This is a genomic window from Streptomyces sp. NPDC058683, from assembly GCF_042716195.1.
Taxonomy (GTDB): domain Bacteria; phylum Actinomycetota; class Actinomycetes; order Streptomycetales; family Streptomycetaceae; genus Streptomyces.
Genome location: NZ_JBHXSK010000002.1, coordinates 1 through 113,248 on the forward strand (window position 1 = coordinate 1; position 113,248 = coordinate 113,248).

Here is a 113,248-nt window from a genome sequence, read left to right on the forward strand (position 1 = left end):
CGTGCTCACGGGGCCGCTTGGCTGCTGGGCCAGACCCGTTGCCGCAGGTCTCCCGGAGTGACGGTGCCCTGTGGGTACTTGGTGCCGTCACACGAGCCGTCCTTGAAGAGGCACACCGCGTCCGCGAGCCCGATCAGTTCCGCTTCCTCCGTGAATACGACGATGACCGCGACCTTTCCGTCCTCAGCCATCGCACGGATCAGCACCTGGATCTCGGCCTCCGCCCCGATGTCGACGCCCTTGGCGGGTTCGTCAAGCAGCAGTGGTCGGGGCTGCTGCACTGCGGCCCGGGAGAAAAGCACCTCCTGCTGGTTTCCACCGGACAGCCGAGTGATGGGCTGCTCGGGCCCTGTGTGCTTCACCGGCCCTGGCCGGCACCGTCCACGACATCCGGGCCACACGCGAGCACGGCATCATCGACCTTCTCACCCAAGCCGGCATCAGCTACTGGGCGGACAAGGGCTACCAGGGCGCAGGCGACACGGTCCGGCTCCAAGCATCAGTCGAGTGCACTATCGCCTGGCTTCACGGCTTCCGGCGTCTACGCATCCGCTGGGAACGGCGAGCCGATATCCACGAAGCGTTCCTCAGGCTCGCCTGTTGCCTCATCACCCACCGGCAACTCGGCCTGCTGCGTTAGCCGTTGCTCTCCGCGGCGGACCGGAAGCCACGGTCTTGAATCACCGAGAAGGCTTCCTGCGTGGTGGCAACCCATACATCGATCTCGTCATGGGACGCCCTGATGGCGCTGATCAACCTTTCGAGCACGGCCAGCTTCGGCTCGCGGACGTTCAAGCTGAGCTGCTCCATCGATACCTGTTGGTACGGCATGCACAGCTGCCACCAGAACCGCATGAGATAGCGGCACTCCTGCGGCTCGCGGTCGTCTGCAAGGCGATCATGGATGACCGCCTGGACGCGTCGCCGCTGATCATCGTCACGAAAACCATGGCTGAGGTCCGTCAAGGTCACTGTCGGACACTAGCAACCAGAAACTCGGCAGGTCATTCCGTTAGGACCTCTCAGTCCGTGATTTCCTTGGCGGCGCGAATTCCCGAGAGGTAGGCGCCGTGGACGGTCTGGTAGGAGGCGCGGTGCGTCGCCTCGCCGGCGAAGTGCACATACTTGTCGACGCTCGCGGCGAGATGGTCGCGCATGGCCGGCGTGGAGCCGATCTTGTTGTACGAGTACGAGCCTCGCGCGTACGGGTCGGACGCCCAGCGGGTGATCTGGTAGTCGACGGGGGCGGGGATGTCGCTGCCGAAGATGGTTTTCAGCGTTCCCATGGCGCTGTCGACGATCTGGGTGTCGCTCCAGCCTTCGATCGTGCGGCCGAAGTCGGCGGCGTTGAAGCCGAGCAGTACCGGCTTTCCGGTGGGGCGGGTGATGTTGATCCACTGTTCCCACTGGCCGTACTTGTCCAGCTCCGGGATGTAGGTCATCCAGTCGGTGTTCGGCCAGAACACTGTGGGGAAGCGCAGGTAGCACTTGTTGAGCACGCCCATGCCGAGCTTGGCGATGGCGGTGCGCTTGTTCGAGGGCAGGCCGGGTCCGAACGTGACCGCGCCGCCCTGCAGCACGCCGAGCGGCAGCGTCACCACCACATGGTCGCCATCGAAGGTGTCCTTGTCGGTGGTGACTGTCACGCCGCTGGAGTCCCAGTCGATGTGCTTGACCACGTGCCCGGTGCGGATGGGCAGCCCTCGTGCGAGCAGATCGGTGATCTGGTGGTAGCCGCCAGGGAAGAGCACGTCCTTGCCCTTGATGTCCGCGCCGCTGTCGAAGTACAGGGCCGACATCTGGTTCACGCTGCCCGAGTACTCGTGCTCGTAGTCGTTGAGCCCGAAAGAGGCCAGGGTCTTGTCATTGTCGGACAGCGAGGACCAGTTGAGGGCGCGTTCCACGACGCTGCGTACCGAGGCGTCCTTGTCTGCGTTGTCCTGGTACGCAGCGAGGGCGTCCTCCGTTTTCGTCTGCCATCCTTCGAGCACCTTCGCCTGGGCGTCGTCGACCTCGGTCCCGTCGGGAAGGTAGTTGGTGGAGCTGTCGGGGTCGGTCACTACCGTCCGTGCCTTGGCCTTCGCGGCCAATGCGGCGATCGGGTTGTTGTCGATGCCGTGGATCCAGGAGGCGCCGAGGTCGAGCGGGAGGCCGACCCATTTCTCGCTGGTCCAGATGCGGCCGCCGATACGGTCGCGCGCCTCCAGGACCACTACGTCCAGACCGTGGTCGGTGAGGTAGCGGGCCGCGGCCAGACCGCTGATCCCGGCACCGACGACGATCACCTTGTCCCGATCGGACGAGGTCGACGTGGAACCCGAGCCGGTCGGGTTGACCCTGCACGCGGCCAGAGAGGTGATTGCGGCGCCAAGGCTCGCGCTCTGTAGGAAGCGTCGACGGTGCACGGTCATGGGTACGCCTATCTGTGATCTGGCTGCTACAAGCATTGCGAGGAACACCCCGCCGTCCGCGGTGGGCTGTCCGAGGGGAAAGAAGCCGACCAGGCCTCAAGCGGCGGCGCCGCTCTTGTCACGAATCGCGTCAAGGCCGGTATGGACTGGTGCCCGGTCCGCACTGCCCGCTGCACGGACGCTGTCGAACCGCGTACGGGCGGTCATATGCCGCTGACCGGGCTGTTGAAGCGTTGCTGGAACGGGCATGTGTCAGCGCCGCCGCGCCTGCGCGGCGTCGTTGGCGCACGGGGCGCGGCCGCCTTGGGCGGGGCTCTGTCCGCCCTGCTGGAGGCCGTGAAGTCCCGCCTCGCATGCGCGGTAGCGCACGGCGAAGAGACGGCACAGGAGTGTGGTGACCGCATGGCTGGTCAAGCTGCGGGACAGCAGAGGCACCCCTTTCAGTACAATGCCGCTGACGCAACAGAGGATACATTGAGGCATCGATGCTTCAAAAGAGGCAATGGAGGATGGCGTACATGCGTACCCCCGCAGCGGAGGTACTGGAGTCGGCAACGGCGGTCCTCGCCAAGGACCGGGGGGCGTCGATGCAGGTCATCGCCGCCCGAGCAGGGATCAGCCGGGCCACCCTGCTCCGCTTGTTCCCCACCCGCCAGGTGCTGGTCCAGGCGATGGCGGAGAAGATCCTGGACGACTGCGACCGGGTTCTGACCCAGGCCGAAGCCGACACCGCGCCCATGCAGCAGGTGCTGGTCGCAGTGGTCGCCGAGTACACGCCGTTCGCCCAGCTGTGGAACTTCGTCTACGTCGAGCCCGAGGTCCTCGGCGTGCCCGAGGCCAGCGAGCGGGCCTCGGCGATCTTCGAGCGGACCACCGCGCTCGTCGAGCGCAGCCAGAACTCCGGGCTGCTGCGGGGCGACATGCCGGCCACCTGGCTGGCCTCGACGTTCTGCGGTCTGGCCGAGACCGCCTGGGAGCTGACCCTCGAGGGCCACATGGGCGCCCGCCAGGCACCGGACTTCATCACAGCGATCCTGCTGCACGGCGCGACCGCCTGACTCAGCAGACCTACGGCGAGTGGCCACACCAGTGCCTGCTCGGCGAACCGCCCGGCCGCCACGCCGGCGGTGACCGGCACGGTGAGGTCACGCCGTAAGCTGCGCCGCGGCCGTCGCGACGATCCAGAGCCGGCGAGAAGGCTGCCGCTGGCGGCGCGTCCGCAGCTGTCGGACGCAGCCATCGACAGTGCGGCTGGCGCTGTACGGGGAGCGTTGAAGAAGGCGGCGCGAGAGCGGACCACGACGTCGTGGGATAAGTTGCAGCGGCAGCTCAGCTCCGCCCTGCCCGTCCTGCATGGAGACGAACGCTTCCAGGTTCTGGCGCGCGTCGAAGGCGACGCAGCGGACGACGAGCCGCTGCTGGTGGCGCTGCTGGCGGTTGCTGACCCGAAGGGCGCGAAGCTTTATCGATGCGTCGCCGCTGCCGTCAGCCGCACGGTGCCGCGGGACAGCGGCGAAGCACAGGCGCTGTGGCAGACGGAAGTGCTAAGTCGTGCATCAGACCTGGCGCCACAAGTAGTCGCGGGAGCGGACTAGGGCGTGTGTCGAGTCGTGATCAATAGGTGGTCCGGATGAGGACTTTGATCCAGATCATGGAGGCGCGCAGGTGGAGGCCGGCGAGGTAGCCGTCCGGGGTCTTGTCGTAGCGGGTGGCTATGCCTCGCCAGGCCTTGAGCTTGTTGATCAGGCGCTCGACGGTGTTCCTCTCCTTGTAGAGGTCGGCGTCGTGGCCGATGAGCCGACCGCCCCTGGAGCCCCTCTTCTTCCGGTTCGCGGTCTGATCCTTCTTCTCTGGGATCACTGCTTTGATGCCCCAATTACGCAGGTGGGCCCGGTTGCCACGGGACGAGTGGGCTTTGTCCCCGGCGACCGCGTCAGGGCGGGTGCGGGGACGGCCGACGGGCCCACGGACCCGGATCTTGTTGAGCACAGCGATGAACTGCGGGCCGTCCGCGGCCTGCCCCGCAGTCAGGACGATCACCAGGGGGCGGCACTTGCGGTCGGTGGCGAGGTGGACCTTGCTGGTCAGCCCATCCCGCGAGCGCCCCAGGAGGGCGGCCTTCAGCCGGAGCTTGCGGCGACGCCGGATGCGTCGCTGCTCCTCGCGCTTGGGATCTGCTTCGACGCCCCGCCCGGTCTGTCCCTCAAGGCTGCCCCCTTTGACCTGGCTTTCTCTTCCTCAACCGCGCCTTTCTCCAACGCGGCAAGGATGTCCTCGCTGAGGTGCGTCCCGGCGGCGTCGTGGTGAGCGCGCGCGGTGGTGGAATCGATGCTGACCAGCGACAGGTCCACCTCGCCCCGCTTCGCGGCTTCGGCGATGGCGCCCTCCAACAAGGCCTCGAAAACGCCCGCGTCACGCCACTGCCGAAAACGGTTGTGCACGGTCGACCAGGCGCCGAACTCCTGCGGCATCTCCCGCCACTGTCCGCCGGTCTTGAACCGCCACATCACGCCCTCGAACTGCTGCCGCAGCCGCTCGGGGTACGGACCGTACTCGCCGATAGGCAGGTACGGTCCGATGAACTCCCACTCACCGTCAGTCAGTTGCACTCGCGTCACGCAAGAAGATCTATTCTCCCCGGGCGCGCCGGGAGGGCGAAATCTGGGACTGCCACCATCCGCCATCGAGTCGAACTGGGTTCAGCCGAGACCGCGATGCGCGGCCCACAACCCCCCGGCACGGCTGGCAGCTTCGGCGACCAGGGCTGCCAGTTCGGGTCTGTCTGGAACGGGGAACGAGACGTACGCCCCCCGACCACCACCGACTGGGCGGCCATAGGCCTTTACGGCGAGGTGACCGTCCGGGAGAAGCCGGACGTTGAGTGTGGTCAGCGTGAACGCTTCACCGCGTCGAGTGTCCGTCCAGCGGAGCGCCTGCGGGATCGTGACATTGATCGCCAGAGCACTCACTTCCAGGTCGCTGCTCATGGACGGATGATCTCACGCGAGTCGCCGCAGGCGGTCGCCACCGGCTTGTGCAGCAGACAGTTTGATCACGGCTCGATACGCGACCTAGATGTTGATGCCGAGACCGCGGGCGCCTGCGATCGTCCATCGGTTGATGAAGGAGGGCGGGTCGGACACCTTCTCGGCCTGCAGCAGGTAGGTGACGGGCGAGTCGGACCGGATGCGGTCGCGTTCTTTAGCCGTGACGTGGTGGAGCCCGACCAGGCCGAAGCCGATCGATGTGGCGGTGACGGCCGGCCAGTGCGCTGCCGCGCCGCCGATGGCTCCCAAGGCGGGCAGTTGCGTCTGCAGGTTCATCAACCCGAGTCCCGTGCCGAGCTTGAGCCCTTTGATCGCGGCCTTGAGGTCGTTGAGTGGCTGCTCGAAGTGCGTCCGGCGGATATGCGCCACGTGGAGGGCGACGATCTGCGGATCCTGTTCTTCCAGGAGGGAGCTGGTCAGCTCGGCGGCGGCCGCGTCGAGGGCGTCGACGAAGCGGTCGAACTCGGGTCGGTAGTCGGTGCGCAGCTTGATGATGTCGTCGACGGGTACGTCCGCGATGCCCTCGGGCAGCGGGAGCTGTGCGGTCAGCATGCCGACCACAGATACTGGGCGCCAGTCGTGCGGGTGGTGATCGAAGAGTTCAGCGAAGATCCGCGCCTCATCCCAGTCCTGCATCTGCTGCTGGGAGGCGGGGTTGTCGGTGATCGGCGTCAGCCCGTGCTGCCGGGCCAGCTCTTCCGTCAGCGCCAACTTGTAGACCCAGGCGAGCTTCGGGTCTACCGACATCCAGTCGTACTCCTCGTCGCCGGACAGGAGGGTGGGGCGGCGGGTGTTCAGGCCCAGCTGAGAATCGAGCAGCACCTGGCGCAGGGCAGGAGCGAACTCATCCCAGTGCGCTTCGACCAGGGACGTCCGCTCGTCACGCGGCCGCCAGATCTCCCCCGGGAGAGCGTACCGGTTCACCGCTCGCCACTCCGGATCGCTCGGGTCGCTTTCGTCGATGTCCTCGGGGGACACGCCAAAGTAGCGGTGCAGCTCGGCGTGGTGCTCGCGGATGACGTTGATGAAGTGTGGGGCGACCGCTTCGGCTGCAGGGCCCGGAGGCAGCTGCTGGATGAAGTCGAGCCCGTCCGCGAGAGCACGGACGGTGTCGGAGTCGTGGACCGGATACTCGGCCGCGGCGACGCGCGCCAGCGCCGGCCAGTACAGCGCGGTGGCCTTGACCCACGCGGCGTCCCGGATATGAACGTACGGAAAGTAAAGGCCGATACGCGGTGCCACCGCTCCCCCTTGGGCGTCTGCGGCGGGATCTCCGGCACCGACCGTACTCAGGATCTCTTTCCCGGATAGGGCGATCCCCCATCACGGAGTCAGCCGGCAGAGCAATGTCGCCTGACCAACATGAGCCGGCATCTCGCGGCGCAGCCGCGCGGTCGCCGGGATGCCCTGTTACGGGCCTTCTCCGGTCCCTGTTCCACGGCTGGTGCTGTGACCGCATAGGTTCGCCGGGTTCGGCCTTGTTCTAGGATCCTCTGGCTATGGGGGGATCTGTTCGTGGCCGGTGGCGCCTGATTCGTGCCGTTGCTGTGGCGCTGGCCGCACTGGCCGTGATCGTGTTACTAGGCTTCGTGCTCCTGGTTCTTCCGGGGCTGATAGTCGACCACGACCTCGCAGGTGGCCATCTTGCTGCGGCGGACCGGGTGAGCGCGGTGAACAACGTGCGCACCACGCTTCTGCAGGCGGTCGGCGGTGCGGTCGTTCTGTTCGGCGCCTATGCCACATGGCGGCAGGTGCGCGTCAGCCAGGACGGGCTGAACGCAACCCGAGAGGGGAACATCACCGATCGCTTCAGCCGGGCCGTGGATCAGCTCGGCAGTGACAAGCTTGACGTGCGGATCGGGGGCATCTACGCACTGTGGCGGATTGCGGATCACTCCGACCGCGACCGCGAGGCGGTCGTCTCCATCATGGCGGCGTATCTGCGGACACACCTTCCCTGGCCGCCTCAGGAACCCGCAGTTCCGGCGGCGGACGTGTCCATCGACTCGGTGCCCCCGTTGGAGACCCGCGCCGCGGACGCTCAGACGGCGCTGACCTGCCTCGGGGTCCTGTACCAGGAACGCCGTCCGGAGTGGCTCAACGTCAGCCTGACCGACCTGCGGCGAGCCGACTGTGACGGATTGTGGCTGCACGGAGTCAACTTCGACGGTGCCTGCCTGGAAGCGGCGAGCATCTACCAGGTCAACCTGAGCAAGGCGTCACTGATCGCCGCCAACCTGCGGCATGCCGAACTCGGCACTTCCATTCTCTACCAGGTCCGCTGTCTGCGAGCCGATCTGCGCGGCGCACGCTTGGTCAGAGCCGACTTGAGGTCGGCGGACTTCTCCGGTGCGGACCTGCGGGAGGCGAACCTGCGCAAGGCTCGTGCCCAGGGCGCCGTGTTCGCGGGTGCGGACCTGCGGTTGGCCGACCTCCGGGGCTGCGACCTCACCGACACTGACCTGCGAGAGGCGAGGCTGGAAGGCGCGCTGGCGAGCGACCTTACGATCTGGCCGACCGGCTTCGACGCTCAAACAGCCGGCGTCGTGGTCACGGCGGACCCTGGCATCGAGCCGGACAATCTGCTTCCGGCTGCCGCGCTCACGAGGCGAGTCCCGCTGCTGCAATCGGAGCCGATGCGTGGTCCGTCAGCGTCGGCGAATTGAACAATCAGGCAGCGCAGTCGATGGGTCGTCCGCCCCAGCGGATGCCCTTCTCGCTGCGGATGCGAGCGCGTTCCTTGCGCTGGGCGGCGAGTACGTCGGGGTGGCGGGCGTTTGCGTTGCGCCAGCGTAGGTAGCGATGCAGGGCCTGGGTCTGCCCGGGGGACGGCTGCGGTGGTTTGAGTGGGCCAGGGTGAACTGCCGCAGCGGGCCGAAGTGCGCCTCGATCGGGTTGGCCCAGGAGGCGGAGGTCGGGGTGAAGCAGAGTTCGGCCTTGTGCTTCTTCGCCCAGCGGCGGGTGTCCGCGCCGGTGTGGGCGGAGAGGTTGTCCAAGATGATGTAGATGGGGGCTCCGTCGGGTCGGGCGGCGCGGATCGGCTTCAAGGCGGCGAGGCTGTTGGCGGTGCCTTTGCGGCGGCGGTTGACGCCCCACAGGGTGTCGCCGCCGACGGAGTAGCAGCCGCGGAAGTAGGTCACGCCGTGGGTGCGGTGGTAGGTGGCCGGCAGGCGGTTGGGCTTGCCCTGCTTCGCCCAGCAGGAGCCGGCGGTGGGCCGGATCCCGAGCGGCCCGAATTCGTCGGAGGCGAAGACCCGGTCCGGGAAGCGTTCCAGCACCTGCTCGATCCGGTCGAGCTTGGCGTCGCGCTCGGGGTCGGGTGACTCCTTCCAGGTCTTGGTGCGCTGGAAGGTGATGCCGCGGCGCAGGAGCAGGCACCGTAAGGCTTCCCGGCCGATGCGGATGACGCGTCCATGCGCGCGGCGCAGGCAGGCGGCGAGTTTGCGGATCGACCAGCGGGTAAAGGGCTGGCCGAGCCTGGTGGGGCTCATGGTGGCCGTTTGGACGACGAAGTCCTCGGCGTCAGGGGTGAGCAGGCGGGGACGGCCTCCCGCCCATCGAGGGTCCAGGCAGGCCAGACCGATCTCGTTGAACCGGTGGATCACCTCCCGCACCGTGTCCTCGTCGGTCTGGACCAGCTGGGCGACTGCCGGAACGCGGTTTCCGCCGGCGGACGCGAGCAGCATCATCGCCCGGCGATAGCGCACCGAACTGGTCCTTCCTCGGCGCACGATCTGCTGCAGTTTCTGCCCTTCCTGATCGGTCAGTCTGCGCACCCGCACAGGCTCGGCCGCCACACCTCCAGCGGTCGGGACGAACGTCACCACCCGTCCAACCGCTCCAACCGCCAGCCCGGCGAACCTACGTGGTCAGAGCACTAGCGTGGGTCGAGGACGGCCTGGATGGCCGGTGCGAGGCCGTCTTCGATCTCGTCCGCTGTCAGGGCGGTCACTGCCGGGAGGCGCAGCAGGTAGCGGGTGAGTCCGAGGCCGAGGAGCTGGGCGGAGACCAGGCCGGCCCGGCGTACGGCGTGTTCCGGGCCCAGGGCGGTGGCCAGGGCTGGGGCGACCTGGGCCGCGAAGATCTCGTGCATCCGCGCAGCGGCCTGCTCGTTGGTGACCGCCGAGCGCAGCAGGACCAGCAGCGCGTCGTCGGCCGGGTCGCCCTCCCAGCGTTTGAGGAAGTGCCGCACCACAGCCTGTGCCACCTCGTCCGCCGGAACGCCCGTGAGGTCTGGCAGCCGCAGATCGATGGCGAGTGTCGCGTCGAAGAGCTGGGCCTTGTTGCCGAAGTAGCGCATGACCATCGAAGGGTCGATGCCGGCGTCGGAGGCCACGGCGCGGATCGTGGTGCGTTCGTAGCCCTGAGCGGCGAATCGCTCCCGCGCGGCGCGCAGGATCGCGGCCTTGCTGCGGTCGGAACGTTTGTCCTTGCTGGTGATCTCGGCGTCTTGCGTCATGCCAACGACTGTAGGCCAACACATGTTGACTTTCCAGTGGAGCCCGGAGCATCATGTCAACGAGCGTTGGCCAACAAGTGTTGGCAAACGTCCGTTGACTTTCCCCTGGATCTGAACGGAAGACTCCGCCATGAACACCACCGCACTCCCCGCCCACACCGAGGTCGCCATCGTCGGCGCCGGCCCGACCGGTCTCGCGCTTGCCGTCACGCTCGCTTCCGCGGGTATCGACTTTGTCGTCCTGGACCGGCTGGCCGAGGGGGCGAACACCTCGCGTGCCGCCGTCGTACACGCCCGCACCCTGGAAGTCCTGGACGAGCTGGGGGCTTCGGACCAGCTGATCGCCCGAGGCGTTCAGGTGACCCGGTTCGCCGTCCGCGACGGCTCCCGCCGGCTGCTGACCGTGCCGTTCGACAAGCTGCCCACGCCCCACCCGTACACGCTGATGGTTCCCCAGTACGAGACCGAGAGCGTGCTGCTGGACCGGCTGCGCGCGCTCGGCGGTGATATGCACCGCCCCTACGAGGTCGCATCGGCCGTCCAGGACGAGGACGGCGTGACCCTCACCATGGCAACCGGTCAGACGCTGCGCGCCGGGTACGCCGTCGGCGCCGACGGTATGCACAGCATCGTGCGCGAGGCGGCGGGCATCGGTTTCACCGGCAACGCCTACGCCGAGTCCTTCGTGCTCGCCGACGTCCTGATGGACTGGACGCCTGGCCGCACCGAAGTCTCCCTCACCTTCGGCACCGCGGGGCTCACCGTCGTCGCCCCGCTGCCCGGCGGCCACTACCGGGTCGTCGCCACCGTCGGCGACGCCCCCGCCACACCCGATCTCGCGTTCGTCCAGCAGTTGCTCGACGAGCGCGCCCCCGGCCAGGCCGAGGTCACCGGCTTGGCCTGGTCGTCACGGTTCCGAGTGCACCACCGGGTCGCCGACCACTACCGCGCCGGCCGCCTGCTGCTGGCCGGCGACGCCGCACACGTGCACAGCCCAGCCGGCGGCCAGGGGATGAACACCGGCATCCAGGACGGCTACACACTCGGCCGGGCGTTCGCCACCGGGCAGCTCGACGGCTACGAGGCACAGCGTCGCCCCGTCGCCCAGCGGGTGGTCGCCTTCACCGACCGGATGACCCGGGTGGCCACCACCCGCAACCCCGCGGTCCGCGGGGCCCGCAACTTCGCACTGCCCCTGCTGGGCCACACGGGCATGCCCAAGAAGCTCGCCACCGAGCTCGCCGAGCTCAACTACCGCTGAATCCCCCCATCGATCCCCGTTGCGAAAGGCGACCCCGTCATGCCCGGCACGCAGACACCAGAGTCCTCGGCCGCAGCCACCGAGACACCGGAAGAGCCGGTCGTGAGCCGCCGATCCGCGATGAAGCTCGTCGGCCTCGGCCTCGGCACCATAGCCGCCGCCGGCGTGGGCGTCGGCGGGGTCCGGGCCGCGACCAACGGCGCTTTCAGCGCGGGATCCGGCGACCCGTACGGTCTCTGGCACGACTGGACCACGTTGTCCGGCATCGACCGGGTGGTCGCCGCCGGCGTCCTCGCGTGCAACCCGCACAACACACAAGCCTGGCGAATCGCCGTCAACGGCGACACCATCCACGTCTACTCCGACGCCCGTCGGCGGATGCCGCTCAACGACGCCAGTGCCCGCGAACACTTCGCCGGGCTCGGCTGCGCCGTCGAGAACATGGTGATCGCCGCCGGACCAGCCGGCTTCACCGCGCACGTCACGCTGTTCCCGGACGGCATCGCCTCGGACCACGTCGCACGGATCGCGCTGAGGGACGGCGGCACCGGGCAGGACCGCGACCTTGCCGCCGCGATCCCGCACCGGCACACCAACCGGGGCCCGTACAAGTCCACGCCCGTCGACCTCGGTGGCTTCACCGAGCAGAGTTCCCGCATCGACGGAGCCAGCGTGCTGTGGATCACCGACAAGGCGGCACGTGAGCAGCTGGGCCGGCTCTACGTCGAGGCCACCGAGGCGATCACGGCGGACACCGCCCAGTCGACCGAAGCCTTCAGCTGGTTCCGCAGCGCCCGCAGCACCATCGACAGGCACCGCGACGGGCTCACCCTCGACGGTCAGGGACTCGGCGGCCTGACCCTGTTCGCGGCGAAGCTCCTGCCGGCGCAGTCCCGCAAGGACGGTGACGCCTTCTGGGTCAAGGCCACCCGCGAGGTGCACACCGCGACCGCCGCCGCGTACGGCGTCATCACCGTCGACGACGTCACCAACCGCATGGCCCAGGTGAGCGGCGGCCGGCTGCTGGCCCGGATGCACCTGACCGCGACCTCCCTCGGTCTCGGCCTGCACCACATGAACCAGATCACCGAACGCATCGACCGCGACCGCGCGGCAGGCAGCCTCGATGTCTTCTCCGCACGCTGGGCCGCCGTACTCGGCCGCCCGGCCCCGACCGGCCTGCTGTCCTTCCGCATCGGCCACCCCGAGCGCACGCCGGGTCTCAGCCCGCGCCGCAGCCTCAAGGACGTGCTGACCACATGACCACTCCAGCAAGCGCAACGAGTACCGCAGGACAAGAACAGGCGGCTCGCGCTCACGGGCAGTCGCCGGGAGCCGGCCTCGGACAGGCCGGAGCGCACCGCCCATCCACCGGTTTCATTCAAAAGGAGATTCCCTCATGAACGGCCTCAACACTCCGGACCGGGTGGGCGGACCGGTGCGCGCGGTGCGCCACGGTGCCGTTCTGGCCGTGACCTGCCTGGCACTGGCGACCGTCGTATCGGCGATGGCATCCCTGAACGTGGCCTTGCCCGATCTCGCCCGCGAGACGCACGCCGACCAGACCCAGTTGTCCTGGATCATCGATGCGTACAGCCTGATCTTCGCCTCTTTCCTGCTGCTCGCGGCAACGCTCGGCGACCGCTTCGGCCGTCGCAAGGCGCTGCTGGGCGGGCTGGGACTGTTCGCGGGAGTCTCGCTGGCTGCGACCTTCGCAACCGATCCGGACGTCCTGATCGCTCTTCGCGCGGTCCTGGGCATAGCGGCCGCGTTCGTCATGCCTGCCACACTGTCGACGATCACCAGCACGTTTCCCCGGGCTCAGCAGGCGCGTGCCGTCAGTATCTGGGCGGCGGTCGCGGGTGCCAGCGCGGTGCTGGGACTGCTCGCCTCCGGCGCGGTGCTCGAGGTGTGGTCGTGGCGGTCGGTGTTCTGGCTGAACATATGCATGGCAGGGGTGGCTCTCATCGGCACCTATCTCTTCGTGCCGGAGTCCGCGGAGCCGGGTAAGCAGCGCGTCGACGTGGTCGGGGCGGCTCTCACCGTGGCGGGACTGGGTGTGCTGGTCTACTCGGTCATCCAGGCGCCGGAGCACGGGTGGGGCAGTGTCCGCACCCTGGTGGGCATCGGTGCGGGGCTTGTCGTGCTGGTCGGGTTCGTTGCCTGGGAGCTGAGGCACCCGCGCCCTCTCCTGGACCCGCGGCTGTTCCGCCACAAGCCGTTCGCTGCCGGGTCGCTGTCGATCACGCTCCAGTTCTTCGCGTTCTTCGGATTCATCTTCGTCGTCATGCAGTACCTCCAGCTGGTGCGCGGTGACAGTGCTCTGATCGCTGCCGTGAGCGTGCTGCCGATGCCCGCGGGGATGATTCCCAGCGCCCGCCTGAGCCCGCGTCTGATTGCCCGGCGAGGTGCCCGCGGCCCCTGGACCGTGGGCCTCCTCCTGGTCGCCACCGGCCTGCTCGTGCTTGCCCAGGTCGACGCCGGCAGCTCGTACTGGCTGCTCGTGGGCGGGCTCTTTCCGCTCGGTGCGGGCATGGGCCTGGCCATGACGCCGGCCACCGCGGCCATCACCGATGGGCTGCCGACTCGCCTGCAGAACGTGGGCTCCGCCGTGAACGACCTGTCGCGCGAACTCGGCGGCGCCCTGGGTATCGCAGTTCTCGGCAGCGTCCTGAGTGCTGAGTACCGCGACAAGCTCGACCTCGGGGGACTCCCCGCTCCCGTCGCGGACGCGGCTCGCTCCTCCCTTGCCGCGGCCAACCACGTGGGCCGCGCCACGGGCGACCCGGCACTGGTCGAGAAGGCTCGCGACGCCTTCGCCTCCGGAATGCAGCTCGCCCTCATCAGCGGCGCCGGAGCCGCTGTCCTGGCCGCCGTCGCCGTCAGCCTCCTGCTCCGCCGTGCAGGCAAGACCGACACGGTCGCCGGGGAGACGCAGGACAGCGGTACAGGTCGCGACATGGCGAGGTCGACCGCGTAGCCACCAGCCGACCGCCCGAAACAGCCACAACGACGTACGGCGCGAGGGGCCGCACCGCGATCCCTCGCGCCGTACCAAGACGCGTCACCGCCATGGGGTGCCGGACCATCACAGGGTTCAGCGGACACACCGTCCCGGACACCGAATTCACGATGCGCCGGCCGTACTGACCCTCGGTCTGGCCGTGTCACCAGCCGTAAGGGCAGCAACCCCGGCTGCCGCCACCGCCGTAGCACTATTCGGCCTCGCTCACGGAACCGAGTTCCAAGAGGTGGCCAAGACGCTCAGCGTGCCGGCCGTCGCAATCCTGGCGTACGACGTCGACTTCCACGAGCAGATGCCGACCGTCCTCCCGGCCCGCGGCGAGATGCTGCGAGCGGCGTTCGCCGACCAGATCGACAGACGCGAGAGCCTTGCCGCCTACAACTCGGCACTGCAGACCGGGTCTTCCTGCCCGCCGTCCGCGCGGCAGGGCTGGCGGCCGGTCCCATGGCGGGCTTCGACAAGGCCGGCGTGGACGAGGAGTTCTTCGCCGGTACCAGCTGGCGCTCGCAACTGGTGGTCAACATCGGTCACCCCGGAGCCGACCCGTGGTTCCCGCGGCTGCCCCGCGTGCCCGTCGAGGACGCCCTCGCCTGGGCCTGACGGCACTGCCGCCGCCCGGTAGGTGAGAGGCGTCATGCCGTGCGCGCCGGTGCTCTTCTGAGTACCGGCGCCCATTTTTCACCGAGCCGGCTGTGACGGATTTCCTGCAGAGGAGTCAGGACACGAGAACGAGGCCAGGGCGCCGACCGGCACCGTGACACTTCAGTGCTGGGCGTCGTTGTTGCTGCCGAAGTCGGGTCCGTCGGCGCACAGCAGGTGTTCGGCGCCGCCTTCGAGGGCCTTGGCCGTCTCGGTGGAGCGGGGGAGCATGGTCTTCTCGTAGGTGCGGATCGCGTCGGCGACCGTGGCGGCGTTCGCGAGAGCGAGGGCGATTTCGCCGGCGTCGAGCATGGCGAGGTTGACGCCGACGCCGAGCGGGGGCATGAGGTGGGCGGCATCTCCGAGCAGGGTCACCGTCGGGTTGTGTTCCCAGGCATGCGGGACCGGGAGGGCGAAGATCGGGCGGTCGACGTAGGGGCCGTCGTTGTCGGTGATCATCCGGCGCATGCGGGGCGACCAGTGGGCGTACTCGCCCAGGAGCAGGGCGCGGATGCCGTCGGTGTCCTCGACTGGCAGGCCGCTCCTGCTGATCCAGTCGACCGGGACTCGTCGGACGATGTAGACGCGGATGTGGTTTCCGCTGTTGCGCTGGGCGAACAGGGCGCGCTCGCCGTCGGCCGCGTGGGCGCTGCCCTGGCCGACCAGCTCGGCCAGTTCCGGGTGCCGGCTCTCGACGTCCGAGAACCACGCTTCCAGGAAGCTCACCCCGGTGTACTCGGGGACGGCGGTGGACACGGCCCGGCGTACCCGGGAGGAGGCACCGTCGGCGCCGATGACCAGATCGGTCTGGATGGTCGTGCCGTCGGTGAAGTGCAGGTGCCGCGGCCCGCCGACGGGTCCACTGATCGTGTCGAGGGCGCGGCCCCAGTGCACGGTTCCCGGTTGCAGGGAATCGAGCAACAGGTCACGCAGCTGGCCACGGTCGATTTCCGGCTTGAAGAGTTCGTGGGCCGCCGGGATTTCATGGGACGTGATCATGCCGGTCGGGTCCATCTGGCGCATTTCCTGCCCTTCGGGGCGGGCGAGCCTGAAGAACTCGTCGAGCAGACCGGCTTCGCGCAGGGCGATCTGGCCGTTGTCGGCGTGCAGGTCGAGGGTGCCGCCCTGGTTGCGCGCATCCGGGCCCCCGTCCCGGTCGTAGACGGTGACCGCTATACCGCGCTGCTGAAGGATGCGGGCGCAGGTCAGTCCGCCGGGACCGGCACCGATGATGCTGATGCGGGCCCGGGCGGGTTCTGGGGAGTTCATGGTCGTCCCTTTCGGTCGGCGAAGAGAGGCGAGCAGGCCGGGCGCCGTCGGCCTCGGCACCGGATGTGCCGCACAGAGGGGCCTCTCAGATGAACAAGTCGGCGCGGTGCAGACGATGACCAGGCCGACAAGGAGGCACCACTCAGTGCTCGCAACGCTCATAAAATCAGAGCGAGTAGAAAAGTGCAACGACTCTACTTAGCGACTGATTCGACTATCGGGTACGCTCCAGCCATGACCATGCCCCCCGCCGGCCGCCGCGACCGCAAGAAGGCGGCCACCCGGCAGGCGATCGCCGACGCCGCACTGCACCTCTTCCTGGAGCACGGCTACGACCAGGTGAGCATCCGCGACATCGCCGACGCCGCCGACGTGTCGACCGCGACGGTGTTCAAGCACTTCAGCGGCAAGGAAGCGCTGGTCTTCGACCAGGACGCAGACCGAGAGGCACAGTTGACCGCCGCGGTGCGGCAGCGCCCCTCCGGCCAGAGCATCCTCGATGCCCTTCGCCAGCACGTCCAGGACACCTGGCCGTCGATCGAGGCACATCCCCAGGCGGCCGAGTTCACCAACCTGGTGAACTCCACGCCGGTGCTGCGCGCCTACGCCGAACGCATGTGGACCCGGTACACCGACAGCCTCAGCGCGGCCATCGCTGACGAATTCGGCGTTGACCACGACAACCTCACATGCGTGGCGCTTGCCCGATTCGTACTCGAGATCCCGATGCTCGCTCGCGGCCGGCAGGACCGCCGGACCGCCGTCGACGCGATCTTCGACATCCTCACCCACGGCTGGAAGCCACCAAGCAAGCCACCCGCGCACTAGCGCCTGGGCCGTTTCCCGGGCCCGACCTCGACCAGCCTCGGCCTGCCTACGCGCTTCGGTCGCAGTCACCCTCTGCCTGATCCCGGTCCTCAGCGAGCCCGCGCCGGGGCAACAGCCCGTCCACCGACAACGGCCACAACGACGCACTCACCCGGTCCGCCCCGCCCTGCACAGCGAACGACCGCTGGTGAAATATATGACGCATAAGCCGCAACTCCTGCCACAACCAGCGCGCACAGGGGTCGCACCCACACCTCGACGTCGAGGACCCGGCGAGCATTCTGGTGCTCGCCGGGCCCTTCTCGCCTGGTCACTCGCCCCTCCCCCACCCCGCGCCCAGTGCACAACTGGTGCACATTTCCGCGGGAATTCGAGGGAACTCGCAGGAACTGCTGACGAACCGCCAAAACGTCTGCCCAGGTCAGCAGCAGTGCAGGTCAGGCCCAGGATGTCACCGGGACGAAGGAACTGTCCTGGCGGAACAGGTCCGTGCCGTCCGCGAGGGATGCGCGGAGTTGGTAGTTGTAGTGGCGCAGGTAGTAACCGGGGTAGTTGTACGACTCGAAGCGCACCGAGCCGCTGGTCGTGCCCGTGCGGGCGATGAACGTGGCGTCCTTCGCGAACGTCGACGTGCCGTCGTTGGCGTCGAACCGGCCTCGGAAGTCGTAGTGGCGCAGGTAGTTGCCCGCCGCGTCACGGAACGAGTAGCCGTTGGAGTCCGCCAGGCCCGCGACGACCGTGAAGGTGGCCGCCTGCTTGTCGGCGGTGGCGCTGGAGCTGGTCACGACCGGGAGGTTGAGGAGGGCGGACTGCTCCTCCCAGTACCTCGTCGTGTAGTTGACGGACTGGAAGGAGCGGGTCACGTTCTTCGGCACCGATGTGCCGCCCGACACCGTCTCCTTGATCACCGTGAAGTGGCGGGCCGTGCCGGAGAGCGTGGGCAGGGCGGTGGGCGTGCTCCAGGTCGCGAACGTGTCGTAGCTGTCGCTGTAGTAGTAGGTGCCGTCGCCGTAGCCGTCGAAGAAGATCCGCCAGCCGCCGTTGTCGAGCTGGATCACGGACGGGCCCTCGCGGTAACTGCCCCAGCCCGCCCAGTCGCCGGTCCTGGAGATCGTGTAGGGACCCTTGAGGGCGGCGGCCGTGCCGTACTCGATGTACTTCGCCGTCTCGTTCTTCGTGAACGCGTGGTAGGTGGAGCCCACCTTCACGATGTACGTGTCGATGTGGTTCGAGCCGATGCCGGAAAGGGCGACGGGTGAAGTCCACGTCGTGAGGGCCGAGTTGGTGGCCGTCAGGACGTACGGGGTGAAGATCCACTCGTCGTCCGTCGTGGAGCAGGAGACGATGACGTTGACGCTGCCGTCGCTGTCCACGAACCACTCCGGCGCCCAGGCACGGGACAGGCCGGTGATCGGGACCGTGTAGTCGTACAGGAACGTCCAGTTGACCCGGTCGGAGCTGCGGGCGAAGCCGATGGTGGTGCTGACGTCCTGCCAGGTGTGGGTCGTGTAGGTGAGGTAGTAGTAGCCGTTCGTGTGCTTGAAGATGCTGGCGTCGCGGATGCGATTGCTCGGCGGGGTGTAGGCCGAGGACTGCAGGAGGCGGAAGTCGGCCGCGTCGTCGGACTGGTAGACGTTCACCGTGCCGTCGTCGCTGTTGAGGAACGGGACGATCGTGTAGCGGGTGGCGTAGCCGCTCGCGGGCGCGGCGGCCTCGGCCGTGCCGAGCAGTCCGGGCAGTTCGCCCAGGACCAGGGCCGACGCGGGCAGGGCGGTCAGCGCGCGGAGCAGGGTGCGGCGGGACGGGGTGGGGGGACGTGTGGTCACGGGCGGCTCTCCCTGGGCTTGTCGCGGACGCGGGCACACCCCGGCGTCCGTCATTTCGAACACAGTTCGAGAATGCGAGCAGAAAGTAGGAGGGACAGCAGGTTCACGTCAATGACTTGAACAGGACTGGGGCACGACTGGGTGGCGGCTGTGCGAAATCTGTACTGCGTGGCCCCACTCGACGTTACCCTCCGGTAAGCATCATGCTTCCGGAGGTGGGTTCCCATGCCGTACGACCGTTCACCGGGCCTTGCCGAGTCCGTACGCGCCCTGGCTGCCGGTGAAGTGACGTCTCGTCAGCTGGTCGAGGAGTGTCTCGCGCGGATCGAGGCCACCCAGGGTTCCCTCAACGCCTTCCGGATCGTCCGCACTGCCGCCGCGCTCGCCGAAGCCGACGCCGCCGACCGGGAGCTGGCCGACGGGGTACGCCGTCCGCTGCTCGGGGTGCCGGTCGCGGTGAAGGACGACACGGACGTGGCCGGCGAGCCGACCGCCTTCGGCTGCCGGGGCGACTTCCCGTCGGCCGCGGAGGACGGCGAAGCGGTACGACGGCTGCGCGCGGCCGGGGCAGTGATCATCGGCAAGACCAACACCTGTGAGCTGGGGCAGTGGCCGTTCACCGAGGGGCCGGCCTTCGGTGCCACCCGTAATCCGTGGCAGCCGCAGCACACCCCCGGCGGGTCCTCGGGCGGGTCGGCGGCGGCCGTCGCGGCGGGGCTCGTCCCGGCCGCGCTCGGCTCGGACGGCGCCGGATCCGTGCGCATCCCCGCTTCCTGGACCCACCTCGTCGGCATCAAACCCCAGCGCGGCCGTATCTCCACCTGGCCGCGCGGCGAGTCCTTCCAGGGCATCACCGTCAACGGCACCCTGGCCCGCACGGTCGCCGACGCCGCCCTGCTGCTGGACGCGGCGAGCGGCAATCACCCCAAGGATCCGCACCGGCCGAGGGAGTTGGCGGTCTCCGACGCGGTCGGCCGCGACCCCGGGCGGCTGCGTATCGCGCTCTCCCTGAAGCCGCCGTTCACCGCGCTGCCCGCCCGCCTCCAGCCGGACGTACGCGCCCGGATCCTCGAACTCGCCGAGAGACTCGCCGCGTTGGGCCATACCGTCGTGGAGGCCGACCCGCCCTACGGCCAGATCGGGCTCACCTTCATTCCCCGCGCCACGGTCGGGATCGCCGAACGCGTCCGCGAGGTACCGGCGCCCGGCCTGCTCGACCGGCGCACCCTGGAGGCGGCCCGCCTGGGCCGGCTGCTCGGCGGGGCCCCGCTGCGGGCCGCCCGGCGGGCGGAGAGCGCCCTGCGGCACAGGATCGGCGGCTTCTTCGCGTCGTACGACGCGATCCTCGCGCCGACCACCGCCGCTCCCCCGCCCCGCGTCGGCGCGATGCTGGAGCTGGGTCAGTTCGCCACCGACCGGGCGATGATCGCCGCCTGCCCCTACGCCTGGCCGTGGAACGTGCTCGGCTGGCCGGGGGTCAATGTGCCCGCCGGGTTCGTGGGCGACGGACTGCCGGTGGGTGCGCAGTTGCTGGGCCCGGCCGACAGTGAGCCGCTGCTCGTGTCCGTCGCCGCCCAACTGGAGGCCGAACTGCGCTGGCACGAACACTGGCCGGCCCAGGCCATGGTCACGGACTCACCGGCCGCATGACGGACCGACGGACTCACCGGCCGTATGACGGACCGGCGGCGCACACAACCCACGCCTGCGCCCGACGACCCGCGGCTTTCCCGTAGCTTGACCTGACCGTACCCTCTGACCATGGACGATGCGTCGATGGTCGGGCTCATGGGGCGGGTCACCGGAACGATCGGGCCCGGGCTCGTCGGCGAGGTGATCGTCCGGGTGCGGGGAGGCGCCGAGCACTTCCTCGCCTACTCCGCTGACGGCGGCACCCGGATCGAGCCGGGCACGGTGGTGATGGTGGTCGAGTACCTGCCGCCGCGGACGGTCTACGTCACGCCCGCATACGACAGTTGAGCAAGAGTAGCCCCAGGTGAGGGGCGTATGCGTCAAGATTGCAACAAGGATCCGTCAGCGTCTTCACCCCGCGCTTGCGCGAGCGCAGACTCCCTTCGTTCGGTGCCGAAAGGGCACCATGCAAAGGGGGCGTATGCCGATGGTTGTCGGCGTCGTTGCGGGGGTGGCGGTTCTCGCCGTTCTCGTGTTGATCGGTGTGTTCAAGATGATGTGGCGGGTCGCCGAGCCGAACGAGGCGCTCATCATCTCCGGTTCGAACCATCGGACCGAGGGCCTTGAGGAAGGCATGGGGTTCCGCATCGTCACGGGGCGCGGCACGCTGGTGATGCCGGGCGTGCAGGCGGTGCGCAAGCTCTCTCTGGACCTGAACGAGACCGAGTTGTCGGTGGACTGCGTGACCCAGCAGGGCATTCCGCTGAAGGTGCGGGGCGTGGTCATCTTCAAGGTGGGCGACGACTTCGTGTCGATCGCCAACGCGGGCCGGCGGTTCCTGGACCAGCAGAAGCTGATGTCCGAGCGGGTGCACAACGTGTTCGCCGGTCATCTGCGGTCCATCGTGGGCGGGTTGACGGTCGAGGACATGATCCGCGACCGCGAGAAGCTCACCGGACAGACCCGGGCCGCCTGTGGCACGGAGATGGAGAAGCTGGGGCTCATCGTCGACTCCCTGCAGATCCATGAGATCGAGGATCCGACCGGGTACATCAAGAACCTGGCGATGCCGCACGCGGCCGCCGTCCAGCGGGACGCGCGGATCGCGCAGGCGGAGGCGAATCGTCTCGCCACCGAGGCGGAGCAGGCGTCGTTCGCCCGGATGGCGGAGGCCACCCGGGACAGCGAGATCCTCCAGGCCGGCTACCAGGCCGAGCGCGACAAGGCGGCGGCCCAGTCCCGCCAGGCCGGTCCGCTCGCCGACGCGGCCGCCCGGCAGGAGGTCGTCGTCCAGGAGACGCGGGTCGCCGAGCTGGAGGCGCACCGGCGCGAGCAGCAGCTCCAGGCCGACGTCCGCAAGCCGGCCGACGCCAAGGCCTACGAGAAGCGCACGCTGGCCGAGGCCGAGCGTGACGCGCGTATCTCGGCGGCCCAGGCCAAGGCGAAGGAGACGGAGCTGGCGGCGGCGGCCGAGGCGACCCGGGTCAAGGCGGCCGCGGGCGCCGAGGCCGAGGCCACCAAGGCCCGGGGTACGGCGAGCGCCGCCGCGACCCGCGCCACCGGTGAGGCCGAGGCGGCCGCCGCGCAGGCCAGGGGTCTGGCGGAGGCCGAGGCGGCCAAGGCCAAGGGCCTCGCGGAGGCGGAGGCCATCAAGGCCCGCGCCGCCGCCCTGGCCGAGAACCAGGAGGCGGTCGTCGCCCAGCAACTCGCCGAGAACTGGCCGGAGATCGTCAAGGCGGGCGCTTCGGCCTTCGGCAACGTCGACAACATGGTGCTGCTCAACGGTGCCGACGGGATGGGCGAGATGTTCGCCAAGGCGCTCACGATGGGCGGTACCGGACTGGGGCTGGCCCGCCAGCTGCTGGCGTCGATGAACCAGAACGGGCAGGCCTCGAACGAGACTTCGCCGATTCTCAACGGGGTCGCGGCCCCGAAGACGCAGAAGGTGCCCGTGGAGCAGGACGGCGAGTAGCCGGGAGCGGGAGGCCGGCCGGTAGCCGGTAGCGGAAGACCGGCGAGCGGTCGACAGCGAAAGAAAGGGGTGCCCCCGGCCGGGCCGGGGGCACCTCCGCGTTCGCTCCTGCTCGTTGAGCCGCCGCAACAGCTCCAGCAGGGTGGTGCCGACGGCCGAGAGCGCGCTGGCCAGCGCCCGGTACATCGAACGCGCCGACGTCACCGCCGAGTTGGCCGAGGCAGCGCCGTGCCGTACCGGTACCCCGCCTGTTCTCGCAGGCTGAGGCCCCTTAGGGTGCCCTCGTGACTGCGCTTACCGACGACGAGAACATCCCCGGCCGTTACGGCCCCACCGCGACCATCGAGGCCGACCCGCACGAGGTCGGCAGGGTGCGTACCGAATACTCCCCCGCCCACGACGGCGACCCCGATCCCGGTGAGATCGTCTGGACCTGGGTGCCCTTCGAGGAGAACGACGGGCGGGGCAAGGACCGGCCGGTGCTGGTCGTCGCCCGGGAGGCGGCCGGCACGCTGCTCGCCGTACAGCTGTCGAGCAAGCGGCACGACAACGACCGCGAGTGGGTCGCGATCGGCAGCGGTCCCTGGGACCGGTCGGGGCGCGACTCCTGGGTGGACGTGGACCGCGTGCTGCGGCTGCACGAGGACGGCATGCGCCGGGAGGCGTGCGCGCTGGACCGGGGCCGCTTCAACCTCGTACGCAACCGGCTGCACGAGCGCTACGGCTGGAGGTGAGCCGCTGGGCGCTGGGTGTCGGGGGCGGCTTCCGGGAACACCTCGGCGAAGGCCGCCCGGACCACCGCTCCCGGCGTACGGTCCAGGATCCCGAACACCACGTGTTCGAAGGTCCGGGCGAACCGTCCGCCGGGGCCCAGCAGCCCCCGGAAGGCCCCCGCGACCTGCCGGGGGTCGTTCTGGAAGACCCCGCAGCCCCAGGCGCCGAGGACCAGTCGCCGGTAGCCGTGCGCGGCGGCCACCTCCAGGACCCGCTCGGCCCGGGCGCCGAGGGCGCCCGGCAGCTCACCGGTGCGTTCCGGTGCCGTACGGCGGATCACGCCCGCGTTGGGCGCGGCGGACGTGAGGAATCCGGCGCGGTAGGGCTCCGTGAGGAGGCGGCCGCGGTCGTCACGGAAGACCGGGACGGCCGGGGAGTGGATCACCCGGTCCGAGTAGAACGGGTCGCGGTGGGCGCGGTGGTGGTCGTAGAAGGCTCTCGCGTGCAACTGGCAGGCGTAGAGCGCGGAGGCGCGGCACAGGGCCTCCTCCTGCGCCTGGGCGCCGTTCAGGTAACCGCCGCCCGGGTTGCGGGCCGAGGCGAAGTTCAGGACCGCGACCGGGGCGTCGGCCAGCCGGCGGGCGGCCTCCAGGCTGCTCTCGCCGGTGACCTCGACGGCCGTCCGCACCGGGGTGGTCGCCGGAACCGGCACCGGTTCCGGGCCGTGGATCCGCGTCCCGGCCTGTGCGGCCGCGATGTCGGCCGCCAGGAGGACCTCCCGGCCGTCGGGGGTCCGATAGGCACCCGCCGCCACGATCTGTTCGGTCTCCTGGGCGATCCCGCGCAGGCGCGCGCTCATGGCGCCACCCCCGTAGGCGCCACGACCGCGGCCCGCGCGGTCTCCCCCGTCGTGCTCATGTACGCATCCTGAGTGATGCTGGTGATGCGGCGCAACGGAGTTTCCCGCGCCCGAAACGGTTCCGGAACGTGCAGGGAAGCAGAGGTTACCGATCTAGAACGTCCCGATAGGTGCCCTTGTGCGAATCGGCGCGAAGGTCTTGGGTGGGACGGACGTGCCGTCCCGGACCCATCCACGGCCGGGCCGGCGGCATGGTGGAATCTCAGGAGGATCCCTACATGTCCGATTCGATATCCGACGGCGGCGACTGTACCGACGGGTCGGTGAAAACCGACTTCTCGGACGACCGCACGGCCGTCACCGAAGCCGAGGTGGAGGCCCTGGTCAAGGGCATCTGCTTCAAGACCGGCCCGCCCCGCACGCTCGGGGTCGAAGTGGAATGGCTGGTCCAGGAGCTGCGGCAGCCGCAGCTCCCCGTCACACCAGAACGACTCGAAGCGGCCTTTGCCGCACTGCGCCCGGTGCCCCTGGGGTCGGCGCTCACCGTCGAACCCGGCGGTCAGCTGGAGCTGAGCTCGCCGCCCGCCGCCTCCCTGATGGAGTGCATCGGCACCGTCTCCGCCGACCTGGACGCCGTACGGACGGTCCTGGCCGAGCTGGGTCTCGGTCTCGTCGGCGCCGGCCACGATCCCTGGCATCCGCCCCGCCGCTTCCTGCGCGAGCCGCGCTACGACGCGATGGAGGCCTGCCTGGACCGGACCGGACCGGCCGGCCGGCACATGATGTGCGCCTCGGCCTCCGTACAGGTCTGCCTGGACGCCGGCCAGGAGGAGCCCGGCCCGCTGGGGCACACCCGCCGCTGGTGGCTGGCCCACCAGCTGGGCCCGGTCCTGGTGGCCGCCTTCGCGAACTCCCCCCTGGTGGGAGGCCGGCCCACCGGCTGGGTCTCCACCCGGCAGCTGCTGTGGATGGAGATCGGCGCGGGCCGCGCGGGAGCGCCCCCGCTGGCCGGGGACCCGCGTACGTCCTGGGCCCGGCACGTGCTGGACGCCCCGGTGATGTGCGTACGGCGGGACAGCGGCCCCTGGGAGGTGCCCGAGGGGCTCACCTTCCGGGAGTGGACCCGGTCGGGGTCGCCCACCAGGGCTGATCTCGCCTACCACCTCACCACGCTGTTCCCACCGGTCCGGCCGCGGGGTCATCTGGAGCTGCGGATGATCGACGCGCAGCCCGGCGACGACGGCTGGATCGTGCCGCTGGCGGTGACGGCGGCGCTGTTCGACGACCCGGAGGCCGCCGAGACGGCGTACCGGACGGTGAAACCGCTGACCGAGCGTGCGGAGCCACGGCCGGCCCCGCACAATCCGCTGTGGATCGACGCGGCCCGGACCGGGCTCGGCGACCCGGAGCTGCACGAGGCCGCCGTCGCCTGTTTCGCGGCGGCCCTGGAGGCTCTGCCCCGGCTGGGCGCGACCCCCGAGGTCACGGCCGCCGTGGCGGCATACAACGACCGGTACGTCCGCCAGGGCCGCTGCCCGGCCGACGACCTGCTGGACCCCCTGCGCGGCACATCGGGCCGCGCCCACGGGAAGGACATCCCCGCATGACCGCCCCCGAGACCGACATCGACATCGAGACCCTGCGGGACCGGGCCCTGAAGTCCCTGATCACGGCCCGGGACCGCACCACGCTCCTGACCAGCTGCGTGGAGGAGCCCGACCTCACCGCCCAGCACTCCCCGCTGATGTCCCCGCTGGTCTGGGACCTGGCGCACATCGGCAACCAGGAGGAGCTCTGGCTGCTGCGCAACGTCGGCGGCCGGGAGGCGATGCGCCCCGAGATCGACAGCCTCTACGACGCCTTCGAGCACCCGCGTTCCGAACGGCCCACGCTGCCGCTGCTGCCGCCCGCCGAGGCCCGGCGCTATGCGGCGGAGGTGCGCGGGCGGGCCCTGGACCTGCTGGAGGGCTCGGCGTTCAGCGGCGGCACCAGGCTGACCGAGGCGGGGTTCGCCTTCGGGATGATCGCCCAGCACGAACAGCAGCACGACGAGACGATGCTGATCACCCATCAGCTCCGCAAGGGTCCGCAGGCCCTGACCGCCCCGGACCCGGACCCGGCGCCGCCGTTCACCGGCCCGGCCGAAGTCCTGGTCCCCGGCGGCCCGTTCACCATGGGCACCTCGACCGAGCCGTGGGCGCTGGACAACGAACGCCCCGCGCACCGGCGGGAGGTGGCGCCCTACTGGATCGACACCACCCCGGTGACCAACGGCCGGTACCTGGCGTTCATCGAGGACGGCGGCTACGAGAACGAGCGCTGGTGGACGCCCGAGGGCTGGGCGCACATCCGCGAGCACTCGATCGTCGCCCCGCACTTCTGGCACCGTGAGGGCAACCAGTGGCTGCGGCGCCGGTTCGGGGTCACGGAGGTCGTGCCGCCCGAGGAGCCGGTGCTGCACGTGAACTGGTACGAGGCGGACGCCTACGCCCGCTGGGCCGGCCGCCGGCTGCCCACCGAGGCCGAGTGGGAGAAGGCCGCCCGGCACCACCCCGGCGAGAACCGGTCCCGACGCTACCCGTGGGGCGACGCCGAACCGGCACCCGCGCACGCCAACCTCGGCCAGCGGCATCTGCGCCCCGCCCCGGCGGGCAGCTACCCGGAGGGCGAGTCGCCGCTGGGCGTACGGCAGTTGATCGGCGACGTCTGGGAGTGGACGTCCAGCGACTTCCTCCCCTACCCCGGCTTCAGCGCCTTCCCGTACAAGGAGTACTCGGACGTGTTCTTCGGCCCCGAGCACAAGGTGCTGCGCGGCGGATCGTTCGCCGTGGACCCGGTGGCCTGCCGGGGGACGTTCCGCAACTGGGACTACCCGATCCGGCGGCAGATCTTCTCCGGCTTCCGCACCGCCCGTACCGCGGAGACCGTCTGATGTGCCGTCATCTGGCGTATCTGGGCCCCGAGGAGCCGCTCGACCGGCTCCTCGTGGAGCCCGCGCACTCCCTGTACCGCCAGTCGTGGGCGCCCCGGCGGCAGCGGTACGGGACGGTCAACGCCGACGGATTCGGGGTAGGTTGGTACGCACCCGCGGATCCGCAGCCGGCCCGCTACCGGCGGGCCGGGCCGATCTGGGCCGACCAGTCCTTCGCCGACCTGGCCCGGGTGGTGCGCGCCGGTGCGCTGCTGGCCGCCGTACGGGACGCGACCCTGGCGGGCGCGGACGCGGAGGCCGCGGCGGCGCCGTTCGCCGCGGGCCGCTGGCTGTTCAGCCACAACGGGGCGATCCCCGGCTGGCCGCAGGCCATGGCGTCCCTCGTGCCGCTGCTGCCCCCGGTCGACCTGCTGTCGATGGAGGCGCGCACCGACTCGGCGTTCGTCTGGGCACTGACCCTGCACCGGCTGCGGTCCGGGACAGCGCCGGGCCCAGCCCTTGCCGAAACGGTTCTCCAGGTCGCCGAAGCGGCCCCGACCGCCCGGCTGAACCTCCTGCTCACCGACGGCGAGACGATCGCCGCGACCGCGTGGGGCGACAGCCTCTGGTACCTCTCGGAACCCGGCCAGCGCACCGTCGTCGCCTCCGAGCCGTACGACGACGACCCGCGCTGGCGGGAGGTCCCCGACCGCACGCTGCTCATCGCGAGCCGCCGGGGCGTCACCCTCTCCCCGGTCGAGAACCCGGTCGAGGCCCCGGCGTCCTCCCCCTCTCTCCACTCCGTTCGAGCGGGGGCACCCCCATCCCCGAAGGAGCCCTGTACGTGAGTCCCCTCCGTGTCACCCGCACCCTTCCCGAGGACGCGACGGACGCCGCGCTGCGCGCCGATGTCCTGAACGGCCTCACCGCCATGCCCAAGACACTGCCGCCCAAGTGGTTCTACGACGCCCGGGGCAGCGACCTCTTCGAGCAGATCACCGAGCTGCCCGAGTACTACCCGACCCGGGCCGAGCGGGAGATCCTGCTCACCCGGTCCGGCGAGATCGCCGCCGCGAGCGGTGCCCGCACCCTGGTGGAGCTGGGCTCCGGCTCCTCCGAGAAGACCCGCCTGCTGATCGACGCGCTCACCTCTCTTGAGGTGTACGTCCCGGTCGACGTCAGCGAGAGTGCGCTGATCCAGGCCGGGCAGGCGCTCATCGAGGAGCGGCCGGCGCTGTCCGTGCACGCCCTGATCGCCGACTTCACCGGCCGGATGAGCCTGCCCGAGACGCCGGGGCCGCGGCTGCTGGCGTTCCTCGGCGGCACGATCGGCAATCTGCTGCCCGCCGAACGGGCCCGGTTCCTGGCCTCGATGCGGGGGCTGCTGGCACCCGGTGACGCGCTGCTCCTCGGCACCGACCTGGTCAAGGACGAGGACGTTCTGGTCCGGGCGTACGACGACGCGGCCGGGGTGACCGCCGAGTTCAACAAGAACGTCCTGGCCGTCGTCGACCGGGAGCTGGGCGCCGATTTCGACCCCGACACGTTCGCCCATGTCGCCCTCTGGGACGACGAGCACGAGTGGATCGAGATGCGGCTGCGGTCGCTGACCGACCAGACGGTGAAGATCCCCGCGCTCGACCTCGCGGTCGAATTCGCCGACGGCGAGGAACTGCGCACCGAGATCTCCGCGAAGTTCCGCGAAGAGGGCGTGCGCGGCGAACTGGCCGCGGCGGGCTTCGAGTTGACCCACTGGTGGACGGACGAGGCGGGCCGCTTCGCGCTGTCGCTGAGCACGGCCGGGTAATCCCGGTGGCCTCGGTGGATGTGACTGCCGACGGTACTTGTCACATACCGAGGCCTGTTGTCACCGTGATCACCTCTCGGCAACAGTGCCTGAGACCGCCCGGGTGGTGAACCCGGTCAGCATCGGGCGCCGGCGCGCACATACCGCCGGTGCCCGATGCCGGCGACCTGGTCGGTCTCACTGCCAGGAGAGAGGTCAGCTGGTACGCCTCAGCGGCCGTCGAGCCGGCAGGGACCGGCACCGAGCCACGCCGAACGCCGGTGATCCGGCGCCTGATTCGGTGTGGCTGCGCATGGTGCGTTGGCATCCCGTAGCCAGGGTCTGGTCCCAGGCGGCGCGCTCGGGCGAGGACCGTCGCTACCGATGCGTCGATCAGCGGGCGGGTTCGAGTGCGATGTCATGGCTGATTTCTCGGCCGCCCCGGTCCACGAGCAGGAATTCGGCATGCGGGGCGTGCTGTGAGGCGGAGGCGATCAGGGTGTACCCGCCCGGGGGCAGCCCGGTGATCTGGTAGAGGCCGTTCTCCGCCCTGGCCTGGGTCCAGTGCTTGTCCCGGTCGGCCACCACGGTGATCCACGCCTCGCAGCCGTCGGGGTGCAGCGGGCAGCGCAGCGCGCCGCTGACGGTGGCCGTGGCAGGGTTCAGGGAAAGGCTCGGCATGGCGGTGGCTCGCCGGCCGACTGGTGCGTCGGCCCGCCCGGCGGGATGGGACGGGCCGACGGCCCATCCGGGTCGAGTGCAGCCGTGCCCGGGTGCGGGCACCGCGATGTCCGGGATCGCCAGCCCGCGCATCAGGGCCAGCTCGGTCAGCACACCCTCGATGTCCTCGAGCTCAGAGCGCAGGCTCCCGGTGACCGGCGTCTGCCGTTCGGGACGCGCCGGTTCCAGCGCGGCAGCGGCGGACGGGGCGGGCGGGCTGACCTCTTGACCGTCCAGGTTGTCCGCCACAGCCCGGGCGGCCGATGCCGTCCGGTGGGTGATTCCGGCTAGCTCCCTCAGATCGTTTCCGCGGTGCGCCAGCACCGAACTGTCGTGCACGATGGTGCGACCGAGTTCGTGGGACAGATCCACCAGTCGCAACGTCTCCGGGCATCGGCGGTTTTCGGTGCCGAGGAGCGTCCTGGCCAGCGGGCGGATCGTCGCGGTCGCGGCGTGGAAACTGGCGTCGAGGGCGCGGGTGTCGGTCCGCGCGCTGTGCCCGGCGGTCGGGCCGTCGGGCGCGAGAAGACCGTCGAGTACCTGCGCCAGCGCACGCAGATACCCGGCCAGGCCGACCTGGGCCGCGTGTGTCGTGCGCAGCGGCAGAACGGCGAGCCCGACGACGATCGCGCACGCCGCCCCCAGCGCGGTCTCCTCAACACGCGTGGCCAGCAGCGACGAAGTCAGTTCGCCGGCCTGCGAGTAGAACTGCGCGACACCCAGGGTGGCCGCGCCGACGACGAGGGCGTAGTTGATCCTGCCGAAGTACGACATCAAGAACGCCGCCAGGACGACCACGGCTGTCGATGCCACCGGCTGCGTCCCGGTCAGTCGGGCAAGGCCGTCACCGGCCACCACGCCGGCCAACGTGCCCAGGACGCGAAACACGGACTTGCGCAGCTGTTCGCGGTCACTGGCGGAACCGAGGAACGTCACGTACACCGAGACGACGGCCCACAGCAGATGCGACGGACTGAGCCAGTCGCCGAAGAAGATCGCCAAACTGAGCGCGATGGCCAGCTGCAGCGAGACGCGGGTGCTCACGGTGAGCGAGATCCGGTCCACCCGTGCTGTGCCCTGTCTGGACGATGCCATCGCGTTCACGATCCCCGAGCCCGGCAGCCAACCGCCGATCAGGTGCACCGCGGGACGCGGTTCCTGCTGCACGTGAGGGTCCGCGTCGGTGTCGCTGATGGCGGACACCAGCGCGCGGGCCGCCTCGTGGTAGCGCTCGGCGATCTCTCCGGTACCGCCGTCCGCACTGATTGCGCTGATACCGCCGTCTTCCCGGCTCCCGGAGCGCGGTACGGCGTCGGCCGGCCGGTAGCGCCGGAAACGGTACTCGACCTTTTCGAGAGCGGCGAGATCGAGCTCACGCGCGGCGGTGACGACCGCTCGGGCGTCAGCGCGTGCCTCACCGTTCAGTTGGCGGTGAGCATGTCGTTGCGCGAGCCGCGCCAGGGTGACCACAGCGCGCTCGTGTTCGAACAGCGAGCGGCGTCGGTCCTTGGCCGCCGTGTCGTTGTCGTCGGCCGACGCGGTGACCAACTGGGTGTCGAGCACCAGCGCGGTCTCATTGAGACGCACGACCAGTCGCCGCAGTCGTCGCGCGAGCCGATGATCAGCGGGGGTGTGCACGGGAGCGTCCATCAACGCGCCGGTCACCGTGAGAACACGACGGGCACGGGCGCTGTAGGAACGCTGCATTCGCGCCGTCGCATGGGCATAGCCCGGCAACAACGCCAGCCCGACGACGAAAGTCGCCGCGCCGGCCACACCGATGACGGCCCCGGGCCACCCGAGCTGGTCGCGGCTGATCTGACCGCCGGCGAGGAAACCGATCAGATAGCCGACGTGGATCGGGAACCCGATCGCGAACGCACGTGCCCCGTAGCGTCGGAACCAGGCGCCGACGGCCGGAACGACGACCAGCAGGACCAGACCGACGAACCGATGGGGATGTACGGCTATCGCCAGGGACAGACCCGCCCACATGCCGAGACAGGCGATCAGCGACGTCAGCGCACGCGCACGCACGGTTCGCTCACCCACGACAAAAGACGCCGTCAGCGCGACGGACGCGCCCAGTATCAGCACAAGCAGCGGGGCCAAATGATTGATGACCCCAGCCTCGGGCACCGATGCGGCCACTTCGAACATGTGGAAGTTGGCATCGAGCAGCGCGGAGGCCCCGAGCGCCGCCAGAACCGCGATCGCCCCGTTCGCCGCCGTGCGAAGGCGCTCACCGCCCGGGTCGGACCCGAGATACCGATCGACGGCGTCGATCATCGCCATGGCCGACCTACCGAAGTCAGCGGATGCACGTGGTTCTCCTCATGATGGTCAATCGTGGTCCGGAGTGGCTCGCCGTCGCCTACACGTCGGCTGCTCACGTTGCTGAGCAGCCCCAACAGCCTGCGGAAAGCCCGACCACCGCACACTACATACGTGAGGTACTCATGTAAAATGCTTGAGGACCTCATGTATCGGAGGAGATGAAAACCTGCCTGCCGGCCCGTGCCGCCTCTCGGATCTGCTCCAGGATGCCGTGCAGCCGGACGGCGTGCCGAAAGTCGGGAACGCCGTCCGTGCCGGGGGCAAGGCTGCCGGTGATCTGGTCGCGCAGAAGGGCGTACTCGTGGGCAACGTTGTAGGCGGGCTCCGCGGATCGCCCGGTCCATTGGGTCAGCGACCCCTGGTAGCGGGCGGGAACCGGAAGTTCAGTCAAGGCACCGGCGTCGCCCCGCGCGCCGTACAGTCCTAGCCGCCCCGACCACCACTGAGCCTGGTCGGCCTTGACGACGAGGTCGCCCTCCGTACCGTTGATCTCCCAGTGGAACCTGGTGGCGCGGGGCTCGCCGCCACGGAAGTGGACCGCGGCCACGGCTCCCGACTCGAGCACACCGGTCACGGCGATCTGGTCCTCGGCGCTCTTGGCCGCGACCGCCCCGCTCGTCACGTGGGTGACCTGCGGACGCAGGTTCTCGATGTGAGCCGATACCTCGCGCAACTCCCCCAGCACCATGGCCAGCGCGTCGACCGAGTGACCGAAGGGGACCGACAGCAGCGTGGCGCCGCTCGTGACGTCCAGCAGGTACGCGTGGCTGTCGTCGTATGTGGCGCCCCAGCCCCCACCCGACCCGAGCATGGTGGTCGACAGCACCCGCCCCACATAGCCCTCGGCAACCAGATCCCTCAGAAACCGCATGGGCGGAGCCGACCGGGCCTGCAGGCCGACGGCCGTCAGCAGCCCCCTGCGCTGCGCGAGGTCGGCCATCACCTCGGCCTGCGCGAGGTCGGCACCCAGCGGCCACTCGCTGAACACCGTCTTCCCCGCTTCGAGCGCAGGCCGGATGAGTTCCAGGTGCTGCGGAACCCTCACCGTCACGACCACGAGATCGACTTCGTCACTGCGGGCCAGCTCCTCCGCACTGCCGAAGCTCAGCGGCACCGCGTACTTCTCGCCGGCCGCATGCGCCGACTCGGCACTGCTGGCGCTGAGCGCCCGCAACTCGCATCCGTCGAGCCCGGCCAGTGCCGGCACATGAGCGATGGCCGCCCACCCGCCGCTCGCACTCAGACCTACGAGACCGACGCGAATCGGTGCCCGATGAGGGGCCATGGACGTCATATGTACACCCCACGCGTTCGCGGCCGCCTGCTCTCCCAGCAATGATCAACAGCCATGCAGGACACGGCCTGAGTGGGTGAGAGCGCTCTCCGGTGACTCCGCAGTCTTTACGTCGGCCGAACGGCGTCGTTGATCGTGAGCGGGCCCGTGCGAGGGCTCCGCCACGAAATGCCAGTCTCCCCTGGCGCGACTTCTGCCCTTCTTGTCTCGGCTGACTGAGCCAAGGCAGGGGAGCTGAACAGTCATCCCGAGTTCTACGGCAATCTCTTCCATGCCAACGCAGCCCGGCGCTTCACGCAAGTTCGGGGCATTGAAAGCCCGAGAGCGCCGCTACCGCATGGTGAGGTCGGTGCGGCGGTGGACGGCCGTCAACAGCACCCGTCCGAACTGATCAACCGGCAACCCGGTGAGTGTCTCCACCCACACCAGGGAAATCTCTTGAGCCCGAGGCGGAGAGGCGGTCAGCGGCGCCACCATCATCTCGCTTGCCGCTCCGGAATCCGGTGCGCCTGAAGGTGCGCAATCACCCCGCCGAACGACGGTCACATATCGAACACGCGATCGATATTCGACCCAGCCCGGCTCGACCACCGGCCGTCATGTCACGGAATGAGCAGCAGCTTGCCCACGGTCTCCTGGGATTCGAGGTCGCGGTGCGCCTGGGCGGCATCCCCCAAGGGATACGTCCGGTCGATCAGGACATCGAGTGTGCCGTCGCCGATCCATTGCATCACCTGGGATGCACGCTGGCGCCACTCGTCGGTCGACTCATGGGGGGCATCGCCCCGGACGTGAACCAGGCGGACGCCGTCAGGCTGCACCCACAGATCCAGCGGCGGAATAGGGCCCCCCGCGCGGCCGTAGTGGACGAAGACACCCTTGAAGCGCAGCGACGACATACTGACGTCGAACAGGCTCTTGCCCGTGCCGTCGAACGCGAAGTCCACGCCCTCTCCGTGCGTAAGCTCTCGGACGGCAGCCCCCAGATCCTCGGTCTCGTCACGGACCAGCACCTTCCAGGCGCCCGCCTCGACAGCCGAACGCGCCTTGCGGGCGCGGGAGACCGTGGCGATCACGCGCGCACCACGGGCGGTGATCAACTGCGTCAGCATGCGGCCGACGCCGCTGGCAGCGGAATGCACCAGGGCCACCGCACCACTGGGAACGGGAACGGCGTCGTAGGACAGGTGCTGCGCCGTCAGCCCCTGCATCAGCCCGCCCGCGGCGGCCTCGAAGGTCACGTCGTCGGGGATCGGGACGAGGCGCTCGTGCGGAACAGCCACCATGTCGGCGTAGCTGCCCATCACATACTGCCAGGCGACCCGATCGCCGATCTTGGCTGTGGCGTCCGTGCCCACGGCGGCGACCACCCCGGCACCGTCGGCCCCCAGACGCGCCGGCAGTGCGAGACCCTTCATCACACCGCGACGCATGTAGCTGTCCATGAGATTGACGCCGGCGGCCTTGACCTCGACGAGCACCTCGCCCGGGGACGGCTCGGGGACGGGCCGTTCCTCGACGCGAAGGACGTCGGGTGACCCGAAACTGGGAACGGAAATGACGCGCACGGTTGCTCCTCGTTGAGATGGTTCGTACGGCCGAAGGGCCGGGGGTGTCTTGGACGGGCAAGCGTGATCGCCGCCGGTGGCAAGCACGGCTGTGGACACCGGAGGCGGCGCGATGCTCCGCGAGCCTGCTCGACTGCAGGTTACATACATGAAGACCTCATGCAAAATGACCCAGGTATGCATGATGCCCTCATGCAATCCCGCAGGGGTGGAACCGTCCTTCTGCGCCTTCCGGCACCCGGTTACCATGGTTCTTCGACCAGCAAGGGGACGCGAGGAAAGCCAGCCCATGGGAACCAGGCAGCCACAGGACACCGGCGCCCAGCTAGCGGCCGTCCAACAACTGATGCGGCTGCTCGTCGCAACCTACGCGCACGAGATGGACTCCCTCGCCGGCGAACTCGGCCTCACCCGGACCCAGGCCATCCTCCTCGGAACCGCCACCCAGCCCGGTTCCATCCGTAATCTGGCCCAGCGCATGGGCTGCGACCCGTCCAACCTCACGGGCGTGGTGCAGCGACTGCGCGAACGCGACCTCATCGCCGTCGAACCCGACCCCGACGACCTTCGCGCCAAGCGCATCTCACTCACCACCGCCGGCGTCGACACCGTCAACCAGCTCAACGAAGGCACCTCCCGACTCCTCACCGCGATCAGCACCGCAACTCCCACCCAGCTGACCACCCTCGAGAGGTTGCTCCGGCGCGTACTCGACCAATAGACGGGTGAGTGATCGCCTCCTGCCTGACTGGCGTACCGATCCCGCCGAGACCGCTCACGACGGTGTCGTGCGGCGGGAACGACGAGAAGATCGCGACCCGTCCGGTCTCGGCCGGGTCGCCGGTGAACAGCGCATCGGCGTCGAGCACCGTGATCAGCCGGTCACCCTTGCTGCGCGCGGTCGACGGCCCGCAGGCGCACCTGCGGGGTGCAGAAACCCACGCACACCCCTGGAGCAGGCGCTTCGCGCGCTTCACGCTCTCCCTCAGCGTCGCGCGCCGACTTACCCGAAGTCCGGCTCGAGCAGTTCGGTGATCCGCCGGGAGACGCGCCGGGCCTCGGTCGCGGGGTCCGCCCCGCTGAGCACTTTGGTCATGTAGCCCTTGATCGGGTTGTCGGCCTCGACCGCCGGCCAGTCCGGGGTGTGGGGGGTCGCCCGCCCCTGCGCGGCCCCCGCCGCCATGGCGGCCACCCCCTCCGACCCGGCGACCGCGCCCGCCAGCGTGGTCTTGTTGGGCACGTAGTTCATCGTGCGGGCCAGGTCGGTGTCCCACTTGGCTCCGGCGAGCGCGCCGACGACGGCGGTGGCGTCGTAGGGCCGGTCGGTGTTCTGCGGTACGACGAGATCGGAGCCGCCGGTGAAGACGGCACCCGGATGGTCGGCGGTGCGGCCCGGCACCGGGAAGTAGCCGATCTTTTCCTTGAGTTCGGGGTTCTCCTGCACGATGGACTGGGCGAGGCCGGGCACCGCGACGAGCTGTGCGACCTGACCGCCCGCGAACACCTGCGCCTGGGGCGGGTGTTCCTCGTCGGCGTCCACGGGCCCCTTGCCGAGGGCCTGGAGCCGCCGGTAGAAGTCCATCCCGCGCAGTGCGGCCGCGCTGTCCAGGGTGCCCTTCCAGCCCGCGTCCGTCTGCTCGGCGAGATCACCGCCCTCGTCCCAGACGAACCCGGAGAGCGTGTACCAGTCCTGTCCGGCGAGGTAGATTCCCTGGTTCCCGCCCGAGTTGAGCTTCTCGGTGTCGGCCAGCCACTCGTCGCGGCTCTTCGGCGGGGAGGTGATGCCGGCCTTCTCGAAGAGGTCCTTGCGGTAGATGACGACACGGTTGGCCGCGTACCAGGGGATGCCGTACTGACGCGATTCGTCCCGGCCGGGTTCGGCGAGGCCGGGCAGCCAGTGCTCCTTGCCCCAGTCCCGCATCGACTCCAGGGTGAGGTCGGTGAGCCGGCCGCCTTCGACGTACTGCGGGACCTGGGTGTTGCCGACCTCGATGACGTCGGGACCGTCCGCGGAGTCGGACTTGAGCGCCTCCTGCACCTTGTCCACGATCCCGGTCCACTGCTGGATACGGATGTCGAGGCGGATGTCCTTGTGGGTGCGCTCGAAGTCGGCGGTGAAGCGGTGCAGGAACTGCTGCGACGCGCTGTTCTGCATCAGCCACACCGTGATGGTGTGCCGCCCGCCCGATCCGCCCGGCAGGACACCACAGGCGCTGAGCAGCGCGGCGGACACACAGACGAGGGCGAGCGGGCGACGACGTCTCACGAGGGGGTTCCTGTTCTGTCTGGCGGACAGGGGAGAAGGCCCGACGTGGGGGAACGAGCACGGATGCTCGTACGGGTGTACGGGATTTTGGTATGGACCAATGCGCAGGGTCAAGGGCCGCTGCGCAGAGCAAGGGGACGCAAGCCCCATGGCCGGCTCAGGCGGTGACCCTGGCGATGAACGCCGTGAGGTTCGCGACGGTCCGCTGGATCTTCTCCTCCAGGGTGAGCGACTCGGGCAGGCGCGCGCCGACACCCGCGTCCTTCCTGCCCCGCACGTACAGCGAGCAGGCGAGGTCGCTGCATATGTAGACGCCCACGGAGTTTCCCTGCTGCCCGGCCTTGCCGGCTTTCGCGGCGACCATCAGCGAGACGCCTCCGGTGTGGGTGGTCAGGCACATCGAGCACATGCTGCGCCGCGTCTGCCAGGACGTGGTGCCGGAGGAGCGCAGGGCGAGTGCCACCGGGCGGCCGCCCAGCTCGACGGCGAGGTAGGCCCGGTCGGGCGCCTGGGGATCCCGCCAGCCGAGGAAGTCCAGGTCGTCCCACGGCCGGTCGGCCAGGTCGTGGGGGACGGACAGGCGCTTGGCCTCGCCCTTGGTGCAGTTCACGAAGGCGGCGCGGATCTCCCGCTCGTTCAGGGGTCTCATGTGCCGTAGGCTAATTTGCCTAAACCCTTTAGGCAAATGCATTATCGTTGTCGCCAGACAGGAGGAAGGCTATGGCCAGAGCAGGGCTGACCCCGGAGCGGCTGACCGTGGCGGGGGCGGAGCTGGCCGACGAGGTCGGCTTCGACCAGGTGACCGTCTCGGCACTCGCCCGGCGGTTCGACGTCAAGGTCGCGAGTCTGTACTCGCATCTGAAGAACTCCCAGGAACTCAGGACCAGGATCGCCCTGTTCGCCCTGGAGGAACTCGCCGACCGGGTCGCCGACGCCCTGGCCGGGCGGGCCGGCAAGGACGCCCTGGCCGCCTTCGCGGACGCCTACCGCGACTACGCCCGGGAGTACCCCGGCCGGTACGCCGCCGCCCGGCTCCGGCTCGATCCCGAGACCGCGGCCGCCAGCGCCGGGGTGCGGCACGCCCAGATGACGCGGGCGATCCTGCGCGGCTACGACCTGACGGAGCCGGACCAGACGCACGCGGTCCGGATGCTGGGCAGTGTCTTCCACGGCTACGTCAGCCTGGAGCTCGCCGGGGGTTTCGAGCACAGCGCCCCCGACGCGCGGGAGTCGTGGGCCTGGATCGTGGACTCCCTCGACACTCTGCTGCGGAACCGGGGCGCATCCTGACCGGCGGCGGTCCGATGGCGCCGTGCACCGCCCCCGTCCACACCAACCGGACATATTGATCAACAGGCTGAGGCAATGAGCACCGAACACGACTGGATCACCACACCTGTCACCGTGGACATCCTGCGCGGTTTCCTCGACGTGGAAGCGACCGCGCACGGTCTGCTGCCGCATCGGCTGCCCGCCCGGGCACGCCGGCAGATCCCCGACAGCCAACTGGCCCTGGCCGAGGCCCAGCCCTCCGGCGTGCGGCTGGTCTTCCGGACCCGGGCCACCACCGTCGAACTGGACACGCGGCCCACCAAACGGGTGTACCGCGGGCTCCCGGCCCCGGCGGACGGCGTGTACGACCTGCTGGTCGACGGCCGCCTCACGGCCCAGGCCACGGTGGCCGGCGGCAACGTGCACACGATCACCGACATGCTCACCCAGTCCGCCGAGCTGACGGAGGGGCCGGCCGGCACCGCCCGGTTCACCGGCCTCCCCGCCGGTGCCAAGGACGTCGAGATCTGGCTTCCGCACACAGAGATCACCGAACTGATCACCCTGCGCACCGACGCCCCCGTCGAGCGGGCGCCGGAGAGCGGGCGCAGGGTGTGGCTGCACCACGGCAGTTCCATCAGCCACGGCTCGAACGCCACGCATCCGACCGCCATCTGGCCGGCCCTGGCAGCCGCCCAGGGCGAAGTGGAGCTGGTCAACCTGGGGTTCGGCGGCAGTGCGCTGCTGGACCCGTTCACCGCGCGTGCGATGCGGGACACCCCCGCGGACCTGATCAGCCTGAAGATCGGCATCAACGTCGTCAACGCCGACGCGATGCGCCTGCGCGCCTTCGTCCCCGCGGTGCACGGTTTCCTCGACACCCTCCGCGAGGGGCATCCGACCACGCCGTTGCTGGTCGTGTCCGCCATTCTGTGCCCGGTCCAGGAGGACACCCCCGGCCCCCTCGCGCCCGACTTCGACGGCGGAACCCTGCGGTTCAGGGCGACCGGCGATCCGGCCGAACGCGCCGCCGGGCGCCTGACGCTCAACGTCATCCGGGCCGCGCTCGCCCGGATCGTCGAACAGCGGGCGGCCGACGACCCGAACCTGCACTACCTCGACGGCCGTGACCTGTACGGCGAGCGGGACTACGCGGAGTTCCCGCTGCCCGACGCGGTACACCCCGATCCGGCGGGCCACCGGCGCATCGCCGAGAACTTCGGGCGGCTCGCATTCGGCGCCGGCGGCCCCTTCGCCGCCGAGACCGGCTGACCCGCGACCGGCGACCGGCGACCACGATCACCGACGCCTCGCGCTCCGCTTCCGGATGGGGCACCTTGGAGTGACGACGAGAGGAGCATCCCGATGCCGAACCACACCTACCGGGTCACCGAGATCGTCGGCACCTCGCACGAGGGCATCGACCAGGCCATCCGCAACGGTGTCGCACGCGCCAACCAGACCCTGCGCAACCTGGACTGGTTCGAGGTGACACAGGTCAGGGGCCAGATCGAGGACGGGCAGATCGAGCACTACCAGGTGGGCCTGAAGGTGGGCTTCCGCATCGACGACGAGGGCTGACGCCCTCGGGACCGGTGCCGGGCGGGCTCAGGTCCGCCCCTCCCCCTCCTGGGCCTGCTCCAGCGCGGCCGAGCGGTCGGCCCAGCGGGCCCGCACCACGGTGAACCCGGCCCGTTCGGCGTCGTCGCACACCAGCTCGTCGTCATCGACCAGGACGCGGACCTCACGCCGCTCGGCGAGGCGGCGCAGGATCTCCAGCTTGGTGTGCCGGGCGGGCCTGCGATCGGCGTTGCGCCGCATGTGCACACGTCCCTCGGGCAGCCCATGGGCGGCGAGCCAGTCCAGGGTGTCGCGCCGGCACCGGTCGGGCCGCCCGGTGAGATAGACGATCTCGCACTCCCGCGCGGTCGCCACGGCCAGCGCGATCCCCTCGGCGAGCGGCGGATCGTGCGGCGCGGCCGCGAAGAAGGCGTCCCAGTCCCGGGGCTTGCGCTCCAGGAACCGCTGCCGGTGCGCGGTGTCGGCAAGGGTGTTGTCGATGTCGAACACGGCGATCGGACGCTTGCTGCTGTCGGTCACCCGGCAACCCTAGTCGGACACCCGGCAACCCTGGTCGGACACCCGGTAGCCCTGGTCGGGCACCGGCATCGCCCCTGGGCGCCGGACCATCAATTGCTCATGGGATCCATTTTCATATAGCGTCCTCGGTGCCGTCCGGTCGGCACCGACAACGCAGCAGCACCGAGGAGGATCCCCATGGCCGTACCCAAGCGGAAGATGTCGCGCAGCAACACCCGTCACCGCCGTGCCCAGTGGAAGGCGAGCACCCCGGCACTCGTCCCGGTGACCGTCGACGGCGTCCGCCACCTGGTTCCGCAGCACCTGGTCAGGGCCTACGAGCGCGGTCTGCTGATCCCCGGGGACTGACCGGCGGCGGGAATCCTGGGGCCGCTCCGGTGTTGAACCCTGCGTGAACGCGCTGATCGCCCGGACCCGGTTCTCCGTCCTCGACCGCTCGCGCACCCGGGAGGGACACAGCCCCGGTGCGGCGCTGCGGGACACCGTGGCGCTGGCGCGGGAGGTGGAGGCGCTCGGATATCACCGGTTCTGGGTGTCGGAGCATCACGGGGTGCCGGGCGTCGCCGGTTCGGCGCCGACCGTGCTGGCCGCGGCCGTCGCCGCCGCGACCCGCACCATCCGGGTCGGCACCGGCGGTGTCATGCTGCCGAACCACCAGCCCCTGGTCGTGGCCGAGCAGTTCGGGGTGCTGGAGTCGCTGTTTCCCGGGCGGATCGACATGGGGCTGGGCCGCTCGGTGGGTTTCACCGACGGGGTCCGCAAGGCGCTGGGGCGCGACAAGGACGACGCCGAGGACTTCGCGGCGCAACTCGGCGAGCTGCTCGGCTGGTTCGAGGGCACCTCGCCGACCGGAGTGCGGGCCCGCCCGGCCCAGGGGCTGCGGGTGCCGCCGTTCGTGCTGGCGATGGGCGAGGGCGCCGGCATCGCGGCCCGTGCCGGCCTGCCGATGGTCATCGGTGATCTGCGCAACCGGGAGAAGATGCGACGCGGCATCGACCACTACCGCGACCGCTTCCGCCCCTCCCCCTGGGCGGCCGAGCCCTATGTCGTGATCTCCGGGACCGTCGCCGTCGCCGGTACCCCCGAGGCGGCCCGCCGGCTGCTCGTCCCCGAGGCCTGGTCGATGGCGTACTCCCGCACCCACGGCACCTTCCCGCCGCTGCCCCCGGCCGAGGCGGTCGAGAGCAGGGCGATGACCGAGAAGGAGCGCGGCTTCTACGAGTCCGGGCTCGCCGGGCACCTCGCCGGTACCGAGGAGCAGGTCGCGGACGAGCTGGAGTCGGTCCTGAAGGAGACGGCCGCCGACGAGGTCCTGGTCACCACCAGCAGCTACGACCGCCCGGCCCTGCTGGACTCCTACCGGCGGCTGGCCGCGCTGGTGCGGGCCTGATCAGCCGACCTCGGCCGGCTTGTCGGACCTGATCACGATCTGGCCGTCGGCCGCGTCCACCACCGCCCGGTCGCCCGCCGTGAGCTGGCCGGAGAGCAGCAGGTCGGCGAGGCGGTCGTCGACCTCGCGCTGGATGGTGCGGCGCAGCGGGCGGGCGCCGAAGTCGGGTTCGTGACCGAGGTTGGCGAGCAACCCCGCGGCCGCGTCGGTGACTTCGAGGCCGACCTCCTGGGCGTGCAGGCGGCGCCGGGTGTGCTCCAGCAACAGGTCGACGATCTCGCGCAGTTGGGTGCGGTCCAGGCCGCGGAAGACGATGATCTCGTCGATGCGGTTCAGGAACTCCGGCCGGAAGTGCTGCTGAAGGGCCGGCATCACGGCCTCCCGGACCTTGGTGTAGTCCTCGGTGCCGGCGGCCAGGATGCGGTCGGCGCCGATGTTCGACGTCATGATGACGACGGTGTTCTTGAAGTCGACGGTGCGGCCCTGGGCGTCGGTGAGGCGGCCGTCGTCCAGGAGCTGGAGCAGGGTGTTGAAGACGTCCGGGTGCGCCTTCTCCACCTCGTCCAGGAGCAGCACGGCGTACGGCTGTCTGCGCACCGCCTCGGTGAGCTGACCGGCCTCCTCGTGGCCGACGTATCCGGGCGGGGCGCCGACCAGCCGGGAGACCGTGTGGCGCTCCTGGAACTCGCTCATGTCCAGACGGATCATGCGGGTCTCGTCGCCGAAGAGGGCGGCGGCCAGGGCGCGGGCCAGCTCGGTCTTGCCGACGCCGGTCGGGCCGAGGAAGAGGAAGCTGCCGACCGGACGGTTGGGGTCGCTCATGCCGGCCCGGGCACGGCGGACCGCGCGGGCGACGGCGGTGATCGCCTCGTCCTGGCCGACGACCCGCTCGTGCAGGTGCTCCTCCAGCTTCATCAGCCGCTCCCGCTCCTCCTCGGTGAGCTGGGCGACCGGGATGCCGGTGGAGCGGGAGACGACCTCGGCGATGTCCTCGGCGGTGACCTTGGGCGCGTGCTCCTCGGCCGTGCCCGCCTGCTCCAGCTCGGCCTCGGCCTCCCTGATCCGGTCGCGGACCTCCTTGGCGCGCTCGTACTCCTCGTCGGCGACGGCCTGGTCCTTCTCCCGGTTCAGGGCGGCGATCCGGTCCTCGATGTCCCGGGTGTCGGTGGGCGGGGTCTTCGAGCGCAGCCGGACCCGGGCGGCGGCCTGGTCCATCAGGTCGATCGCCTTGTCGGGCAGGAAGCGGGAGGTGATGTACCGGTCGGAGAGCTCGGCCGCCGCGACGACCGCCTCGTCGGTGATACGGACCTGGTGGTGGGCCTCGTAACGGTCGCGCAGGCCGCGCAGGATCTCGATGGTGTCGTCGACCGTGGGCTCACCGACCAGGATGGGCGCGAACCGGCGTTCCAGGGCCGCGTCCTTCTCGATGTGCTTGCGGTACTCGTCGATCGTCGTCGCGCCGATCAGGTGCAACTCGCCGCGGGCGAGGGCGGGTTTGAGGATGTTGCCCGCGTCCAGGGACCCGTCGCCGCCTCCGCCGGCGCCGACGACGGTGTGCAACTCGTCCAGGAACAGCACCAGTCCGTCGCTGTGCTCGCGGACCTCGTCGAGGAGTTTCTTCAGCCGCTCCTCGAACTCGCCCCGGTACTTCGTGCCGGCCACCATCCCGGCCAGGTCCAGGGAGACCAGCCGCTTGCCCTCCAGGGTCTTGGGCACGTCCCCGGCGACGATCCGCTGTGCGATGCCCTCGACGATGGCGGTCTTGCCGACGCCGGGGTCACCGATCAGGACGGGGTTGTTCTTGCTGCGCCGGGAGAGCACCTCGATGGTCTGCTCGACCTCGTCGTCCCGCCCGATCACCGGGTCCAGGCGCCCGGCCCGGGCGTCCTCGGTGAGATCACGGCCGTACTCGTCGACGGTCGGCGTGGTGCTGGGCTTCTTCCGCTCCGCCGCGCCCTCGGCCGGCATCCGGGTCGGCTCCCAGCCGCTCTCGCCGAGCGTCCGCCCGGCCGTCGACTCCGGGTTCGCGGCGAGCGCGCGCAGGAGGTGCTCGGGGCCGATGTAGGAGGCGCCCTCGGCGCGGGAGATCTGGTAGGCGTCGAGCAGGGCGCGCTTGGCGGCCGGGGTGAGGGCGGTGGGCTCCGTCTTCTCGCCGCCGCCGTGACCGGCGGTGAGCCGCTCGCGGAGCTGGTCGGGGTCCGCGCCGGCCTCGGTGAGCAGCCGCCGGGTGGAGTCGTGCGTGGTGGCCGCGGCCAGCAGGTGCCTGGCGTCCAGCTCCTCGCTGCCCTCGACGGCGGCGAGGTCGCGGGCCTCGGCCACCAGCTCGCGCGCCCGTTCGGACAGCAGGCTGCCGATGTCGACGCGCTGCGGGCGGCGGGCCGGTGTGCCCGGTCCGGATCCGCCGAAGAAGCGGGACATCAGCTCGTCGAAGTCTTCGAAGGGACTGCGTCCGAATCCGAAACCGGGAGTGCTCATAGGGCCCGGGCCTTTCTGCGGTCAGCTCTGCGGTCGGCGGGATTCCGCGTCTTCCAACCTTGCACAGGCACGCCGGGCCCGCACGGGGACGCCCGCCGAGATGCGGACCGGGCCGGGGGCGGTGACGCTGGTGAGGAAGCCTCAACCAGCGAGGAGGGCTGCCATGTCCATGCTGGACAAGCTCAAGGGGATGCTCAAGGGCCACGAGGACCAGGCCAAACAGGGCGTCGAAAAGGGCGGCGACATGATCGACCAGCGGACCGGAAACAAGTACCAGTCCCAGGTCGACATGGGCCAGAAGAAGGCCGACGACTACATCGAGCAGGAGCGGAACCGGAACAACCCTCCGCAGCCCTGACGGACCGCACGGGCTAGACTCGCGGGGTTTGTCCCTGCCCGGCGAGTCGTCCGTACGGAGCCTCCCCCGATGCACAGCCCCCACGATCCGTACGTCCGCGTCCGTGGCGCCCGTGAGCACAACCTCAAGGGTGTCGACGTGGACGTCCCGCGGGACGTGCTGGCCGTCTTCACCGGTGTGTCCGGTTCGGGGAAGTCGTCCCTGGCGTTCGGCACGATCTACGCCGAGGCCCAGCGGCGCTACTTCGAGTCGGTCGCACCGTACGCGCGCAGGCTGATCCACCAGGTCGGGGCGCCGAAGGTCGGTGAGATCAGCGGGCTGCCGCCGGCGGTCTCGCTCCAGCAGCGCCGCTCGGCCCCGACCTCCCGCTCCTCGGTCGGCACCATCACCAACCTCTCCAACTCCCTGCGCATGCTCTTCTCGCGTGCCGGGGACTATCCGCCGGGCGCGGAGCGGCTCGACTCCGACGCGTTCTCCCCGAACACGGCGGCGGGCGCCTGCCCGGAGTGCCACGGTCTGGGCCGGGTCCACCGTACGACGGAGGAGTCGCTGGTCCCCGACCCGTCGCTGTCGATCCGGGACGGCGCGATCGCCGCCTGGCCGGGTGCCTGGCAGGGCAAGAACCTGCGGGACATCCTGGACGCGCTCGGTCACGACGTGGACCGGCCCTGGCGCGAACTGCCCGCCGGGGAACGGGAGTGGATCCTCTTCACGGACGAGCAGCCGGTGGTCACCGTGCACCCGGTCCGGGACGCCGACCGCATCCAGCGGCCGTACCAGGGCACGTACATGAGCGCCCGCCGGTACGTCATGAAGACCTTCTCGGACTCCAGGAGCCCGGCGCTGCGGGCGAAGGCGGAGACCTTCCTGACCAGCGCGCCCTGCCCGGTGTGCGGCGGCAGGAGGCTGCGGCCGGAGGCCCTCGCCGTGACCTTCGCGGGCCGTACGATCGCGCACCTGGCCGGGCTCCCGCTGACCGAGCTGGCCGGACTGCTCGACGGCGGCCCCTCCTCGGAGACCGCGCGGGTGCTCACCGAGGACCTCACCGCCCGCATCGCACCGGTCGTCGAACTCGGCCTCGGCTATCTGAGCCTGGACCGGGCGACCCCCACGCTCTCGGCGGGCGAGCTCCAACGCCTGCGCCTGGCGACGCAGTTGCGCTCCGGTCTGTTCGGTGTCGTGTACGTCCTGGACGAGCCGTCGGCCGGGCTGCACCCGGCGGACACCGAGGCGCTGCTCACGGTGCTGGCACGGCTGAAGGCGGCCGGGAACTCGGTGTTCGTGGTGGAGCACCACCTGGACGTGGTGCGCGGCGCCGACTGGCTGGTGGACGTGGGCCCGGGCGCCGGTGAGCACGGCGGCCGGGTGCTGCACAGCGGGCCGGTGGCGGAGCTGGCCGGGGTCGCGGAGTCCGCCACCGCCCGCTACCTGTTCACGGCGGAGCCCGCTCCGGCCCGTCGACTCCGCACCGCCGACGGGTGGCTGAAGGTCGGCCCGGTCACCCGGCACAACCTGCGCGCGGTCACCGCCGAGTTCCCGCTCGGTGTCCTCACCGCCGTCACCGGAGTCTCCGGCTCGGGCAAGTCGACACTGATCGGCGAGATCACCGAGGAACTCGACGGGGTCGGCCGGCTGGTCTCCGTCGACCAGAGGCCGATCGGCCGCACCCCGCGCTCCAACCTGGCCACCTACACCGGTCTGTTCGACGTCGTACGGAAGGTGTTCGCGGCCACCGACCGGGCGCGGGAGCGTGGTTACGGCGCGGGACGGTTCTCCTTCAATGTGGCCGGAGGGCGCTGCGAGACCTGCCAGGGCGAGGGTTTCGTCAGCGTGGAGCTGCTGTTCCTGCCCAGCACCTACGCGCCCTGCCCGGACTGCGGCGGGGCCCGCTACAACCCCGAGACACTCGAAGTGCCCTACCGGGGACGGAACATCGCCCAGGTGCTGGACCTGACCGTGGAGAGCGCGGCGGAGTTCTTCGCGGACATCCCGGCCGTGGCGCGCAGCCTGCGCACCCTGCTCGACGTGGGGCTCGGCTATCTGCGACTGGGGCAGCCCGCCACGGAGTTGTCCGGTGGCGAGGCCCAACGGATCAAGCTGGCGAGCGAGTTGCAGCGCGGCCGGCGCGGCCACACCCTCTACCTCCTGGACGAGCCGACGACGGGACTGCATCCGGCCGACGTCGAGGTGCTGATGCGCCAGTTGCACGGGCTGGTGGACGCCGGGCACACGGTCGTGGTGGTCGAGCACGACATGGCGGTCGTGGCGGGCGCGGACTGGGTGATCGACCTGGGTCCGGGCGGTGGGGACCGGGGCGGCCGGATCGTCGCGACGGGCCCGCCGGCGGAGGTCGCGCGGGCCGAGGGCAGTGTGACGGGGCCCTATCTGTCCCGGCCCCTCCCCTGATGATCTTCAGGAATGCTTCAGGTTGCCCCTGGAGTTTGGGCGTATGCATGGACACCACCCCCGCACCCCCGAAGCCGAGCGCACCCGCCGCTGGTTCATGAACAAGGCGTTGCTCGCCGGCGGAGCCGCCGCGCTGGCGACCATGACCGGCTGCTCCAACGGCTCGTCCGGCACATCGGGTTCGGCCTCCGGCGCCCCCAGTGGCGGTATGCCCTCCGGCGGCCCCGGCGGTGCCGGCGGCATGGGCCCCGGCCAGTCCGAGGTCAAGTACAAGGACTTCATGGGCCTCACCACGGACGGCAAGGTCGTCGACGGCCTGTACTCGGTCCACTCCACCGACGTCTCCACGGACAAGGTCGTCAAGGCCGCGCAGGCCTTCCTCGACGGCCTCAGCACGAAGGAGCGCACCTCGTGCACCTTCGACGTGGCCGACGACGAGTGGCTGGCCTGGAGCAACGTCGACGGCTACGCGCGCAAGGGCGTCCGGATGGGCGACATCACGGACGCGAAGCGGGAGCTGGGCTACGCGCTGCTCGGCGCCGCACTGTCCGCGAAGGGCCTCACCCAGACCCGTAACATCATGAAGCTGAACGCGTTCCTGGGCGACTACAGCGGCGGCAACCGGGAGACCCTCACCGAGGGTGCCTACTTCTTCACCTTCATGGGCACCCCGTCGACGAGCAAGCCGTGGGGTTTCCAGTACGAGGGCCACCATGTGGCGATCAACTACTTCGTCCTGGGCGACCAGGTCGTCATGACGCCGACCTTCATGGGCTCCGAGCCGACCTCGGCCACCTACCAGGGCGAGAAGATCACCCTGTTCAAGCCGGAGACGAAGGCCGGTCTGGCCCTGCTCCGCTCCCTCGCCTCGGCCCAGCGCGCCAAGGCGATCGACGCCGAGGTCAGCAAGTCCGGCACCGACATGAAGGCGGGCGCCGGCGCCGACAACCTCGAGCTCGCCTACCAGGGCCTGCCCGGCTCCGAACTCACCTCGGCCCAGCGGGACAAGCTCCTCGACCTGGTCGGCGTCTACGTCGGCTACCTGGACGACGGCCACGCCGGGGTGAGGATGAAGGAGGTGAAGGAGCACCTGGACCAGACGTACTTCTACTGGCTCGGCGAGACCAAGGACACCTCGGCCTTCTACTACCGGGTGCACAGCCCGGTCGTCCTCATCGAGTACGACGCCCAGTCCCCGCTCGCCTACGGGACGGAGACCGGCAGCGGAGGCCGGCCCTCAGGGGGTCAGCCGTCGGGGCAGCCCACCGGTCAGCCCACCGGGATGCCCACGGGCGGCCAGCCGGGCGGCGGCGGTGGCATGGGCGGTCCGGGCGGCACGCCGACCCAGCAGCACATCCACACCATCATCCGCACGCCCAACGGCGGCGACTACGGCGTCGACCTGCTCAAGCTCCACTTGGAGACCGACCACTGAGAGCCCTTGCCGGGGCTCACCAGAGCCGCGTGCGTCCAGGCCGGGCCGTGGGTCACCGGCTGGGCGGCGCGGGCGAGGGTGCGACGGTCCGGGTGCCGGCCGGCCGGTATCAGCGGCCGTACGTCCACCTCGGCCACCAGGCCACGGGTCGACACCACTCGCCACAGGGACGCCAGCAGCGTGTCCTCGCCGACATAGGCGGGCACGGTGCTGGCCACTCCCGCTTCCAGCCGGTAGTGCAGCCGCACCGGCTGCACCGGCGCGCCGGCGTCCAGGGCGGCCTGGAACACGGCCCGGCGGAACCGGCCCTGGGCCCGGCCGCACCAGGTGCTGCCCTCCGGGAAGGCGACCACCGCGGCGCCCTCCCGGAGCGCGCCCGAGATCCGGCCGACCGTGTCCGGCAGCGCGCGCAGCCGGTCCCGGTCGATGAACAGCGCCCCGGCGCCGGCCACCAGCGCGCCGGCCACCGGCCACTCGCGGATCTCCTTCTTGGCGAGCATCCGCGCGGGCCGTACGGCGGCCAGCAGCGGAATGTCCATCCAGGAGATGTGGTTGGCGACAAGCAGCACCCCACCGGTGCCCGGGGCGCTGCCGGTGATCCGGACCCGGACCCCGGCGGCCCGGACGACCAGCCGGGAGAACCGGCGCACCCACTCGGTGGGAATCCGCCCGCCGAGCGGGAGCAGCATGATCGCGACCAGCATCAGGGTCACGACCGCGGCGAACCGCAGCACGGCGCGGGGAACGACCGTGAGCGACCCCGCGGACTCCACGCACGCGCCGGGGGTGCAGGGCGCGCTGGGCAGCCAGACGCTCATCAGGCCGGGACGAGCGAGAGGAAGTGCCGCAGATAGCGCGCGTTGACCCGGCGCATCGACAGCAGGACGTACATGTCGGCGACCCCGAAGTCGGGGTCGTGCGCGGGCTCGCCGCACACCCAGGCGCCGAGGCGCAGGTAGCCGCGGAGCAGCGCGGGCAGTTCGGTACGGCCCTCCGGGGCCGGCCCCTCGGGCACCCACGGGCGCAGCGGTCGTACCCGCAGCTCCTCCGGGGCGAGGTGCTTGGCCTGCACCCGCTCCCAGGCGGCGGCCGCGAGGGCACCGCCGTCGGCGAGCGGGACGGAGCAGCAGCCGGCCAGCCACTCGTGGCCGCGGTCCACCATGTACCGGGCTATGCCGGCCCAGATGAGGCCGATGACGGCGCCGTCGCGGTGGGCGGGGTGCACGCAGGAGCGGCCGACCTCGACCAGTCCGGAGCGGATGCCGGCGAGCGGGCTCAGGTCGAACTCGCCCTCGGAGTAGAGGCGGCCGGCGACGGCGGCACGCTCGGGCGGCAGCAGTCGGTAGGTGCCGACGACTTCGCCGGTGAGGGCTTCCCGGATCAGGAGGTGGTCGCAGAACGCGTCGAAGGCGTCCACGTCCAGACCCGGTTCCGGCCCGTCGAGCCGGGCGCCCATCTCTCCGGCGAACACCTGGTAGCGCAGTCGCTGCGCGGCCCGGACGTCGTCTTCGTCACGGGCGAGCTGCACCAGATAGCCGGAGTCCCCGGGCGGGGCGGCGAGAGCAGGGGGTGAGGCGGGCATGGCGGTCATGGAGGTCTCCTGCGCCGAGCGGAAGCTGAGGAAATCTGCACCTGCTTTCTTCCTTGGCAGGCTGGACTCGGCGTGACGTGCGCGGGACCCGTGGATGTGCGGCTGCTGAATGCCGGGATTCGGTGGGTGGCTCACCCCCGCGCGTGTCCTTTTGGACGCGCTGAAGCAACGCTACCGTGACCCGACCGCGCCCTTGCACGCCCCTGGCACGACGGTCGGTAACGGCGAAGCGGGGCCGGGGAGCACCAGCCCCGGCCCCGCCCGTCCGCTCTTGTCGGCGAACGTTCATTTACGCGCCTCCTACGGCGCTACCGCTTTCCCGCCTTCCGGGTGGCCCGCAGCCACTCCTTGTTCATGCTCGTGATGGACACCAGCGGAATGCCCTTCGGGCAGGCCGTCGCGCACTCCCCCGTCAGCGTGCACCCCCCGAAGCCCTCGTCGTCCATCTGCGCCACCATGTCCAGCACCCGCGTCTCCCGCTCGGGCGCCCCCTGGGGCAGTACGTTCAGATGGTTGATCTTGGCGGAGGTGAACAGCATCGCCGCCCCGTTCGGGCAGGCCGCCACACACGCCCCGCACCCGATGCACTCCGCGTGCTCGAACGCGAAGTCGGCGTCGGCCTTGGGCACCGCCGTGGCGTGCGCCTCCGGCGCGGCGCCGGTCGGCGCGGAGATGTACCCGCCGGCCTGGATGATCCGGTCGAACGCGGACCGGTCGACCACCAGGTCCTTGATCACCGGGAAGGCGGACGCCCGCCACGGCTCGATGTCGATCGTGTCGCCGTCCTTGAAGGACCGCATGTGCAGCTGGCAGGTGGTGGTCCGCTCCGGACCGTGCGCGTCCCCGTTGATCACCAGGGAGCACGCGCCGCAGATCCCCTCACGGCAGTCGTGGTCGAAGGCGACCGGGTCCTCACCGTTGAGGATGAGCTCCTCGTTGAGGGTGTCGAGCATCTCCAGGAAGGACATGTCCGACGAGATGCCGTCCACCTCGTACGTGGACATCGCGCCGTCGGCGTCGGCGTTCTGCTGCCGCCAGACGCGCAGGGTGAGCTTCATGCGTAGCTCCGCTGGGTGGGGTGGACGTACTCGAAGACCAGGTCTTCCTTGTGCAGCACCGGGGCGTCCCCGGTGCCGGTGAATTCCCAGGCGGCCGCGTAGGAGAACTCGTCGTCCTTGCGGGCGGCCTCGCCGTCCGGCGTCTGGGACTCCTCCCGGAAGTGGCCGCCGCAGGACTCGGCGCGGTGCAGCGCGTCGAGGCACATCAGCTCGGCCAGCTCCAGGTAGTCGACGATGCGGTTGGCCTTCTCCAGGGACTGGTTGAACTCCTCGCCGGTCCCCGGCACCTTGATGCGCCGCCAGAACTCCTCGCGGATCTGCGGGATGCGCTCGAGTGCCTTGCGCAGCCCCGAGTCCGTCCGGGCCATGCCGCAGAACTCCCACATCACTTCGCCGAGTTCACGGTGGAAGGAGTCGGGGGTGCGGTCGCCGTCGACGGACAGCAGCAGGTTCAGCCGGTCCTCCGTCTCGGCCAGTACCTCCTGCACGACGGGGTGTTCGACCGTCACCGCCTCCTGGTGGGGGTTGCGGGCGAGGTAGTCGTTGATGGTGGCCGGCAGCACGAAGTAGCCGTCGGCCAGGCCCTGCATCAGCGCACTCGCGCCGAGCCGGTTCGCCCCGTGGTCGGAGAAGTTGGCCTCGCCGACCGCGAACAGCCCGGGGACGGTGGTCTGGAGGTCGTAGTCGACCCACAGCCCGCCCATCGTGTAGTGCACGGCGGGGTAGATCCGCATCGGCACCCGGTACGGATCCTCGTCGGTGATCCGCTGGTACATGTCGAAGAGGTTGCCGTACTTCGCCTCGACGGCTCTCCGCCCCAGTCGCGCGATGGCGTCGGCGAAGTCCAGATAGACGCCCTGCCCGCCGGGCCCGACGCCGCGCCCCTCGTCGCAGACGTTCTTCGCGGCGCGGGAGGCGATGTCACGGGGGACGAGGTTGCCGAAGGACGGGTAGATGCGCTCCAGGTAGTAGTCGCGCTCGTCCTCGGGGATCTGGTTGGCGGGCCGGGTGTCGCCCTTGGCCTTGGGCACCCAGATCCGGCCGTCGTTGCGCAGCGACTCGCTCATCAGGGTGAGCTTGGACTGGTGGTCGCCGGTGCGCGGGATGCAGGTGGGGTGGATCTGGGTGAAGCACGGGTTGGCGAAGTAGGCACCGCGCCGGTGCGCCCGCCAGACGGCGGTGGCGTTGGAGTTCATGGCGTTCGTCGACAGGTAGAAGACGTTGCCGTAGCCACCGCTCGCCAGGACGACGGCGTCCGCGAAGTAGGTGTCGATCTTCCCAGTGATCAGGTCCCGGGCCACGATCCCGCGCGCCCGCCCGTCGACCACGATCACGTCGAGCATCTCGGTCCGCGGATGCATCTCCACGTTCCCGGCGGCGATCTGCCGGCTCAGCGCCTGGTAGGCGCCGAGGAGCAGCTGCTGCCCGGTCTGCCCACGGGCGTAGAAGGTGCGGGACACCTGGACACCGCCGAAGGACCGGGTGTCGAGCAGACCGCCGTACTCCCGTGCGAACGGCACGCCCTGCGCCACGCACTGGTCGATGATCTCGACGGAGATCTGCGCGAGCCGGTGGACGTTGGACTCCCGGGCCCGGAAGTCGCCGCCCTTGACGGTGTCGTAGAACAGCCGGTGGACGGAGTCGCCGTCGTTGCGGTAGTTCTTCGCCGCGTTGATCCCGCCCTGCGCGGCGATGGAGTGGGCCCGGCGCGGGGAGTCCTGGTAGCAGAACTGGACGACGTGGTAGCCCTGCTCGGCGAGGGTGGCCCCGGCGGAGCCGCCGGCGAGACCGGTGCCGACGACGATCACGGTGTGCTTGCGCCGGTTCGCGGGGTTGACCAGCTTGGCCTCGAAGCGGCGGGTGTCCCAGCGCTCGTTGACCGGCCCGGAGGGGGCCTTGCCGTCGACGACGGCTTCGCCGGTCGTGTAGTTCGGGTAGTCGGTCATGTTCAGCTCACCACTCCGGTCATGACACCCACGGGTACGGCGATGAAGCCCGCCGTGAGCAGCAGCGCGAGGACGTTGGCCGTGGCCTTGAGGACGCGGTCGCGGGTGCGGCTGCCGACGCCGAGGGTCTGGGCGGCGCTCCAGAAGCCGTGCCGGACGTGCAGACCGAGCGCGAGCATCGCGACGATGTAGATGACGTTGCCGTACCAGGTGGAGAAGGTGTCCACGACGTTCTGGTACGGGTGGCCCTCCTGGAAGCCGCCGGAGTGCACGGTGCCGGTGGTCAGGTCGAGGATGTGCCAGACGATGAACAGGGCGAGGATGATCCCGCCCCAGCGCATGGTGCGGGTCGCGTAGCTGGCCCGGGGCCTGCTGTGCACGTACTTGGTGGGGCGCGCCCTGATGTCACGGCGGCTGAGCTGGTAGGCGGACGTGGCGTGCGAGACCACGGCGACGACCAGGACGATCCGGATGAGCCAGAGCGTCCACTCGTAGTGCATGAAGGGCTCGCCGACGGTGCGCAGCCAGTGGGCGTAGTGGTTGAACTCGCCCGCCCCGAAGTAGATCTTCAGGTTGCCGATCATGTGCACGACCAGGTAGAGCAGCATGATCAGGCCGCTGACGGCCATCACCGTCTTCTTGCCGACGGAGCTGTCCCACATCGTGCGTGCCATGGACGGCCGTCGGTCCGTCCGCGTTGCCAGAGCCATGTTCAGGACGGTAGAGCCCGGACACCCGATCGGTCCAAGACATGGTCCGGCTCGATTCCATAGCCAGAAGCTATCGTGTCACCATGCAGTTCCAGCAGCTTCAGTACTTTGTCGCCGTCGCCGAGACCCGGCACTTCACCCGGGCCGCCGAGCTGGTCCATGTCGCCCAGCCGTCGCTCTCCCAGCAGATCAGGGCGCTGGAGCGGGAGCTGGGGGCGGATCTGTTCCTGCGGGCCCGGGGCAACATCACGCTCACCGACGCGGGCGAGGCACTGCTGCCGCTGGCCCGGCGGATCCTCGCGGACGCGGACACCGCCCGGCACGAGGTGCAGGAGCTGGTGCAGCTGCGAAGCGGGCGGGTGCGGCTGGGTGCGACACCGAGCCTGTGCACCGGGCTGCTGCCGGACGTGCTGAGGTCCTTCCACGACCGGTATCCCGGGATCCAGCTGCTGATCGAGGAGAGCGGCTCCCATGACCTGGTACGGGAGCTGGCGCGCGGGGCGCTGGACCTGGCGCTGATCGTGCTGCCGCTGCCGCCGGCGTCGCCCGCGCTGACCACGGTGGAGCTGTTGCGGGAGGACCTGGTGGTGGTGTCCTCACCCGAGGCGACGGTGCCCGGGCGGGGGCGGGGCGGGGTGAAGATCTCCGACCTGGAGGGGGAGCGGCTGGTGATGTTCCGGCACGGGTACGACCTGCGGGAGCTGACCGTCGCGGCGTGTCGCTCCGCTGGGTTCGAGCCGGCTTTTGCTGTCGAGGGGGGTGAGATGGACGCGGTGCTGGGGTTTGTGCGGGCGGGGTTGGGGGTGGCCGTGGTGCCTCGGATGGTTGCCGCTCGGTCGGGGCGGGGGTTGCGGGTCACTCCGTTGGCCAAGCCGGGGTTGCATCGGACCATCGCGTTGGCTCACCGGAGTGATGTTGCGCCGCCTCGGGCCGCTAGGGAGTTGCAGAGGATGCTCTTGGAGAGGTGACCGAGCGTGGTCGGGTGCGGGTGCGTGGGGGCTGGTCGCGCAGTTCCCCGCGCCCCTGAAGGGGCGCGCTGCGGGCGGGGCGCCTTTCAAAGGACCGCTTACTCCTTCGTCGATCCCGCCAGCATGCCTGACACCAAGGTGCGTTGAGAAAAGAGGAACAGGACCAGGACCGGCAGGATTGCGATGATGATCGCCAGCGCCAGTTCGGGGATCGTGATGTTCAGGCCCGCGCCTGCCACCGGGTTGAACGACGGGGTGGAGGTGAGGAGTTGGTTGAGGCCTACCTGGACCGGGAACTCGTTGCTGTTCGGGAGGACCAGGTAGGGGAGGAAGAAGTTGTTCCAGTTGCCTACGAAGCTGAAGAACGCGACCAGGCCGATCACCGGCTTCGCCAGCGGCAGGGCGATGCGGGAGAAGAGCTGCCATTCGGTGCAGCCGTCGATCCGTGCGGCGGACAGCAGGTCCCTGGGGAGGCTGCTGCCGAAGTAGATGTACACGAGGTACACGCCGAACGGGTAGAAGGAGAAGGGCAGGATCACCGACCAGACGGTGCCGATCAGGTGGAAGCGGTTGAGCTCCAGGAAGACCGGCAGCACCAGGGTGGCCTGCGGCATGATCATGGTGACCAGGGTGATCACGAGGAGCGTCTTGCGGCCCCTGAACTTCGTCAGGGCCAGGGCGTAGCCGGCCGGGACGCTGACGGCGAGGGTCAGGACCAGCGAACCGCCGGAGTAGATCGCCGAGTTCCGCAGCCAGGTGAGCATCGCTCCGTCCTGGAAGGCGAAGAGATGGCGCCAGGCCGCGCCGATCTGCCCGAACGACCCGAAGGACAGCGGACTGTCCCGGACCATCTCCCCCGCCGTCTTGGACGGGGCGAGCAGCAGCCAGACCACCGGCAGGACGAAGAACACCAGAAGGAAGGCCAGCAGGACGGCCACGATCAGGAAGGAGAGGGCTCGGGACGGGCGGACTCCGCGCCGGGTCGCCGCTGCCGGGGAGAGAGTTGATTGCGTCATGACTCATCCAACTTGAACAGGTTCGAGCGGGCGACCAGCAGGCCCGCGGCCAGGAGTCCCACGGCGAGCAGGACGACGGAGATGGCGGCGGCGCCGTTGAAGTCGCCCTGCTGGAAGGCGTACACATAGGCGAGCTGGTTGGGAGACCAGGTGGGGCTGACCCGGCCGAGGCTGGCCGTCTGGAGCAGCTGGGGTTCGACGAACAGCTGGGTGCCGGTGGCGAACGCCATGATGGTCATGTAGACGATCCACTGCCGGATCATCGGGATCTGGATGTGCCAGGCGGTCCGCCAGGGGCCCGCGCCGTCCATCCGGGCAGCTTCGAGGACCTCGTCGGGGATGTTGTTGAGCGCCCCGTACATCACCACCATCCAGCCGCCCGCCCCGGTCCAGAAGGCGATGAGCATGAGGATCCACGGCAGGTTGGCGGGGGCGAGGACGGCCGCGAAGGTCCCCATGCCCATGCTCTTCAGCAGCCAGGACACCGGGCTGACGTCGGGATCCAGCATGAACAGCCAGACCAGGACGCTGGCCACGCCGGCGAGGGCGCCGGGGATGTAGTAGAGGAAGCGGAAGAGGGCCGAGGTGCCGGGGCGGACCCGGCTGCGCAGGATCACGGCGACCAGGACGACCAGGACCACGAGCGCGACCAGCCACAGCAGCAGGTAGATCAGCATGTGGGTGAAAGCCGGCCCGAAGCGGTAGTCCTGGACCACCTTCACGAACTGGTTCAGGCCGGTGAACTGGCCCCGGTCGTTGGTGAACGCCAGGTAGAAGGAGTAGCCGGTCGGCACGACGCCGAAGGCGAGCAGCAGCAGCGCGTAGCCGGCGACGAAGAAGTGGCCCGCACGGCCGCGGCCGCCGCGCCGCGGCGTGGTGCCGCAGCGCAGCGGGGAGACGGCGACGCGCTCGGTCTCCAGCAGGGTCACTGGTTCTCCACCTTGTATCCGTGCGCCTTCGCCTCGTTGCCGATCTCCTTCTGCCAGGCCGGCAGTGTGTCGGTCAGGCTCTTTCCGGCGGTCAGCGCGGGCAGGACGACGCTGGACCAGGCGGTGGAGTCCGAGAACCTGGTGTTCGACCAGCCGGTCCACACCTCGTTCGCGGCCTGCTCGAAGGCCTCGCTGACGTCGGCGGCGAAGTAGTCGCTGTTGGCGGGGTTCTTCAGCCACGCCTCGGCCGCCTTGGTGTAGGCGGGGTAGGTGGGCGCGGACGCCTGGTTCTCGTCGGACGTGGTCAGCCAGGTGGCCAGGTCCGTGGAGGCCTTGAGGTTGGCGCTGTGCGAGGACACCATCCAGACCCCGCCGCCGACGTTGCCGGTGGCCGCCTTGGTCTCCCCCGCCCAGGTGAGCGGGGGCGCCGCGGCGATCTGCTTGGCCGGGGCGTTGAAGGCCGCCTTGAAGAGGTACTGGCCGTACCAGGACGGGCCGTACGCCATCAGGACCTTGCTGCCGCTCTCCTTGGCGAAGCCCTGGCTGAAGAAGCCCTTGGTGGTGACGGCCTTGGCGTCGATCAGGCCGTCCAGGAGCTTGGCCGTGCGGGTGCAGTTCGGGTCCTGGAGGTCGGTGCGCAGGGTGTCCGGCTTCACCAGGTCGAACGCCGGGCACTGGCCGGACCAGAAGTACGACTCGTGGGAGTTGGTGTCGCCGACCGAGCCGACGAGGTAGCCGGGGTGCTCCTTGGCCACCTTCTTGCCGAGGGCCTCGTACTCCTCCCACGTGGTGGGGACCGGGTAACCCCACTTGTCCATGAGGGACTTGTTGTACCAGAGGACCACCTGGGCGATGTCGTTGCGCAGGCAGTAGGTGTGGCCGTCGAACTGGCAGGGGGTCAGGGAGCCCTTGGCGAACCCCTTCAGCGTGCTCTGCGGGACGAGCTTGTCGTCCAGCGGGGCGGCGAACGGCTGCACGCCCGGCTTGGTGGGCTCGGAGGCCCAGGTGACATCGGTGGGCGAGCCGAACACCACGTCCGGCCAGCCGCTGCCGGTCCGGTCGAAGAGCTGCACCTTGGACTGGAGGTAGGTCGAGCCGTCGGCGCCGCCGTCGTACGTGACGATGTCCATCTTCACGTCCGGGTGGGCCTTCTGGTACTTCTGCACCGACGGCAGGCGGGTGGAGTCCGTCCACACCGTGATCTGCGAGCCGTCCTTCTGGGTGGCCGGCTTGAACGCCGACTGGTCGGAGGAGGACTGGGCGGTGGTGTCGGCGCTGGCGCAGCCGGCCAGCAGCGCCGCGGTGGACAGGGCGAGCGCGGCGGCCGCGGTGCGCAGTGCGGTGCGGTGTCGGCCCGGTCTCGGGGCCCCAGTTCTCATGGACGTGGAAGACCTCATCGTCTTGCCTTTCTGTTCTTGCCGGTCAGCGCGGCTGTTCGACGAACGGCAGGAGTTCGCTGCCGTAGCCGAGGTCGAGGGGAAGGGCGATGCCGGGTCCCGTGGGGGCGTGGACCAGGCCACGGTCGTCCACGTGGCGTTCGCGGACGACCGTGGTCGCGGTCACCAGGGACTCGTAGTAGGTGGTGTTGGAGATGGCCATGCACAGGTGGTGGTTGGGGATGTCCGAACCGTGCACCTCGGCGCGCAGCCGGTAGGCGTCGGCGAGGTGGGCGGTGCGCATGGCGCCGGTGATGCCGCCCCGCAGGGTGGTGCCGGCCCGGACGCCGAAGGTGGCGGCGCCGGCCCGGATGAAGTCGGCGGAGTTCATGTGGGCCCCGTCGGACGTCTCGGCGACCAGCAGCGGGACGTCGACGGCCGCAGCGAGTTGCTGGTAGGCGGAGACGCTGAACTCGCGCATCGGCTCCTCGTACCAGAGGTAGTCCGCCTCGGAGAGGGCCCGCCCGAGGCGGATCGCGTCGGGCAGGTCGAAGCCGGCCGAGCCGTCGTACATCAGGGGCACGTCCGGGCCGACGTGCTCGCGCAGGGCGAGGCAGAGGCCTGCGTCACGGCGGGCGTCGCCCCAGGCGTGCAGTTTGATGCCCCGGTAGCCGAGGTCCAGGCACTGGTCGGCGACGTCGAGGAACTCCTCGGTGGTGGCGAACGTCGACGTCGAGGCGTAGGCGGGGATGGAGTCGCGGAAGCCGCCGAGCAGCCGCCAGACCGGCTGGCCGTGGTAGCGGCCGGCCAGGTCCCACAGGGCGATGTCGATCAGGCCCAGGGTGGGGAGCGGGAGTTCGTGGATACGGTCCAGCTCCCACACCCGGTGCCACAGCCACTCCCGCTGGAACGGGTCGGCCCCGACCAGTTCCTCGCGGAAGACCCGGTCCACCAGCTCGGTGAGCGTGGTGAAGGCGCCCGGGCGGGCGAACAGGGCCACTCCCTCGGCCCCCTCATCCGTGCCGATGCGCAGCACCGCGCCGTCGCCGACCGGAGCGCTGCCGCTCAGACCCTCCCGCCAGCGGAAGGGCGGGCTGGCCGCCGGAACGTCGATCCGGTGTACTTCGACATGGGTGATCTTCATCCTGGCTTTCGTTTCTGTGGGTGCGGGGACGGCTCTGTGGCTGACTGCTCAGAAGCCGCCGTACGCCTGGAGTTCGTAGACGCTGCCGCCGTTCCAGCTGGAGCCGGTGATGGTCAGGCGCAGATAGCGGGCGGTGACGGGCTCGTCGGCGAAGGAGTAGTTGGTCTGCGTGACGGTGTTGGCCGCGGTGTGGTCCTCGAAGACCGACCAGTTCTCGCCGTCGGTGGAGTACTCCAGGCGGTACTGGTAGCCGCTCGCCTTCTCGAAAGTGGTGACCACGGCGGAGACGCTGGTGTCCTTGCCGAGGTCCACCTGGAGCCAGGACGGGTCGGGCAGGCCGAGGCCCTGCGCCCAACGCGTCGACAGGTCACCGTCGAAGGCCTTGGCAGGAACGTTTCCTTCCGAGTCGGAGGAGGCCGTCGCCGTCTTGTTCAGGGCCAGGTCGTCGTCGGGTGGGGTGGTGACCTCCGCCGCCGCACTGGGGTCGGAGGCATTGAGCTCGGCGTCGCGGGCGACGACGGTGAAGGAGTACTTCGTCCCCGGCTTCAGACCGGAGACCCGGTAGGTCGTGTCGCCGGTGACACCGATCCGCGTGCCGTCCTGGTAGACGACGTAGCTGGTCACCCCGGTGTCGTCGGTGGCGGCCGGCCAGCTGACGTCCACCAGGCCCGGCAGCAGCGCCTTGGCGGTGGGCTGTCCGGGGCTGCTGGGGGCGGTGTGGTCGGAGCCGGGTGCGCGGGCGGTGCCGTAGACCTGGAAGTCGTAGATGCTGCCGCCGTTGCCGCTGGAGCCGGTCACGGTCAGCCGTACGAAGCGGCCGGTGACCGGGGTGTCGGTGTGGGCGTAGTCGGTCTGCGCGGTGGTGTTGTCGGCGGTGTGGTCCGCGAGGGTCCTCCAGTGGACCTCGTCCGGCGACACCTCGACGCGGTACTTGTAGCCGCTGCTCTTCTCGAAGGTGGTGATCGCGCCGCTCACGTCGTACGACGCGCCGAGGTCGACCTGGATCCAGGACGGGTCGGGCAGGCCGAGGCCCTGCGCCCAGCGGGTGGAGAGGTCGCCGTCGACCGCCTTGGCGGGGACGTTCTCCTCCGAGTCGGAGGACGCGGTGACCGGCTTCTTCAGCGCCAGGTCCGCACCGTCGGGCATCGTGACCTGCAGCGACGTGCTCGGCGCGGACTCGTTGCCGGCCGCGTCGCGGGCGGTGACGGTGAAGGTGTACGTCCGTCCCGCGGTGAGGCCGAAGACGCGGACGGAGGTCTTGCCGGAGGCGTTGACCAGCTTGCCGTCCTGGAAGACCGAGTAGCCGGTGACCCCGGTGTCGTCCGTGGCCGCCGTCCAGCCGAGGTCGGCGACGGTCGGGAAGTCGGCGACCGAGGTCAGGTCGCCGGGTGCGGTGGGCGCCTGGTGGTCGGTGACCGCGGGGTCCGGGTCGAGGTGCTGGTACGCCTTCTCCAGCCCTGCGTTGTTCACGATCGAGGCGGGGAGCTGGTCGCAGGAACCGACCGTGATGTTGCCGCCCACGTCGTTGTTCTGGCTCAGGTACTGGACGCTGAAGGCGGGCTGGGTCGTGTAGTTGCCCCGGGCCGTGTTGTCCTGGGCGTGGTTCATCAGCAGCCACTGGAAGGAGACGTCGCAGAACGCGTTGCCGGTGTTCTCCCAGTGCCGGCTGCCCTCGTCGTGGTAGACGGCGCCGTAGGCGGGGGCCGGGACGCCGTGGATGTAGTTGCCGGTGACCTTGCCGCCGGGGTCGCTGCTGAGCGTGTAGATCGCTCCGCCGTCGGCCTGGGACCGCATGATGTCGCTGATCTCGTTGTCGCTGACGACGTTGTCACGGCTGATGGTCGGGGTGTCGGAGACCGGGATGCCGGCGTTGCCCGGGTAGGCCGAGTTGCCGCCCTGGTCGGTCAGGCCCCAGCCCCAGCCGACGGAGATGCCGCTGTAGGGGAGGTCGTAGACCTTGTTGTGGGTGATCACCGTGGAGTCGGTGTAGCCGGCCAGGATGCCCAGCGAGCCGTTGTACTGGTCGGCGACCTTGGTGACGACGTTGTCATCGACCAGCGTGTCCTTGGTGATGTCACGGGGATCGTCCGGGTGGGCGTCGCCCCAGGTGACTCCGCCGATCTGGATGCCGGTCGCGGCGATCTGCCTGAAGACGTTGCCGGTGATGGTGGTGTGCTGGGTGCCGGTGTTCAGGTTCAGGCCGACGGCGCCGAGGTGGGTGAAGGTGTTGCCGGTGAACTCGACGCCCTGCCCGTGGCTGACGTTGACGGCTCCGGGGGTCTTCTTCCAGTTCAGGCGCGTGGAGTCGAAGGTCGGGTTGTCCTCGCCGACCATCCGGAAGCCGGCCTGGCCCTCGATGAGCCCGTCGGCCGAACTCGGTTCGAGCCAGGTGGAGTAGGAGAAGGTGATGCCCTGGAAGGACACGTTCGCGACGGGGTGGTCACGGGTGCCGTTCAGGTCCACCAGGTCCTGGACCACGGGGACGGTGACGTCCGCGGTCTTCATGTTCTCGCCCGGCTCGGGCATGTAGTAGATGTCGCCGGCGCTCTTGTCCAGGTACCACTCCCCCGGGCTGTCCAGCAGCTCGCGGGCGTTCTCCAGCCAGGTCGGGTTCTGGATCTCCTGGCCCTGCTGGAGGTTGGCGTTGTGCCAGCACGGCTGCCGCATCGTCATCGTGGTGCCGGAGATCGACGCCACGGGGCAGCGCATCAGCTTCCAGCCCCAGGAGCTGACGACTTCGAGGTCCGCGGGGTGCTTGTAGGCGCTGATGCTGCTGTCGGTGAAGGTGTAGCCGGTGGATGTCTTGCTGAAGCCGGAGGGGTTCTTCCCGCTGCGGGCGCGGGTCCTCAACTCGCCGTTCACATAGAGCTGGCGGGTGTCCAGGCCGGTCAGCTTCGCCTTGTAGACCTTGCCGTCGGCGTCGGCCTTGGTCCAGCCGGTGACCTGCTTGCCGCCGCTGACCACCGGGTGCGCGCCGGGCGCGGCCTCGTAGACGATCCGCTGCCCGTCCCGGCCGGAGTCCTGGGCGGTGAGGGCGAAGGTGCGGCTGAGCCGGTAGGTGCCGGACAGCAGCCGGACATGGATGTCGCCGTCGACCTTGCTCTTGGCGTCGCGCACGTAGTCCCGTGCGTGTTCCAGGGTCTTGAAGGGGTGGTCGGCGCCGCCCCCGCCGGTGTCCTTGCCGGTCGGGGAGACGTAGACGGTGAGCCCGGACGCTTTCGGGGCCGCCTGGGCCGGGGCGACGGCCAGGGGGGCCATCGCCAGGGCGAGGGGCAGGGCGGCTATGAGGGTTCTCGGCAGGGGCACGGCTCTGCCCCTGCGCACAGACAGAAGAGACACGGAGATCCAATCGCCTGGTGGGATGGAACACGGAACCGGGTCGTCCGCCCGGTTCCCGGGGTGCGGGCCTTCGTCGTACGGGTGCGGGCCCGTGGGTGGCTGCTCGCGCCCCCGAAAGGGGCGCGGGGAACTGCGCGACCAGCTCCCGCCGGCCCGCACCTGTAGGGCGTCGACCGGCCTACGACACCGATGCCTGCGGCGGAAGGCCGGAGTCCCCGGGACCGCTGTCCGACGACGGCCGCGCGGGTGCCCCGGGGGCGGCGCGGTCGCCGAGGTTGAACAGCCGGTCACGGATCTTCCGCTCGAACTGGCTCTGGGTGGTGGCGATGTGCTCCACCATCAGCTCGCTCGCGAGATCGGCCTCCCCCGCGGCGACCGCCTCTGCGATGGCGAGATGCTGTCGTGCGGCGACCTCCAGCGAGCCGGGGGCGTCGCCGTGGAAGAGCAGCACGTCGGACTGGGACGCGAGGCGCCGTACCCCGGCGACGCTCGACCGCAGGAACACGTTGTGCGAGGCCGCGCCCACCGCGTCGTGGAAGGCCTCGTCGGCCCGGGCGAAGGCATGTCCGTCGTTCTGCTGGGCCGCCGTCAGTGAACTCTGCGCGCTCTCCCGGATGGTGCGGACCTCGATGGGGGTGGCGAGGCCGGCGGCCCGGCGGGCGGTCTCCGACTCGATCACCGTGCGGTAGTCGAGGAGCATCAGGACGTCTTCCATGCTCGTCGGCCGGAAGTGCGACAGCTCGTCGTCCACCAGCCCGGCCGACACCTCCGCGACGAAGATGCCGGCACCCCGCCGCACGCTCAGCCGGCCGATGGCGGCCAGGACCTTGACGGCCTCACGCGTGACGTTGCGGGACGCGCCCAGGATCTCGGCCAGGCCCGCCTCCGTGGGGAGCCGGTCGCCCGGTCGCAGGTTCTGTTCGGCGATGTGCTCCAGGAGTTGTTCGGCGACCAGTTCGTACCCTGGCCGGTAGGGACCGTCGGAGACCGGTGACGGATCGGCCACGGTGTACCCCCTCATCGATGTTCGGATTAATCAGGTTCATCGGCGATGGTCACTATGGCATCAGCGTTACACGGAGGGAAGATGTCGGACGGAACTGGTTTCAAGTGCCTGATGAGGCAAGGGAATACCGCCGATAAGCCGCATCCCGCCAAACCATTGCGCGGGAAGGATCTGATCCTTAGGGTCCTGCTCGTCAGATGAAACTGATTCTTCATCGTCGCCCCTCAGGAAGGAGAGGTGAGTCAGATGCAGCGCTTCGCCGCCGTCATCCGGTTGCGCCCGGAGAAGGAGTCGGAGTACCGCGCACTGCACGCCGCCGCGTGGCCGGGCGTGCTGGCGGCACTCAAGCGTGCCGGGATCGGCAACTACTCGATCTTCCTGCGGGACGGGCTGCTGTTCAGCTACCTCGAGTACTCGGGGACCGACTACGCCGCGGACACCGCGCAGATCGCCGCCGACCCGGTGACACGCGACTGGTGGGCGCTGACCGACCCCTGTCAGCAGCCGCTGGACACCGCCGCCGAGGGCGAGTGGTGGGCCCCCGCCGAGGAAGTCTTCCACCTCGACTGAGGGCCCACGAAGGGACGCCGGGCCGTCAGCCCGTCGCGTCCACCAGTGCCAGGTCGTGCAGGCGCTCCGGTGGGCCCGGACGGGCGTAGTACCAGCCCTGGGCCGTGTCGCAGCCCAGTATCCGGAGCTGTTCCGCCTGGGCACCCGTCTCCACGCCCTCCACCGTGACCGCGAGGTCCAGACTGTGGGCCAGGGAGACGATGCCCTCCACGATCTTGAGGTCGACCGGGTCCGCCGGGAACTGCTGCATGCTCTGGGTGAAGGAGCGGTCCAGTTTGAGGATGCTCACCGGGAGGCGGCGGAGGTTGGCGAGGTTGGAGTAGCCGGTGCCGAAGTCGTCCAGGGCGATGTCGACGCCCATCTCGGCGAGGCGGCGCAGGGGCTTGAGAAGGTCGTCGTCGGCGCCGATCAGGGCCGACTCGGTGACCTCCAGGCAGAGCGCGTCGGGGGACACTCCGGTCCGCTCCAGGATGTCCACCGTGTCCTGGACCAGGCCGGGGTGGCTGAGCTGGCACGGGGACAGGTTGACGTTGATCCGCAGCGGGCCGGCGCTGGTCTGCTCGCCGTAGCGTTCTCGCCATTCGCGGGCCTGGCGGATCGACTGCTCCAGCACCCAACGGCCCAACGGGACGATGAGACCCGTGTGTTCGGCGAGCGGGATGAACCGGTCGGGGCCGAGGACGCCGTGCTGCGGGTGCAGCCAGCGGACCAGCGCCTCGGCGCCGCGGACGCTGCCGTCGCCGAGGTGGACCAGCGGCTGGTACTCGATGAAGAACTCGTTCCGGTCCAGGGCCGCGGGGAGCGCGGTGGTCAGGCCGTGCCGGGTGATGGCGCGGGCGTCGGCCTCCGGGTCGGCCAGCTCGGAGCGGTTGCCACCCGCCGACTTGGCCCGGTACATCGTGATGTCGGCGCTGCGCAGCACCTCGGCCGGGGTGCGCTCGCCCGCCGGGCCCTCGACGATGCCGATGGAGCCGCGGACCATGAGGTCACGGCCGTCGATACTGATCGGGGTGACCAGGGCGTTCATGATGCGGTCGGCCAGGTCGTCGACCTCGCGCTGGGTGGCCGGGCCGGTGGTCAGCGCCACGAACTCGTCGCCGCCGAGCCGGGCGACCATCTCGCCGGGCGCGGTCGCGCAGGACTGCAGCCGGTCGGCGACCTCCACGAGCAGCCGGTCGCCGGCCGAGTGGCCGAGGCTGTCGTTGACGGTCTTGAAGCCGTCCAGGTCGAGGTAGCACAGCCCGAACCGCTGGCCTTCACCGGCGGCCAGGGCCTTCTCCAAGCGCTCGAAGAACAGCGTGCGGTTGGGCAGGCCGGTGAGCGCGTCATGGGTGGCCTCGTAGCGCAGCCGCAGGTTGAGCAGCCGGCGCTCGGTGGTGTCCTCCATGAGGGCCAGCTGGTACTGCGGGTCGCCGTCCGCGTCCCGGAGCAGGGAGACGGTCAGGTTGGTCCACAGGACCGTTCCGTCGGAGCGGTTGAACGCCTTCTCGACGTGGTAGTGCTCGCGGTCGCCGCGCACCAGCTCCTCGTAGAGCCGCCAGGTCTGGGGCGCGTCCTCCGGATGCGCCCACTCCATGACCTTGCGGCCGCGCAGGGTCTGCTCGGAGCCGCCGAACATGCGCAGCAGCGCACCGTTGACCTGAAGGACGTTGCCCTCCAGATCGGCGATGCAGATTCCTATCGCCGCGCCCTCGAAGACGGCGCGGAACCGGGCCTCGCTGGCGTGCAGCGCCTGCGCGACCACGCCCTGGGCCCGCAACGCGGCCTGCGCGATGGCCTCCTGCTCGGCCAGCGTGCGCTCACGCAGCGCCTGGGCGAACCCGGCGGCCATCGCGTGCTGGATCCGCGAGGAACGCATCCGCAGCTCGTCCTGAGGGCCGTCCGCACCGCAGTACAGGGCCAGATAGGCGTCGACGCAGTCGAGGCTGCGGGTGAGCGCCTCGGGGTCGGTGCAGTGCGCGTCGATCAGTGCGGCCCCCACCTGCCGGGCCTCTTCGGCGTCGAAGCCGTGCGCCAGCAGCACCTCGCTCAACCGGCGCGCCAGCGGGAGGAGTTGCTCCTCGAACTCCGGCCGGGTCAGGGACGTCGAGGTCACCGGGAACACCGCCCGGCTCCAGATCGTCGCGAACCGGCGCAGTCTGTCCTCCGGGCCGTCCGGCTCCGCGATCACGCCGCGATCCCCACGCCGGCGAATCCGGAGAAGGCAAACGGATCCTCATCCTCCGGCGCCGACTCCGGCCGCCAGTGCGGCATCGGCACCAGTCCGGGTTCCACCATGTCGTACCCCTCGAAGAACCTTGCGATCTCGTCGCGCGAGCGCATGATGAGCGGGTTTCGAATGTCCTTGTATACGTCCACCGCGCTCTCGGCCCGCTCGGGAGACAGCGGGATTCCCTCGTACGAGGCATGCGTGAGGATCAACAGGCTGCCGGGCGCGAGTGCTTCGCGCAGCTGTGCCACTGTCCCGTACGGGTCGTCCGCGTCTTCCACGAAGTGCAGTATGGCAACGAGGAGCAGGGCGACTGGCCGATTCAAGTCGATGAGGCGGCCCACCTGAGGGCTCGACAGGATCTCCTGGGGCTTGCGGAGGTCCGCGGCGACCACGTCCGCCTCCTCGTTGCCCGCGAGCACCGCCTGGCTGTGGGCCACGGCCACCGGGTCGTGGTCGACATACACCACATGCGCGCCGGGGTGCGCCGTCTGGGCCACCTCGTGGACGTTGCCGAAGGTGGGGATGCCGGAGCCGATGTCCAGGAACTGTTCGATGCCGGCCCCCGCGGCGAAGCGGACGGCGCGCCGCATGAAGGCACGGTTGGCCTGCATGATCTTCGGCAGGCCCGGCAGGTACGTCATCGCCTTGCGGGCCGCTTCCCGGTCGACCTCGAAGTTGTGCGAACCGCCCAGGTAGAAGTCGTAGATACGCGAAACGCTCGGCACCGAGATGTCGATGCTCCGTGGGGCCCAGGCGGGACGCTCCATGTATCTCTCCAAGACTGAGGCGATCCGGTGTTCGAGCAGAGGCTACTGATCGCCTGCGAACTGGGCGAGTGGAACCGGAAATTGACCGTCCGTTCCCGGTCACCACCTGGGCATTCCGTGTGCGCTTTGGGGGTGTTCGGGCAGTCCGCCGGGGGCGGGTGCCATGCGGAGCACCTGCGGGTGCGACACAAAGCACAGGAGCCCGCCCCCTCCGTGCGGTGTGGAGGGGGCGGGCGGTCGTGCGCCGTTGTGTCGTCGTCCGGGACTCTCGCTGGCCTCTGCCCTCCCTTCCGCGATACGCGAATGTGGACTTGGGCGGGGCGATCAACCCTGGGGAGGTGATCCCTTACTAGCTCGGCGCGCCGACCAGCTTTCCTTCGGGCGAGACGGCGTACCAAGTGCCGCCGACGCCCTGGCCGTTGGTGTCCCCGGCCTTCGAGTCACCGGAGAAGGTGTAGATCGGCCAGCAGTCGACCGTCATCTGCTTCTCGCCGTTGTCGGGCCGGGTGAAGCCCATCAGGCCCTTCTTCTCGATGCCCTTGGTGTCGTTGGTGGCGACCTCCGCGACGGCCGGCCACTTCGCCAGGCAGTCACCGGTGCAGTTCGAGACGGACTTGGGCCATGCCTTGTCCTTGATGAAGCGGTAGACCGTCATGCCGTTCTTGTCGACGACGATGTCACCGAGCTTGGCGTCCTTGCGGACGGACAGGCCGGGCAGGTCGGCCAGGGTGGCCTTCTTGCCGTCGGGGGCCAGCGCGAACCACTTGCCGCCCACGCCCTGCCCGTTCACGTCACCGGCGTTGACGTCCTTGGCGTAGCGGTACACCGGCCAGCCGCCGACGGTCAGCTGCTTGGTGCCGTCGGCGCGGGTGACCTCGCCGATCAGCGCCTTGTCGATGCCCTCGCCGGCCGAGGCGTCGTCGGCGGGCACCGGCGGCCAGGTGGTGGCGCAGTCGCCGTCACAGTTCGACTTGGGAGGGTTGGCGGTGTCCGCGTCGAAACGGTAAAGGGTGAGGCCGCTGCCGTCGGTCAGCACATTGCCCAGATCGGGGTTGCTGGCGACGGTCAGTTTGCCCGCGGGCTGGACCGCGGCCGGGGAACTGGAGGCCTGACTGCCGTCCGCGCCATATCCGTTGCCGGCACCGGTGGAGGGGCTGGTCACACTGCCCACGCTGCCGACACCGGCGGGGGCCGTGGCACCCACGTTCTGAGCCGCCGAGGACGGAGTGGTCACATTGTCCTGACCGCATCCCGTCGTCAAAACAAGCACGCCTGCGGCCGTGGCCACCAGAGAGGCGCTCCTCCAGGAGGTCTTCATCTTCAACTCCCCATACATCGCCTGGATATTGCAGCGCCTGTGTTCCGCCGCACGACACCAGGTACGGGCGCCGGGGGCCGAAGTGTTCAACGGCCGCACAAATTTCTTTCCCGACCCTGTGCCGCCGGGGCCCGTCCCGCACGGACGTACGCTTCGAGCCAATCGACGGGCCGCGTGATTCAAACCGGTTTACGCCACCTGTCCCCCGTTCGGGCCAATCCCTCCGCACTCCGGCGTGCGACGGCACCCGACGCCTCATGATCTCGGTCGTGCATGCACCCGAAGCGACCCGACTCGCGCCCGTCCCGAGGGTGTTGGCTCTGCTGACACTCACCTGGACCCTGGTGGGCTGCCCGGTCGGCACGGCGTCGGCCGACGCCTGCGCCTACGCCTCGACGGGCCCCGACGGCACTCACGCGGTGGCCGTCGCCGGCGGCTCCTGGCCCACTCCCCCGCCCTGCCCGCCTCCCACACCGCCGCCCTGCCCCACGCCGACACCCACGCCCACGCCCACGCCCACACCGCCTCCGAAACCAACCCCGACGCCCAAGCCCACCCCCACGCCAAAACCCACCCCCAAGCCCACACCCACGCCGAAACCCACCCCGAAGCCACCGCGCCCCACCCCGCCGGCCCCGGCGCCACCGCCGCCACCCCGGCGGGCCCCGACCCCGGAACCCGCGCCCACCCCGCCGCCGGCGCCCCAGCCCAAGCCGAGGCCGACGCCCACCCCGACCCCGTCGCCGAAACCCACCCCGCGGCCCTCACCGACCCCGGTGACCTATCCGCCGTACCACATCCAGTCGACCGGGACGACGGCCCCGAACCGTACCTCTCCGGTCACCTACGTCCTGCTCATCGCCGTACCCGCCATCGTCGCCATCGCCGCGTTCCGCGCGCGCTGACGACCGGCCCGCTGAATTCTGGAGGCTTCCGTTGCCGGATTGGCTTGTTCTCGTCCTCGCGATGCTCGCGGCCTGTGCTGTGGTGGTCGTCATCACCCTCGTACGGCACAAGAGGGCCGCGGAGGACGAGGATCCCTCCGAGACGCCGGACGTCATCGAGTACATGACCATGTGGATCGGCGTCATCTACGCCATCGTCCTCGGTCTGGCGGTGGCCGGCGTGTGGGAGGCCCGCAGCGCCGCCCAGGACCATGTGCAGGCGGAGGCGCAGGCGCTGCACGAGATCTATGAACGGGTACGGGTCTATCCGCCCGACGCCCGCGACCGGATCCGGGCGGACGTCGACGCCTACGCCCAGCAGGTCGTCGGCAAGGAGTGGAAGGAGATGGCCGACCACGGCCGTCTCACCCCGCGCGGCAAGGATCTGCTCGCGAAGATCCGCGAGGACGTCACCGACTACGAGCCGAAGACCGACTTCCAGGCACAGGCCTACCAGCCGCTGGTGGACCAGGTGGCCGCGCTCGACCAGTCGCGCAGCGCCCGGGCCGACGCGACCGGGGCGACCATGCCGAACGTGGTGTGGTTCGGGCTGCTGACCGGAGCCTTGGTCACCGTCGGCATGGTCTTCGCGCTGCAGATCAGGCGCACCCGGCGCGAACTGATCCTGGCCGGGCTGTTCTCCGCGACCATCGCCTTCATGCTCTTCCTGATCTGGGACTTCGACGAACCGTACAGTCGGGGCATCACAGCGACGGCGCAGCCCTTCCTGAACCTCTTCCCGCACATCAAGGGTTAGGGGTCCCGGACCGCCGGGGGCCATCCGTGGGGACATCCCGCCGCGCCACACCGCGGGTGTCCCCCGGGTGCCGTATCAGAATCCCCCGGTCGGCCCACCCGCCTCCCCCGTTCGCACTACTGCGTTCGCGCGCGTGTGCGGATGTTCCTAGCGTTCCGATCAACGAGGTGCATTTCCGGCACGAGCGGAACAGGTCCGCGGACAGCTCCTCGGGGACCGGAGGAACCACCATGCACGCCATACGCCTCGCTTCGGCCGCGCTGTTCGGCGTCGGCGCCCTCGTCCTCGGCGCTCCGGCCGCCCTCACGGACGACGAGGCCGACGGGGGCCGTGACAACGGTCAGCGCGCCTCCCTCGGTGTCCACGTCACACCGTCCACCGTCTCGGCCGGCGGCCGGGTCAGCCTGCAGGTGAACCGCGACGACGGCTGCCGGGGTGCCGCGACGGTCAGCTCGGACGTGTTCGACACGGTCCGGATCCCCGAGGGACGGGACTCGGTGGCGGCCACGGTCCACCGGGACGCGAGAACACAGACCTCGTACCGGGTGACGTTCGACTGTGACGGGACCAGGGGGTCGACCGAACTCAGCATCGCGGACGGCCAGTCCGAGGGGCGTACCGACGAGCACGCCGATGACCAGTCCGACGACAGCGCCGACGTGCTCGCGGACGGCCGTACCGACGGTGGTGCCGACGAGCAGTCGGACAGCAGTACCGACAGCAGTACCGACGGGCGTGAGGGACTCAACCCGCAGCCGCTCCCGCCCGATCGCGGTGTGCGGGCCGGTGCCGGCGGCAGCGTCGGCGGGTTCGATCCGAAGGAGATCGGCCTCGGCGCCGCGCTGGTCGTGGCCTCGGTCGGCACGGCGTACCGCATCGCGTGCCGGCGGACCGGTGAGGGCGGCGAGGGCGGTGCCTGATCACCTCCCGGCCGCCGCCCGGCCGTGCGGCTCTTCGCCCCGGTCCTGCGCGGGGCCGGGGCGAAGACGGCCCGCACGGGTCAGAGCCGCTTCTCGTGCCGGCGGCGCAGCCAGAACCCGCAGCCGGCGAGCACGGCCGCGCCCACCAGCCCACCGCCGATCGCCATGTCGGCCGGGGTGGCCCCGGTGGAGACGCTGCCGCCGAGGCCGCCCCTGACCCCGCCGAGCACAAAGAACGCGGACGGCCGGGTCAGGGTCCGCCCGTCGCAGCGGACCGTCAGGTCGTACGGGCCGGGGCGGGCGTTCCGGTTGATGGTGGCGACACCGCGCGCCATGTCGCCGCCGAACGGGAACAGCGTCGCCGTCCCGAAGGCGCGGGAGCTCATGGTGCCCCTGCGGCAGCCGTTGACGGTGACGGTGAGGCGGGCGCCGCTCGTGATCGCCCTGGGCTGGGCGAGGATGTTGCGCACCCCGAAGCCCCGGCCGCCGAATCCGTCACCATTGTTCCCGCCGCCGAACCCGTCGTCACCAATCCCACCGCCGAAACCGTCGTCACCGTTCCCGCCGCCGAAGCCGTCGTCACCATTGCCGACGAAGCCGTCGCCGCCCCGCCCGCCGAAGCCGTCGCCGCCCTTGCCGCCGAAGCCGTCCCCGCCTCGACCGCCGAAGCCGTCCCCTCCCCGGCCGTCCCGGCCCCGGCCGAAGCCGCCTACGCCGAACCCGCCGACGCCGTACCCGGGAACGGCGACCCCGGGCACCGCCGCGATACCAGGGGCGACCCCGACGCCGACTCCAGGGGCGACCCCGACGCCGGGCGCGACACCGACGCCGGTTCCGGGGGCGACACCGGTGCCGGGGGCGACGCCCGTCCCGCCGACGAGAGGGGCTTGGGTGTTGGCCGGGCCGCCGCCGTTGCCCAGGCCGTCCGCGACGGCCATGGGGGCGGCGGCTCCGAGCACGGCGACCACCGTGCACGCTGCCGCGAGGGCACGTGAGTTTCGCATCTCTTCCTCCGCGGAAGGCGCCCCGGGAACCGTCCCCGGTAGATCGGCGAGAAAGCACCTCCCGAATAGACCCTCAGATGCCTTGAACACGCCCGCATTTCGAGAATGGTCCGTCCTGGTGAGGGGACACGCCGAGCGAAAAGCACACAATCGGATATTGCCGCAGGTCACGGACCGTCAGAAAAATCCTGGGAACGGCAACTCGGATGGCGCACCGGAATGGGCGCGGGCCACCCGTTCGCCCGTTGCCCCGTCGCCGCTCGCGCGCGCGGGACTTAGCGTTTTCCCATACGCGATACGGACATCGCGGCGGCCGCGTCGAGAGGGGATGGCGAATGTCTGCGTCCGAACTTTCCGAGCTGGCCGAAGAGGAGGAGCGGCGGCGGAAGCGTGCCCCCTGGGGCGTGATAGCGCTTGTTCTGCTGACCGGTCTGGCGCTCATCCGCAATGGTTCGGGGGAGTTCGACGTCGGTCCGCCACAGCCTGCCTCGGCCGCCGCCCCGGACAGCCGTAGCACGGTCCCGGAGACCTTCGCCACCGCGCCCGCCTCGCTGCCGTACGCGGCGGCGGGCCGGATCAGGATCCCGGCGATCCGGGTCGACGCGCCCGTGATGCCGGTGGGTCTGGACGCGGACGGCTGGGTCGCGGCACCGCCGCCGGACGACCCGAATCTGGCCGGCTGGTTCACCGGTGGCGTCTCGCCCGGCGAAAAGGGCACCTCCGTGGTCGTCGGCCATGTCGACAACACGAAGGGACCGGCGGTGTTCTACGGTCTCGGTTCCCTGAAGAAGGGAAACCGGATCGAGATCGAGCGCACCGACAGAAGGACCGCGGTGTTCGAGATCTACGGCATCGAGGTCTTCGCGAAGGCCGATTTCCCCGGCGACCGGGTCTACGGCTCGAAGGGCACACCGGAGTTGCGGGTCATCACCTGCGGCGGCGGCTTCTCGAAGCAGAACGGTTACGACGGGAACGTGGTGGTCTTCGCCCGCCTGGTCGAGGCCCGCTGAGGCGGACCCGGCCGGGCGGGCCAAGGCCTTGGCACGGCAGCGGGCCGGATCCGGTTCAGGTCCGGCGGCGCGGCACGGTCAGGTGGTAGCCGTTGTCCAGGAGATAGGGCAGGTACTCGCGCAGGGCCTGGACGCTCTGCGAGCGGTCGCCCCCGGCGTCGTGGGAGAGGACCACGACACCGGGGGCGGCGCCCTTCTCGATCGTGTCCACGATGGTGCGGGTGCCCGGCGTCGTCCAGTCGGTGCTGTCGACGGTCCAGGCCATGGGCTCCATGCCCATCTCGGCGCCGAGTTGGAAGGCCGCGCGGTTCCATGCGCCGTAGGGGGCGCGGAACCACTGGGGGCGTTCGCCGTAGGTGTCTTCGATGGCGTCACTGGTGCTCTCCATCTCATCGCGGATCTCACGGCGCTTCATGGTGGTCAGCAGCGGATGCGTCCAGGTGTGGTTGCCCACGACATGGCCCTCGGCGGCCATGCGCGCCACCAGTTCCCGGTTCTTGACGATGCACTCCCCGCACAGGAAGAACATCGCGCGCACGTCGTACTGGGCGAGGGTGTCCAGGATGTGCGGGGTGTAGGCCGGGTTGGGTCCGTCGTCGAAGGTGAGCATCATGCGCCGGCCGCTTCCGGAGATCCGCATGATGGGTTGCCTGCGGACCTTGAGCTTGCGCGGCTCTTTGGGCGGCGGGCCGTATCCGGTGAGCGGCTGGAGCCGGAAGGCGGAGGACTTGAGCGCCTGCCGTACCGGCGGTCCGGCGGCCGGGGCGACGGTGCCCGCGGCCTCCTCGCCGTCGCTCGCCAGCACGATGCCCGCGGTGCTCGCGGCACCCAGAGCGGCGGCGCCGGCGAACAGCAGCCGGCGTCGGGTGAACAACTGATCCTTCTGCATGACTCATCAGTCGCCCGGCCGGGCTGGGGCGCACCACTTAGACACCGGTGCGGCGGCGCGAAAACACCCGCACGGACCAGCGCGGGAAGGTTTCGGAAAGAAATGGTCAAGTACCCCGGACCGACGGCGTGTCCCGGAACCGGGGAGGTCTCAGCGGCGGCGGACCAGCGGGAAGGGCAGCGTCTCACGGATCGTCAGGCCGGTGAGGAACATGACCAGCCGGTCGACGCCGATGCCGAGTCCGCCGGTGGGCGGCATCGCGTATTCGAGGGCGTCCAGGAAGTCCTCGTCGAGTTCCATCGCCTCGGGGTCCCCGCCGGCGGCGAGCAGCGACTGGGCGGTCAGCCGGCGGCGCTGTTCGACGGGGTCGGTCAGTTCGGAGTAGGCGGTGCCGAGTTCGGTGCCGAAGGCGACCAGGTCCCAGCGTTCGGCGAGCCGCGGGTCGGTGCGGTGCTGCCGGGTGAGCGGGGAGACGTCGGTCGGGAAGTCCTTGTAGAAGGTGGGCAGCCGGGTCCGCCCCTCCACAAGGCGTTCGTACATCTCCAGCACCACATCGCCGGGCCCGTCGTCGGCGGTGTACGGCACCCCGGTCCGGTCGCAGTGCCGGTGCAGCCGCAGCAGCTCGGTACCGGGGCCGATCTCCTCCCCCAGTGCCTCGGAGATCGCCCCGTACACGGTCTTGACCGGCCAGGCGCCCGAGATGTCGTACTCCCGCCCGTCCTTGCGGGCCACCGGGGAGCCGAAGGCGGCGGTCGCGGCGCCCTGGATCAGTTCGCGGGCGAGGTCGAGCATCACGTCGTAGTCGGCGTACGCCTGGTAGGCCTCCAGCATGGTGAACTCGGGGTTGTGCTTGTAGGAGACGCCCTCGTTGCGGAAGGTGCGGCCGAGTTCGAAGACCTTCTCCATCCCGCCGACGCACAGCCGTTTCAGATACAGCTCCGGGGCGATGCGCAGATACAGGTCGAGGTCGTAGGCGTTGATGTGGGTGGTGAAGGGGCGGGCGTTGGCGCCGCCGTGGATCTGCTGGAGCATCGGGGTCTCGACCTCCAGGTAGCCGCGGTCCAGGAGGCCCTGGCGCAGCGCCTGTACGGCGGTGGAGCGTTCGCGCACCACGGCGCGGGCGGCGGGACCGGTGGCGAGGTCGAGGTAGCGGCGGCGGACCTTGGCCTCGGGGTCGGCCAGGCCCCGGTACTTGTCGGGCAAGGGCCGCAGGCACTTGGCGGTGAGCTGCCAGTCGGTGAGAAAGACGGTGGGCTCGCCCTGGTCGCTGAGGCCGGCCCGGCCGGTGGCGGTGATCTGGTCGCCGATGTCGGTGTCGGCGGTGAAGCGGGCCAGGGCGGGGCCCGACCCGTCCCGGGTGAGGGCGAGTTGGCGGTCGCCGGACCAGTCGCGCAGCGTCACGAAGACGATGCCCCCGAAGTCCCGGACCAGCATGATCCGCCCGGCCACGGTGACCGTCTCGCCGTCGCGGATGTCGGCGAGGGCGCGGGTGGGCCGTACGGTCGCCACCGGGTAGGGGTCGACGCCCGCCGCGCGCAGCCGGTCCAGCTTGCCGCGCCGGACCCGGAACTGGTCCGGCAGGCCGGATCCGGGGGCGCCGGACCCGGCCTCGTCCCCTCCGTCGAGACCGGGCACCGGCGAAGACCGCTGCGCCTCGACGGGCCGCGGTCCGGTCTTCGGGTGCCCCTTTCTCCAGAGTTTGCGCAAGGAAGGTACGGAGACGAAGCCTTCGGCGATTCCGGAGGCGAGGCCGATACGGGCGAGGGAGCCGGCCTCGCCGTAGCAGAGGAAGCGCGGGTACCACTCGGGGCGGTACTTGGCGTTGGAGCGGTACAGGGCCTCCAGCTGCCACCAGCGGGAGAAGAACAGCAGCAGGCGGCGCCACAGGCGCAGCACCGGTCCGGCGCCGATGCGGGCGCCCTCCTCGAAGACCGAGCGGAAGACGGCGAAGTTCAACGAGATGCGGCGCACCCCCAGTTTGGGGGCGGCCGCGCACAGGTCGGCGACCATGAACTCCATGACCCCGTTGGGGGCGGCGCGGTCACGGCGCATCAGGTCGAGGGAGACGCCGTCGCCGCCCCAGGGGACGAAGGAGAGCAGGGCGAGCAGCCGGCCGTCCTCGGCGAGGGCCTCGACGAGCAGGCAGTCGCCGTCGGCGGGGTCGCCGAGCCGGTCCAGGGCCATGGAGAAGCCGCGCTCGGTCTCGGTGTCGCGCCAGGCGTCGGCCTTGTCGACGACCTCCTCCGTCTCCGCCTCGGTGAGGGTGGCGTGGCGCCGGACGCGGGTGGTGGCGCCGGAGCGCCGGACCCGGTTGACGGCCTGCCGGGTGACCCGCATCTCGCGGCCGCCGAGGTCGAAGCCGGCGACGTGCAGGATCGCCTCGTCGCCGAGTTGCAGGGCGCCGAGGCCGGCGCGGACGTAGGCCTTGGCGCCGTCCTCGGAGGCGCCCATCACCGCGGGCACCCAGGCGTGCCGGCGGGCCACGTCCAGCCAGGCGGCGACGGCGTGCGGCCAGGCCTCCGGGTCGCCGACGGGGTCGCCGCTGGCCAGGCAGACGCCGGCCTCGACGCGGTAGGTGACGGCGGCCTTGCCGCTGGGCGAGAAGACCACGGCCTTGTCGCGCCGGGTGGCGAAGTAGCCGAGGGAGTCCCGGTCGCCGTAGGCCTTGAGGAGGGCGCGGATGCGGGTCTCCTCGTCGCCGTGCAGGGCGGCTTCCAGGCGCTGTGAACGGAACAGGGTGGCGGCGGCGTTGAGCAGGGCGAGGGCGCCGAAGAGGCCGAGCAGGAAGGCGACGAAGCGGGGCGGGCGGCCGCCGTAGCTGCCGCCGTCGACCAGGCCGCCGCAGACCCGGTCGGCCGCCCAGGCCAGGTGCTGGCCGTGCGGGAGCGAGCCGGGGAAGAGCGAGACCAGGCCCCAGCCGGCCAGGATCGCCACGACCAGGCCGACGACGAGGACGGCGAGGGCACGGCGTACGGCGGCGCGGCGGGAGGCGGCGTAGAACTCCCGTCTCGCCACGATCAGCAGGGCCAGGGCGAGTCCGCACACCAGCAGTGAGCTGAAGGAGTACCAGTCGAAGCCGAAGGCGACCGTCAGGATGTCCGACAGCACCAGGAGGCCGAGGTAGATCACCACCAGCCACCAAGCGACCTTCTTGCGGGCGGCGGTGGCACCGGCGAGCAGGAACAGGAAGACGGCGTAGGCCAGGTTGGGGCTGACGGGCACCACGACGGCGTTGAGGAAGTGTACGACCGGGCGGAGCAGCGCCCGCAGCGGTGCGATGAAGGAGAGCAGGGCGCACAGCAGGGCGAGGGCACCGAAGAAGCTCCCGAAGGCCTCCGGCACCCAGGTCAGCCGCCCACCGCCGGACGGGCGCGGCGACCCCGCGGGCTCCTTCCCCGGGGCGGACTCCACGGCGGCGCTCATGCTCCGACTGTAGGAAGGCCACGCCCGCCGCGCCCGTCGAGCGGCCCCGGGCACCTACCGGACCTGCGAATTCCGATAGCCTCGGACCGTGGCGGAACAACACCAGTTCGAGCGAGGCACGGACGGCCCCAAGGTCATCGTGGTCGGCGTGGACGGCTCGGACTCCTCGTGGCGCGCGGCCTCCTACGCCGGTGGTCTGGCGCGGCGGCAGCGTGCGCTGCTCGCCGTCGTGTACGTGCAGCCGATGCTGACGGCCGGGGCGGCGCTCGGGGCGCCGGTGGCGGAGACGACCGACGAGATCGCGGAGGACCTGGTCGCCCAGGTCAGGAGCGCGGCCGCGTTGCTCAAGGGGATATTCGAGGTGCGCTGGGAGTTCCACACCTTCCGCGGCGACGCCTACAGCGGACTGGTGAAGGCCGCCGACGAGCTGAAGGCCGACGCGGTCGTGGTGGGCGCCTCCGAGCAGGCCGGCCACCGGTTCATCGGCTCGGTGGCGATCCGTCTGGTGAAGGCGGGGCGGTGGCCGGTGACGGTGGTGCCGTAGCCCGGGCCGAGGCACGCGGGAGCAGTGCCGGGGTCGCGAGCAGCAGGACCCCGGCGACCCCGATCGCGGTGCGCGGCCCGACTAGGCCGGCCAGTACCCCCCACAGGGCGGTCAGCGCGGCGATGGAGGCCTTGGTGCTGACCGACCAGGCGGACAGGGTGCGGGCCGTCCGGTCGTCGGGGGTGTGGTCGAGGCGGTGGGTGGCGAGCACCGGGTTGAAGACTCCGGCGGAGGTTATGAGCCCGAGTTCGGTGACCATTATCAGCAGGAGTCCGGGCAGTCCCGGCCGGACGAAGGCCAGCCCGACGGGCCACAGGGCGCGCAGCACGCCCGAGGTGAGCAGGACCCGGCGCTGTCCGTAGCGGGCGACGAGCGGGCGGGCCAGGCGGGAGCCGATGAGTCCGCCGAGGCAGGGCACGGCGAAGGCGAGGCCGTACTCCCAGGGCGGGAAGCCGAGCGGGCCGAGCATCAGGACGGCCAGCAGGGGTGCGGAGGCCATGATCAGGCCGTTGACCACGACCACGTTGAAGAACAGGGGCCGCAGCTCCGGGCTGGTGAGGATGTACCGCCAGCCGTCGAGCAGATCCGCGGCCCGCAGGCCTTCGGCGGCTTTGGGCCGGGGGTTCGGCTCGTCGCCGCCGACGGCCCGGATGCCCAGGGCCGACAGCAGGAAGCTGACCGCGTTCGCGACCACCGTCGTGATCGGGCCGAACACGCCGATCGCGGCGCCGCCGAGCGGCGGTCCGAGGACGGTGGCGGTCCACATCGTCGACTCGAAGCGGGCGTTCGCGGTCAGCAGCCGGTCACGCGGCAGGAGCGTCTTCAGGAAGGCCCCGGAGGCCGCGTTGAAGGTGATGTCGGCGGCGGCCACCACCACGGAGACGACTATCAGCTGGCCCATGTCGAGCACGCCGAGCGCGTAGGCGGCGGGGACGCTCAGCAACGCGGCGCACCGGACGAGGTCCATCCCGGCCATCACCGGCCGCTTGCGCCGGAACTCCACCCAGGGGCCGAGCGGCACCGCCACCACGGCGCCCACCGCGGGCCCGGTCGCGGCGAGCAGCGCCACCTGGGCCGGGCTCGCGTGCAGGACCAGGACCGCGATCAGCGGGAACGCGTCGAACGCGAGCCAGGTCCCGAACACGCTGACCGAGTAGGCGGCCCACAGCCACCGGAACCGCCGCCCCATGCACAACCTCCCATTGCCCGGGACCATGAAATCGGCCAGGTGGCCTCGGGAGCAAACAACCCGTGACCAGCGGGCCACAACCAACGGTTGTACGGTAGCGGCCATGGACCTCACTGCCGTGCGCACCTTCGTCGCCGTGGCCGACTCGGGGCAGTTCCAGGAGGCCGCGGCGGTGCTGGCGGTCACCCAGCAGGCCGTCTCCAAGCGGATCGCGACGCTGGAGAAGGAGCTGGGCGTGCGCCTGTTCACCCGCACCGCCCGGGGTGCCGGATTGACCATCGACGGCCAGGCCTTCCTGCCGCACGCCCGCGAGCTGCTGCTCGCCGAGGAGCGCGCGACCGCCTCCGTCGGGTCCGGGCGGCGTCCGCTGCGGGTCGACGTGGTCGGCGCGCGGCTCGCCCCGGCGGCGCTGCTGCGCGGCTTCCACGAGGCGCACCCGGAGACCGCCCTGGACGTCGTCACGCTCTTCGACGTGGACTCGGCGCTCACCGCCCTGCGCTCCGGTGCGATCGACGCGTCCTTCCGGGCCGTCGGCATGCCCGGCCGCCCGCTGCCCAGGGGCGTCGAGGCGGCCCGGGTGTACGACGAGCCGGTCCAGCTGCTCACCGGCCCGGGGCACGCCCTGGCCGGCCGTCGCGCGGTCTCGCCCGGGGAGCTGGCCGGGCACCGGATCTGGATGCCGGGCATCGTGGAGGGCACCGAGTGGGCCGCCTACTACGCCTCCCTCGCGGCCGAGTTCGGCCTCACCATCGACTCCTCGGGCCCCAACTTCAGCGGGGCGGTGCAGGACGCGGTGGCCGGCTCCTCCACCCTGGCGACGCTGGTCAGCGAGGGGACCCGGCTGGTCTGGCCGGAGGGCCACGATCTGCGTCGTGTCCCGCTGCTCGACCCGACCCCGGTCTACCCGCACTCCCTGGTGTGGACCGCCACCCACCCGCACCCGGCGCTGGCCGCCCTGCGCGCCCATCTCGCCGGCACCCGGCCGCCCCGCCCCGCGACCCGGACCTGGGTGCCCGGCTGGGCCGAGAGCGTGCGTGGCGTCTTCCGTCCGTGACGCCCCTGAGCCATCATGATCCGCCGTCAGCCGTTCGCGATCGGCGAAGAGGTGAGGCACATGGCCAAGCTCCGTATGGGTGAAGGAATTCTCCGTCGCAAACCCATCGAACACATCGAGGAGACCGAGGTCGGCGAGGGACCCCGGCTCGACAGATCGCTCGGGCTGTGGCAGCTGACCGCGATCGGAGTGGGCGGCATCATCGGCGCGGGCATCTTCACCCTCGCCGGCACCGTCGCCAACGGCACGGCCGGTCCCGCCGTGCTGGTCTCCTTCCTCATCGCCGGGCTGGCGAGCGCCTGCGCCGCGCTGTCGTACGCCGAGTTCGCCGGGCTGATCCCGAAGGCGGGTTCGGCGTACACGTACGGCTACGCGGTGCTCGGCGAGTTCGCGGGCTGGTTCATCGGCTGGGACCTGCTCCTGGAGTACACGGCGATCGTGGCGGTGGTCGCGATCGGCATCTCCGGGTACTTCGGCTTCCTGGTCGAGGAGATGGGCGCGGAGCTGCCGCGGTGGATGCTGGGCGCGCCCGGCACCGGGGCCGGCCACCGGGTCGACCTGTTCGCCGCGGTGCTCTGCCTGCTGATCGCCTACCTGCTCAACCTCGGCATCCGCAGCGCGGCCCGGTTCGAGACGGTCGTGGTGGTGCTCAAGGTGCTGGTGGTGCTGCTGGTGATCGGGGTCGGTGTGTTCCACATCAACTCGGCGAACTACCACCCCTTCTTCCCGTTCGGCGTCAGCGGGGCGTTCACGGGCGCGGCCACGGTGTTCTTCGCGGTCTTCGGGTACGACGCGATGTCCACGGCGGCCGAGGAGTCGAAGGACGCGCGGCAGCACATGCCGAAGGCGATCATCTACTCACTGGCGATCTCCATGGTGCTGTACGTGGCGGCCTGTCTGGTCCTGACCGGCATGCAGAACTACAAGGACATCGACCCGGAGAGCGGCTTCTCGACGGCGTTCAAGTCGGTGGGGCTGAGCGGTCTCGCGGACGTGATCGCGGTGGGCGCGATCATCGGCATCCTCACCGTGATGTTCACCTTCATGCTGGGCGTGACCCGGGTCTGGTTCTCGATGTCCCGGGACGGGCTGCTGCCCTCCTGGTTCGCGAAGACGCACCCGACGCGGCACGTGCCGACCCGGGTGACCTGGATCGTCGGCGTGGCCTCGGCCCTCCTCGCCGGTTTCGTGCCGATCGGCGAGGCGGCCGAACTCACCAACATCGGCATCCTGCTGGCGTTCGTGGTGGTGTGCGTGGCGGTGATCGTGCTGCGCTACCGGCAGCCGGATCTGCCGCGCGCCTTCCGCACCCCGTGGATGCCGTTCGTGCCGGCGCTGGGCGTCGTCTTCTCGGTCTGGCTGATCACGTTCCTGGCGTGGGAGACCTGGGTGCGGTTCGCGGTCTGGTTCGTGATCGGGTGCGTGATCTACTTCGGCTACTCGTACAAGAGGTCCCGGCTGGCCGGGCGTTAGAGCGCGCGCAGGAAGCCGAGCAGGAGGTCGTCGAAGACGTCCGGCCGCTCCAGGTTCGGGTAGTGGTCGGCGCCTTCGACGATCTCGGCGCGGCCGTCGGGGACCTCGCGGGCGAGGCGTTCGGCGGCGGCGAGCAGATCGGCGGGCTCCAGCCCGCCGTTGATCGTGAGGACCGGGACGTCGATCTTCGGGACCCGGGGCCAGGAGTCGGTCACCAGCACGTGCCAGTCCGTCTCGCCGGGCGTGTGCTTGGCCAGGGTGTGGCGGGCCATCTCGCGGAGCCGGCGCGGGATCTCCGGGTCGAGGGCGTCGAGGTCGCGGTGGGCGCCCGCGGCGACCCGCAGGAAGGCGTCGAGCCAGCCCTCGATGTCGCCGGCGCCCAGGGTGCGGGCGTACTCGGCCTGGAGTTCCCGGTGCCAGGGATCCGTGTACCGGAAGTCGCCGGTGACGGCGCCGCAGGTGACCACCGCACGGACCAGCTCGGGGTGTTCCAGCACGGTGTCCGTGGCGATCACCCCGCCCATCGACACGCCGACCAGGACGGCGGGCCCGGCGTCGAGGTGGCGCAGCAGTTCGGCGAGGTCGTCGGCCCAGCGGAAGGGCTTGCTCGCGTTGGCGGAGGCGCCGTGGCCGCGGACGTCGGGGGCGATCACCCGGTACCCGGCGGCGAGGGCCGGGATCTGGCCGGCCCAGAAGCGGTGGTCGACGTATCCGGCGTGGAGCAGGACCACCGGGTCGCCGGAGCCGGTGTCGAGGTAGGCGAGGTCGCCGTCGGAGGAAGGGAAGTAGCGGACGTCCGCAGCACCATTCATGACAACCAAGGTGTCATCTTCGGGATACTTTGACAACTGAGTTGTCATGACGACTTTGACACCCGAGGTGTCACCACGGCCCGGTGCATGATGGCCGGGTGAACGACATCGACAAGCCCCTCGCCCCCGACGAGCTGGGTGAGCGCATCACCGAGGTGTACGACCTCATCGGCCCGCTCTACCGGCGCGCCTTCCGCAAGATCGAGCTGGGCGAGCAGATCGAGGGGGCCTCCGTCGGCGTGCGCTCGGTGCTGGACCTGCTGCGCCGGTTCGAGCCGATGACGGTCCCCCAGATGGGCCGGATCATGGCGCTGAGCCGGCAGTTCGTGCAGCGCATGGTGAACGACGCGGTGGCGCGCGGCTGGGCCGAGGTCGTCCCCAACCCGGCGCACCAGCGCTCCTCACTGATCCGGCTCACGGACGGGGGCCGGACCACGATCACCGCGATCCTCGCCCGCGAGCACGCCCTGAACCGGCAGGTCGGCGGCGGTCTGACCGACGCCGAGATCACGGCGTGCCTGCGGGTGCTGAAGGAGCTGCTGCGGACGTTCGACCACGTCGACGTGGAGTGACCGCCCCTACTCCCCCATCACCAGCCCGTCCTTGGCGGCCCCGCGGCCGAGCACGGTGTCCCGGATGCCGTCGCGCACGGAGGTGAAGTCGGCGCCCTGGTCGATGGCCGCGTTGAGGTCGACGACCCGGCCGGCGTCGAGGTCGTACGCCTGGGGGATGAACTCGGCCTTGGCCACCTCCCAGCGGCCGCCGGGGCTGGTGGGCGGGGTGAAGGTGAAGCGGGCGAGGGTGGACTGGTTGCCGCGCGGGTCCTGGTGGCCCTGGCGGTTGTACAGCTCACCGGCGAGCTGGTCGCCGAGGCTGTAGACGACCCAGGTGCCGTTGACCTTCTCGTACGCCTGCGGGATGTGGGCGTGAGTGCCGAGGATCAGGTCGATGTCGGGACGGCCGCCGGTGCGCGCGGCGGTGAGCCGCTTGGCGAGGGTGAGCTGCTGCTGGTCGGGGGCGTCCTGGCCGTCGGTGCCCCAGTGCACGGAGAGGACGACCACGTCGGCGCCGGCCTGCCGGGCGGCGCGGGCGTCGGCGAGGATGCGGTTCTCGTCGAGGAGGTTGACCGCCCAGGGCTGTCCCGGCGGCAGGGTGTTCCCGTTGACGTCGAAGGTGTAGGAGAGGTGGGCGACTCTGGTGCGCCCCGCGTTGAGCAGGGTGACGGCGGCCGCCTCGGCCTGGGTGCGGGCGGTGCCGGTGTGCCGCAGGCCCGTCCGGTCCAGGTCGGTGAGGGTGCGCCGGATCCCGTCGGCGCCGCCGTCGAGGGCACGGTCGGAGGCGGTGGAGCAGCTGTCGTAACCGACGGCCGCGAGGCCCTCGGCGAGCTGCGGCGGGGAGGTGACACCGGCGGAGCCGGACTCCCCGTTCTCCGCGTTCTCCGCGTCGGTCACGGTCGCCAGGTGACAGAGCGCCAGATCGGCGTGGGAGACCACGGGTTCGACGCCGGCGAGCATCGGGCGGAAGTCGTGGCCGTTGCCGCCCGCGTCGAAGTTCGCGTGGTCGATCGCGGACCTCTGCGGCATGACGTCACCGGAGGCGACGAGAGTGAAGCCGCCACCGGGGGCGGGCACGGCAGGCGCCGGCTGGCCGGACGGGGCGGCGTTCTCCTGCCGCACGTGGTTCTGGCAGGCGGCTGCGGTGGCGAGGAGGGCGGTCAGGGCCAGGGCCACCTGGCGTCTGCGATTGATCATCAGGAGCACCCCAGAGTCGCAAGCCTTGTCCGATTTACAGATCAATGGGTACGAAGCCGAGCCGGGTCGCAAACAACTCAGGCGCCCCGATTGACCCATCCGGGTCGGGTAAGGGGTGTGACGGACCGTTCGTCGCACCGTTCGCCGACGCGATCGACCGTCCGCCGCAGACCCCTGTGCGCCCCCTGTCCCCCGGCCCGGCCCTGCGATGCCATACGGCCATGACGGCCGGAACCACCCTTCCCGACGGGACGACGACCGCCGAGCACGAGCTCGCCGCACTCCAGCGCGAGCACGGCCGCCCGCTCTTCGCGCTGCTGCTGCGGCTCAGCGACGGGGACCGGCAACGGGCCGAGGACCTCGTGCAGGAGACCCTCGTACGCGCCTGGCAGCACCCCGAGGCACTGCGCGCCGACGACTTCGACTCCGTCCTGCCCTGGCTGCTGACGGTCGGCCGGCGGCTCGCCATCGACGCACGCCGGGCCCGGCAGGCACGGCCGCCCGAGGTGCACGACGCCGTCCTGGAGAACACCCGGGCCATCGGCGACCACGCCGAACGCGCCGCCGCGGCGCTGGACGTACGGGAGGCTGTGAAGACTCTCACCCCGGAACACCGTGAAGTCCTGGTGCTGGTGTATTTCCAAGGGGCGAGTGTTGCGGAGGCCGCGGAGACCCTCGGCATTCCACCCGGTACCGTGAAGTCGCGGGCGTACTACGCGCTGCGCGCCTTGCGTCGGGTTCTGCCCGGTTATGCACCCGACCTGCGATGAAACCGTAAGCCAGGTCAAACCTCGGTAAAGCGCCTTGCTGAGGACCGTGTTTGAGCAATCAGCTGTCTTCATCCGTGTTCCGCACCGGGAGAGGGACGGACCCGGGGTCGGGGCCACGCGCGCACCGGAGGAAGGCAGGACGGGATGCTGCACAGAGGTCAAGAGAGCACGGACGGGGCCGGGAGCGGGGAACTGGCGGTCCCGATGGCCTGGTTGTATGCCGAGTACATCGCCGACGAGCTGCTGCGCACCGGCGATCTCATGCCGCCGACGTCCTTCGAGTTCCGGGCCGGCCGGGACGCACTGGCGCTGACGATCTTCCTCTCCGACACGGACGGCGAACTGTCGGGCATCCGGGTCGTGTCCCAGTTGGAGAACTGGCTTTCGCTCACGGCGTACGACCAGCCGTGGCAGGACTGGGTGGGGGAACATATGTCCAGACTGGCCGCCGAGGCGATCGAGTCGGGCGGGCCGTCACCCGATCTGGATCTGGCCACGGACGCCTGGCGCTGGCTGGAGGAGACCGAGCTGCTCGCGCCCGACCTGGACGCGGTACCGGGCGGCGGCTCGGTGTTCGGCGAGGACGACGGACCGAAGGTGTGGACCCCCGCCTGGCGGCTCGGTCTGCCCCTCGGGCATCTCGCCATCCATCTTTTTTGAATCGGCACCAATCCGCGGGCCCGGCCGCTCCGAATCCGTTGATTACGATTCTGTACGTGCCTTGAGTGAAACAGCGGCCGACTGCGTACGGGTGGGAGCAAGGAGCAATGAGTAACCCCCACCCGCACTCACGGCACGAGGATTCGGCATGAGGTCCCTGGAAAGGCATCGCGACGTCGGCGCGTACGCGCTCGGCGTGCTGGACGAGGCGGAGGCCTTCCGCTTCGAGGACCATCTCATGGAGTGCCCGAGCTGCTCGGCACACGTGACCGAGTTCGGCCCGGCGGCACGGCAGTTGATGCTGTACCGCAGGGCCACGCCGCGCTTCGTGCACCCCATGGCCCAGCCCGGTCCCCGGCTGCTGGACCGGCTGCTCGCCGAGGTCGCGACCCGGCACCGGGCCAAGCGCCGCAGGCTGCTGTACGGCCTCGCCGCCTCGGTGGTGTTCGCGGTCGTCGGCCCCGGCATCGTGGCGTACGCCGGTCATGACGCCCCGCCGGCCGTACAGGTCACCGCCGCCACCGACACGCAGTCGGGCGTGTGGGCGCAGGTGAAGTCGGCGGACACGGAGTCGGGCAGCACGATCGAGCTGCAGGTGAAGGACGCCGACGGGCCGCGCTCCTGCCGGCTGGTCGCGGTCGGCCGGGACGGCTCCGAGCAGATCGTGACCACCTGGGCCGAGCGGGACCACGACGACCGGGTGTCCACCATGACGGGCGGCTCCTCGATGCACCCCGACGAGATCGACCGCTACGAGGTGCGCAACGCCGACGGGCAGCGCCTGGTGACCCTGGACCCCAAGTGAGCGCCGGTCACTTGAGCAGCCGGGACATCCGGCGGTCCGCGAGCGGCTTGCCGCCCGTCTGGCAGGTCGGGCAGTACTGCAGCGAGGAGTCGCTGAAGGAGACCTCGCGGATGGTGTCGCCGCAGACCGGGCACGGCTCGCCGGTCCGGCCGTGGACGCGCAGGCCGCTCTTCTTCTCCGACTTGAGCCGGCCCGCCGCCAGGCCGTGGGAGCGCTCCACCGCCTCGGTGAGGGTGGTGCGCAGCGCCTCGTACAGCCCGTGGACCTCCTCGGGCGTCAGGGACGCGGCCAGCCTGAACGGCGACATCTTCGCCGCGTGCAGGATCTCGTCACTGTAGGCGTTGCCCACTCCGGCGATCAGGCTCTGGTCGCGCAGGGCGCCCTTGAGCTGCCGCCGCTCGTCCCCCAGCAGGGCGGCCAGCCGGGCCTCGTCGAAGTCGGCGGCGAGCGGGTCCGGGCCGAGCCGCGCGATACCGGGTACCTCCCGCGGGTCACGGACGATGTACACGGCGAGCTTCTTCTGGGTGCCGGCCTCGGTGAGGTCGAAGCCCGCGCCGGTCTCCAGGGCCACCCGCAGGGCGAGTGGGCCCTTCCCGGGGCGGGGCGGTCCGTCCGGCAGCCGGTCCTTCCAGTGGAGCCAGCCCGCCCGGGCCAGATGGGTGATGAAGCGCAGGCCGCCGCCGCCCTCGATGTCCAGGAACTTGCCGTGCCGGTGCACGGCGACGACCTCGCTGCCCTCGAAGGCGCCGACGGGCGGGTCGTACGTCTTCAGGACGCTGATGGCGACCGGCAGGACGCGCACGACCTCGTGGCCGACCAGGTTGTCGGTCAGGAAGTCCTTGAGCGCTTCGACCTCGGGCAGTTCGGGCATGCGTCCAGGGTGCCACCCGTGGCCCCGGGGGTCAGGCGGGCTCCGGCATCCGGAACTCGCACCAGACCGCCTTGCCGCCGCCACGTGCCTCCACGCCCCACACGTCGGCGATCTCGTCGACCAGCAGCAGGCCCCGCCCCGACACCCCGTCCTCCCCCGCCTCACGCCGGCGCGGCAGGGCGCTGGAGGAGTCCTCGACCTCGACGCGGAGCCGGCGGTCGCCGCCGCCGAGCACCCTGAGGGTGACGATCGCGGAGCCTTCGGTGTGCATCAGCGCGTTGGTGATCAGCTCGTCGGCTACCAGCTCGATCTCGTCGGCGCGGTCCCCGGCGCCCCAGGCCCGGACGGCGGCGCGGATCATGTGCCGGGCCAGGGTGAGCGCCTCCGGATCGCCGGAGGCCACATGCTGCTGGAGGCGGCCGACGGCCTGCGCGGCGTCCGGGCCGCGGCGGCGCAGCAGGAGCAGGGCCACGTCGTCGTCGCCACCCCGCTCCTCGGCGATCTCGATCAGCCGGTCGGCGAGCTTCCGCACGTCCTCCGGCCCCTCGGTGACCTGCCGGATCAGGGACCGCATCCCGTCCCCCAGATCGGTGCCCGGCTGCTCGACCAGCCCGTCGGTGCACAGCAGCAGCGTCTCGCCGGAGTCGAGCTCCAGGGTGGACACCGGATATTCGAGGCTCTTGAACTCGGCGGACAGGCCGAGCGGCAGCCCGCCCTCCACGGGGACCCGCCGGCAGCTTCCGTCGGCACCGCGGACCAGCGGGTCGATGTGGCCGGCTCGGACCACCTGGACGACGCCGGTGGCGAGGTCGGCCTCGGCGTACAGGCAGGTGGCGAAGCGGTCGGTGTCGAGCTCGTTCAGGAAGACGGAGGCGCGGGCCATCACGGTGGCCGGGGCGTGGCCCTCGGCGGCGTAGGCGCGCAGCACGATCCGCAGCTGGCCCATGACGGCCGCCGCGTGCGTGTCGTGCCCCTGGACGTCGCCGATGACGGCGCCGACCCGGCCGCCGGGCAGCGGGATCAGGTCGTACCAGTCACCGCCGATGTCCCGGCCCAGGGCGCCGCCGGCGGTCGGCGAGCGGTAACGGACGGCGATGTCGGCACCGCGCACGCTGGGGATGGTGCGCGGCAGCATCGCCTGCTGGAGTCCCTGGGCGAGATCCTTCTCCTGCTCGTAGAGCATGGCCCGCTGCAGGCTCTGCGCGATGCTGCTGCCGAGGGCGACCAGGACGGCACGTTCCTCGGTGGAGAAGCCGAGCCGGTCGTTGTAGAGCAGGCCCATGGCGCCGATCGGGCGGGCCTGGGCGATCAGCGGGAGATAGGCGGCCGAGGTGATGTGCAGCTCGGTGATGTGCGGCCACAGTATCGGGTACCCCTCGGCGAACTCCTCCGGTGACTCGATGAAGCGCGGGCCGAGGGTCCGCACCACCTCGCCCATCGGATAGGGCTCGTCTATCCGGGTGATCCGGGTACCGGGCACGAAGCTGCCCGCCGGCCCCTCCGCGACCAGCCGGATCCGGCCGGCCTCGACCAGGCCCATCACCAGGCTGGTCGCGCCCAGGTTGGGGATGCCCTGGGTGTCCTTGAGGGCGTCGATGACGTCCTGGACGCTGCGGGCGTGCGCGAGGGCCGCGGTGACCACCTGGACGACGCCGGACTGCTGGCGCAGCGCCTGGTCCTGGGCGGCCCGCAGGCTGCGCGCCTCGCTGTCCTCCAGCTCCTGGGTGGCGTCCCGGACCACGCCGACGACCCGGCGCGGACGGCCGGTCTCGTCACGCCTGATGTAGCCCTGGGTGTGGGTCCAGCGCGGGGTGCCGTCGCGGCGGCGGATGCGGAAGTACGCCCCGTAGTTCTCGCTGCCGTCCTTGATGGCCTGGGCCACCACCCCGTCCAGCCGGATCCCCTCCGCCAGGGGTACCCGGACGGCGAGGCTCTCGGGGTGCCCGTCGTACTCCTCGGGGGTCAGGTCGAACACCTCGTACGCCTGGGCGTCCATGTGGAACAGACCGGCGTCCAGGTCCCAGTCGAAGGTGCCCAGACGGTTGAGCGCCAGGATCGGGTGGTCCGGGTGGGCGGGCCAGTCGTCCGGGAGAGACGGAGCGCTCGCTCCCCGATCAGCCATGGGGCCACCTTGCCAGGGGAACCCCAACCGGGCAATTTCTCACATATTGTCCACTTCACCCGCTCGGGTTACGCGGCCGGACAGACGCGGTACACAGGGTGACAGGCCCTTTCCCGACACCGGGGCCGCAGGCCGGAGAGAGGCAGGGGCGCACGGCCGTGGACTGGTTCACCGCATCCGGGTACTGGCTGAGCCGGCTGGTCTTCCAGCGGGCGCTGGCCGGCGTGTATCTCGTCGCGTTCCTGGTGGCGGCGCTCCAGTTCCGGGCCCTGCTGGGCGAGCGCGGGATGCTGCCGATCCCGAGGTTCGTCGACCGGGTCCCCTTCCGGCGGGCGCCGAGCCTCTTCTACCTGCACTACTCGGACCGCTTCTTCGCGGCCTGCGCCTGGGCGGGCTGCGCGGTGTCGGCGGCGCTGCTGGCCGGGCTGGACTCCCGGCTCCCGCTGTGGGCCGCGATGGTGCTGTGGCTGGTCCCCTGGGCCCTGTATCTCTCGATCGTCAACGTCGGCCAGACCTGGTACGCGTTCGGCTGGGAGTCGCTGCTCCTGGAGGTCGGTTTCCTCGCCGTCTTCCTCGGCAACGACGAGGTGGCCCCGCCGGTCGTCGTCCTGTTCCTGCTGCGCTGGATCCTGTTCCGGGTGGAGTTCGGGGCGGGTCTGATCAAGATGCGCGGGGACGCCTGCTGGCGCAAGCTGACCTGCCTCGACTACCACCACGAGACCCAGCCGATGCCGGGCCCGCTGAGCTGGTTCTTCCACCACCTCCCGAAGCCGGTGCACCGGGCGGAGGTGGCCGCGAACCACGTCACCCAGCTCGTGGTCCCCGTCCTGCTGTTCACCCCCCAGCCGATCGCGACGGCGGCCGCGTCGCTGATGATCCTCACCCAGCTGTGGCTGGTGGTCTCCGGCAACTTCTCCTGGCTGAACTGGATCACCATCGTGCTGGCCCTCTCGGCGCTCCGGCTCCCCGCGGACCACACCTCCGCGCCGCCGGCCCCGCTCTGGTACGAGATCGTCGTCCTCGCCGTGGCCGCGCTGCTGCTCTTCCTGAGCTACCGCCCGGTGGTGAACATGGTCTCGCGCCGCCAGGTCATGAACCGCTCCTTCGACCCGCTGCACCTGGTCAACACCTACGGCGCGTTCGGCAGTGTCAGCCGGGTGCGGTACGAGGTGGTGGTCGAGGGCACGCTGGACGAGGCACCGCGCGAGGACGCGGACTGGCGGGAGTACGAGTTCAAGGGCAAGCCCGGCGATCCACGGCACTGGCCGCGCCAGTTCGCGCCCTACCACCTGCGCCTGGACTGGCTGATGTGGTTCGCCGCCCTCTCCCCCGCGTACGCCGGCGACTGGTTCGGCGGCCTGATGGAGCGCCTCCTGGAGAACGACCGCGACACGCTACGGCTGCTGCGCCGCTCCCCCTTCCCGCCCGACCGCCCCCCGCGCTTCGTCCGCGCCCGCCTCTTCCGCTACCGCTACACCAGTTGGCGGGAGCTGCGGGAGACGGGCGCGTGCTGGGAGCGGACCTACGTGCGGGAGTTCATGCCGCCGACGCGGCTGGCGGGGGCGGCTCAGAGGCCGTAGACGCGGGTGGCGGTGGTCTCGAAGACACGGGTGCGTTCGCCGGGGCCGATCAGCTGCTGTGCCGCGTCGAAGACTTCGGCGTACGTCCCGGCCAGGACGCACACCGGCCAGTCCGAGCCGAACATCAGGCGGTCCGGGCCGAAGGCGTCCAGGACCGTCTCGGCGTACGGGCGGAGGTCCTCGACCGTCCAGGAGGCGGGGTCGGCCTCCGTGACCATGCCGGAGAGTTTGCACACGGTGTTGGGCAGGGCGGCGAGGGCGCGTACCGCGGTGGCCCAGGGGTCGAGGTCTCCGGAGGCGATCGGCGGTTTGCCCAGGTGGTCGAGTACGAAGGTGAGCTGGGGGTGGGAGTCGGCCGCCTTGACGGCGGCCGGCAGCTGGTGGGCCTGTACGACCAGGTCGTAGACGAGGCCTGCGTCGGCGATCGCGGCCAGGCCCCGGTGGACGTCCGGGCGCAGCAGCCACTCCGGGTCCGGTTCGCCCTGGACCTGGTGGCGGATGCCCTTCAGGTAGGCACCGCCGGGGAGTTCGCTGAGTCGGGCGAGTTCGTCGGCGATCGCCGGGTCGGTCAGGTCGGTCCAGCCCACGACGCCGGCGACCAGGTCGTGGGTGTCGGCCAGGGCCAGGAACTCGGGGGTCTCCTCCGGGACGGTGACCGTCTGGACGAGGACCGTGCGGGTGACACCGGCCGCCCGAGCCTCGGGTTCGAGGTCCTCGACGGTGAAGTTCCTTCTGAGCGGCTGGAGTTCCGGTCCCGTGATCCAGTCCTGGTCCCGTACCGAGAGGTCCCAGACGTGGTGGTGGGCGTCGACGGTCATGGCAGCTCCCCTGCGACGGGCAGACCGGTGTCCGTGCCTGCCTCGGAGTGGTCGTGGACGATGTCGAGCAGCAGGGCGGCTCTCATGACGGCTCCTCCGCCGGGAGCGGGGTGTCCGCGCGCAGGAGTCCGCTGTCGCGCAGTTCCTGCCAGAAGGCGGCGGGGACCGGGGTGGCGAACTGCTGTGCCCCGTCCGCGATCTCCGCCGCCGAGCGGGCACCGACCAGCACGCTCGCCACGGCCGGGTGGGCGGCGCAGAAGGCGAGGGCGGCCGCGCGGAGCGTGCTGCCGTACCGTTCGGCGAGTGCCTTCAGGCGCAGGGCGCGGGCGAGCAACTCGTCGGAGACCTGGGCGTAGTTGTAGGTGGCGGCCGGCTTGGGGTCGGCCAGCAGGCCGGAGTTGAAGGCCCCGCCGATCACCACCGACGTACCGCGTTCCTCGGCGGCCGGGAGCAGATCGGCCAGGGCGCTCTGGTCGAGGAGGGTGTAGCGGCCGGCGCACAGCACCACGTCGATGTCGGTGTCGCGGACGAACCGGGTGAGCATGGCCGTCTGGTTCATGCCGGCGCCGATCGCACCGACGACGCCCTCGGAGCGGAGCTTCTCCAGGGCCGGGTAGCCCTCGTGGAAGGCCTGTTCGGCGTGGTCGTCGGGGTCGTGGAGGTAGACCACGTCGACCCGGTCGAGCCCGAGTCGCTCCAGGCTCGCCTCCAGGGTGCGGCGGATGCCGTCGGCGCTGAAGTCCCAGACCCGGCGGTAGGTGTCGGGCACGGCGAAGCCGTGGGCGAGGTCGTCGCCGTCCCCGGGCCCCGGCTCCAGGCGGCGGCCGACCTTGGTGGAGAGGGCGTAGGCGTCCCGGTCGTACTCCCGCAGCGCCTCGCCGAGCCGCCGTTCGGACAGGCCGAGGCCGTAGTGGGGTGCGGTGTCGAAGTAGCGGATGCCCTGCTGCCAGGCGGTGGTGACCGTGTCGTGGGCCTGCTGGTCGGGGACTTCGGTGTACAGGTTGCCGATCACGGCGGCGCCGAGGCCCAGGGGGCCGACCCGGACGCCGCTTCGGCCGAGGGTGCTCACTGGCCCGCCGGGCGCAGCCTGAGGCCCTGCATGCCGCCGTCGACGGCAAGGGAGGTGCCGGTGGTGGCGCCGGACAGCGGGCTCGCCAAGTAGGCGATGGCGCCGGCGACCTCGGCGGCGGAGACCAGGCGGCCGGAGGGCTGGCGGGCCGCCAGGGCGGCACGTTCGGCGGCCGGGTCGGGAGCCTTGTCGAGGAGGCGGCCGACCCACGGGGTGTCCGCCGTACCGGGGTTGACGCAGTTGACGCGGACGCCCTCGCGCAGGTGGTCGGCGGCCATGGCCAGGGTGAGCGAGTACACGGCGCCCTTGGTGGCGCTGTACAGGGCGCGTTGCGGCAGCCCTGCGGTGGCGGCGATGGAGCAGGTGTTGACGATCGCCGCGTAGTCCGAGGCGCGCAGGTGCGGGAGGGCCGCGCGGGCGGTGCGGACCATGCCGAGGACGTTGACGTCGAAGACGCGGCGCCATTCGTCGTCGTCGTTGTCCTCGACCGTGCCCTGGGCGCCGATGCCGGCGTTGTTGACCAGCACGTCGAGGCCGCCGAGGGCCTCCACCGCGCTCTGCACGGCCGTACGCACGGAGGCGTCGTCGGTGACGTCGGCCCGGAAGCCGAGCAGCGGCTTCTCGACGGCCGACGGGTCCAGGTCAAGGACGGCGACCTGGGCGCCGCGCTCGGCGAGGAGTTCGGCGGTGGCCCGGCCGATCCCGGAGGCCCCGCCGGTGACCAGTGCTTTCAGGCCCTCGAAGTCGGTCATGCCGCCTGTCCCTTCTGCTTCTGCGTGTGCGTCTGTGTCTGCGTCTGTGCGTCGGCGGCCCAGAAGGTGCCGCCCGGATAGGTGTACTCCGCGATGGACTCCGGTCGCATGGCGGCGGAGAAGCCCGGTGCGGTGGGTGCCGTGTAGTGACCCTCCCTGATCACCACCGGGTCGCGGAAGTGGTCGTGCAGATGATCGACGTACTCGATGACCCGGTCGTCGGTGGTGCCGGCGACCGCGAGGTAGTCGAACATCGAGAGGTGCTGGACGAGTTCGCACAGTCCGACACCGCCCGCGTGCGGGCAGACGGGGACACCGAACTTGGCGGCGAGCAGCAGGATGGCGAGGTTCTCGTTGACGCCGGCGACCCGGGCCGCGTCGATCTGGACGATGTCGAGGGCGCCGGCCTGGAGCAGCTGCTTGAACACGATGCGGTTCTGCACGTGTTCGCCGGTGGCGACCTTGACCGGGGTCACCGCCCGGCGGATGGCGGCATGGCCGAGGATGTCGTCGGGGCTGGTGGGCTCCTCGATCCAGTACGGGTCGAACTCGGAGAGCGCCTTGGTCCAGCGGATCGCCTCGTCGACGTTCCAGCGCTGGTTGGCGTCGATGGCCATCCGGATGTCCGGGCCGACCACCGCGCGGGCCACCCGGCAGCGCCGGATGTCGTCCTCCAGGTCGGCGCCGACCTTCAGCTTGATCTGCCGGAAGCCGTCGGCGACCGCCTGGGCGGCGAGCCGGGTGAGCTTCTCGTCGTCGTAGCCGAGCCAGCCGGCGGAGGTGGTGTAGGCGGGGAAGCCGATCTCCAGCAGCCGGGCCCGGCGCTCGTCGGCGCCTTCGCGGGCGCGCCGGAGGATACCGAGGGCCTCCTCGGGGGTGAGGGCGTCGGTGAGGTAGCGGAAGTCGATCTGCCGGACGATCCACTCGGGTTCGGCGTCGGCGAGCAGCTGCCACAGCGGCTTGCCGGCCCGGCGCGCGGCCAGGTCCCACACCGCGTTGGTCACCGCCCCGATCGCCATGTGCATCACGCCCTTCTCGGGGCCGAGCCAGCGCAGCTGGCTGTCGCCGATCAGGTCCTGGTAGAGGGTTGCGGGGTCGTCGCAGATCTCGTCGACCGGGCGGCCGAGCACATGGTTTCGCAGCGCGTCGATCGCGGCGACCTGGACGTCGTTGCCCCGCCCGATGGTGAACGTGAACCCGTGTCCCTCGTGCCCGTCGGCCGCGTCGGTGCGCAGCACGACATAGGCCGCCGAGTAGTCGGGGTCCGGGTTCATCGCGTCGGAGCCGTCCAGCTCGCGCGAGGTGGGGAAGCGGATGTCGTAGGTCTCGAGCGCGGTGACGCGACTGGAGGGGCCGGGGCTCGGGGACACGGATTGCCTTTCCGTCGGGGGTAGTTCGGGACGCGGGTCGATCAGTCCTGGGCCCGTCCCGTGGTGACACGGGCGATCATGAGGGCGACGAGGATGATGCCGCCGTAGATCGCCTGGATCCAGAACGACGGGACCTGCGCCAGGGTGAGCAGGTTCTGGACGACCCCCAGGAGGAGTACGCCGGTCAGGGCGCCGAACATGGTGCCCTTGCCGCCGTCCAGGCTGATGCCGCCGATCACCGCCGCCGCCATCACCGTGAAGATCATGTTGTTGCCCTGGTTGGCGCTGATCGCGCCGACGTAGCCGGTCTGCATGATCCCGCCGACGGAGGCGAGGACACCCGCGACGACGGAGACGCCCAGCACCACCCGGTCGACGCGGATACCGGCCGCGCGGGCCGCCTCCGCGTTGCCGCCGATCGCGTACAGGGCGCGGCCGACCCGGTGGTACTTGAGGATCAGCCCGGCCACGCCGAAGGCGACCGCGGCCAGCCACACCGACAGCGGAACCCGCAGGAAGGTGGAGGTGGCCAGGGAGAAGAACGCGTCGGGCATGCCGAACAGCGTCTTGCCCTTGGTGGCGCCGACGAGCAGCCCGCGCAGCACGATCAGCATGGCGAGGGTGACGATGAAGGCGTTGAGCTTGAACTTCACCACCAGGACGCCGTTGAAGGCGCCGATGACGCCGCCGACGACGAGGACGGCGACCAGGGCGAGCCCGGCCGGCCACCCGGTGCCCCAGCCGGACTCCGCGGTGGGCAGCACCAGCAGGGCGCCGACGGCGGGGGCGATGCCGACCACCGACTCCAGGGACAGGTCGATCTTGCCGGTGATCAGGATCAGCGACTCGGCGAGGACCACCATCGCCAGGGCCGCCGAGGCGCCCAGGATGGAGATCAGGTTCCGTTCGGTGAGGAACGAGTCGTTGACGATCGCACCGAGGATCAGGAGAACCAACAGCGCGGGAACTAGGGCGAGTTCACGGACCCGGCGGAGCAGCACGGTCTTGGCGGCTCGGGCGTCGGGAACGCGCACGGGGCCGGCGGTCGAGGCCGACGGGGCCTTCGTGTCAGCCATGGTCCACTCCTTCGGCCGGGGAGCCGGCTCCTGCGGGCATGGAGTCCACTCCTTCTATGGAGGCGATCAGCTCGTGGTCGCGCCAGCCCGCCGGGTGCTCGGCGACGACGCGACCGTGGAAGAGGACGAGGACGCGGTCGCAGCGGCGCAGGTCGTCGAGTTCGTCGGAGACGACCAGCACGGCGGTGCCGTCCTCGCGGGCGTTGTCCATGCGGGCGAGCAGCGACTCCTTGGACTTCACGTCGACGCCCGCGGTGGGGTTGATCAGGACGAGCAGCCGGGGGTCGGAGGCGAGGGCGCGGGCCATGACGACCTTCTGCGCGTTGCCGCCGGACAGGTCGGAGACGGGCTGCTCGGGTCCCTCGGTGTGGATGTCGAGGCGCTCGATCAGCTCGTCGGCGAAGCGGCGCTTGCGGTCGCCGGCGATGAAACCGAAGCGGCCGAGCCGGTCGAGGACGCTCATGGTGGCGTTGTCGCCGATGCTCATGCCGAAGACCAGTCCCTGCCCGTGCCGGTCGCGCGGCACACAGCCGACGCCGGCCTTCAGGGCGGCTTTCACATCGCCGAACGGCAGCCCCTCGCCGTCGAGGCGGGCGGCTCCCGCGGTCGGGGTGTACAGCCCGGCGAAGGACTCCGCCAGCTCGATCTTGCCGCTGCCGCTGGATCCGGCGATCCCGACGACCTCGCCCCGGCGCACGGTGAGGTCGATGTCCTGGTAGGTCGGCGAAGTCAGCCCCCGCGCGTCCAGCACGACGGGGGACTCGTCCGCCACCGCCTCGCGGCTGTGGTCCTGCTCGGCGATCGACTCCCCCGCCATGGCCTCCACCAGGGCCCGGCGCGGGAGTTCGGCGACGGACGCGGTGGTGATCCAGCGGGCGTCGCGCAGCACGGTGACGGTCTGGCAGACCTCGTAGACCTCCTGGAGGTGGTGCGAGATGAACAGGAAGGTCACGCCCGAGTCCTGGAGCGCCCGCATCCGGCTGAACAGCCGCTCGATCTCCCGGTTGTCGAGCTGGGCGGTCGGCTCGTCGAGCACGATGAACCGGGCGCCGAAGCTCAACGCCCGCGCGATCTCGACCATTTGGCGGTCCTCGACCTTGAGGTCGGCGGTGCGCGCCTCGGGGTCGACATGGACGTCCCAGGTGTCGAGCAGCGCGGCCGCCTCGCTCCTCAGCCGCCGCCAGCTGATGAGACCCCGGTGCAGCGGCTGCCGGTTGATGAACAGGTTCTCGGCGACCGTCAGCTCGGGTACGACGGTGGGCTTCTGGTAGACGCAGGCGACCTTGCTCCGCCAGGCGTCCCGGTCGGCGAGCGGAGGCGCGGGCTCGCCGTCGAAACGGACCGTGCCCTCGTCCGGGGCCTGGAGGCCGGTGAGGACGCTGACCAGGGTGGACTTGCCGGCGCCGTTGCGGCCGACGAGGGCGTGGGACTCGCCGGGCAGCACGGTGAGCCGGCCGTCGGCGAGGGCGACGGTGGGGCCGTACCGCTTGACGATGTCCCGGGCCTCAACAAGTGGCGTGCTCATTTGACCGTGTTGCCCCACAGCTTCGGGTCGTCGACGTTGTCCTTGGTGACGAGCGGCGCGGGGAGCTGGTCCTCCAGGATGCCGCTGGGCAGCTTGACGATCGTCGAGTCGTGGTCGGTCGGGCCGGGCTTGAACGTCTTCCCCTCCATCGCCGCCTTGATGTAGTACATGCCGTACTTGGCGTAGGCGTCGGCGGGCTGGGAGACGGTCGCGTCGATCTCGCCCTTGCGGATGGCGTCGAACTCCTGCGGGATGCCGTCGTTGGAGACGATCGCTATGTGCCCGCTCTGCCCGGCCGTCTTGAGCATGCCCTTGGACTTCAGGGTCTGCAGGGTCGGGGCGAGGTAGACACCGCCGGCCTGCATGTAGATGCCCTTGATGTCGGGGTTGGCGTTGAGGAGCGTGTCCAGCTTGGACGCGGCCGTGTCGGACTCCCACTTGGCGGGGATCTCCAGCACCTTGAGCTTCGGGTACTTCGTCTTCACGCAGTCCCGGAACGCCTCGGAGCGGTCCCGGCCGTTCACCGAGGCCAGGTCGCCCATGATCTGCACGACCTTGCCGCTGGTGACGTGCTGGCCGAGGTACTCGCAGGCCTTGGTGCCGTACGCGACGTTGTCGGCGCGCACCACCATGGCGACCTTGCCCTTGTCGGGCGCCACGTCCACGGCGACCACCGGCACGCCCTTGCGCTCGGCCTGGTCGAGACCCGCCTCGATGGCCGCACTGTCCAGCGGGGCGACGACCAGCCCCTTCACACCCTGGTTCAGCTCGTTGTTGATGTCGGTGATCTGCTGGGAGGGGTCGCTGTTGGAGTTGACCGTCTTCAGCGCCTCGACACCCTCCGACTTCGCCATCTTGGGCACGTAGTCGTTGTACGACTGCCAGAACGGCGAGGTCAGCAGGGGCAGGATCACCCCGACCTTGCCGGTGCCGCCGCCTCCGGCACTGCCGCTGCCGGTGTCCTTGGTACTGCCGCATGCGGCGAGCACGAGCGAGGCGCCGACGGCCACGGCCGTCGCGCCGATGATCCGGTACCTGTTCCGCTTCCCCAGTGTTCTGCCGGGCATCTGGCAGCTCCTCATCGAGCGTGTTCGAGCAGATGCCCGCATACTTATCAGACCACTCGGCGCCTTCAACACCCTCCGGACGCGTTTTTTCGGCGATTCGCGCCGTAGTGGTCCGACCACATCGCTGGTTAGACTGCGGCGCACCGGCGACAGGAGGAACGGTGTGGACGCGAGCGGTGTGGACGGGCCGGCCCCGCAGAAGGGCACGGTGACGCAGCGCGCCATCGAGCGGATCAAGGCGATGATCGGGGAGGGCCGCCTGGAGCCGGGCCAGCGGCTGCCGACGGAACGGGATCTCGCCGCCCAGCTGGGCATGTCCCGCAGCTCCATGCGCGAGGCGATCCGCGCGCTGACGGTCCTGGGCGTCCTGGAGGCCCGGCACGGCTCCGGCATCTACGTCACCCAGCTGGAGGCGGGTGACCTGCTGGAGACGTTCGGGGTGGTCGCCGATCTGTCACGCGGGCCGCAGCTGGTGGAGTTGCTGGAGGTACGCCGGGTCCTGGAGTCGACGGCGACGGCGCTGGCCGCCGCGCGGATCACGGCCGATCAACTGGCCGAGGTCGAGAAGCACTTGACGGCGATGAACGCCACGGACGACCCGGAGGAGATCCTCGCCCACGACCTCGCGTTCCACCGGGTGATCGCCGGCGCCGCCGGGAACGACACGATGGCCGCGATCCTGGAGGGGCTGTCGTCGCGGACGTTCCGGGCCCGGGTGTGGCGGGGGTTTCAGGAAGAGGGGGCGTTCGCGCGGACGCGGCGGGAGCACGCGGCGATCCACCGGGCCCTCGTCGCCCGGGATCCGGAGGCGGCGAGGGCTGCGGCGGCTTCGCATGTGGGTGAGGTGGAGCAGTGGTTGCGGGTGCAGCTACGGGGGTAGGCCGAGGGTTTTCGGGTGCGGGTGCGTTGTGGCTGGTCGCGCCCACGCGGCGGTAGCCGCATATCGATACAGCCCCGCGCCCCTAAAGGGGCGTGAAGCGCAGCGTCTTCAGTTCGAACGGACGCAGTTGCAGCTTGACAGTGTTACCCACGTGCTCCGCCTGCTCAGGCAACGGTCGCTCCAGCAAGTCCGTCGCCCGGACCTCCGCGATCTCGAAGCCCGTCGTCAGGGTCGCGCGTGCCCGGCCCCCGTGCGCCTCGTGGAACCGCACGACCACGTCCCCGCTGCCGTCGTCGGCCAGCTTCACCGCCGTGATGACGACCGCGTCGTTGTCGACCGTGACCAGCGGGGCCACCTCCCGCGCACCCGTCAGCCGGCGCTCCGGCACGTTGATCCGCCAGCCCTCCCGCACCGCGTCCGCGATTCCCGCGCCCGGCACCAGCGCGTGCCGGAAGCGGTGGACGCCCTGGTCGGTCTCGGGGTCGGGGAAGCGCGGGGCGCGCAGCAGGGAGACGCGGACCGTGGTCGTCGTGCCCCGGTCGCGGTCCGTACGGACCGCGCGGGTCACGTCGTGGCCGTACGTGGAGTCGTTGACGATCGCCACACCCCAGCCCGGCTCGTCCAGGTGGATGAAGCGGTGGTTGCAGGCCTCGAACTTCGCCGCCTCCCATGACGTGTTGGTGTGGGTCGGGCGGTGGAAGTGGCCGAACTGGGTCTCCGACGCATAGCGTTCGGCGTGCAGGTCCAGCGGGAAGGCCAGCTTCAGGAACTTCTCCGTCTCGTGCCAGTCCACCTCCGTGTCGATCAGCAGCCGGCGCTCGCCCGGCGGCAGCGACAGCACCTGGGTGACGCGGGAGGAGCCGAAGGACCGTGCGATGCGGACCGAACGGCCGTCCTCGCCGACCGACAACTCATCGGTGTCGGTGAGGTCCGTGACCGCGTTGCGGTAGAAGGCGTCGACGTCCCAGGCGTCCCACATGTTCGGGAAGTCCGGGTGGAGCTGGAGCAGGTTGGCGGCCGCACCGGGGGCGATGGTCTCCCGGTCGGCGGCGAGGTCGTACGCGGACACGACCAGGCCCCGGGCGTCGATCTCGATCCGCAGCAGGCCGTTGGAGAGGATCCGGCCGCCCCCGGGCCGCTCCGACACCGTCACCTCCTCGGGCCGCTGCTCCTCGCCGGCGCCCCCGGCGGGGATGCCGTGGTGACCGTGCGGCGCCGCGTTGAACAGGAGGGGCCGGTCGCCCTCCCCCGCCAGGGCCCGCTGTGCCGCGTCGATGATCTCGTCGAGTTCGGCGGCGACCCGTTGATAGGTCGCCCGGGCCTCGCGGTGCACCCACGCGATCGAGGAACCGGGCAGGATGTCGTGGAACTGGTGGAGCAGGACCGTCTTCCAGATCCGGTCCAGCTCCTCGTACGGGTAGGCGAACCCGGTCCGCACGGCGGCTGTCGCCGCCCACATCTCGGCCTCCCGCAGGAGGTGTTCGCTGCGCCGGTTGCCCTGCTTGGTCCTGGCCTGGCTGGTGAGGGTGGCACGGTGGAGTTCGAGATAGAGCTCGCCCACCCAGACGGGCGGGTCCGGGTATTCGGCCTCCGCCTTCCGGAAGAACTCCGTCGGCGTCTCCCAGACGACCGCCGGCGAGCCCTCCAGGTCCCGTACCCGGGCCGCCTTCGCGACCATCTCCCGGGTCGTGCCCCCGCCGCCGTCACCCCAGCCGGTCGGCGCGAGGGAGTGCCGGGCGCGGCCCTTGTCCTTGAAGTTGCGGGTGGCGTGGGCGAGTTCGCTGCCCTTCATGGAGCAGTTGTAGGTGTCGACGGGCGGGAAGTGCGTGAAGATCCGGGTGCCGTCGATGCCCTCCCACTGGAAGGTGTGGTGGGGGAACTTGTTCGTCTGGGACCAGGAGATCTTCTGGGTGAGGAGCCGGGTGGAGCCCGCCGCCCTGATGATCTGCGGGAGCCCGGCGGCGAAGCCGAAGGTGTCCGGCAGCCACGCCTCGTCGTTCTCGACGCCGAACTCGTCCAGGAAGAACCGCTTCCCGTGCACGAACTGACGGGCCATCGCCTCCGAACCCGGCATGTTGGTGTCCGACTCCACCCACATCCCCCCGGCCGGCACGAACCGCCCGTCCGCGACCGCCTTCTTCACCCGCGCCCACACCTCGGGCCGGTGCTCCTTCACCCACGCCCACTGCTGGGCCTGGGACATGGCGAACACGAAATCGGGCTCGTCCTCGATGAGGGCGGTCATGTTGGCGGTCGTACGGGCCACCTTGCGGACCGTCTCGCGCAACGGCCACAGCCACGCCGAGTCGATGTGCGCGTGACCGACCGCGCTGATCCGGTGCGCGGAGGGGGCCGCGGGGACGGACAGGACGTCGGTGAGCCGTGCACGCGCCTGCTCCGCCGTGCCGTTGACGTCCTGGAGGTCGATGGCGTCCAGGGCCCGCTCGACCGCGCGCAGGATCTCCCAGCGGCGTTGTGCGTCCGCCGGCAGCTCGGCCATCAGCTCGCCGAGCACCTCCAGGTCGAGCACCAGCTGCCACACGGTCTCGTCGAAGACGGCGAGGTCCATCCGGGTGAGCGTGTACTGCGGCTCGTGCCCGGCGGTGTCCTTGTCGCCCAGCCAGGTGGGCCGGAAGGGGTGGTAGTCGAGGATGACGGGGTTGGAGGCGGCCTCGATGTGCAGCCGCACCTGCTCGCCGCCCGCCACCGGGGCGCCGATCCGGACCCACTGGTTGCGCGGGTTGAGGCCCTTCACCGGGGTGCCGTCGGGCCGGTAGACCAGGCCCTCGCACTGGAAGCCGGGCATGTTCTCGTCGAATCCGAGGTCGAGCAGGGCCTCCACGGTCCGCCCGGCCCACTCCTCGGGGACGGTTCCGGTCACCCGGAACCAGCTGGTGCCCCACGGAGCACCCCACCGGGCGCCCACCTCGATCGGCCCGGGCTCGGCCGCGAGCCCTTCGTCGACCGGCACGGGCTCGCCGGGCGCGTGCCACACGGCGACGTCGAGCGGCACGGACTCGGGGTACACGGCGGGGCGGATGCGCTCGTCGAGGACGCGCCTGAGGCGGGCTTCCACCAAGCTGCGGTCGTCATGCATGTGGGGTGCTCCGTTTGTTCGTTACCGGTTACCAGGTGTGCGTGACGGTCACGGGGTCCGACGAGGTGTACAGCTCCCCTACGGCACGCACTTCGAACCGTGCCGTCGCCTCGCCCTGCTCCGGCTGGAGCCCGGTCAGGTAGTAGGCCCGCTGGCCGGTGGCGCCGAGGAAGCGCCGGGTGCCGTCGGGGAGCAGCCGGTGCAGGGTGTAGTGCCGTGTGGCTGACGCCATTGCTTCGTCGACGGCCCCGGGCGCCGCGCTCCAGGCGAGGCGGAGGGAACCTCCGTCGGCCGCTGTGACCTGCGGGTCGGCGGGAGCGGCGGGGGTGCTCACCGCCTCCCGTACGGCTATGGCGCCGAGCCGCCACTGCACGGGCCCGCCGGTCGCGGTGAGCCGGACACCGAGGGCGTGGACGGTGCCGGAGAGACCGGTGAGCGGGACGGTCGCGGTCGTCCAGCCGTCGCCCGCGTCCACCGGCAGATAGGTGTACGGCGGTGCCGCACCGGCGCTGCCCGGCTCGGCGGTGGCGACGGCGAGCTCGACGTCCACGCCACCAGAGTCGGTCCGGAAGGTCAGTTCGACAACCGTCTCTGCCGAGATCGGCAGCTGGGTCGCGTAGAGGTCCAGCACCACGGGCTGGTCCAGCGCACCGTTCACCAGCACGCTGCTGCCGCCCCGCCAGGCGTCCGCGAAGTCGAAGGTCACGGCCGGCCCGGTGCCCGCCGTCCGCACCGCCCACCGCCGGGACGGCAGCCGGTCCTGCAGACCGAGGTGGTTCCAGGCGGTGTCCGAGGTGACCTCGCCGTCCTCGTACCAGCGCAGCCCGTGCCCGGTGTTGAAGACGCTCGCGAACGGCACCGCCGACACCGTCGACCGGTCCGCCACCGACACGGCCGGCGCCCGCCAGGGATCCGTGCTGTCGGGCCGGGACGGATCCAGGGACCGCCCGGTCCAGAACCGGTCGTCGGCGGCGTGGAAGTCGCCGGGAGTGCGGCTCGCGGGGAGGTGGTTGCGCGTCCACTCGGGCCGGTAGAGACCGATCGAGGCGACGTGCGCCGAGCCGCTGGGCACGATCGCGTCCCAGTTCACGGAGGTGCTGGACCCGTTGGACTCGACGTCGACACCGGCCCACAGCTCATAGCGGCTGCGGCCGAGTTGGACTGCCTTGGTGCCCGAGGAGGCGAGCGTCGAGGTGCTCCAGCGGAAGTCCACGAACATGTCGTCGGCGGTCTGGAAGAAGGCCTGGTTCTGGCTGTTCAGGGCGCCCTGCCAGCTGACCGTCCCGTTCACGGTCATCGCGTCGTACCAGGTCACCCGCTGGCCCCGGGCGGCGGCGAGGGACTTCAGCTCGGTCATGAAACCGAGCATGGCGGTGCCGAGGGCGGTGTTGCCGCCGCCGGTCTCGGCGTTGACGAACCAGCCGTCGAAGCCGTAGGCGGCGGCCACCGCGACCAGCTGGGCGGCGAGCGGATAGTGCCCGGTGGCGTCCTGCTGGACCAGGTCGCGGGTCCACTGCAGCTGGCCGCCGTAGGCGGTGGGCGGCAGGAAGATGTTGCCGAGGACGGGCACGCCGTGCCGGTGGGCGGCGTCCACGATCGGCGCGTTCGGGGCGAGGACGATCCCCTCCCCCGCCGAGCCGCCCCAGAAGACCAGCTCGTCGAGGTAGGACCAGTGGGTGAGCGCGTAGTAGTCGGCGGTGGCCGCGCCCTGGGAGGGGTTGCTGGAGGTGGGTCCGAAGGACACCAGCGCCTGGACGCGGGCCTGCCCGGAGCGGGCGGTGGTGTTGGCCGGGGTCGGGGTGAAGCGGGCGGCGAGCGGCACGGAGGCGGCGTTGAAGGCCAGGTCGGCGTCGGTGGCCGCGCTCCAGTTCTTCAGGCTGTGCCAGGTGATACCGGTGCCGGGGCTGCCGGAGGGGAAGGAGTCCGGGTACCAGTAGGCGGCGTACGGCGGGGTGGCGGCCGCCGCCTCGGCCGCTGCCGCCGGCTCGGCCGCTGCCGCCGGCTCGGTCGCTGCCGTCGCCGGCAGTGAGCGGGCCAGGGCCGCCGCGGTGGCGGCGATCAGGACGGTACGTCTGCTGGGGTTCACGAGCCGGTGCCTCCTGGTGGGGTGGGGAGTACCTGATCGGGAGTGACGACCTCGGTGATGCCACGCGCGGCGAGATGGTCCTGGTCGTCCGCGCGGGTGTCGAGGACGGTGGTGGGGCGGGCGCCGTCGGCGACGAGCCGGAACCAGGCGTCGAAGATGGGGCCGCCGGGCGCGCACCGGGAGCGCCGGGCCGGGTCGGAGGGCACCACGAGCGCCGTGTCGCGCGCCTTCGCCGCCCTGGGCTCGGCCGCCGCGAGGGCGTGCGCGAGGTCCTTGGGTTTGCGGTCGTTGGTGAACAGCCCGAGCCCGTATTCGAGTTCGGGGAAGTCGGCGAGGCTCCGGCTGACGTCGTGCGAGCACCACCAGGTGACGCCCCACAGATCGGGGCAGTCCAGTACGGCGGTGAGGGTCGCCTCGGTGAACGCGGCCGCGTGCTCGGCGGGGATCAGCGGCGCGGGCGCGCCCACCTCCTGGAGCCATACCGGCCGGTGCGCGTCCTCGGCCCAGGCCTTGCTGAGCTCCACCAGATACGCGGCGTGCTGCTCGGTCTGCGGGGCGGTGCGGCCGTGGCGCTGGGCGGTGCCGTTGAACACCCAGGAGTGCACGGCGGTGACCTCGCCGAGGCGGGCCGAGTGGGCGGGAGTGAAGGGCTGGTCGTCCTGGTACCAGGCGGCGTCGTAGGAGGCATGCAGATGGAGCCGGCCGGGGGCGCCCTCGGCACAGGCGGCCAGCAGCCGTACCAGCCAGCGCTCCGCCTCCTCCTCGGTGGCCCGGTCCGGATCCGGATGCGGGCCGGCGGCGAACTGGTTGACCTCGTTGCCGACCGTCATGCCGATGAAGTTGGGCCGGTCCGCGAGCGCGGCGGCCAGGGTGCGGAGATAGGCGGCCTCCCCCGCCACGACCTCCGGGTCGGTGAAGAGGTTGCGCCGGTGCCAGGTCCGGGTCCAGGCCGGCAGGAAGTCGAAGCTGCTCAAGTGCCCTTGCAGTCCGTCCACGTTGACGTCGAGGCCGCGTTCGGCGGCCGCGTCGGCGAGGGCGACGAGCTGCTCCACGGCCCGCGGCCGGATCAGGGTGCGGTCGGGCTGGAAATAGGGCCACAGCGGAAAGACCCGGATGTGGTCGAGTCCCAGCGCGGCGATCGAGTCGAGGTCGGCGCGTACGGAGTCCAGGTCGAAGTCGAGCCAGTGGTGGAACCACCCTTCGCTGGGGGTGTAGTTGACGCCGAAGCGCACGGCCGGAGGCATGCGGTCTCCTTGCGGGAACGGGGGTTCAGCCTTTGACGGCGCCTTCGCCCACCCCGCGGAAGAAGTACCGCTGGAGGCAGGCGAACAGGGCGATGAGCGGGGCCACGGCGATCACGGTGCCGGCGGCGACCAGGCGTTCGTCGTTGGCGAAGGTGCCGTGCAGGTAGTTGAGGCCGATGGTGAGGGTGAACCTGGACGGGTCGCTGAGCACGATGAGCGGCCACAGGAAGTCGTCCCAGGCGCCCATGAAGGCGAAGATCGCGACGACGGCGACGGTGCCCTTGACCGACGGCAGGGCGATCCGCAGGAACCGCTGCCAGACATCGGCGCCGTCGACGTAGGCCGCCTCCTCGATCTCGTAGGGCAGGTTGAGGAAGGCGTTACGCATCAGCAGCACGTTCATGGCACCGATCGAGCCGGGCAGCACGACGCCGATCAGGGTGTTGTTGAGGCCGAGTTCCCGCATGGTGGTGAACTGGGCGATGATGATGCCCTCCACCGGCACGAGCATCGCGAGGATGAAGACGAGGGTGGCGATCCGGCGCCCCCGGTAGCGCAGCCGGGCCAGGGCGTATCCGGCGAGCGCCGAGCCGACGCAGTTGGTGACGACGCTGGCGCCCGCCACCTTCAGCGAGTTGAGGGCGTAGTCCCAGACGGGGATGGTGTCGGCGACCCGCTGGTAGTTGTGCAGGGTGGGGTGCTCGGGCAGGAAGCTCGGGGGCGAGCTGAAGATGTCCTCGGTCGGTCCCTTGAGCGAGGTGGACAGCTGCCACAGGAACGGTCCGACGGTGACCGCCAGCACGAGCAGCAACAGGGCGTAGCGCAGGACCAGTTCGCCGATCCGGATGCGGCGGCCGTGCTCGTCGGTGAGGCGGGCCCGGGATGCGCTCATGGGCGGTCCCTCCGGTCGGCGCGCAGCACCAGCAGCATCAGTGCGACGGTGACGACGAAGACCACGACGGAGAGCGCCGAGGCATAGCCGACCCGGCCGGTCAGTCCGGTGCCGGTCTGCTGGACGAGCATCACGAGGGTGGTGTCCTCGCCGGCCGGGCCGCCGTCCGGCCCGGCCATCAGGTACACCTCGGAGAACACCTTGAAGGCGGCGACCGAGGAGAGCGCCGCGACCAGCACCATCGTGGAGCGGACGGCGGGCACGGTGACGGAGAGGAAGCGGCGCACCGCCCCCGCGCCGTCCACGGCGGCGGCCTCGTGCAGCTCGCGCGGGACGTTGGCGAGCGCCGCCAGATAAATGATCATGTAGTAGCCGAGGCCCTTCCAGACCGTGACCGCCATCGCGCTGAGCAGGAGCAGCCACTGGTCGCTGAGGAAGCCGATCCGGCCGATCCCGACCGTCTCCAGGAGGGAGTTGACCAGGCCGCGTTCGTCGAGGAGCCAGACCCAGATGAGCCCGACCACGACGATCGAGGCGACGACCGGGGTGTAGAAGGCGGACCGGAAGAAGGTGATGCCCGGGATGTTCTTCTGGACCAGCAGCGCGAGCAGCAGCGGCAGGACGACCAGGGCAGGCACGACCACGACGATGTACAGCGTGCTGTTGCGCAGGCCGGTCCAGAACATGTCGTCGTGGATCAGCTCACGGAAGTTGGCGAGGCCGACGAACCGGCCGGGTATCAGGGTGCGGCGGTCGGTGAAGGAGTTGACCACCGTCGAGACGAAGGGATAGAGCACGAAGGCGCCGATGACCAGCAGCCCGGGAGCGGCGAACAGCCACGGACTGGTGGGCAGTTGACGCCGCACGCGGGACACGCCGGCCATGCCCGCCCCTCAGCCCTGCTGCTGGAGCAGCTGGTCGCAGGCCTTGACAGCGTTGTCCAGAGCCGTCTTGGGGCTCTCCTTGCCCTGCAGGGCCTTGGCGACCTCGTTGCGCAGCGCGGTCTTCATCTGGTCGCTGAACAGCACCGGCGTGTAGTTGACCGCGGTCTTCAAGGACTTGGCGGCGGCGATCCGCACCCGGGTCTCGTCGGTGCCGTCCTCCTTGGTGAAGTACGGGTCGTCGAGGGAGCCGGCGGTGCTGGGGAAGATGGCGACCTTCTTGGCGAAGGACATCTGGTTGTGCGCGTCGGTCACGAAGTGCGCGAAGGCCACGGAGGCCGCCGTGTGCTTGGTCTTCGCGTTGACCATCACGCCCATCACGTACATGTTGACGTGCCCGGTGCTGGTGATCTGGTCGGTGATGCCGATGTTCTTGTACAGGTTCGGCGCCTGCTTCTGGAAGTTGGCGAGGTCGAGGGCGCTGCCGGGGTTCATGGCGACGGCCTCGGTGAGGAACTTCTTGCCGGAGGACTCCGGGGTCGCGGTCAGCGCCTGCGGGTCGAGCGCCTTGGCGTCGTACAGCTCCTTGTACTTGGTGAGCAGTTCGACCCCCTTGGTGTCGTTGAAGGCGAACCCGGTGCCCTGCTTGTCCATCAGCTCGACGCCGTAGCGCCCGAAGTCCTCGATGGTGGGGACGTTGGCGAGGGTGGCGACCTTCCCGTCGCTCTGCTGCGCCATCTTCAGGGCGTCGGTGAAGAGGTCGTCGTAGGTCTTCGGCGGCTGCGCGGGGTCGAGTCCGGCCTGCTTGAACAGGGCCTTGTTGTAGAAGAGCGGCCCGGTGTTCAGATACCAGGGGAAGGCGTACGTCCCGCTCATCCCCGGTATCTGATGGCTGGCCCAGGCCCCTTCCAGGTACTCGGGCTTGTACTTGGCCGCGGCCTTGTCGAGGTCGAGGGCGAGGCCCGCCTTGGCGAGCGGGGCGGCGAGGTCCGGGGAGACGTTGACGACGTCGGGCAGGGTGCCGCCGGCCGCGTCCGCGCTGATCTTGTCGGCGTAGCCCTCGGCGGGCTGGTCGATCCACTTCACGTGGGTGTCCGGGTACTTCTTCTCGAAGTCCGCGACCAGGCCCTCGAAGTACGGCTTGAAGTTCGCGCGCAGGTTCCAGGTCTGGAAGGTGATGTCGCCCTCGACCTTGCCCGAGGCGTCGGTGGAGCCGCCGCCGTCCTCCCCGGAACCGCAGGCGCTCAGCGGCAGGGCGAGGACGGCGGCAGCGGCGAGGGCGAGGGCTCTGCGGGAGATACGCATGGTCCGTTGCTCCTTTGCAGCGGGGGCGGGGAGGTGCCGCGCCAGACCTTGCACGCCGATTCCGCGACGAGTCAATGGATTCGGCACAGCTAAAGTCATTAGTGGCACTAAACCCCAGCTCAGCAAGGTGTCACAAGCGTATTGCGGTCGATCGCTAATACGCTTTAGGGTGTTCGCACTCAAGCGCATTAGCGGATCACGGTCCCGACCGAATGAGGAAGTGAGTTGGCGGAGAAACGCGTCCCCGCGCGCCGGCCGACGATGAAGGACATCGCGCGCCGGTCCGGAGTCTCCGAGAGCGCGGTCTCCTTCGCGCTCAACGGCCGCCCCGGGGTCTCCGAGACGACCAGGGCCCGGGTGCACCGGGTCGCCGAGCAGCTCGGCTGGCGCCCCAGCACGGCCGCCCGCGCCCTGTCCGGCGAGGGCGCGGCCACGGTCGGCTTCGTCCTCGCCCGTCCCGCGCACTCCCTGGGTGTGGACTCCTTCTTCCTCCAACTGGTCTCCGGCATCCAGGAGGTGCTCGCCGAGCGCCATCTCGGCCTGCTCTTCCAGATGGCCGAGGACGCGGCCGACGAGTGCGCGGTGTACCGCCGCTGGTGGGCGGAACACCGCGTCGACGGCGTCCTGATGGTGGACCCGCGCGCCGACGACCCCCGCCCCGACCTGCTGGACGAACTCGGCCTGCCCGCGGTGGTGATCGGCGGCGCCCCCGACGCACGCCATCCCGGTCTTTCGACGGTCTGGGCGGACGACGCGGCCGCGATGGCGTCGGTGGTCGACGAGCTGACGGCACTGGGTCACCGCAGGATCGTGCACATCGCGGGCCTGCCGGGCCTCGCCCACACCCAGCGCCGGATCCGCACCCTGCGCACGGAGGCGGACGGCCGGGGGCTCTCCGAGGTCCGCTCGGTCACCACCGACTACTCCGACGCCGAGGGCGCGGCCGTCACCCGCCGCGTCCTGCGTGCAACCCCGCCCCCAACGGCCCTGATCTACGACAACGACGTGATGGCGGTGGCCGGGGTCGCGGCCGCCGCCGAGCTCGGCTACTCGGTCCCGGAGGACGTCTCCGTCGTCTCCTGGGAGGACTCGGCCCTGTGCCGCATGGTCAAGCCATGGCTGTCGGCGCTCTCCCGGGACAGCGCCGAGTTCGGCCGGGTGGCGGCACACGAACTGACGGCCCTGCTGGACGGCGGCTCGGCCCGGGCCGTACGGGTGCCGGTGCCCCGCCTGACGGTACGGGGCAGCACGGCACCCGCCACCCGCTGCTAGACGGTACGCCGACAGCGGCGTCAGGGCTGCCGCGACCCCGAACAGCCGCGGCAGCCCCTTCCTTCCCTACCTCACCCGTGCCACTCCACCTTGAACACCCACACGTGCTCCCCCGCCCGCCGGGCCGACTCGGGTACGTCGATCACCAGCGCTCCACCTGCCACGGTCCAGGTCAGCGGCCGGTGGTGGCCGAGCATGGTCACCTTGTCGCCGGCCCGGACCGGCACAGGCGCCTCGACGGTGAGCTTGGCGCCGGGCCGGGTCAGGGAGTGGATGTAGAAGGCCTCGTTCGGGCGGACGGTGAACCGCAGGTCCTCGCCGAGCTGGGCCATGCGCGACCAGTAGGTGGTGCCGTAGACCGCCTCGCCGTTGACCGCGAGCCAGGCGCCCGTCTCCCGCAGCCGGGTCTGCATGATCTCCGGGATGGTGCCGTCGGCACGCGGGCCGATGTCAAGCAGGAAGTTGCCGTTCTTGGAGACGATGTCGACCAGGCTCTGCACGACCTCCTCGGCGGTCATGTAGGCGTCGTCCGGGGTGGCCCGGTTGTAGCCGTAGCTGCGCGGGTCGAGGCCGCGGCTGGCCTCCCACTTGGCGACGACCGTGTCGGCGTACGTCGTGTACTCGGGCGTGGTGAAGTCGTGGAAGCCGATGCCCGAGCGGTCGTTGACGGTCACGTCGACCGGACGGGCCCGGTTCTTGGCGTGGTTGAAGTACTCGGCGAGGACGTGGACGCTGTCGTTCGCGCCGCCGATGTCGCACCAGATGATCTCCGGGTCGTAGCCGTGGATCAGTTCGAGCATCTGCGGGGCCTGGAAGTCCCTCACGTAGTCCTTGCCGGAGGTGTATCCGGTGTACGGCAGCGGGTCCAGCGTGTACGGGTTGCGCGGGGCGTGGCCCATCCAGGGGCTGTCGGGGTTGAACCACTCGGGCATGGAGAAGTAGAGGCCGCGGTGGAGTTCGGGCGTGTACCGGCGGGACGCCTCGAACAGCTCCTTGACCAGGTCCCGCTTCGGGCCCATCTTCACGGCATTGCGGTCGGAGACCTTGGTGTCCCACAGGGCGAAGCCCTCGTGGTGCTTGGAGGTCAGTACGTGGTACTGGGCACCGGCGTCCCGGAACAGCTCCACCCACGCCCGCGGGTCGAACTTCTCGGCGGTGAAGCGCGGGATGAAGTCGTCGTAGGCGAAGTCCTCGCCGTAGGTGTCCCGGTGGTAGGCGTAGGTGGGGTTGTTCGGGTCCTGCATCTGGTCCCAGTACCACTCGGCGTACTGCACCCCGACCGGCGCCCACGCGGGCACCGAGTAGACGCCCCAGTGGATGAAGATGCCGAACTTTGCCTCGTTGAACCAGTAGGGCGCCTGGTGACCGGCCAACGAGCTCTCGTCTGCCTGGTAGTCGGCGGTGCCGAGCGTCAACGTGCGCTGGGCGGCGGTGACTTGGGCGTCATGTCCGCGTACGCTCACCGTGCCGTCCCGCTCGGTGCCCGGCGCGGTGCCGGTACGGCTGCGGATGCCGACGTGGACGCGTGCCTGTTCGCCGGGGTCCAGGCGGCGGATGCGGGCGGGCTCGACGGTACGGGCGCCGGGGACGTCGACGCGTACGGACACCGCGTCGCGGGCCAGGATCGCGACGGTGCCCGCGTTGACGACGGTGGCCTCGACGCTCTGGGCACCGGTGGCGTCCAGCAGGGAGCCGGTGGAGCGGGCGTCGCGCAGCGCCAGCGCCCGCCCCTGGGCGACGGGCTGGAGGGAGAGCGCGAAGACGTGCAGGGCGGTCTGGCCGGCCTCGGCCGGGTTGCCGACCGGCAGGGTGAGGGCGACGGCCTCGCGCTGCGGGTCGATCCACACCTCGCTGGTGCCGATCCCGACGCTGTGCTGGTCCTTGCCGCCGTCCGGCTGGTAGCGGTACGGCGCCGCCAGTGTGCCGCCCACCGCGTACCAGTCGCCGCCGCTCAGGCCGGCGGTGGTGGTCGTGCCGTCGGCGTAGTGGACGGTGGCCCGGCCGGAGGCGTTGCCGTAGCTGCCGGCGGTGAGGAAGACGGCGGACAGGTAATGACCCTTGGGGAGGTCGACGCGCTGGCCGAGCGCGACAACGTTGTTCTTGGCGCCCGCCGTCGCGGCGGGGAAGTCGAAGGGGACGCCGTCGACCTCGATACGGCCGGCCGGGAGTTCCTCGCCCGGGAACGTGTAGCCGGAGCCGTCGAAGTCACCGCCCCGGGCGTCGGCGGTGTCGATGCCGTCGTTGTCGTAGAGGGAGTCGAGCGGTACGGGGACCGGAGTGGGGACGGGGACCCACGGCGACGCGGCACCCGCATCGGCCGGTCCGGCGGCGCGAGCCCCGGCGGGCTCGGCGGCGCGGGCCGGGGTCGTCACGGCGAGCGGCAGGGCGGCCGCCGCGGCGACGCCCGCCGCGGCCCCCAGCACCTGGCGTCTTGGATAGGGAGACATGCTCATGCGCGGCTCCATTCATCGGATGTCTGATGATTGAGCGGGCTCAGAAGCCTGTCAATGGGGCGTGCACGTGCGAGAGTTGAGGAAGTGGTCGGATGATCTGCGGGTACAGCGCAGACGCCGACGGTCGGCCCGCGGCACACTCCACCCGCATGTCCTGCGGCGGATGCTCTCGACGGGAAGCCCGCCGCGAGGCAGAGTGCCCTTTCGTACCGACGAGTAAGCCTCTCTCCCGCACCCCCAGGAGCGCCCGTGACCAGCTGGGTCGGCCGGACCGCCGCCGAAATCGCCGCCGCCGTACGAGAGAAGCGGGTCACTCCCCGGGAGGTGGTGGCCGAGCATCTGGAGCGGATCGCGCGGCTTGACGGGCGGTTCGGCGCGTTCCGGAAGGTCCGGGCCGAGGCGGCGCTCGCCGAGGCGGACGAGGTCGCGGCCCGCGCCGGCCTCGGTGAACTCCCGCTGGCCGGTGTGCCGTTGGCCGTGAAGGACAATCTGGCGGTGCGCGACGAGGCGCATCGGGACGGTTCGGCCGCGACGCCGGACACGCCCGCCGACGCCGACCATGCCACCGTGGCCCGGCTGCGGGCGGCGGGCGCGGTGGTCGTGGGGCTGACGAACGTGCCCGAACTGTGTGTCTTCGGTACGACCGACGGGGTCCACGGCGTCACCCGCAACC

At 70.5% G+C, this 113,248-nt stretch carries 95 protein-coding genes and 4 pseudogenes (1 of these 99 cut by a window edge); 45 read left to right on the forward strand and 54 right to left on the reverse strand.

Going from position 1 to position 113,248, the window contains the following annotated elements; genetic code table 11:
- Positions 1-5 precede the first annotated feature (5 nt).
- Entirely contained in the window at positions 6-401 is a 396-nt protein-coding gene (locus ACFWXC_RS02130) for an ATP-binding cassette domain-containing protein (protein ID WP_384471594.1), read from the reverse strand.
- Between ACFWXC_RS02130 and ACFWXC_RS02135 the strand changes: the two are divergent.
- Together ACFWXC_RS02135 and ACFWXC_RS02140 are read left to right on the forward strand one after the other, a co-directional pair.
- A pseudogene (locus ACFWXC_RS02135) lies at positions 344-493 on the forward strand (IS5/IS1182 family transposase); the annotation flags it as partial. The gene ACFWXC_RS02130 and the pseudogene ACFWXC_RS02135 sit on opposite strands and share 58 nt — an antisense overlap.
- 9 nt (positions 494-502) lie before the next feature.
- Positions 503-640: pseudogene (locus ACFWXC_RS02140) on the forward strand (IS5/IS1182 family transposase); the annotation flags it as partial.
- Here ACFWXC_RS02140 and ACFWXC_RS02145 read toward each other — a convergent pair.
- Both ACFWXC_RS02145 and ACFWXC_RS02150 read right to left on the reverse strand, forming a co-directional pair.
- Positions 637-972: a hypothetical protein gene (locus tag ACFWXC_RS02145; protein WP_384471597.1), complete on the reverse strand. Its 336-nt coding sequence runs from the start codon at positions 970-972 to the stop codon at positions 637-639. The pseudogene ACFWXC_RS02140 and the gene ACFWXC_RS02145 sit on opposite strands and share 4 nt — an antisense overlap.
- A gap of 50 nt (positions 973-1,022) precedes the next feature.
- A complete protein-coding gene (locus ACFWXC_RS02150; RefSeq protein WP_384471600.1) occupies positions 1,023-2,411 on the reverse strand; it encodes a flavin monoamine oxidase family protein in 1,389 nt (462 codons plus the stop codon).
- A 518-nt stretch (positions 2,412-2,929) separates the two neighbouring features.
- Here ACFWXC_RS02150 and ACFWXC_RS02155 point away from each other — a divergent pair.
- Together ACFWXC_RS02155 and ACFWXC_RS02160 are read left to right on the forward strand one after the other, a co-directional pair.
- The gene (locus tag ACFWXC_RS02155) at positions 2,930-3,469 is read left to right on the forward strand and encodes a TetR/AcrR family transcriptional regulator (protein WP_384471603.1); all 540 of its coding nucleotides are present in this window, start codon (positions 2,930-2,932) and stop codon (positions 3,467-3,469) included.
- Positions 3,470-3,538: 69 nt separating this feature from the next.
- On the forward strand, positions 3,539-4,006 hold the full coding sequence (locus tag ACFWXC_RS02160; RefSeq protein ID WP_384471605.1) for a hypothetical protein: 468 nt from the start codon (positions 3,539-3,541) through the stop codon (positions 4,004-4,006).
- A 19-nt stretch (positions 4,007-4,025) separates the two neighbouring features.
- On the opposite strand, the pseudogene ACFWXC_RS02165 reads toward ACFWXC_RS02160, so the two are convergent.
- From ACFWXC_RS02165 to ACFWXC_RS02175, 3 genes and pseudogenes are all read right to left on the reverse strand, one after another.
- A pseudogene (locus ACFWXC_RS02165) lies at positions 4,026-5,029 on the reverse strand (IS5 family transposase).
- 81 nt (positions 5,030-5,110) lie between these two features.
- Positions 5,111-5,398 (reverse strand): hypothetical protein, encoded by a 288-nt coding sequence (locus ACFWXC_RS02170; RefSeq protein ID WP_384471608.1) that lies wholly within the window; start codon positions 5,396-5,398, stop codon positions 5,111-5,113.
- Positions 5,399-5,482: 84 nt separating this feature from the next.
- A complete protein-coding gene (locus ACFWXC_RS02175) occupies positions 5,483-6,700 on the reverse strand; it encodes a DUF6236 family protein (RefSeq protein ID WP_384471611.1) in 1,218 nt (405 codons plus the stop codon).
- Between the two features lie 305 nt (positions 6,701-7,005).
- Here ACFWXC_RS02175 and ACFWXC_RS02180 point away from each other — a divergent pair, with 305 nt between their 5' ends.
- On the forward strand, positions 7,006-8,124 hold the full coding sequence (locus tag ACFWXC_RS02180; RefSeq protein ID WP_384471614.1) for a pentapeptide repeat-containing protein: 1,119 nt from the start codon (positions 7,006-7,008) through the stop codon (positions 8,122-8,124).
- A 4-nt stretch (positions 8,125-8,128) separates the two neighbouring features.
- Here the strand turns inward: ACFWXC_RS02180 and ACFWXC_RS02185 are convergent.
- Both ACFWXC_RS02185 and ACFWXC_RS02190 read right to left on the reverse strand, forming a co-directional pair.
- Positions 8,129-9,147, reverse strand: a pseudogene (locus ACFWXC_RS02185) (IS630 family transposase).
- A 188-nt stretch (positions 9,148-9,335) separates the two neighbouring features.
- Positions 9,336-9,917, reverse strand: coding sequence for a TetR family transcriptional regulator (locus tag ACFWXC_RS02190; protein WP_384471617.1), 582 nt, complete (start codon positions 9,915-9,917; stop codon positions 9,336-9,338).
- Between the two features lie 130 nt (positions 9,918-10,047).
- Between ACFWXC_RS02190 and ACFWXC_RS02195 the strand changes: the two genes are divergently transcribed.
- The 4 genes from ACFWXC_RS02195 (at position 10,048) to ACFWXC_RS02210 (ending at position 14,803) form a co-directional block, all read left to right on the forward strand.
- Positions 10,048-11,178 carry an FAD-dependent oxidoreductase gene (locus tag ACFWXC_RS02195; protein ID WP_384471620.1) on the forward strand — a complete coding sequence of 377 codons (1,131 nt, stop codon included), beginning with the start codon at positions 10,048-10,050 and terminating at the stop codon, positions 11,176-11,178.
- Between the two features lie 102 nt (positions 11,179-11,280).
- Positions 11,281-12,441 (forward strand): Acg family FMN-binding oxidoreductase, encoded by a 1,161-nt coding sequence (locus ACFWXC_RS02200; RefSeq protein ID WP_384471623.1) that lies wholly within the window; start codon positions 11,281-11,283, stop codon positions 12,439-12,441.
- Between the two features lie 175 nt (positions 12,442-12,616).
- Positions 12,617-14,158, forward strand: coding sequence for an MFS transporter (locus ACFWXC_RS02205; RefSeq protein ID WP_384471626.1), 1,542 nt, complete (start codon positions 12,617-12,619; stop codon positions 14,156-14,158).
- 489 nt (positions 14,159-14,647) lie between these two features.
- Positions 14,648-14,803: a hypothetical protein gene (locus ACFWXC_RS02210; protein ID WP_384471629.1), complete on the forward strand. Its 156-nt coding sequence runs from the start codon at positions 14,648-14,650 to the stop codon at positions 14,801-14,803.
- A gap of 162 nt (positions 14,804-14,965) precedes the next feature.
- Here the strand turns inward: ACFWXC_RS02210 and ACFWXC_RS02215 are convergent, their stop codons facing one another.
- Positions 14,966-16,111 (reverse strand): FAD-dependent oxidoreductase, encoded by a 1,146-nt coding sequence (locus tag ACFWXC_RS02215; protein ID WP_384471632.1) that lies wholly within the window; start codon positions 16,109-16,111, stop codon positions 14,966-14,968.
- Between the two features lie 234 nt (positions 16,112-16,345).
- Between ACFWXC_RS02215 and ACFWXC_RS02220 the strand changes: the two genes are divergently transcribed.
- A complete protein-coding gene (locus tag ACFWXC_RS02220) occupies positions 16,346-16,939 on the forward strand; it encodes a TetR/AcrR family transcriptional regulator (protein ID WP_384471634.1) in 594 nt (197 codons plus the stop codon).
- A gap of 437 nt (positions 16,940-17,376) precedes the next feature.
- Here the strand turns inward: ACFWXC_RS02220 and ACFWXC_RS02225 are convergent, their stop codons facing one another.
- Positions 17,377-18,765 carry a glycoside hydrolase family 43 protein gene (locus ACFWXC_RS02225; RefSeq protein ID WP_384471637.1) on the reverse strand — a complete coding sequence of 463 codons (1,389 nt, stop codon included), beginning with the start codon at positions 18,763-18,765 and terminating at the stop codon, positions 17,377-17,379.
- A gap of 225 nt (positions 18,766-18,990) precedes the next feature.
- Between ACFWXC_RS02225 and ACFWXC_RS02230 the strand changes: the two genes are divergently transcribed.
- From ACFWXC_RS02230 to ACFWXC_RS02250, 5 genes are all read left to right on the forward strand, one after another.
- Positions 18,991-20,415, forward strand: a complete 1,425-nt coding sequence (locus tag ACFWXC_RS02230) for an amidase (protein ID WP_384471640.1) — start codon at positions 18,991-18,993, stop codon at positions 20,413-20,415.
- A gap of 111 nt (positions 20,416-20,526) precedes the next feature.
- Positions 20,527-20,745: a hypothetical protein gene (locus tag ACFWXC_RS02235; protein WP_351744060.1), complete on the forward strand. Its 219-nt coding sequence runs from the start codon at positions 20,527-20,529 to the stop codon at positions 20,743-20,745.
- Positions 20,746-20,878: 133 nt separating this feature from the next.
- Entirely contained in the window at positions 20,879-22,369 is a 1,491-nt protein-coding gene (locus ACFWXC_RS02240) for an SPFH domain-containing protein (RefSeq protein WP_384471644.1), read from the forward strand.
- A 115-nt stretch (positions 22,370-22,484) separates the two neighbouring features.
- The gene (locus ACFWXC_RS02245; protein ID WP_384471647.1) at positions 22,485-22,634 is read left to right on the forward strand and encodes a hypothetical protein; all 150 of its coding nucleotides are present in this window, start codon (positions 22,485-22,487) and stop codon (positions 22,632-22,634) included.
- A 19-nt stretch (positions 22,635-22,653) separates the two neighbouring features.
- The gene (locus ACFWXC_RS02250; RefSeq protein WP_384471650.1) at positions 22,654-23,103 is read left to right on the forward strand and encodes a type II toxin-antitoxin system PemK/MazF family toxin; all 450 of its coding nucleotides are present in this window, start codon (positions 22,654-22,656) and stop codon (positions 23,101-23,103) included.
- Here ACFWXC_RS02250 and ACFWXC_RS02255 read toward each other — a convergent pair.
- Complete coding sequence (locus ACFWXC_RS02255) at positions 23,088-23,942, reverse strand: TIGR02452 family protein (protein ID WP_384471653.1); 855 nt, start codon at positions 23,940-23,942, stop codon at positions 23,088-23,090. The two genes, ACFWXC_RS02250 and ACFWXC_RS02255, sit on opposite strands and share 16 nt — an antisense overlap.
- Before the next feature lie 278 nt (positions 23,943-24,220).
- Here ACFWXC_RS02255 and egtA point away from each other — a divergent pair, with 278 nt between their 5' ends.
- From egtA to egtD, 4 genes are read left to right on the forward strand one after another with little or no spacing between them, the layout of a single operon-like run.
- The gene (gene egtA, locus ACFWXC_RS02260; RefSeq protein WP_384471655.1) at positions 24,221-25,549 is read left to right on the forward strand and encodes an ergothioneine biosynthesis glutamate--cysteine ligase EgtA; all 1,329 of its coding nucleotides are present in this window, start codon (positions 24,221-24,223) and stop codon (positions 25,547-25,549) included.
- Positions 25,546-26,874 carry an ergothioneine biosynthesis protein EgtB gene (gene egtB, locus ACFWXC_RS02265; protein WP_384471658.1) on the forward strand — a complete coding sequence of 443 codons (1,329 nt, stop codon included), beginning with the start codon at positions 25,546-25,548 and terminating at the stop codon, positions 26,872-26,874. Before egtA ends, egtB begins: the two co-directional genes overlap by 4 nt.
- Complete coding sequence (gene egtC, locus ACFWXC_RS02270; RefSeq protein WP_384471660.1) at positions 26,874-27,701, forward strand: ergothioneine biosynthesis protein EgtC; 828 nt, start codon at positions 26,874-26,876, stop codon at positions 27,699-27,701. The genes egtB and egtC overlap by 1 nt, the downstream gene beginning before the upstream one ends.
- Positions 27,698-28,660, forward strand: a complete 963-nt coding sequence (egtD, locus tag ACFWXC_RS02275) for an L-histidine N(alpha)-methyltransferase (RefSeq protein ID WP_384471663.1) — start codon at positions 27,698-27,700, stop codon at positions 28,658-28,660. Before egtC ends, egtD begins: the two co-directional genes overlap by 4 nt.
- Before the next feature lie 372 nt (positions 28,661-29,032).
- Here the strand turns inward: egtD and ACFWXC_RS02280 are convergent, their stop codons facing one another.
- From ACFWXC_RS02280 to ACFWXC_RS02290, 3 genes are all read right to left on the reverse strand, one after another.
- Complete coding sequence (locus tag ACFWXC_RS02280) at positions 29,033-31,654, reverse strand: FUSC family protein (RefSeq protein ID WP_384471666.1); 2,622 nt, start codon at positions 31,652-31,654, stop codon at positions 29,033-29,035.
- A 184-nt stretch (positions 31,655-31,838) separates the two neighbouring features.
- Positions 31,839-32,990: a Gfo/Idh/MocA family protein gene (locus tag ACFWXC_RS02285; protein WP_384471669.1), complete on the reverse strand. Its 1,152-nt coding sequence runs from the start codon at positions 32,988-32,990 to the stop codon at positions 31,839-31,841.
- A gap of 602 nt (positions 32,991-33,592) precedes the next feature.
- Positions 33,593-34,558: a quinone oxidoreductase family protein gene (locus ACFWXC_RS02290; protein WP_384471672.1), complete on the reverse strand. Its 966-nt coding sequence runs from the start codon at positions 34,556-34,558 to the stop codon at positions 33,593-33,595.
- A 289-nt stretch (positions 34,559-34,847) separates the two neighbouring features.
- On the opposite strand from ACFWXC_RS02290, the gene ACFWXC_RS02295 reads away from it, so the two are divergent.
- On the forward strand, positions 34,848-35,279 hold the full coding sequence (locus tag ACFWXC_RS02295; RefSeq protein ID WP_384471675.1) for a MarR family winged helix-turn-helix transcriptional regulator: 432 nt from the start codon (positions 34,848-34,850) through the stop codon (positions 35,277-35,279).
- A 282-nt stretch (positions 35,280-35,561) separates the two neighbouring features.
- Here the strand turns inward: ACFWXC_RS02295 and ACFWXC_RS02300 are convergent, their stop codons facing one another.
- Entirely contained in the window at positions 35,562-36,824 is a 1,263-nt protein-coding gene (locus ACFWXC_RS02300; protein WP_384471678.1) for an extracellular solute-binding protein, read from the reverse strand.
- Positions 36,825-36,981: 157 nt separating this feature from the next.
- Positions 36,982-37,473, reverse strand: a complete 492-nt coding sequence (locus ACFWXC_RS02305) for an FBP domain-containing protein (protein WP_384471681.1) — start codon at positions 37,471-37,473, stop codon at positions 36,982-36,984.
- Positions 37,474-37,544: 71 nt separating this feature from the next.
- On the opposite strand from ACFWXC_RS02305, the gene ACFWXC_RS02310 reads away from it, so the two are divergent.
- From ACFWXC_RS02310 to ACFWXC_RS02320, 3 genes are all read left to right on the forward strand, one after another.
- Entirely contained in the window at positions 37,545-38,114 is a 570-nt protein-coding gene (locus ACFWXC_RS02310) for a TetR/AcrR family transcriptional regulator (protein ID WP_384471683.1), read from the forward strand.
- Between the two features lie 75 nt (positions 38,115-38,189).
- Complete coding sequence (locus tag ACFWXC_RS02315; protein WP_384471686.1) at positions 38,190-39,368, forward strand: GDSL-type esterase/lipase family protein; 1,179 nt, start codon at positions 38,190-38,192, stop codon at positions 39,366-39,368.
- A 93-nt stretch (positions 39,369-39,461) separates the two neighbouring features.
- On the forward strand, positions 39,462-39,677 hold the full coding sequence (locus tag ACFWXC_RS02320; protein ID WP_384471689.1) for a dodecin: 216 nt from the start codon (positions 39,462-39,464) through the stop codon (positions 39,675-39,677).
- A gap of 27 nt (positions 39,678-39,704) precedes the next feature.
- Here ACFWXC_RS02320 and ACFWXC_RS02325 read toward each other — a convergent pair whose 3' ends face one another.
- Entirely contained in the window at positions 39,705-40,196 is a 492-nt protein-coding gene (locus tag ACFWXC_RS02325) for a hypothetical protein (RefSeq protein WP_384471692.1), read from the reverse strand.
- A gap of 177 nt (positions 40,197-40,373) precedes the next feature.
- Between ACFWXC_RS02325 and rpmF the strand changes: the two genes are divergently transcribed.
- Together rpmF and ACFWXC_RS02335 are read left to right on the forward strand one after the other, a co-directional pair.
- Positions 40,374-40,544 (forward strand): 50S ribosomal protein L32, encoded by a 171-nt coding sequence (gene rpmF / locus ACFWXC_RS02330; RefSeq protein WP_384471695.1) that lies wholly within the window; start codon positions 40,374-40,376, stop codon positions 40,542-40,544.
- A 43-nt stretch (positions 40,545-40,587) separates the two neighbouring features.
- Positions 40,588-41,586 (forward strand): LLM class flavin-dependent oxidoreductase, encoded by a 999-nt coding sequence (locus ACFWXC_RS02335; RefSeq protein ID WP_384471698.1) that lies wholly within the window; start codon positions 40,588-40,590, stop codon positions 41,584-41,586.
- Here the strand turns inward: ACFWXC_RS02335 and ACFWXC_RS02340 are convergent, their stop codons facing one another.
- A complete protein-coding gene (locus ACFWXC_RS02340) occupies positions 41,587-44,061 on the reverse strand; it encodes an ATP-dependent Clp protease ATP-binding subunit (RefSeq protein ID WP_384471701.1) in 2,475 nt (824 codons plus the stop codon).
- 163 nt (positions 44,062-44,224) lie between these two features.
- On the opposite strand from ACFWXC_RS02340, the gene ACFWXC_RS02345 reads away from it, so the two are divergent.
- From ACFWXC_RS02345 to ACFWXC_RS02355, 3 genes are all read left to right on the forward strand, one after another.
- On the forward strand, positions 44,225-44,419 hold the full coding sequence (locus ACFWXC_RS02345) for an antitoxin (protein WP_384471704.1): 195 nt from the start codon (positions 44,225-44,227) through the stop codon (positions 44,417-44,419).
- 69 nt (positions 44,420-44,488) lie between these two features.
- Positions 44,489-46,825: an ATP-binding cassette domain-containing protein gene (locus tag ACFWXC_RS02350; protein ID WP_384471707.1), complete on the forward strand. Its 2,337-nt coding sequence runs from the start codon at positions 44,489-44,491 to the stop codon at positions 46,823-46,825.
- A gap of 43 nt (positions 46,826-46,868) precedes the next feature.
- Entirely contained in the window at positions 46,869-48,260 is a 1,392-nt protein-coding gene (locus ACFWXC_RS02355) for a DUF3500 domain-containing protein (protein WP_384471710.1), read from the forward strand.
- On the opposite strand, the gene ACFWXC_RS02360 is transcribed toward ACFWXC_RS02355, so the two are convergent.
- The 5 genes from ACFWXC_RS02360 to ACFWXC_RS02380 form a co-directional block, all read right to left on the reverse strand.
- Entirely contained in the window at positions 48,215-49,078 is an 864-nt protein-coding gene (locus tag ACFWXC_RS02360) for a lysophospholipid acyltransferase family protein (protein WP_384471713.1), read from the reverse strand. The genes ACFWXC_RS02355 and ACFWXC_RS02360 overlap by 46 nt on opposite strands.
- Positions 49,078-49,851, reverse strand: a complete 774-nt coding sequence (locus ACFWXC_RS02365; RefSeq protein WP_384471716.1) for a GNAT family N-acetyltransferase — start codon at positions 49,849-49,851, stop codon at positions 49,078-49,080. Before ACFWXC_RS02365 ends, ACFWXC_RS02360 begins: the two co-directional genes overlap by 1 nt.
- A gap of 308 nt (positions 49,852-50,159) precedes the next feature.
- Complete coding sequence (locus tag ACFWXC_RS02370) at positions 50,160-50,909, reverse strand: succinate dehydrogenase/fumarate reductase iron-sulfur subunit (RefSeq protein WP_384471719.1); 750 nt, start codon at positions 50,907-50,909, stop codon at positions 50,160-50,162.
- Positions 50,906-52,855, reverse strand: a complete 1,950-nt coding sequence (locus tag ACFWXC_RS02375; protein ID WP_384471722.1) for a fumarate reductase/succinate dehydrogenase flavoprotein subunit — start codon at positions 52,853-52,855, stop codon at positions 50,906-50,908. The genes ACFWXC_RS02370 and ACFWXC_RS02375 overlap by 4 nt, the downstream gene beginning before the upstream one ends.
- Before the next feature lie 2 nt (positions 52,856-52,857).
- The gene (locus tag ACFWXC_RS02380) at positions 52,858-53,529 is read right to left on the reverse strand and encodes a succinate dehydrogenase (protein WP_384472493.1); all 672 of its coding nucleotides are present in this window, start codon (positions 53,527-53,529) and stop codon (positions 52,858-52,860) included.
- Positions 53,530-53,648: 119 nt separating this feature from the next.
- Between ACFWXC_RS02380 and ACFWXC_RS02385 the strand changes: the two genes are divergently transcribed.
- The gene (locus tag ACFWXC_RS02385) at positions 53,649-54,533 is read left to right on the forward strand and encodes a LysR family transcriptional regulator (protein WP_384471725.1); all 885 of its coding nucleotides are present in this window, start codon (positions 53,649-53,651) and stop codon (positions 54,531-54,533) included.
- Between the two features lie 98 nt (positions 54,534-54,631).
- Here ACFWXC_RS02385 and ACFWXC_RS02390 read toward each other — a convergent pair whose 3' ends face one another.
- The 6 genes from ACFWXC_RS02390 to ACFWXC_RS02415 all read right to left on the reverse strand — a co-directional run bounded on the left by ACFWXC_RS02390 (position 54,632) and on the right by ACFWXC_RS02415 (position 63,343).
- Positions 54,632-55,549, reverse strand: a complete 918-nt coding sequence (locus ACFWXC_RS02390) for a carbohydrate ABC transporter permease (RefSeq protein ID WP_384471728.1) — start codon at positions 55,547-55,549, stop codon at positions 54,632-54,634.
- Entirely contained in the window at positions 55,546-56,478 is a 933-nt protein-coding gene (locus ACFWXC_RS02395) for a carbohydrate ABC transporter permease (RefSeq protein ID WP_384471731.1), read from the reverse strand. Before ACFWXC_RS02395 ends, ACFWXC_RS02390 begins: the two co-directional genes overlap by 4 nt.
- A complete protein-coding gene (locus tag ACFWXC_RS02400; protein WP_384471734.1) occupies positions 56,475-57,857 on the reverse strand; it encodes an ABC transporter substrate-binding protein in 1,383 nt (460 codons plus the stop codon). Before ACFWXC_RS02400 ends, ACFWXC_RS02395 begins: the two co-directional genes overlap by 4 nt.
- A gap of 43 nt (positions 57,858-57,900) precedes the next feature.
- On the reverse strand, positions 57,901-58,998 hold the full coding sequence (locus ACFWXC_RS02405; protein WP_384471737.1) for an enolase C-terminal domain-like protein: 1,098 nt from the start codon (positions 58,996-58,998) through the stop codon (positions 57,901-57,903).
- Positions 58,999-59,046: 48 nt separating this feature from the next.
- Positions 59,047-62,256: a discoidin domain-containing protein gene (locus tag ACFWXC_RS02410; protein WP_384472496.1), complete on the reverse strand. Its 3,210-nt coding sequence runs from the start codon at positions 62,254-62,256 to the stop codon at positions 59,047-59,049.
- A 259-nt stretch (positions 62,257-62,515) separates the two neighbouring features.
- On the reverse strand, positions 62,516-63,343 hold the full coding sequence (locus ACFWXC_RS02415; RefSeq protein ID WP_384471740.1) for a FadR/GntR family transcriptional regulator: 828 nt from the start codon (positions 63,341-63,343) through the stop codon (positions 62,516-62,518).
- 246 nt (positions 63,344-63,589) lie between these two features.
- On the opposite strand from ACFWXC_RS02415, the gene ACFWXC_RS02420 reads away from it, so the two are divergent.
- A complete protein-coding gene (locus ACFWXC_RS02420; RefSeq protein ID WP_384472499.1) occupies positions 63,590-63,913 on the forward strand; it encodes an L-rhamnose mutarotase in 324 nt (107 codons plus the stop codon).
- Positions 63,914-63,938: 25 nt separating this feature from the next.
- On the opposite strand, the gene ACFWXC_RS02425 is transcribed toward ACFWXC_RS02420, so the two are convergent.
- The 3 genes from ACFWXC_RS02425 to ACFWXC_RS02435 all read right to left on the reverse strand — a co-directional run bounded on the left by ACFWXC_RS02425 (position 63,939) and on the right by ACFWXC_RS02435 (position 68,210).
- Complete coding sequence (locus ACFWXC_RS02425; protein WP_384471743.1) at positions 63,939-66,083, reverse strand: putative bifunctional diguanylate cyclase/phosphodiesterase; 2,145 nt, start codon at positions 66,081-66,083, stop codon at positions 63,939-63,941.
- A complete protein-coding gene (locus ACFWXC_RS02430) occupies positions 66,080-66,892 on the reverse strand; it encodes an SAM-dependent methyltransferase (protein ID WP_384471746.1) in 813 nt (270 codons plus the stop codon). Before ACFWXC_RS02430 ends, ACFWXC_RS02425 begins: the two co-directional genes overlap by 4 nt.
- A gap of 349 nt (positions 66,893-67,241) precedes the next feature.
- On the reverse strand, positions 67,242-68,210 hold the full coding sequence (locus ACFWXC_RS02435) for an SCO0930 family lipoprotein (protein WP_384471749.1): 969 nt from the start codon (positions 68,208-68,210) through the stop codon (positions 67,242-67,244).
- Between the two features lie 776 nt (positions 68,211-68,986).
- Here ACFWXC_RS02435 and ACFWXC_RS02440 point away from each other — a divergent pair.
- The 3 genes from ACFWXC_RS02440 to ACFWXC_RS02450 all read left to right on the forward strand — a co-directional run bounded on the left by ACFWXC_RS02440 (position 68,987) and on the right by ACFWXC_RS02450 (position 70,831).
- Positions 68,987-69,115 carry a hypothetical protein gene (locus ACFWXC_RS02440; protein ID WP_351703692.1) on the forward strand — a complete coding sequence of 43 codons (129 nt, stop codon included), beginning with the start codon at positions 68,987-68,989 and terminating at the stop codon, positions 69,113-69,115.
- Positions 69,116-69,146: 31 nt separating this feature from the next.
- Positions 69,147-69,911, forward strand: a complete 765-nt coding sequence (locus tag ACFWXC_RS02445; protein ID WP_384471753.1) for a DUF4239 domain-containing protein — start codon at positions 69,147-69,149, stop codon at positions 69,909-69,911.
- Positions 69,912-70,141: 230 nt separating this feature from the next.
- A complete protein-coding gene (locus tag ACFWXC_RS02450; RefSeq protein ID WP_384471756.1) occupies positions 70,142-70,831 on the forward strand; it encodes a hypothetical protein in 690 nt (229 codons plus the stop codon).
- Between the two features lie 80 nt (positions 70,832-70,911).
- Here ACFWXC_RS02450 and ACFWXC_RS02455 read toward each other — a convergent pair whose 3' ends face one another.
- A complete protein-coding gene (locus ACFWXC_RS02455) occupies positions 70,912-71,835 on the reverse strand; it encodes a hypothetical protein (protein ID WP_384471759.1) in 924 nt (307 codons plus the stop codon).
- Positions 71,836-72,170: 335 nt separating this feature from the next.
- Here ACFWXC_RS02455 and ACFWXC_RS02460 point away from each other — a divergent pair, with 335 nt between their 5' ends.
- Positions 72,171-72,845, forward strand: coding sequence for a class F sortase (locus tag ACFWXC_RS02460; protein ID WP_384471762.1), 675 nt, complete (start codon positions 72,171-72,173; stop codon positions 72,843-72,845).
- A gap of 55 nt (positions 72,846-72,900) precedes the next feature.
- Here ACFWXC_RS02460 and ACFWXC_RS02465 read toward each other — a convergent pair whose 3' ends face one another.
- Both ACFWXC_RS02465 and lysX read right to left on the reverse strand, forming a co-directional pair.
- Positions 72,901-73,734 carry a polysaccharide deacetylase family protein gene (locus ACFWXC_RS02465; protein WP_384471765.1) on the reverse strand — a complete coding sequence of 278 codons (834 nt, stop codon included), beginning with the start codon at positions 73,732-73,734 and terminating at the stop codon, positions 72,901-72,903.
- Positions 73,735-73,884: 150 nt separating this feature from the next.
- On the reverse strand, positions 73,885-77,157 hold the full coding sequence (gene lysX / locus ACFWXC_RS02470) for a bifunctional lysylphosphatidylglycerol synthetase/lysine--tRNA ligase LysX (protein WP_384471768.1): 3,273 nt from the start codon (positions 77,155-77,157) through the stop codon (positions 73,885-73,887).
- Between the two features lie 88 nt (positions 77,158-77,245).
- Between lysX and ACFWXC_RS02475 the strand changes: the two genes are divergently transcribed.
- Complete coding sequence (locus ACFWXC_RS02475; protein WP_384471771.1) at positions 77,246-77,701, forward strand: universal stress protein; 456 nt, start codon at positions 77,246-77,248, stop codon at positions 77,699-77,701.
- Here ACFWXC_RS02475 and ACFWXC_RS02480 read toward each other — a convergent pair.
- Positions 77,637-78,890: an MFS transporter gene (locus ACFWXC_RS02480; protein WP_384471774.1), complete on the reverse strand. Its 1,254-nt coding sequence runs from the start codon at positions 78,888-78,890 to the stop codon at positions 77,637-77,639. The two genes, ACFWXC_RS02475 and ACFWXC_RS02480, sit on opposite strands and share 65 nt — an antisense overlap.
- Positions 78,891-78,993: 103 nt before the next feature.
- Between ACFWXC_RS02480 and ACFWXC_RS02485 the strand changes: the two genes are divergently transcribed.
- Positions 78,994-79,944, forward strand: coding sequence for a LysR family transcriptional regulator (locus tag ACFWXC_RS02485; RefSeq protein ID WP_384471777.1), 951 nt, complete (start codon positions 78,994-78,996; stop codon positions 79,942-79,944).
- Between the two features lie 60 nt (positions 79,945-80,004).
- Positions 80,005-81,417, forward strand: coding sequence for an amino acid permease (locus tag ACFWXC_RS02490; protein WP_384471780.1), 1,413 nt, complete (start codon positions 80,005-80,007; stop codon positions 81,415-81,417).
- On the opposite strand, the gene ACFWXC_RS02495 is transcribed toward ACFWXC_RS02490, so the two are convergent.
- Complete coding sequence (locus ACFWXC_RS02495) at positions 81,414-82,229, reverse strand: alpha/beta fold hydrolase (RefSeq protein WP_384471783.1); 816 nt, start codon at positions 82,227-82,229, stop codon at positions 81,414-81,416. The genes ACFWXC_RS02490 and ACFWXC_RS02495 overlap by 4 nt on opposite strands.
- A 98-nt stretch (positions 82,230-82,327) precedes the next feature.
- Between ACFWXC_RS02495 and ACFWXC_RS02500 the strand changes: the two genes are divergently transcribed.
- Complete coding sequence (locus ACFWXC_RS02500) at positions 82,328-82,801, forward strand: MarR family winged helix-turn-helix transcriptional regulator (RefSeq protein WP_384471786.1); 474 nt, start codon at positions 82,328-82,330, stop codon at positions 82,799-82,801.
- Between the two features lie 6 nt (positions 82,802-82,807).
- Here ACFWXC_RS02500 and ACFWXC_RS02505 read toward each other — a convergent pair whose 3' ends face one another.
- Positions 82,808-83,980: a CapA family protein gene (locus ACFWXC_RS02505; RefSeq protein ID WP_384471789.1), complete on the reverse strand. Its 1,173-nt coding sequence runs from the start codon at positions 83,978-83,980 to the stop codon at positions 82,808-82,810.
- 221 nt (positions 83,981-84,201) lie between these two features.
- Between ACFWXC_RS02505 and ACFWXC_RS02510 the strand changes: the two genes are divergently transcribed.
- From ACFWXC_RS02510 to ACFWXC_RS02520, 3 genes are all read left to right on the forward strand, one after another.
- The gene (locus ACFWXC_RS02510; protein ID WP_351703654.1) at positions 84,202-84,750 is read left to right on the forward strand and encodes a sigma-70 family RNA polymerase sigma factor; all 549 of its coding nucleotides are present in this window, start codon (positions 84,202-84,204) and stop codon (positions 84,748-84,750) included.
- 144 nt (positions 84,751-84,894) lie between these two features.
- Entirely contained in the window at positions 84,895-85,410 is a 516-nt protein-coding gene (locus tag ACFWXC_RS02515; RefSeq protein WP_384471792.1) for a hypothetical protein, read from the forward strand.
- 148 nt (positions 85,411-85,558) lie between these two features.
- Positions 85,559-86,215 carry a zf-HC2 domain-containing protein gene (locus ACFWXC_RS02520; protein WP_384471795.1) on the forward strand — a complete coding sequence of 219 codons (657 nt, stop codon included), beginning with the start codon at positions 85,559-85,561 and terminating at the stop codon, positions 86,213-86,215.
- 7 nt (positions 86,216-86,222) lie between these two features.
- Here ACFWXC_RS02520 and ACFWXC_RS02525 read toward each other — a convergent pair whose 3' ends face one another.
- A complete protein-coding gene (locus tag ACFWXC_RS02525; protein ID WP_384471798.1) occupies positions 86,223-87,086 on the reverse strand; it encodes an Fpg/Nei family DNA glycosylase in 864 nt (287 codons plus the stop codon).
- A gap of 31 nt (positions 87,087-87,117) precedes the next feature.
- Positions 87,118-89,208 carry a SpoIIE family protein phosphatase gene (locus ACFWXC_RS02530; protein WP_384471801.1) on the reverse strand — a complete coding sequence of 697 codons (2,091 nt, stop codon included), beginning with the start codon at positions 89,206-89,208 and terminating at the stop codon, positions 87,118-87,120.
- A 158-nt stretch (positions 89,209-89,366) separates the two neighbouring features.
- On the opposite strand from ACFWXC_RS02530, the gene ACFWXC_RS02535 reads away from it, so the two are divergent.
- Positions 89,367-90,788 (forward strand): lipase maturation factor family protein, encoded by a 1,422-nt coding sequence (locus ACFWXC_RS02535; RefSeq protein WP_384471804.1) that lies wholly within the window; start codon positions 89,367-89,369, stop codon positions 90,786-90,788.
- On the opposite strand, the gene ACFWXC_RS02540 is transcribed toward ACFWXC_RS02535, so the two are convergent.
- From ACFWXC_RS02540 to ACFWXC_RS02570, 7 genes are all read right to left on the reverse strand, one after another.
- Complete coding sequence (locus ACFWXC_RS02540) at positions 90,776-91,606, reverse strand: amidohydrolase family protein (RefSeq protein WP_384471807.1); 831 nt, start codon at positions 91,604-91,606, stop codon at positions 90,776-90,778. The genes ACFWXC_RS02535 and ACFWXC_RS02540 overlap by 13 nt on opposite strands.
- A gap of 82 nt (positions 91,607-91,688) precedes the next feature.
- Entirely contained in the window at positions 91,689-92,675 is a 987-nt protein-coding gene (locus ACFWXC_RS02545) for an aldo/keto reductase (protein WP_384471810.1), read from the reverse strand.
- Entirely contained in the window at positions 92,672-93,427 is a 756-nt protein-coding gene (locus ACFWXC_RS02550) for an SDR family NAD(P)-dependent oxidoreductase (RefSeq protein ID WP_384471813.1), read from the reverse strand. Before ACFWXC_RS02550 ends, ACFWXC_RS02545 begins: the two co-directional genes overlap by 4 nt.
- Positions 93,424-94,797, reverse strand: coding sequence for an L-fuconate dehydratase (locus ACFWXC_RS02555; RefSeq protein WP_384471816.1), 1,374 nt, complete (start codon positions 94,795-94,797; stop codon positions 93,424-93,426). Before ACFWXC_RS02555 ends, ACFWXC_RS02550 begins: the two co-directional genes overlap by 4 nt.
- 41 nt (positions 94,798-94,838) lie before the next feature.
- Positions 94,839-95,873 carry an ABC transporter permease gene (locus ACFWXC_RS02560; RefSeq protein ID WP_351744224.1) on the reverse strand — a complete coding sequence of 345 codons (1,035 nt, stop codon included), beginning with the start codon at positions 95,871-95,873 and terminating at the stop codon, positions 94,839-94,841.
- Positions 95,866-97,398 (reverse strand): sugar ABC transporter ATP-binding protein, encoded by a 1,533-nt coding sequence (locus ACFWXC_RS02565; RefSeq protein ID WP_384471819.1) that lies wholly within the window; start codon positions 97,396-97,398, stop codon positions 95,866-95,868. Before ACFWXC_RS02565 ends, ACFWXC_RS02560 begins: the two co-directional genes overlap by 8 nt.
- Positions 97,395-98,465: a sugar ABC transporter substrate-binding protein gene (locus tag ACFWXC_RS02570; RefSeq protein ID WP_384471822.1), complete on the reverse strand. Its 1,071-nt coding sequence runs from the start codon at positions 98,463-98,465 to the stop codon at positions 97,395-97,397. Before ACFWXC_RS02570 ends, ACFWXC_RS02565 begins: the two co-directional genes overlap by 4 nt.
- A 178-nt stretch (positions 98,466-98,643) precedes the next feature.
- On the opposite strand from ACFWXC_RS02570, the gene ACFWXC_RS02575 reads away from it, so the two are divergent.
- Complete coding sequence (locus ACFWXC_RS02575) at positions 98,644-99,345, forward strand: FadR/GntR family transcriptional regulator (RefSeq protein ID WP_384472501.1); 702 nt, start codon at positions 98,644-98,646, stop codon at positions 99,343-99,345.
- Between the two features lie 82 nt (positions 99,346-99,427).
- Here the strand turns inward: ACFWXC_RS02575 and ACFWXC_RS02580 are convergent, their stop codons facing one another.
- The 6 genes from ACFWXC_RS02580 to ACFWXC_RS02605 are packed head-to-tail and all read right to left on the reverse strand — an operon-like array spanning position 99,428 to position 108,850.
- Complete coding sequence (locus ACFWXC_RS02580) at positions 99,428-102,442, reverse strand: alpha-mannosidase (protein ID WP_384471825.1); 3,015 nt, start codon at positions 102,440-102,442, stop codon at positions 99,428-99,430.
- A gap of 28 nt (positions 102,443-102,470) precedes the next feature.
- Positions 102,471-104,528: an endo-beta-N-acetylglucosaminidase gene (locus tag ACFWXC_RS02585; RefSeq protein WP_384471828.1), complete on the reverse strand. Its 2,058-nt coding sequence runs from the start codon at positions 104,526-104,528 to the stop codon at positions 102,471-102,473.
- Entirely contained in the window at positions 104,525-105,772 is a 1,248-nt protein-coding gene (locus ACFWXC_RS02590; protein ID WP_384471831.1) for a glycosyl hydrolase, read from the reverse strand. Before ACFWXC_RS02590 ends, ACFWXC_RS02585 begins: the two co-directional genes overlap by 4 nt.
- Positions 105,773-105,797: 25 nt before the next feature.
- Positions 105,798-106,664 carry a carbohydrate ABC transporter permease gene (locus ACFWXC_RS02595; RefSeq protein ID WP_384471833.1) on the reverse strand — a complete coding sequence of 289 codons (867 nt, stop codon included), beginning with the start codon at positions 106,662-106,664 and terminating at the stop codon, positions 105,798-105,800.
- The gene (locus tag ACFWXC_RS02600) at positions 106,661-107,548 is read right to left on the reverse strand and encodes a carbohydrate ABC transporter permease (RefSeq protein WP_384471836.1); all 888 of its coding nucleotides are present in this window, start codon (positions 107,546-107,548) and stop codon (positions 106,661-106,663) included. Before ACFWXC_RS02600 ends, ACFWXC_RS02595 begins: the two co-directional genes overlap by 4 nt.
- A 9-nt stretch (positions 107,549-107,557) precedes the next feature.
- Positions 107,558-108,850 carry an ABC transporter substrate-binding protein gene (locus tag ACFWXC_RS02605; protein ID WP_384471839.1) on the reverse strand — a complete coding sequence of 431 codons (1,293 nt, stop codon included), beginning with the start codon at positions 108,848-108,850 and terminating at the stop codon, positions 107,558-107,560.
- 261 nt (positions 108,851-109,111) lie between these two features.
- Here ACFWXC_RS02605 and ACFWXC_RS02610 point away from each other — a divergent pair, with 261 nt between their 5' ends.
- Positions 109,112-110,122: a LacI family DNA-binding transcriptional regulator gene (locus tag ACFWXC_RS02610; protein WP_384472504.1), complete on the forward strand. Its 1,011-nt coding sequence runs from the start codon at positions 109,112-109,114 to the stop codon at positions 110,120-110,122.
- A 71-nt stretch (positions 110,123-110,193) separates the two neighbouring features.
- Here ACFWXC_RS02610 and ACFWXC_RS02615 read toward each other — a convergent pair whose 3' ends face one another.
- Positions 110,194-112,569, reverse strand: coding sequence for an alpha-L-fucosidase (locus ACFWXC_RS02615; RefSeq protein WP_384472507.1), 2,376 nt, complete (start codon positions 112,567-112,569; stop codon positions 110,194-110,196).
- Positions 112,570-112,824: 255 nt separating this feature from the next.
- Between ACFWXC_RS02615 and ACFWXC_RS02620 the strand changes: the two genes are divergently transcribed.
- Positions 112,825-113,248, forward strand: partial view of an amidase gene (locus ACFWXC_RS02620; RefSeq protein WP_384471842.1) — the beginning only. Its footprint extends 920 nt past the window's final position; only the first 424 of its 1,344 coding nucleotides appear in the window; its start codon is at positions 112,825-112,827; the stop codon falls past the right edge of the window.

Excerpts from the sequence above, each read along its gene's own strand:
- ACFWXC_RS02150 (WP_384471600.1), bottom strand. The coding sequence starts at position 2,411 with ATGACCGTGCACCGTCGACGCTTCCTACAGAGCGCGAGCCTTGGCGCC.
- ACFWXC_RS02155 (WP_384471603.1), top strand. The coding sequence starts at position 2,930 with ATGCGTACCCCCGCAGCGGAGGTACTGGAGTCGGCAACGGCGGTCCTC.
- ACFWXC_RS02170 (WP_384471608.1), bottom strand. The coding sequence starts at position 5,398 with ATGAGCAGCGACCTGGAAGTGAGTGCTCTGGCGATCAATGTCACGATC.
- ACFWXC_RS02190 (WP_384471617.1), bottom strand. The coding sequence starts at position 9,917 with ATGACGCAAGACGCCGAGATCACCAGCAAGGACAAACGTTCCGACCGC.
- ACFWXC_RS02195 (WP_384471620.1), top strand. The coding sequence starts at position 10,048 with ATGAACACCACCGCACTCCCCGCCCACACCGAGGTCGCCATCGTCGGC.
- ACFWXC_RS02210 (WP_384471629.1), top strand. The coding sequence starts at position 14,648 with ATGGCGGGCTTCGACAAGGCCGGCGTGGACGAGGAGTTCTTCGCCGGT.
- ACFWXC_RS02215 (WP_384471632.1), bottom strand. The coding sequence starts at position 16,111 with ATGAACTCCCCAGAACCCGCCCGGGCCCGCATCAGCATCATCGGTGCC.
- ACFWXC_RS02220 (WP_384471634.1), top strand. The coding sequence starts at position 16,346 with ATGACCATGCCCCCCGCCGGCCGCCGCGACCGCAAGAAGGCGGCCACC.
- ACFWXC_RS02230 (WP_384471640.1), top strand. The coding sequence starts at position 18,991 with ATGCCGTACGACCGTTCACCGGGCCTTGCCGAGTCCGTACGCGCCCTG.
- ACFWXC_RS02235 (WP_351744060.1), top strand. The coding sequence starts at position 20,527 with ATGGACGATGCGTCGATGGTCGGGCTCATGGGGCGGGTCACCGGAACG.
- ACFWXC_RS02240 (WP_384471644.1), top strand. The coding sequence starts at position 20,879 with ATGCCGATGGTTGTCGGCGTCGTTGCGGGGGTGGCGGTTCTCGCCGTT.
- ACFWXC_RS02255 (WP_384471653.1), bottom strand. The coding sequence starts at position 23,942 with ATGAGCGCGCGCCTGCGCGGGATCGCCCAGGAGACCGAACAGATCGTG.
- egtA (WP_384471655.1), top strand. The coding sequence starts at position 24,221 with ATGTCCGATTCGATATCCGACGGCGGCGACTGTACCGACGGGTCGGTG.
- egtB (WP_384471658.1), top strand. The coding sequence starts at position 25,546 with ATGACCGCCCCCGAGACCGACATCGACATCGAGACCCTGCGGGACCGG.
- egtC (WP_384471660.1), top strand. The coding sequence starts at position 26,874 with ATGTGCCGTCATCTGGCGTATCTGGGCCCCGAGGAGCCGCTCGACCGG.
- ACFWXC_RS02280 (WP_384471666.1), bottom strand. The coding sequence starts at position 31,654 with ATGGCGATGATCGACGCCGTCGATCGGTATCTCGGGTCCGACCCGGGC.
- ACFWXC_RS02285 (WP_384471669.1), bottom strand. The coding sequence starts at position 32,990 with ATGACGTCCATGGCCCCTCATCGGGCACCGATTCGCGTCGGTCTCGTA.
- ACFWXC_RS02295 (WP_384471675.1), top strand. The coding sequence starts at position 34,848 with ATGGGAACCAGGCAGCCACAGGACACCGGCGCCCAGCTAGCGGCCGTC.
- ACFWXC_RS02305 (WP_384471681.1), bottom strand. The coding sequence starts at position 37,473 with ATGAGACCCCTGAACGAGCGGGAGATCCGCGCCGCCTTCGTGAACTGC.
- ACFWXC_RS02310 (WP_384471683.1), top strand. The coding sequence starts at position 37,545 with ATGGCCAGAGCAGGGCTGACCCCGGAGCGGCTGACCGTGGCGGGGGCG.
- ACFWXC_RS02315 (WP_384471686.1), top strand. The coding sequence starts at position 38,190 with ATGAGCACCGAACACGACTGGATCACCACACCTGTCACCGTGGACATC.
- ACFWXC_RS02320 (WP_384471689.1), top strand. The coding sequence starts at position 39,462 with ATGCCGAACCACACCTACCGGGTCACCGAGATCGTCGGCACCTCGCAC.
- rpmF (WP_384471695.1), top strand. The coding sequence starts at position 40,374 with ATGGCCGTACCCAAGCGGAAGATGTCGCGCAGCAACACCCGTCACCGC.
- ACFWXC_RS02340 (WP_384471701.1), bottom strand. The coding sequence starts at position 44,061 with ATGAGCACTCCCGGTTTCGGATTCGGACGCAGTCCCTTCGAAGACTTC.
- ACFWXC_RS02345 (WP_384471704.1), top strand. The coding sequence starts at position 44,225 with ATGTCCATGCTGGACAAGCTCAAGGGGATGCTCAAGGGCCACGAGGAC.
- ACFWXC_RS02350 (WP_384471707.1), top strand. The coding sequence starts at position 44,489 with ATGCACAGCCCCCACGATCCGTACGTCCGCGTCCGTGGCGCCCGTGAG.
- ACFWXC_RS02355 (WP_384471710.1), top strand. The coding sequence starts at position 46,869 with ATGCATGGACACCACCCCCGCACCCCCGAAGCCGAGCGCACCCGCCGC.
- ACFWXC_RS02360 (WP_384471713.1), bottom strand. The coding sequence starts at position 49,078 with ATGAGCGTCTGGCTGCCCAGCGCGCCCTGCACCCCCGGCGCGTGCGTG.
- ACFWXC_RS02365 (WP_384471716.1), bottom strand. The coding sequence starts at position 49,851 with ATGACCGCCATGCCCGCCTCACCCCCTGCTCTCGCCGCCCCGCCCGGG.
- ACFWXC_RS02370 (WP_384471719.1), bottom strand. The coding sequence starts at position 50,909 with ATGAAGCTCACCCTGCGCGTCTGGCGGCAGCAGAACGCCGACGCCGAC.
- ACFWXC_RS02375 (WP_384471722.1), bottom strand. The coding sequence starts at position 52,855 with ATGACCGACTACCCGAACTACACGACCGGCGAAGCCGTCGTCGACGGC.
- ACFWXC_RS02380 (WP_384472493.1), bottom strand. The coding sequence starts at position 53,529 with ATGGCACGCACGATGTGGGACAGCTCCGTCGGCAAGAAGACGGTGATG.
- ACFWXC_RS02385 (WP_384471725.1), top strand. The coding sequence starts at position 53,649 with ATGCAGTTCCAGCAGCTTCAGTACTTTGTCGCCGTCGCCGAGACCCGG.
- ACFWXC_RS02390 (WP_384471728.1), bottom strand. The coding sequence starts at position 55,549 with ATGACGCAATCAACTCTCTCCCCGGCAGCGGCGACCCGGCGCGGAGTC.
- ACFWXC_RS02400 (WP_384471734.1), bottom strand. The coding sequence starts at position 57,857 with ATGAGAACTGGGGCCCCGAGACCGGGCCGACACCGCACCGCACTGCGC.
- ACFWXC_RS02405 (WP_384471737.1), bottom strand. The coding sequence starts at position 58,998 with ATGAAGATCACCCATGTCGAAGTACACCGGATCGACGTTCCGGCGGCC.
- ACFWXC_RS02410 (WP_384472496.1), bottom strand. The coding sequence starts at position 62,256 with ATGGCCCCCCTGGCCGTCGCCCCGGCCCAGGCGGCCCCGAAAGCGTCC.
- ACFWXC_RS02420 (WP_384472499.1), top strand. The coding sequence starts at position 63,590 with ATGCAGCGCTTCGCCGCCGTCATCCGGTTGCGCCCGGAGAAGGAGTCG.
- ACFWXC_RS02430 (WP_384471746.1), bottom strand. The coding sequence starts at position 66,892 with ATGGAGCGTCCCGCCTGGGCCCCACGGAGCATCGACATCTCGGTGCCG.
- ACFWXC_RS02435 (WP_384471749.1), bottom strand. The coding sequence starts at position 68,210 with ATGAAGACCTCCTGGAGGAGCGCCTCTCTGGTGGCCACGGCCGCAGGC.
- ACFWXC_RS02450 (WP_384471756.1), top strand. The coding sequence starts at position 70,142 with ATGCACGCCATACGCCTCGCTTCGGCCGCGCTGTTCGGCGTCGGCGCC.
- ACFWXC_RS02455 (WP_384471759.1), bottom strand. The coding sequence starts at position 71,835 with ATGCGAAACTCACGTGCCCTCGCGGCAGCGTGCACGGTGGTCGCCGTG.
- ACFWXC_RS02460 (WP_384471762.1), top strand. The coding sequence starts at position 72,171 with ATGTCTGCGTCCGAACTTTCCGAGCTGGCCGAAGAGGAGGAGCGGCGG.
- ACFWXC_RS02465 (WP_384471765.1), bottom strand. The coding sequence starts at position 73,734 with ATGCAGAAGGATCAGTTGTTCACCCGACGCCGGCTGCTGTTCGCCGGC.
- lysX (WP_384471768.1), bottom strand. The coding sequence starts at position 77,157 with ATGAGCGCCGCCGTGGAGTCCGCCCCGGGGAAGGAGCCCGCGGGGTCG.
- ACFWXC_RS02480 (WP_384471774.1), bottom strand. The coding sequence starts at position 78,890 with ATGGGGCGGCGGTTCCGGTGGCTGTGGGCCGCCTACTCGGTCAGCGTG.
- ACFWXC_RS02485 (WP_384471777.1), top strand. The coding sequence starts at position 78,994 with ATGGACCTCACTGCCGTGCGCACCTTCGTCGCCGTGGCCGACTCGGGG.
- ACFWXC_RS02490 (WP_384471780.1), top strand. The coding sequence starts at position 80,005 with ATGGCCAAGCTCCGTATGGGTGAAGGAATTCTCCGTCGCAAACCCATC.
- ACFWXC_RS02495 (WP_384471783.1), bottom strand. The coding sequence starts at position 82,229 with ATGAATGGTGCTGCGGACGTCCGCTACTTCCCTTCCTCCGACGGCGAC.
- ACFWXC_RS02505 (WP_384471789.1), bottom strand. The coding sequence starts at position 83,980 with ATGATCAATCGCAGACGCCAGGTGGCCCTGGCCCTGACCGCCCTCCTC.
- ACFWXC_RS02510 (WP_351703654.1), top strand. The coding sequence starts at position 84,202 with ATGACGGCCGGAACCACCCTTCCCGACGGGACGACGACCGCCGAGCAC.
- ACFWXC_RS02515 (WP_384471792.1), top strand. The coding sequence starts at position 84,895 with ATGCTGCACAGAGGTCAAGAGAGCACGGACGGGGCCGGGAGCGGGGAA.
- ACFWXC_RS02520 (WP_384471795.1), top strand. The coding sequence starts at position 85,559 with ATGAGGTCCCTGGAAAGGCATCGCGACGTCGGCGCGTACGCGCTCGGC.
- ACFWXC_RS02525 (WP_384471798.1), bottom strand. The coding sequence starts at position 87,086 with ATGCCCGAACTGCCCGAGGTCGAAGCGCTCAAGGACTTCCTGACCGAC.
- ACFWXC_RS02530 (WP_384471801.1), bottom strand. The coding sequence starts at position 89,208 with ATGGCTGATCGGGGAGCGAGCGCTCCGTCTCTCCCGGACGACTGGCCC.
- ACFWXC_RS02540 (WP_384471807.1), bottom strand. The coding sequence starts at position 91,606 with ATGACCGTCGACGCCCACCACCACGTCTGGGACCTCTCGGTACGGGAC.
- ACFWXC_RS02550 (WP_384471813.1), bottom strand. The coding sequence starts at position 93,427 with ATGACCGACTTCGAGGGCCTGAAAGCACTGGTCACCGGCGGGGCCTCC.
- ACFWXC_RS02560 (WP_351744224.1), bottom strand. The coding sequence starts at position 95,873 with ATGGCTGACACGAAGGCCCCGTCGGCCTCGACCGCCGGCCCCGTGCGC.
- ACFWXC_RS02565 (WP_384471819.1), bottom strand. The coding sequence starts at position 97,398 with ATGAGCACGCCACTTGTTGAGGCCCGGGACATCGTCAAGCGGTACGGC.
- ACFWXC_RS02570 (WP_384471822.1), bottom strand. The coding sequence starts at position 98,465 with ATGCCCGGCAGAACACTGGGGAAGCGGAACAGGTACCGGATCATCGGC.
- ACFWXC_RS02580 (WP_384471825.1), bottom strand. The coding sequence starts at position 102,442 with ATGCATGACGACCGCAGCTTGGTGGAAGCCCGCCTCAGGCGCGTCCTC.
- ACFWXC_RS02590 (WP_384471831.1), bottom strand. The coding sequence starts at position 105,772 with ATGCCTCCGGCCGTGCGCTTCGGCGTCAACTACACCCCCAGCGAAGGG.
- ACFWXC_RS02595 (WP_384471833.1), bottom strand. The coding sequence starts at position 106,664 with ATGAGCGCATCCCGGGCCCGCCTCACCGACGAGCACGGCCGCCGCATC.
- ACFWXC_RS02600 (WP_384471836.1), bottom strand. The coding sequence starts at position 107,548 with ATGGCCGGCGTGTCCCGCGTGCGGCGTCAACTGCCCACCAGTCCGTGG.
- ACFWXC_RS02605 (WP_384471839.1), bottom strand. The coding sequence starts at position 108,850 with ATGCGTATCTCCCGCAGAGCCCTCGCCCTCGCCGCTGCCGCCGTCCTC.
- ACFWXC_RS02610 (WP_384472504.1), top strand. The coding sequence starts at position 109,112 with ATGAAGGACATCGCGCGCCGGTCCGGAGTCTCCGAGAGCGCGGTCTCC.
- ACFWXC_RS02615 (WP_384472507.1), bottom strand. The coding sequence starts at position 112,569 with ATGTCTCCCTATCCAAGACGCCAGGTGCTGGGGGCCGCGGCGGGCGTC.